The 115343-nt window shown below is 62.0% G+C and carries 92 protein-coding genes, 2 pseudogenes and 1 riboswitch (2 of these 95 cut by a window edge); of the genes and pseudogenes, 58 read left to right on the forward strand and 36 right to left on the reverse strand.

Annotation, left to right across the window (positions count from 1 at the left end):
• Window positions 1-98 carry the 3' portion of a YchJ family protein gene (locus NOX35_RS02875; protein WP_182287085.1) on the forward strand. The gene continues 316 nt to the left of window position 1, outside the view, so 98 of the gene's 414 nt are visible here — the last part of the coding sequence; its start codon lies off the left edge, out of view; it ends in the stop codon at window positions 96-98.
• Entirely contained in the window at window positions 82-1911 is a 1830-nt protein-coding gene (locus NOX35_RS02880; protein WP_256495646.1) for a hybrid sensor histidine kinase/response regulator, read from the forward strand. The genes NOX35_RS02875 and NOX35_RS02880 overlap by 17 nt, the downstream gene beginning before the upstream one ends.
• On the opposite strand, the gene NOX35_RS02885 is transcribed toward NOX35_RS02880, so the two are convergent.
• Entirely contained in the window at window positions 1908-2603 is a 696-nt protein-coding gene (locus tag NOX35_RS02885; protein WP_256495648.1) for a response regulator transcription factor, read from the reverse strand. The two genes, NOX35_RS02880 and NOX35_RS02885, sit on opposite strands and share 4 nt — an antisense overlap.
• A gap of 167 nt (window positions 2604-2770) precedes the next feature.
• Here NOX35_RS02885 and NOX35_RS02890 point away from each other — a divergent pair, with 167 nt between their 5' ends.
• Window positions 2771-3808, forward strand: coding sequence for a hypothetical protein (locus tag NOX35_RS02890; RefSeq protein WP_256495649.1), 1038 nt, complete (start codon window positions 2771-2773; stop codon window positions 3806-3808).
• 101 nt (window positions 3809-3909) lie between these two features.
• Window positions 3910-4635 (forward strand): HAD family phosphatase, encoded by a 726-nt coding sequence (locus tag NOX35_RS02895; RefSeq protein ID WP_182285531.1) that lies wholly within the window; start codon window positions 3910-3912, stop codon window positions 4633-4635.
• A 7-nt stretch (window positions 4636-4642) separates the two neighbouring features.
• Here NOX35_RS02895 and NOX35_RS02900 read toward each other — a convergent pair whose 3' ends face one another.
• Both NOX35_RS02900 and NOX35_RS02905 read right to left on the reverse strand, forming a co-directional pair.
• Window positions 4643-5338, reverse strand: a complete 696-nt coding sequence (locus NOX35_RS02900; RefSeq protein WP_182285532.1) for a DUF4336 domain-containing protein — start codon at window positions 5336-5338, stop codon at window positions 4643-4645.
• Window positions 5339-5353: 15 nt separating this feature from the next.
• Window positions 5354-6430 (reverse strand): AraC family transcriptional regulator, encoded by a 1077-nt coding sequence (locus NOX35_RS02905; RefSeq protein ID WP_182285533.1) that lies wholly within the window; start codon window positions 6428-6430, stop codon window positions 5354-5356.
• A 135-nt stretch (window positions 6431-6565) separates the two neighbouring features.
• Between NOX35_RS02905 and NOX35_RS02910 the strand changes: the two genes are divergently transcribed.
• The gene (locus tag NOX35_RS02910) at window positions 6566-8314 is read left to right on the forward strand and encodes an AMP-binding protein (protein ID WP_256495650.1); all 1749 of its coding nucleotides are present in this window, start codon (window positions 6566-6568) and stop codon (window positions 8312-8314) included.
• Between the two features lie 119 nt (window positions 8315-8433).
• On the opposite strand, the gene NOX35_RS02915 is transcribed toward NOX35_RS02910, so the two are convergent.
• Window positions 8434-10164, reverse strand: a complete 1731-nt coding sequence (locus tag NOX35_RS02915; RefSeq protein WP_256495651.1) for a Na+/H+ antiporter — start codon at window positions 10162-10164, stop codon at window positions 8434-8436.
• A gap of 97 nt (window positions 10165-10261) precedes the next feature.
• On the opposite strand from NOX35_RS02915, the gene NOX35_RS02920 reads away from it, so the two are divergent.
• From NOX35_RS02920 to NOX35_RS02975, 12 genes are all read left to right on the forward strand, one after another.
• A complete protein-coding gene (locus NOX35_RS02920; RefSeq protein WP_182285536.1) occupies window positions 10262-11869 on the forward strand; it encodes a carboxyl transferase domain-containing protein in 1608 nt (535 codons plus the stop codon).
• A gap of 20 nt (window positions 11870-11889) precedes the next feature.
• The gene (locus tag NOX35_RS02925; protein WP_256495652.1) at window positions 11890-12828 is read left to right on the forward strand and encodes a S9 family peptidase; all 939 of its coding nucleotides are present in this window, start codon (window positions 11890-11892) and stop codon (window positions 12826-12828) included.
• Entirely contained in the window at window positions 12825-13607 is a 783-nt protein-coding gene (locus NOX35_RS02930) for an enoyl-CoA hydratase/isomerase family protein (RefSeq protein ID WP_256495654.1), read from the forward strand. Before NOX35_RS02925 ends, NOX35_RS02930 begins: the two co-directional genes overlap by 4 nt.
• A 61-nt stretch (window positions 13608-13668) precedes the next feature.
• Entirely contained in the window at window positions 13669-14421 is a 753-nt protein-coding gene (locus NOX35_RS02935) for a DUF4126 domain-containing protein (RefSeq protein WP_182285538.1), read from the forward strand.
• A gap of 58 nt (window positions 14422-14479) precedes the next feature.
• The gene (locus NOX35_RS02940) at window positions 14480-16516 is read left to right on the forward strand and encodes an acetyl/propionyl/methylcrotonyl-CoA carboxylase subunit alpha (protein ID WP_256495655.1); all 2037 of its coding nucleotides are present in this window, start codon (window positions 14480-14482) and stop codon (window positions 16514-16516) included.
• A 178-nt stretch (window positions 16517-16694) separates the two neighbouring features.
• Window positions 16695-17618 carry a glyoxylate/hydroxypyruvate reductase A gene (locus tag NOX35_RS02945; RefSeq protein ID WP_256495656.1) on the forward strand — a complete coding sequence of 308 codons (924 nt, stop codon included), beginning with the start codon at window positions 16695-16697 and terminating at the stop codon, window positions 17616-17618.
• A 16-nt stretch (window positions 17619-17634) separates the two neighbouring features.
• Entirely contained in the window at window positions 17635-18543 is a 909-nt protein-coding gene (locus NOX35_RS02950) for a hydroxymethylglutaryl-CoA lyase (protein WP_182285541.1), read from the forward strand.
• A 47-nt stretch (window positions 18544-18590) separates the two neighbouring features.
• Window positions 18591-19133 (forward strand): DUF2799 domain-containing protein, encoded by a 543-nt coding sequence (locus NOX35_RS02955; protein ID WP_232538103.1) that lies wholly within the window; start codon window positions 18591-18593, stop codon window positions 19131-19133.
• A 46-nt stretch (window positions 19134-19179) separates the two neighbouring features.
• Window positions 19180-19677, forward strand: a complete 498-nt coding sequence (locus NOX35_RS02960; protein WP_256495657.1) for a YbaK/EbsC family protein — start codon at window positions 19180-19182, stop codon at window positions 19675-19677.
• Complete coding sequence (locus NOX35_RS02965; protein ID WP_182285544.1) at window positions 19674-19964, forward strand: DUF1289 domain-containing protein; 291 nt, start codon at window positions 19674-19676, stop codon at window positions 19962-19964. The genes NOX35_RS02960 and NOX35_RS02965 overlap by 4 nt, the downstream gene beginning before the upstream one ends.
• Before the next feature lie 22 nt (window positions 19965-19986).
• Window positions 19987-20622, forward strand: coding sequence for a 2-hydroxychromene-2-carboxylate isomerase (locus NOX35_RS02970; protein WP_182285545.1), 636 nt, complete (start codon window positions 19987-19989; stop codon window positions 20620-20622).
• Window positions 20623-20766: 144 nt separating this feature from the next.
• On the forward strand, window positions 20767-21540 hold the full coding sequence (locus NOX35_RS02975; RefSeq protein ID WP_182285546.1) for an SDR family oxidoreductase: 774 nt from the start codon (window positions 20767-20769) through the stop codon (window positions 21538-21540).
• A gap of 169 nt (window positions 21541-21709) precedes the next feature.
• On the opposite strand, the gene NOX35_RS02980 is transcribed toward NOX35_RS02975, so the two are convergent.
• Window positions 21710-22468: an IclR family transcriptional regulator gene (locus tag NOX35_RS02980; RefSeq protein ID WP_256495658.1), complete on the reverse strand. Its 759-nt coding sequence runs from the start codon at window positions 22466-22468 to the stop codon at window positions 21710-21712.
• A 132-nt stretch (window positions 22469-22600) separates the two neighbouring features.
• Here NOX35_RS02980 and NOX35_RS02985 point away from each other — a divergent pair, with 132 nt between their 5' ends.
• The 3 genes from NOX35_RS02985 (at window position 22601) to NOX35_RS02995 (ending at window position 25402) form a co-directional block, all read left to right on the forward strand.
• The gene (locus NOX35_RS02985; RefSeq protein WP_256495659.1) at window positions 22601-23593 is read left to right on the forward strand and encodes a tripartite tricarboxylate transporter substrate binding protein; all 993 of its coding nucleotides are present in this window, start codon (window positions 22601-22603) and stop codon (window positions 23591-23593) included.
• Between the two features lie 193 nt (window positions 23594-23786).
• Entirely contained in the window at window positions 23787-24473 is a 687-nt protein-coding gene (locus tag NOX35_RS02990) for an RraA family protein (protein ID WP_182285548.1), read from the forward strand.
• Complete coding sequence (locus NOX35_RS02995) at window positions 24470-25402, forward strand: NAD(P)-dependent oxidoreductase (RefSeq protein ID WP_256495660.1); 933 nt, start codon at window positions 24470-24472, stop codon at window positions 25400-25402. Before NOX35_RS02990 ends, NOX35_RS02995 begins: the two co-directional genes overlap by 4 nt.
• A gap of 85 nt (window positions 25403-25487) precedes the next feature.
• Here the strand turns inward: NOX35_RS02995 and NOX35_RS03000 are convergent, their stop codons facing one another.
• Entirely contained in the window at window positions 25488-26606 is a 1119-nt protein-coding gene (locus tag NOX35_RS03000) for an NADH:flavin oxidoreductase/NADH oxidase (RefSeq protein ID WP_256495666.1), read from the reverse strand.
• A gap of 355 nt (window positions 26607-26961) precedes the next feature.
• Between NOX35_RS03000 and NOX35_RS03005 the strand changes: the two genes are divergently transcribed.
• Window positions 26962-27882, forward strand: coding sequence for a LysR family transcriptional regulator (locus NOX35_RS03005; protein WP_182285551.1), 921 nt, complete (start codon window positions 26962-26964; stop codon window positions 27880-27882).
• Window positions 27883-27974: 92 nt separating this feature from the next.
• Here the strand turns inward: NOX35_RS03005 and NOX35_RS03010 are convergent, their stop codons facing one another.
• Together NOX35_RS03010 and NOX35_RS03015 are read right to left on the reverse strand one after the other, a co-directional pair.
• The gene (locus tag NOX35_RS03010; protein ID WP_256495667.1) at window positions 27975-29708 is read right to left on the reverse strand and encodes a cation acetate symporter; all 1734 of its coding nucleotides are present in this window, start codon (window positions 29706-29708) and stop codon (window positions 27975-27977) included.
• Window positions 29705-30013, reverse strand: coding sequence for a DUF485 domain-containing protein (locus NOX35_RS03015; RefSeq protein WP_003061686.1), 309 nt, complete (start codon window positions 30011-30013; stop codon window positions 29705-29707). Before NOX35_RS03015 ends, NOX35_RS03010 begins: the two co-directional genes overlap by 4 nt.
• 292 nt (window positions 30014-30305) lie before the next feature.
• Between NOX35_RS03015 and NOX35_RS03020 the strand changes: the two genes are divergently transcribed.
• From NOX35_RS03020 to NOX35_RS03040, 5 genes are all read left to right on the forward strand, one after another.
• Window positions 30306-31988, forward strand: a complete 1683-nt coding sequence (locus NOX35_RS03020; RefSeq protein WP_182285553.1) for an MFS transporter — start codon at window positions 30306-30308, stop codon at window positions 31986-31988.
• 259 nt (window positions 31989-32247) lie between these two features.
• Entirely contained in the window at window positions 32248-33261 is a 1014-nt protein-coding gene (locus NOX35_RS03025; protein ID WP_256495669.1) for a porin, read from the forward strand.
• Between the two features lie 223 nt (window positions 33262-33484).
• On the forward strand, window positions 33485-33622 hold the full coding sequence (locus NOX35_RS03030) for a hypothetical protein (protein WP_182285555.1): 138 nt from the start codon (window positions 33485-33487) through the stop codon (window positions 33620-33622).
• A 149-nt stretch (window positions 33623-33771) separates the two neighbouring features.
• Window positions 33772-39708: an excinuclease ABC subunit UvrA gene (gene uvrA, locus NOX35_RS03035; RefSeq protein ID WP_256495670.1), complete on the forward strand. Its 5937-nt coding sequence runs from the start codon at window positions 33772-33774 to the stop codon at window positions 39706-39708.
• 15 nt (window positions 39709-39723) lie between these two features.
• Window positions 39724-40485 (forward strand): hypothetical protein, encoded by a 762-nt coding sequence (locus NOX35_RS03040; protein ID WP_256495671.1) that lies wholly within the window; start codon window positions 39724-39726, stop codon window positions 40483-40485.
• Between the two features lie 100 nt (window positions 40486-40585).
• Here NOX35_RS03040 and NOX35_RS03045 read toward each other — a convergent pair.
• The 3 genes and pseudogenes from NOX35_RS03045 to NOX35_RS03055 form a co-directional block, all read right to left on the reverse strand.
• Window positions 40586-40723 (reverse strand): annotated as a pseudogene (locus NOX35_RS03045) (TRAP transporter large permease); the annotation flags it as partial.
• A 131-nt stretch (window positions 40724-40854) separates the two neighbouring features.
• The gene (locus NOX35_RS03050) at window positions 40855-42192 is read right to left on the reverse strand and encodes an MFS transporter (RefSeq protein ID WP_256495672.1); all 1338 of its coding nucleotides are present in this window, start codon (window positions 42190-42192) and stop codon (window positions 40855-40857) included.
• A gap of 44 nt (window positions 42193-42236) precedes the next feature.
• Window positions 42237-43883, reverse strand: coding sequence for a GMC family oxidoreductase (locus tag NOX35_RS03055; RefSeq protein ID WP_256495674.1), 1647 nt, complete (start codon window positions 43881-43883; stop codon window positions 42237-42239).
• Between the two features lie 164 nt (window positions 43884-44047).
• On the opposite strand from NOX35_RS03055, the gene NOX35_RS03060 reads away from it, so the two are divergent.
• Window positions 44048-44848: an IclR family transcriptional regulator gene (locus NOX35_RS03060; protein ID WP_256495676.1), complete on the forward strand. Its 801-nt coding sequence runs from the start codon at window positions 44048-44050 to the stop codon at window positions 44846-44848.
• Window positions 44849-44911: 63 nt separating this feature from the next.
• Here NOX35_RS03060 and NOX35_RS03065 read toward each other — a convergent pair.
• Window positions 44912-45034 (reverse strand): annotated as a pseudogene (locus NOX35_RS03065) (TRAP transporter large permease subunit); the annotation flags it as partial.
• Window positions 45035-45406: 372 nt separating this feature from the next.
• On the opposite strand from NOX35_RS03065, the gene NOX35_RS03070 reads away from it, so the two are divergent.
• Window positions 45407-49513, forward strand: coding sequence for a Pls/PosA family non-ribosomal peptide synthetase (locus tag NOX35_RS03070; protein WP_256495678.1), 4107 nt, complete (start codon window positions 45407-45409; stop codon window positions 49511-49513).
• On the forward strand, window positions 49513-50124 hold the full coding sequence (locus NOX35_RS03075; RefSeq protein WP_182285562.1) for a 4'-phosphopantetheinyl transferase superfamily protein: 612 nt from the start codon (window positions 49513-49515) through the stop codon (window positions 50122-50124). Before NOX35_RS03070 ends, NOX35_RS03075 begins: the two co-directional genes overlap by 1 nt.
• 74 nt (window positions 50125-50198) lie before the next feature.
• On the opposite strand, the gene NOX35_RS03080 is transcribed toward NOX35_RS03075, so the two are convergent.
• The 5 genes from NOX35_RS03080 to NOX35_RS03100 form a co-directional block, all read right to left on the reverse strand.
• Window positions 50199-51485 (reverse strand): TRAP transporter large permease, encoded by a 1287-nt coding sequence (locus NOX35_RS03080; RefSeq protein WP_003073074.1) that lies wholly within the window; start codon window positions 51483-51485, stop codon window positions 50199-50201.
• A gap of 157 nt (window positions 51486-51642) precedes the next feature.
• A complete protein-coding gene (locus NOX35_RS03085; protein ID WP_256495680.1) occupies window positions 51643-52158 on the reverse strand; it encodes a TRAP transporter small permease in 516 nt (171 codons plus the stop codon).
• A 201-nt stretch (window positions 52159-52359) separates the two neighbouring features.
• The gene (locus NOX35_RS03090; protein WP_034364127.1) at window positions 52360-53346 is read right to left on the reverse strand and encodes a TRAP transporter substrate-binding protein; all 987 of its coding nucleotides are present in this window, start codon (window positions 53344-53346) and stop codon (window positions 52360-52362) included.
• 250 nt (window positions 53347-53596) lie between these two features.
• Complete coding sequence (locus NOX35_RS03095; RefSeq protein ID WP_256495681.1) at window positions 53597-54397, reverse strand: HAD-IIB family hydrolase; 801 nt, start codon at window positions 54395-54397, stop codon at window positions 53597-53599.
• A 167-nt stretch (window positions 54398-54564) separates the two neighbouring features.
• The gene (locus tag NOX35_RS03100; protein ID WP_182285564.1) at window positions 54565-56193 is read right to left on the reverse strand and encodes a peptide chain release factor 3; all 1629 of its coding nucleotides are present in this window, start codon (window positions 56191-56193) and stop codon (window positions 54565-54567) included.
• Window positions 56194-56459: 266 nt separating this feature from the next.
• Between NOX35_RS03100 and NOX35_RS03105 the strand changes: the two genes are divergently transcribed.
• The 12 genes from NOX35_RS03105 to NOX35_RS03160 all read left to right on the forward strand — a co-directional run bounded on the left by NOX35_RS03105 (window position 56460) and on the right by NOX35_RS03160 (window position 71962).
• Window positions 56460-57734, forward strand: a complete 1275-nt coding sequence (locus NOX35_RS03105; RefSeq protein WP_256495682.1) for an MFS transporter — start codon at window positions 56460-56462, stop codon at window positions 57732-57734.
• Between the two features lie 108 nt (window positions 57735-57842).
• Window positions 57843-57938, forward strand: coding sequence for a K(+)-transporting ATPase subunit F (kdpF, locus tag NOX35_RS03110; protein ID WP_003059029.1), 96 nt, complete (start codon window positions 57843-57845; stop codon window positions 57936-57938).
• 115 nt (window positions 57939-58053) lie between these two features.
• Complete coding sequence (kdpA, locus tag NOX35_RS03115) at window positions 58054-59760, forward strand: potassium-transporting ATPase subunit KdpA (RefSeq protein ID WP_256495683.1); 1707 nt, start codon at window positions 58054-58056, stop codon at window positions 59758-59760.
• Between the two features lie 64 nt (window positions 59761-59824).
• On the forward strand, window positions 59825-60538 hold the full coding sequence (gene kdpC / locus NOX35_RS03120; protein WP_305881699.1) for a K(+)-transporting ATPase subunit C: 714 nt from the start codon (window positions 59825-59827) through the stop codon (window positions 60536-60538).
• Between the two features lie 3 nt (window positions 60539-60541).
• On the forward strand, window positions 60542-62632 hold the full coding sequence (gene kdpB / locus NOX35_RS03125; protein WP_182285568.1) for a potassium-transporting ATPase subunit KdpB: 2091 nt from the start codon (window positions 60542-60544) through the stop codon (window positions 62630-62632).
• A gap of 87 nt (window positions 62633-62719) precedes the next feature.
• On the forward strand, window positions 62720-63607 hold the full coding sequence (locus tag NOX35_RS03130) for a TorF family putative porin (protein WP_256495684.1): 888 nt from the start codon (window positions 62720-62722) through the stop codon (window positions 63605-63607).
• Between the two features lie 29 nt (window positions 63608-63636).
• Window positions 63637-66330 (forward strand): sensor histidine kinase KdpD, encoded by a 2694-nt coding sequence (locus tag NOX35_RS03135; protein ID WP_182285570.1) that lies wholly within the window; start codon window positions 63637-63639, stop codon window positions 66328-66330.
• A gap of 34 nt (window positions 66331-66364) precedes the next feature.
• Window positions 66365-67072 carry a response regulator gene (locus NOX35_RS03140; RefSeq protein WP_182285571.1) on the forward strand — a complete coding sequence of 236 codons (708 nt, stop codon included), beginning with the start codon at window positions 66365-66367 and terminating at the stop codon, window positions 67070-67072.
• Window positions 67073-67090: 18 nt separating this feature from the next.
• Window positions 67091-67187, forward strand: a riboswitch (S-adenosyl-L-homocysteine riboswitch).
• 75 nt (window positions 67188-67262) lie between these two features.
• A complete protein-coding gene (gene ahcY / locus NOX35_RS03145) occupies window positions 67263-68693 on the forward strand; it encodes an adenosylhomocysteinase (protein ID WP_054074378.1) in 1431 nt (476 codons plus the stop codon).
• Window positions 68694-69003: 310 nt separating this feature from the next.
• A complete protein-coding gene (locus NOX35_RS03150) occupies window positions 69004-70200 on the forward strand; it encodes a TlyA family RNA methyltransferase (RefSeq protein ID WP_256495685.1) in 1197 nt (398 codons plus the stop codon).
• Window positions 70201-70317: 117 nt separating this feature from the next.
• On the forward strand, window positions 70318-71145 hold the full coding sequence (metF, locus tag NOX35_RS03155) for a methylenetetrahydrofolate reductase [NAD(P)H] (RefSeq protein ID WP_003061724.1): 828 nt from the start codon (window positions 70318-70320) through the stop codon (window positions 71143-71145).
• 139 nt (window positions 71146-71284) lie between these two features.
• A complete protein-coding gene (locus tag NOX35_RS03160) occupies window positions 71285-71962 on the forward strand; it encodes a septal ring lytic transglycosylase RlpA family protein (protein WP_182287086.1) in 678 nt (225 codons plus the stop codon).
• A 91-nt stretch (window positions 71963-72053) separates the two neighbouring features.
• On the opposite strand, the gene NOX35_RS03165 is transcribed toward NOX35_RS03160, so the two are convergent.
• Window positions 72054-72920, reverse strand: a complete 867-nt coding sequence (locus tag NOX35_RS03165; RefSeq protein ID WP_256495686.1) for a 23S rRNA (adenine(2030)-N(6))-methyltransferase RlmJ — start codon at window positions 72918-72920, stop codon at window positions 72054-72056.
• A gap of 332 nt (window positions 72921-73252) precedes the next feature.
• Between NOX35_RS03165 and rplM the strand changes: the two genes are divergently transcribed.
• From rplM to NOX35_RS03205, 8 genes are all read left to right on the forward strand, one after another.
• Window positions 73253-73681: a 50S ribosomal protein L13 gene (gene rplM / locus NOX35_RS03170; protein ID WP_003059004.1), complete on the forward strand. Its 429-nt coding sequence runs from the start codon at window positions 73253-73255 to the stop codon at window positions 73679-73681.
• Window positions 73682-73691: 10 nt separating this feature from the next.
• Entirely contained in the window at window positions 73692-74084 is a 393-nt protein-coding gene (gene rpsI, locus NOX35_RS03175; RefSeq protein ID WP_003059002.1) for a 30S ribosomal protein S9, read from the forward strand.
• A gap of 210 nt (window positions 74085-74294) precedes the next feature.
• A complete protein-coding gene (gene erpA / locus NOX35_RS03180; RefSeq protein WP_003059000.1) occupies window positions 74295-74660 on the forward strand; it encodes an iron-sulfur cluster insertion protein ErpA in 366 nt (121 codons plus the stop codon).
• Between the two features lie 112 nt (window positions 74661-74772).
• A complete protein-coding gene (gene mdtD, locus NOX35_RS03185) occupies window positions 74773-76197 on the forward strand; it encodes a multidrug transporter subunit MdtD (protein WP_256495690.1) in 1425 nt (474 codons plus the stop codon).
• A 318-nt stretch (window positions 76198-76515) separates the two neighbouring features.
• The gene (gene xdhA / locus NOX35_RS03190; protein WP_182285575.1) at window positions 76516-78126 is read left to right on the forward strand and encodes a xanthine dehydrogenase small subunit; all 1611 of its coding nucleotides are present in this window, start codon (window positions 76516-76518) and stop codon (window positions 78124-78126) included.
• A 1-nt stretch (window position 78127) separates the two neighbouring features.
• The gene (xdhB, locus tag NOX35_RS03195; RefSeq protein WP_182285576.1) at window positions 78128-80554 is read left to right on the forward strand and encodes a xanthine dehydrogenase molybdopterin binding subunit; all 2427 of its coding nucleotides are present in this window, start codon (window positions 78128-78130) and stop codon (window positions 80552-80554) included.
• A 162-nt stretch (window positions 80555-80716) separates the two neighbouring features.
• Window positions 80717-82018 carry an NCS2 family permease gene (locus NOX35_RS03200; protein ID WP_256495692.1) on the forward strand — a complete coding sequence of 434 codons (1302 nt, stop codon included), beginning with the start codon at window positions 80717-80719 and terminating at the stop codon, window positions 82016-82018.
• A gap of 62 nt (window positions 82019-82080) precedes the next feature.
• The gene (locus NOX35_RS03205) at window positions 82081-82290 is read left to right on the forward strand and encodes a hypothetical protein (RefSeq protein WP_182287335.1); all 210 of its coding nucleotides are present in this window, start codon (window positions 82081-82083) and stop codon (window positions 82288-82290) included.
• Window positions 82291-82318: 28 nt separating this feature from the next.
• On the opposite strand, the gene NOX35_RS03210 is transcribed toward NOX35_RS03205, so the two are convergent.
• Window positions 82319-83458 (reverse strand): anhydro-N-acetylmuramic acid kinase, encoded by a 1140-nt coding sequence (locus tag NOX35_RS03210; protein ID WP_182285578.1) that lies wholly within the window; start codon window positions 83456-83458, stop codon window positions 82319-82321.
• 141 nt (window positions 83459-83599) lie between these two features.
• Window positions 83600-84958 (reverse strand): M23 family metallopeptidase, encoded by a 1359-nt coding sequence (locus NOX35_RS03215; protein ID WP_182285579.1) that lies wholly within the window; start codon window positions 84956-84958, stop codon window positions 83600-83602.
• Window positions 84959-85149: 191 nt separating this feature from the next.
• Here NOX35_RS03215 and tyrS point away from each other — a divergent pair, with 191 nt between their 5' ends.
• Window positions 85150-86382: a tyrosine--tRNA ligase gene (gene tyrS, locus NOX35_RS03220; RefSeq protein ID WP_182285580.1), complete on the forward strand. Its 1233-nt coding sequence runs from the start codon at window positions 85150-85152 to the stop codon at window positions 86380-86382.
• Window positions 86383-86569: 187 nt separating this feature from the next.
• Here tyrS and NOX35_RS03225 read toward each other — a convergent pair whose 3' ends face one another.
• Window positions 86570-87550, reverse strand: a complete 981-nt coding sequence (locus tag NOX35_RS03225; protein WP_256495694.1) for a LysR substrate-binding domain-containing protein — start codon at window positions 87548-87550, stop codon at window positions 86570-86572.
• 104 nt (window positions 87551-87654) lie between these two features.
• On the opposite strand from NOX35_RS03225, the gene glmU reads away from it, so the two are divergent.
• Window positions 87655-89103, forward strand: a complete 1449-nt coding sequence (gene glmU / locus NOX35_RS03230; protein WP_256495696.1) for a bifunctional UDP-N-acetylglucosamine diphosphorylase/glucosamine-1-phosphate N-acetyltransferase GlmU — start codon at window positions 87655-87657, stop codon at window positions 89101-89103.
• Window positions 89103-89900: a HAMP domain-containing sensor histidine kinase gene (locus NOX35_RS03235; RefSeq protein ID WP_342760604.1), complete on the forward strand. Its 798-nt coding sequence runs from the start codon at window positions 89103-89105 to the stop codon at window positions 89898-89900. Before glmU ends, NOX35_RS03235 begins: the two co-directional genes overlap by 1 nt.
• A gap of 4 nt (window positions 89901-89904) precedes the next feature.
• Here the strand turns inward: NOX35_RS03235 and NOX35_RS03240 are convergent, their stop codons facing one another.
• Both NOX35_RS03240 and NOX35_RS03245 read right to left on the reverse strand, forming a co-directional pair.
• Window positions 89905-91038, reverse strand: a complete 1134-nt coding sequence (locus NOX35_RS03240) for a diguanylate cyclase AdrA (RefSeq protein WP_256495699.1) — start codon at window positions 91036-91038, stop codon at window positions 89905-89907.
• A 127-nt stretch (window positions 91039-91165) separates the two neighbouring features.
• On the reverse strand, window positions 91166-91666 hold the full coding sequence (locus tag NOX35_RS03245; protein WP_182285585.1) for an Lrp/AsnC family transcriptional regulator: 501 nt from the start codon (window positions 91664-91666) through the stop codon (window positions 91166-91168).
• A gap of 136 nt (window positions 91667-91802) precedes the next feature.
• Between NOX35_RS03245 and glmS the strand changes: the two genes are divergently transcribed.
• On the forward strand, window positions 91803-93719 hold the full coding sequence (glmS, locus tag NOX35_RS03250) for a glutamine--fructose-6-phosphate transaminase (isomerizing) (RefSeq protein ID WP_057091484.1): 1917 nt from the start codon (window positions 91803-91805) through the stop codon (window positions 93717-93719).
• A gap of 323 nt (window positions 93720-94042) precedes the next feature.
• Here glmS and NOX35_RS03255 read toward each other — a convergent pair whose 3' ends face one another.
• Genes NOX35_RS03255 through NOX35_RS03285 form a run of 7 tightly spaced genes read right to left on the reverse strand, consistent with a single transcriptional unit; the run spans window position 94043 to window position 103757 of the window.
• Window positions 94043-97060 (reverse strand): type I restriction endonuclease subunit R, encoded by a 3018-nt coding sequence (locus tag NOX35_RS03255; RefSeq protein WP_256495702.1) that lies wholly within the window; start codon window positions 97058-97060, stop codon window positions 94043-94045.
• Window positions 97057-97683 carry a retron system putative HNH endonuclease gene (locus NOX35_RS03260; RefSeq protein ID WP_256495703.1) on the reverse strand — a complete coding sequence of 209 codons (627 nt, stop codon included), beginning with the start codon at window positions 97681-97683 and terminating at the stop codon, window positions 97057-97059. The genes NOX35_RS03255 and NOX35_RS03260 overlap by 4 nt, the downstream gene beginning before the upstream one ends.
• Window positions 97684-98997: an AAA family ATPase gene (locus tag NOX35_RS03265; RefSeq protein WP_256495704.1), complete on the reverse strand. Its 1314-nt coding sequence runs from the start codon at window positions 98995-98997 to the stop codon at window positions 97684-97686.
• On the reverse strand, window positions 98994-100262 hold the full coding sequence (locus NOX35_RS03270) for a restriction endonuclease subunit S (protein WP_256495705.1): 1269 nt from the start codon (window positions 100260-100262) through the stop codon (window positions 98994-98996). Before NOX35_RS03270 ends, NOX35_RS03265 begins: the two co-directional genes overlap by 4 nt.
• The gene (locus NOX35_RS03275) at window positions 100259-102388 is read right to left on the reverse strand and encodes a class I SAM-dependent DNA methyltransferase (RefSeq protein WP_256495706.1); all 2130 of its coding nucleotides are present in this window, start codon (window positions 102386-102388) and stop codon (window positions 100259-100261) included. The genes NOX35_RS03270 and NOX35_RS03275 overlap by 4 nt, the downstream gene beginning before the upstream one ends.
• A 26-nt stretch (window positions 102389-102414) precedes the next feature.
• Complete coding sequence (locus tag NOX35_RS03280) at window positions 102415-103407, reverse strand: restriction endonuclease (RefSeq protein WP_256495708.1); 993 nt, start codon at window positions 103405-103407, stop codon at window positions 102415-102417.
• A gap of 26 nt (window positions 103408-103433) precedes the next feature.
• Entirely contained in the window at window positions 103434-103757 is a 324-nt protein-coding gene (locus NOX35_RS03285; protein WP_256495709.1) for a helix-turn-helix domain-containing protein, read from the reverse strand.
• A 485-nt stretch (window positions 103758-104242) separates the two neighbouring features.
• Here NOX35_RS03285 and NOX35_RS03290 point away from each other — a divergent pair, with 485 nt between their 5' ends.
• The 3 genes from NOX35_RS03290 (at window position 104243) to NOX35_RS03300 (ending at window position 106010) form a co-directional block, all read left to right on the forward strand.
• On the forward strand, window positions 104243-104521 hold the full coding sequence (locus NOX35_RS03290) for a hypothetical protein (protein WP_256495710.1): 279 nt from the start codon (window positions 104243-104245) through the stop codon (window positions 104519-104521).
• 146 nt (window positions 104522-104667) lie between these two features.
• A complete protein-coding gene (locus NOX35_RS03295) occupies window positions 104668-104898 on the forward strand; it encodes a helix-turn-helix domain-containing protein (RefSeq protein WP_256495711.1) in 231 nt (76 codons plus the stop codon).
• A 2-nt stretch (window positions 104899-104900) separates the two neighbouring features.
• Window positions 104901-106010, forward strand: coding sequence for a TniQ family protein (locus NOX35_RS03300; RefSeq protein ID WP_256495713.1), 1110 nt, complete (start codon window positions 104901-104903; stop codon window positions 106008-106010).
• 11 nt (window positions 106011-106021) lie between these two features.
• Here NOX35_RS03300 and NOX35_RS03305 read toward each other — a convergent pair whose 3' ends face one another.
• The 4 genes from NOX35_RS03305 to NOX35_RS03320 form a co-directional block, all read right to left on the reverse strand.
• Window positions 106022-107725 (reverse strand): TnsD family Tn7-like transposition protein, encoded by a 1704-nt coding sequence (locus NOX35_RS03305; protein ID WP_256495714.1) that lies wholly within the window; start codon window positions 107723-107725, stop codon window positions 106022-106024.
• Window positions 107718-108923 (reverse strand): AAA family ATPase, encoded by a 1206-nt coding sequence (locus tag NOX35_RS03310; protein ID WP_256495715.1) that lies wholly within the window; start codon window positions 108921-108923, stop codon window positions 107718-107720. Before NOX35_RS03310 ends, NOX35_RS03305 begins: the two co-directional genes overlap by 8 nt.
• A gap of 258 nt (window positions 108924-109181) precedes the next feature.
• On the reverse strand, window positions 109182-110195 hold the full coding sequence (locus tag NOX35_RS03315; RefSeq protein WP_371878515.1) for an IS481 family transposase: 1014 nt from the start codon (window positions 110193-110195) through the stop codon (window positions 109182-109184).
• A gap of 173 nt (window positions 110196-110368) precedes the next feature.
• Complete coding sequence (locus NOX35_RS03320) at window positions 110369-111262, reverse strand: hypothetical protein (RefSeq protein WP_256495716.1); 894 nt, start codon at window positions 111260-111262, stop codon at window positions 110369-110371.
• A gap of 46 nt (window positions 111263-111308) precedes the next feature.
• On the opposite strand from NOX35_RS03320, the gene istA reads away from it, so the two are divergent.
• Both istA and istB read left to right on the forward strand, forming a co-directional pair.
• Entirely contained in the window at window positions 111309-112835 is a 1527-nt protein-coding gene (istA, locus tag NOX35_RS03325; protein ID WP_256493546.1) for an IS21 family transposase, read from the forward strand.
• Window positions 112825-113610, forward strand: coding sequence for an IS21-like element helper ATPase IstB (gene istB / locus NOX35_RS03330; RefSeq protein WP_256493544.1), 786 nt, complete (start codon window positions 112825-112827; stop codon window positions 113608-113610). The genes istA and istB overlap by 11 nt, the downstream gene beginning before the upstream one ends.
• A 415-nt stretch (window positions 113611-114025) precedes the next feature.
• On the opposite strand, the gene NOX35_RS03335 is transcribed toward istB, so the two are convergent.
• Window positions 114026-115321, reverse strand: coding sequence for a TRAP transporter large permease (locus NOX35_RS03335; protein WP_182285589.1), 1296 nt, complete (start codon window positions 115319-115321; stop codon window positions 114026-114028).
• Window positions 115314-115343, reverse strand: partial view of a TRAP transporter small permease gene (locus tag NOX35_RS03340; RefSeq protein ID WP_034357232.1) — the end only. The gene runs 477 nt beyond the window's last position; 30 of the gene's 507 nt are visible here — the last part of the coding sequence; its start codon lies beyond the right edge, outside the window; its stop codon occupies window positions 115314-115316. Before NOX35_RS03340 ends, NOX35_RS03335 begins: the two co-directional genes overlap by 8 nt.

Here is a 115343-nt window from a genome sequence, read left to right on the forward strand (position 1 = left end):
GCTATCGTTTGGCGGGGCGTGCCGTACGCCTGCATGAGCGCAGCCGCTTCGTGCTCGAGGGTGGGCGCTGGTTCTACGTTGATGGCGATCAATTCTGAAGTCGATTCGGCGCAGTTGACCCGGCTGCAGGCCGGTCTGCGCCTGTTGCAGTCACTGGCTTCGCGTGGCTCCTCCGAAATCGCGGCCTTGCTGATTCCAGCCCTGCTGCTGTGGGTCAGTACCCGCAACAGCCCAGCCGTCAGCGCCGGGCTGGCCTGGTGGTGGGGGCTGATGATCGTCATGGCGCTGGGCTTTTTGCTGTTCCGCCGCAGACTGCATCGCCAGTGGCGGTCGGCGTGCGATTGGGAGCCATTGCGACTGCAGGCGGCATTGACGGCATGGCAGCGACAGCTGGCGCTGGCCGCGTTGATCAACGGCCTGCTCTGGGTGAGCGTGCTGGCCTTTACCTGGAGTGACAGCCACAGTGAGCTGCGCCTGCTGATCTATCTGGTACTGCTGGGCGTGATGGCATCGGCCGCCACCTTTCTGGCCCCCGTGCCGCAGGTGTTCGCAGCCTTCATGGCGGGCATCTACTTGCCGATGTTGCTGTGCACGCTGCATTACTTTCCGAAAAAAGGCCCTTATCTGCTGCCGCTGCTGCTGCTGTACGGCGCCATACTTGTCCGCCACGCCTGGGGTGCGCGGCGTTTCGTGCAGCAGCAGATGGCGCACGAACTGGAGCGTCAGGCACTGGCGGAGCGCTACCGCGAAGCCAAGGAACAGGCCGAGAATGCGCTGGCCGAAAAAAACTGGTTCATTTCCGCCGCCAGTCATGATCTGCGGCAACCCCTGCATGCCATGGGCCTGATGCTGCAAGCCGCTCATCAGCGCAATCAGGATGACGATCTGGCGCAGCTGCTGCAGGAAATGCAGGCCTGCACGCGCGACCTGGGCTCCATGTTCAACGACCTGATGGATCTGTCGCGGCTTGAGGGCGACAGCTTCGCACCGCAATGGCAGGCGGTATCCATGAGTGCGGTGCTGGACGAAGCCCGGCGCCTGTTCGCGCGCGAGGCAGCGCAGCGTGGTCTGCGTCTGCGCGTGAGGCAACCAGCTCATATGCCGGCACTGTGCACGGATGCGGTGCTGTTGCGGCAGATGGTTTTCAATCTGCTGCAAAACGCGCTGCGCTACACCGACCAGGGCGGGGTGCTGCTGGCGCTGCGGCACAGGCAGGGACGCTGGCTTTTGCAGGTGTGGGACAGCGGTTGTGGCATGAGCGAGCAGGAATGCGCACAGGTCTTCATGCGTCACTATCGCAGCCCTGCGCGTCAGCAGCGCGATGCCAGAGAGGGCGTGCCGGCGCCATTGCGCGGGCGTGGCCTGGGCTTGTCCGTGGTGGCACTGGCAGCGCAGCGGCTGGGCGTGGAGTGCGGCGTGCAGTCGTTGCCGGGCAAGGGCTCGTGTTTCTGGTTGCGCTGGCCGCAGGATGCCGAGCAGTGGCAGACCTCGTCCGTGCTGCCTGTACCGCCGATATCGACTGGATCGCAGTGGTTTTCCCCATTGCAGGGGCACTGTCTGGTCGTGGAAAACGATGCGCAGCTGGCCCCGGTGCTGGTACAGATTTTGCAGAGCTGGGGTGTGCAGGTGCAAAGAGCGCGCAGCTTGGTTGAGGCGCAGCAACTGCTGGCCGATGGATTGTTGCCAGACTTTGTGTTGTGCGACCAGCGATTGAAGGATGGCGCAAGCGGGCTTGAGTGTTTGATGCAGCTTCTGGACCAGCATCCGCAAGCCAGCGGTGCTTTGATGAGCGGCGATGAGGAGATGCTGGAGCAGGTCCAGGATCAGGGTTATCTGGCCCTGGCGACCCCGCTGCAGCCCGACCAGCTGCATGCGGTGCTGGCGCGCTGTATGGCGATCTCCCAGCCTTAGTCCAAGTCGACCTCTATGCCTCGCATGCGCGTGATCAGGGCCACGCGGTTGCTGGCACCCAGGCGCTGCAGCAGGGCGGTGACATGCTCCTTGACCGTGTATTCGGACAGGTTCAGTGCCTGTGCAATGGCGCGATTGGGCTTGCCCTGCAGCAACAGGCTCAGTACCTGCGCCTGGCGGGCAGTGATGCCGAGCTCTCTGGCGCTCATATGCAAGATGCTGCCCGCGGTTGGAATCGGAGGTGCGCTAGGGATGGGAGGCAGGGCCTCAAACCAGATGCGGCCATTCAGCAGGGCTTGCACCGCTGCCTGAAATTCGTGAGACGGACTGCTTTTGTGCACAAAGCCATGCACACCTGCGGCTGCGGCCTTGCTGATGATGGCCGGGTGCTTGTCGCCGCTGGTCACCAGAATGCGTGTGCCAGGAGCCAGAGCCAGAATGCTGTGCACAAATTCCAGAGATGCACCGTCCTCCAGCCAGAAGTCCATCACGGTGATAACGGGCTCACCCAGTGCAGCAATCACGGCCAGCGCCTCATTGCCGTGAGCCGCGCAGCGCACCTGGCGCACGCCGGCACTGCTCATCAGCGCTTGTGACAGGCCCTCGGCGACCAGCGGGTGATCATCCACCACCAGCGCATAGGGCTGTGCGCACAGTTGAGTGGTGCTCAGGATTTGCAGTAGATCGGGCATGAGCCTTCCTTTGGGCTTGGTAACAAAGACCCCTCCTCGGTAGGGAGTGGTTTGCTCGCAAGCCTTCTGACAATGTCTGTAAGACGACGCTGATGGCTATCTCAGTGTCGGGATCTGGACATTTTCAACCAACATCAAGACCGAGGAGCAAGCCTGTGTCATCTCGTATGCAAATCACCCGTAGAACCGCAGCCCTGTTGCTGATTTCCACCCTGGCCGCCTGTGGCGGCGGTGGAGATGGTGGCAGCAGCGGAAGCATAGGCGGAGGCGGCGGCTCAGAAGGCGGTGGAGGCAATACGGGAGGCAGCGGCAACGGCAATCAGGCCGTCACGGGAACTTACAAGATGGGCGGCCAGACTGCCACCAGCCATGCGCAGATGCTGGATTTTGCCAACAGCATGGGGGCCGACGGCTATGCGCTGTTCAGCTCCCTGGCGGGATCGATCAGCTCGACCGGTTCGGAGATCGGCGACTTCTATCTCACGGATACCGCACATGCAGGGCGCAAGTTCAGCTATGTCAATCCTGCGGCACAGCCATCACGCACCGCCTTTCTGGCCCAACTGAACCAGCAGGGCAGCAGCGGCTATATGTACAAGTCCGATGCGGTGTTCGGCGATGTCGGCGACATCCGCAGCGTCTACGTCAAGGACAACAGCCGCAGCGACCAGTTCAGCTACAGAACGGTGACGCCCGTGGCCACCACCGCCGAAGCCTTTGCCACGGAACTGAACGGCCAGGGCGCCGAAGGCTATCGCTATCTGGGTCCCCAGATCGTCAACAACGAGCTGTTCAGTCTGTATGCCAAGCGCAATGACGGCGTCACCTATACCTATCAGGTCGACAAGCTCGGCAGCTCATTCTCGGCCGCCGATGCTGCAGCGATGAGAACGCGTCTGGCCCAAAAGGGGGCGGATGGCTGGTTCATCCGCGGCACGCAGAGGCTGGGCGGTGACCCGCTGAACATGAGCTATGTGGATGTCTTCGAGAAAAGCTCGGCACAGAATGGCGCCATCGAATACCTGGTCGAGGCCTCGGCAAGCAGTGATTCGCTCACGACCCAGCTGAGCAATATGAATGCCAATGCGGCCAAGGGCTTCTTCTATTTCAGCGGGATCATGACTTCCGACAACAAGACAAGCACCATCTACGCCAAGAACAGCGCGTGGATGATCAATCCGCTGGCCGGAGTGACCTTCCCCTGAACTCGAAAAGGGCGTGAGCGCATAATTGCGCCCTCTGTTTCTTGATACTAGGCGCCGTTGAGCGCCTTTTTTGCATCCGACGATGCACTGGTAATGCTTTCATGACTGCTTTTGACGCTGTGCTTTTCGACTGTGATGGTGTGCTGGTGGACAGCGAGTCCATCACCAATCGCGTGCTGTGCACCATGCTCAACGAATCTGGCTGGGCCATCAGCCAGGAACAGTGCACGCGCGACTTCATCGGCAAGACGGTGCGCAGCCAGGCGGCCGTGATCGAAGCCCATACCGGCAAGCCGCTGACCGATGCCTGGATGGCCGAGTTCTACGAGCGCCGCAATGCCGCCCTGCGTGCCGAACTGGTGGCCATCGATGGCGCGCTGGAAGCGGTCGGGCAGATTCACGCGCTGTGCAACGGTCGCATTGCCTGCGCCTCCGGTGCGGACCGTGCCAAGGTGGAGATGCAGCTCGCCAAGGTGGGCATGGCTCCCTATTTCGAAGGTCATGTCTACAGCGGCCATGAAATGCCGCGCAGCAAGCCTTTCCCCGATGTGTATCTGGCTGCGGCCGAGGCGCTGAAGGCCGATCCCGCCAACTGCCTGGTGATCGAGGACACCATGACCGGGGTTCAGGCCGGTGTGGCAGCAGGTGCCACCGTCTGGGGCTATTTCCCGGCGGATCAGGGTCATGCCTCGGCAGAGCAACTGCTCGAGGCTGGCGCAGCCTGCGTGTTCGGAGACATGGGCGATTTGCCCGCCATGTTCGAGGCCGTGCGCAGGAGTGCCGCCAGCGCCTCGGCTGGCGATGACGACGAGCACGACCTGCGGTAAAGCGCGCTCAGTCCCAGATCGACAGCGCCTCGCGCAGGTGCTTCATGGGCTGATCGTCGATAACGCTGTTGTGCAGCAGTATCACGCGCTGTACGGGCCAGCTTTGGACACGCTCCACCCAACTGCGCACGGCGGCCTTGTCCCTGACCAGCAGGCGCACAGTGCGCGGTACGGTCAGGCGCTCATGTCCGCCCGTCAGACCCAGATACATGCGTACCGGCAGGCTTAGCGGTCCCTGCCAGCATTGCAGCACGTCGGTAGCGACGAGGCTGCCGCTGGCCGGGTGGAACCACAGCGTCTCGTCGAGCATGGGAAGGCCGTCCAGCGGCAGGCATTGCAGCTCGCCTGCCCAGGGCGCTTCAGCATCTGGCGGCAAAGGCTCCAGCAGCGGCAGATCCGGCCGCTTGCGCAGCACGCCCTGTGTGCCATAGATCCGGGCCTGTGGATAGAGCCTGGCCAGTTTGCCCAAGAACAAGTGGTGCATGGCGCTGGGTGCGACTATGTGCTGCACCGGTCCCAGGGCGTCGAGCGCAGCTTTCTGTCCGTCCGTCAGCGGCACTGCAGAGTGAGAGAACAGGCTGCCGTCGGCCAGCCGGATCACCGTCATGCGTGTGCTGACCTTCAGCCCTGCATTGCTGAAGTGATAGCTGAGTGCCCAGACCCCATCAGCGATTGCCTGCCAGTTTTCTGAGGATTCCTGCATGGAGAGCTCCTTGCGTCAGACGGCGCGCTGGCCGGCGGTCTTGCGAAATTCCGAAGGGGACAGCCCTGTCCAGAGGCGAAAGGCGCGGATAAAGCTCTTGTCGTTGAGAAAGCCGCAGGCCTGGGCCACGCGCTTGATGGGGCGGCTGGTGCGCAGCAGCAGCGCAATCGCGCGTTCACGCCGGATATCGTCCTTGAGGGCCTGCAGCGAAATACCTTCTTCCTTGAGCTGGCGGTGCAGGCTGCGCTGCGACAGATGCAGCTGGCGGGACAGCGTTTCAGCCGTCTGCTGCTCCTCCCCGCTGGCGGCCAGCAGATGGCGCACACGCTGCACCAGAGTCTTCTCGCGTTGGTAGGGGCGCACCTGGATCGGCAAGGCGCGCTGCAGCATCCGGTTGAGGGCCGCCTCGTCGCGCGCCAGCGGAGCCTGCAGCCAGCGTGCTTCAAACTGCAGACTGGCGACGGGTGCATCAAAAGCGATGCTGCCCGGTGCGAACAGCACCTTGTAGACGCTGGCATGTGCGGGCTCGGAAAACGGAAAGCTGGCATGCAGCAGGCTGATCGGTTCGTTGATCAACCAGCTTGCAAAGCCGTGGATATTGCGCAGCACCGATACCATGCAGAACTCGCGCATGCTTCCCAGCGGGCGGCTTTCATGCAGGGTGAGGGTGGCAATGCCAGCTTGCTCGCTGAGCTGAAGCTGTATGTCCTGTGCAATCAGTCCGTGATGGCGGCACCAGCGTGCCAGCGCCAGGCCCAGTTGCGGAGCGCTGATGCTGGCGCGGGCCAGCATGCCGTAGCTGCCCCAGGGCAGGCGGCGCTCGAACCAGCCCAAGGCTTCATCGTCCAGCTCGCGCATGGCTGCGTCGGATAGGGCCTCCATCTGCAAAGCCGTGATGCGCTCGTTGGCATCGTCAATCAGGTTTGGCGGGATTTGTGCCTTTTCCAGGGCACCTAGCGCTGACATCTGCCTTGCTTCATAAGCGCGGACAATGGCTTTCACAAACGCCATGGGGGTAATTGCCGGGTGCGATTTGAGCACGGAGCTGGCATGGTGTGGCAGAGGAGTCTTGACCAGGGAAGGGGTGAGCATTTGGCAATTATTGCAACCTTTGTGACTTCTTCTGGACAGGGCTTGCCCTTATTCTGAGGCGCAGAAAACGGTGCTGAATGGACGCCGTGCAGCCAGTTCGCAGGTGGCTGCCGGCACGCAAGGAGACACAAGACCATGCCATTGCAAGTGAACGCTCTGACCGCCAGCTATGCCAAGGGGCGCACGGATGTGCCGCTGATCGAGCAGACGATTGGCGATTTTTTTGCCGCAATGGCAGGGCGCCAGGGCGCGCGTGACGCGCTGGTCAGCCGTCATCAGGGTCTGCGCTACAGCTATGCCCAGCTGCATGTGGCTGCGCGCCAGCTGGCCAGCGCGCTGCTGTCGCAAGGGCTGGTCAAGGGTGACCGGGTAGGGATCTGGAGCCATAACAATGCCGAGTGGGTGCTGCTGCAGCTGGCCACGGCTCAGGTGGGACTGGTGCTGGTCAACATCAACCCGGCCTATCGCACCTCTGAAGTCGAATATGCGCTCAACAAGGTGGGCTGCAAAGCGCTGGTGTCCATGCCGCGGTTCAAGACCAGCGACTATCTTGGCATGCTGCGTGAGCTGGCGCCCGAGCTGGCGAGCTGCGCACCGGGCCAGCTGCAATCCAAACGCCTGCCGACCTTGCGCACGGTGGTGTGGATTGACGCTGCCGGCTCAGGTGCTGCCGGCTCAGGCGCAGCGGATCTGGACGTCGAACAGCCCGGCATGCTGCGTTTTTCGCAGCTGATGGCGCAAGGAACCAGTGCCGATGAGCGCATTGATGCCATTGCGGCCACGCTCAGCAACCGCGACCCCATCAACATCCAGTTCACCAGCGGCACCACGGGCTTTCCCAAGGGGGCGACGCTGACGCACCGCAACATCCTCAACAACGGCTTTTTCATTGGCGAATGCATGCGCCTCACGCCCAAGGACCGGCTTTGCATTCCCGTGCCGCTGTATCACTGCTTCGGCATGGTGCTGGGCAATCTGGCCTGCTTCACCCATGGCTCGACCATCGTCTATCCGAATGATGGCTTCGACCCCATCACCGTGCTGGAGGCGGTGCAGGCAGAGAAATGCACGGGTCTGCATGGCGTGCCCACCATGTTCATTGCCGAGCTCGATCATCCGCGCTTTGCCGAGTTCGATCTGTCCACGCTGCGAACCGGCATCATGGCGGGCTCGCCCTGTCCCATCGAGGTGATGAAGCGTGTGGTGAAGGATATGCATCTGAGCGAAATCACCATCGCTTACGGCATGACCGAAACCAGTCCCGTGAGCTGTCAGAGCGATGCCGACACGCCGCTGGAAAAACGCGTTGCCACCGTGGGCAAGGTGCAGCCGCATCTGGAGGTGAAGATTGTGGATCCATCCACCGGCGAGATCATGCCGCCGGGCCAGTCGGGCGAGCTGTGCACGCGTGGCTATTCCGTCATGCACGGCTACTGGGAAGACGAGGCCAGAACCCGCGAGGCCATCGATGCCGAGCAATGGATGCACACCGGCGATCTGGCGACCATGGACGCCGAAGGCTATGTGAATATCGTGGGCCGCATCAAGGACATGGTGATCCGTGGCGGCGAGAACATCTACCCGCGTGAGATCGAGGAATTCCTCTATCGCCACCCCAAGGTGCAGGACGTGCAGGTGGTGGGCGTGCCCGATGTGCGCTATGGCGAGGAGCTGTGTGCCTGGATCATTGTCAAGCCCGGTCAGGAACTCGGCGAGGATGAGATCCGTGAGTTCTGCAAGGGGCAGATTGCGCACTACAAGGTGCCGCGCTATATCCGCTTTGTCCAGGCCTTCCCGATGACGGTGACGGGCAAGATCCAGAAGTTCAGGATTCGCGACGAGATGATCGAGTTGCTGGATCTGCGCGTCATCAAGACGGCCTGAATATGTGCTCCCCCCTGAGCGGCTTCGCACCTTCACTGCGCCGGGTGCCCCCCAAGGGGGACGACACCCTCGGTGCGGTGCGGTGCGGCCAGCTTCGGCCCTTCCTCGGTGTCTCTGGCTTAGTGATTGGACGGCGTGCTGGTCATGGTCAGACCCGCTGCGCGGCACGCCACGATCAGGCGCTTGCGCATGGCGATTTCCTGCATGTCCAGCTCGCTGACCAGGCTGCGCAGCGATTCGTCGTTGATGCGGTGGGCCTGTCTTTCGGCGTAGTAAAAGTCCCGCTCGGCATGAATGCACTCGATGCGGGTTTCGATCTCCATCACATAGCGCAGCTTGCGCTGGCGCACGACTTCGGGCGCTTCGCGCAGCAGCTCTATGCTTTGCGCGGCGCCGCTGCCGTCGTCGAGCAACTGGATGCGGTTGCGGTATTCCTGGGTCAGGTGGCCGTTGACCTCCTGGCGCATCGCCACCCATTCGGGGTCGCGGCGCTGCATTTCTTCCTCGCTCAGCGTGAGCTTGGCCATGGCCGCCATGCAGGCCTGTTCGCGGGCCAGGCGCTCCTCGCGCACGGTGGGCGACTCTTCGTGCGGGGGCAGGTGGCGCAGCACGACGGGAAGGCCCACGGCGCCGATCACCAGCGTGAACAAAATGGTGCCGGTGGCGAGAAAGACCAGCATGTCGCGGCCCGGGAAGGGCTGGCCGTTGTTCAGCAGCATGGGCACGGACAGCGCACCGGCCAGCGTGACCGCGCCGCGAATGCCGGCCAGCGTGGTGGCCAGATTCAGCAGTGGCGAGGGACGCTCGGACATCTTGCCCTGCCGGTGGGCGCGCAGCAGAGATCCATGCACACCCAGGACCAGCCAGATCCAGCGCATCAACAGCAGCGCAAACGAAATCGCGGCCACATAGCCGACCAGAATCCACCAGTCATGGCCGGCCTGATGCAGCGGCACGCCGATGATGGACGGCAGCTGCAGGCCCAGCAGCAGGAAGATGGCGCCGTTGAAGGCCGATTCCACCATGCTCCAGGTGCCTTCGGTCTGCAGGCGTTCGCTGATATAGCTGCTGCGCTCCAGGTCGGCGAAATTGGTGGCGATGCCGGCGGTCACGGCAGCCAGAATGCCCGAGACTCCGATTTTCTCACCCACGATATAGGCGGCAAAAGGCAGCAGCACCAGCAGCAACACCATCTGCGTGGCAGCGACATCGCCCAGGCGGCGCGTGATGGTGCCGCGCGCATGGCTGAAGCCCCAGCCTATCAGCGTACCCACACCCAGGCCGCCGACGGCCATCCAGGTGAATTCCTTGGCGACTTCGCCCCAGGAGAACATGCCGGTCAGCGTGGCTGCAATCGCAAATTTCAGCGCCACCAGACCCGATGCGTCATTGAGCAGCGACTCGCCCTCCAGCACGTGCATGGTCTTCTCGGGCATGCCCAGATTGCGCGTGATGGCCGAAACGGCCACGGCATCGGTGGGCGAGATCACGGCGGCCAGGGCAAAGGCCACGGTCAGCGGAATCTCGGGAATCATCCAGTGGATGAGATAGCCCAGGCCCAGCACGGTGAACAGCACCAGGCCCAGGGCCAGCAGCAAAATGGGTTTGGCCAGTGCGAAGAATTCACGCTTGGGGATGCGCCAGCCGTCGGCGAACAGCAGCGGCGGAATGAACAGCAGCAGGAACAGCTCGGGGTCGAACGCGATGTGCAGGCCGGCTTGCGGCCAGGCAATCAGTGCACCCAGTGCGATTTGAATCAGAGGCAGGGGGATGGCCCGGATATAGCGGGCCACAATGCCTGTCAGCGCTCCCAGCAGCAAGACAAGCAAAACGGTTTCAACAGCGTGCATAAGGCATTTTCTTCAACTGCCGTGGCAGTGCTGTGTCTGAGCAAGAAAAAAACCAAGTTCCCGTATCGGGCAAAGTAATCAAGACAAGAGGCAAGCGATGAGCATTCTGGGTACACAACTGAATCCGCGTTCGGCAGATTTCCTGGCCAACGCTGCCGCCATGCAGGCGCTGGTCAATGAGCTGCACGCACGCTGCGATCAGAACGCACTGGGCGGCAACGAAGCGGCACGCGCCAAGCATGTGGCGCGCGGCAAGCTGTTGCCGCGCGAGCGCGTGCAGCGGCTGCTGGACCCCGGCACGCCGTTTCTGGAGCTGTCGCCGCTGGCCGCGCTCAATATGTACAACAATGATGCACCGGGCGCCGGCGTGATTGTCGGCGTGGGCCGCGTCAGCGGCGTGGACTGCATGATCGTCTGCAACGACGCCACCGTGAAGGGCGGAACCTACTACCCGATGACGGTGAAAAAGCATCTGCGCGCGCAGGAGGTGGCCGCGCAGAACCGTCTGCCCTGCATCTATCTGGTGGACTCGGGTGGTGCCAACCTGCCCAATCAGGACGAGGTCTTCCCCGATCGCGAACATTTCGGCCGCATCTTCTACAACCAGGCCAATATGAGCGCCCAGGGCATCGCCCAGATCGCCGTGGTCATGGGGTCGTGCACGGCAGGCGGCGCCTATGTGCCGGCCATGAGCGACGAGTCCATCATCGTCAAGAACCAGGGCACCATCTTTCTGGGCGGCCCTCCCCTGGTCAAGGCCGCCACCGGCGAGGTGGTCAGTGCCGAGGACCTGGGCGGCGGCGATGTGCACACGCGCCTGTCGGGCGTGGCCGACCATCTGGCCGAGAACGATCTGCATGCACTGGCGCTGGCACGCCAGGCAGTGGCAAACCTGAACAAGGGCAAGCCCCAGTCGCAGACCGACCATGCGCCGGCCGCCCCCCTCTTCGAGAGCGAAGAGCTGTATGGCGTGATTCCCGTCGATACGCGCAAGCCCTTCGATGTGCGCGAGATCATCGCCCGCATCGTGGACGGCAGCCAGTTCGACGAGTTCAAGGCCCGCTTCGGCAACACCCTGGTCTGCGGCTTTGCGCGCATCGAGGGCATGCAGGTCGGCATCATCGCCAACAACGGCATCCTGTTTTCCGAGTCGGCGGTCAAGGGCGCACACTTCATCGAGCTGTGCTGCCAGCGCAAGATTCCGCTGGTGTTCCTGCAGAACATCACGGGCTTCATGGTCGGGCGCAAATACGAAAACGAAGGCATTGCCCGCCACGGCGCCAAGCTGGTCACGGCCGTGGCCACGGCGGCGGTGCCCAAGTTCACCATCATCATCGGCGGCAGCTTCGGCGCGGGCAACTACGGCATGTGCGGCCGCGCCTATTCGCCCCGTTTCCTCTGGATGTGGCCCAACGCGCGCATCAGCGTCATGGGCGGCGAGCAGGCGGCCAGCGTACTGGCCACCGTCAAGCGCGACGGCATCGAAGCCAAGGGCGGCCACTGGAGTGCAGAAGAAGAGGAGCGCTTCAAGGCGCCCATCCGCCAGCAGTATGAAGACCAGGGCCATCCCTATTACGCCACGGCGCGACTCTGGGACGACGGCGTGATCGATCCCGCCGACACGCGCCGCGTGCTGGCGCTGGGCCTGGCGGCGGCGCGCAATGCTCCGATTGAAGACACGCGCTTCGGCGTATTCCGCATGTAAGCGGCTAGAGGCTGCCAGTCATGTCGCGTCGTCATTTCCTCACCTGCCTGCCGCCAGTCCTGCTGTCGGCTGCGCTGGCCATGCCCGTGGTTGGTGCTGCCGAGCCAGCGGTGCAGCGCATGGATGCGCGCATTCCGGTCTGGGTGCCAGCGAGCGGCGATTCGCCCGCGCACAGCGCCGAGCTGGCAGGCCATGTCTATCGTCCCCGGGGTCTCGGCCCCTGGGGGCTGATCGTGCTCAGCCATGGCACGCCCAGCGGCCAGGAGGCGCGCGAAGCCATGACCGATCGCTACGGCCCGCAGGCGCGCGCTCTGGCCGAGCTGGGCTATGTGGTGGTCACGGGTTTGCGTCGCGGCTATGGGGCATCGGACGGTCCTCTGGCCGACCGTTACGGCAGCTGCGATGCCCCCGACTACGCCCATGCGGCTCAGGAGGCCGCGCGCGATGTGGCGGCCATCATGACTTACGGGCAAAAGCTGCCCGATGTCGATGGCTCGCATGTGCTGCTGCTGGGCAAGTCCGCCGGCGGCTTTGCGTCGCTGGCTCTGGCGGCGCAGCAGCCCGCGGGTCTGCGCGGCGTCGTCAACTTTGCCGGCGGCCGGGGCTCACAGCCGCAGATGCGTGAGAAAGCCGCGGTTTGCGGCGAGGCGCAACTGCTCAAGACCGTGGCCGGCTTTGCCGCCACCAGTCGTGTGCCCCAGCTGTGGATCTATGCCGAGAACGATAGCTACTTTCGCCCGCCGCTGGTGCGCAAGATGGCGCAAAGCTATCTGGCCGCAGGCCAGAACCTGAAACTGGTGTTTGCTCCATCCAGCGGCGCGGAGGGACACCAGTTCTTTGACCGGGCTGCCAATATCGGGCAATGGTTGCCGCAGGTCCGTGAATTCCTGATGCTGCAGCTGCCGGGTACGGCGGCTGCGCAACTGCAAAGCCCTAACTCACTGGGAGACAAGCCATGACTGCTTTGACTTTGACCGTGGACGGCGGCATCGCCCGCGTCACGCTGGCTCAGCCCGCCATTCGCAACGCCTTCAGCGATGCGGCGATTGCCGAGATCACCGCCGCCTTCCTCCAGGTCGGCGAGCGTGCCGATGTGCGCGCCGTGGTGCTGGCCGCCGAAGGACCCGCATTCTGCGCGGGCGCGGACCTGAACTGGATGCGCCGCATGGCCGATTACTCGCGCGACGAAAACCGCGTCGATGCGGGTCTGCTGGCCGAGATGCTGCGCGTCATCTACGAATGCCCCAAACCCACGATTGCGCGTGTGCAGGGCGATGTCTATGCGGGCGGCATGGGCCTGGTGGCCTGCTGCGATATGGCGGTGGCGGCCGACACGGCGGGCTTTTGCCTCAGCGAGGTCAAGATCGGCCTGATTCCCGCCACCATCAGCCCCTATGTGATCCGCGCCATGGGGGCCAGGGCCGCGCACCGCTACTTTCTCACGGGCGAGCGCTTTTCGGCGCAGGAGGCGCATCACATCGGCTATGTGCACGAAGTGGTCGATGCCGACGGGCTGGATGCTGTGGTCGACGGCTGGCTCAAGCATTTGCTGAGCGCTGGCCCCGCCGCCGTGCGGGCCTGCAAGCGCCTGGTCCTGGACATGGCCGAGCGCGAGATCAGCGAGCAGCTGATTGCGGCGACCGTGGAGTCCATTGCCACCATCCGCGCCAGCAGCGAAGGCAAGGAAGGCGTGCAGGCTTTTCTCAACAAGCGCAAACCCAACTGGCTGCCCGGATGAGATGACAAACCTTGTGTTCTGGGCGCTTTAGAGTCCGGGCGAGACATAGGGAATGAACACCATGGATATCTGGCAAACCATCATCGACTGGCTGCACCGCATCGGCCTGCATATCGACCCCGAAACGGCCAGGGCCGTGGGCGATGCTGCTGGCCAGGTCGGAGATGTGGCTGCCAGGGCCGGGCAGGCCGTGGGGCAGATGGACATGGCCTCGATGCTTGCGCTGGCCGCGGCCCTGGGCTGGGCCAGCGGCTTTCGCCTCTATGCCGTGGTGTTTGTCGTGGGCATGCTGGGTGCAAGTGGCCTGATGCCGCTGCCCGGCGGCCTGCATGTGCTGCAGCATCCCATGGTGCTGGTCATCAGCGGCAGCCTGCTGTTTGTGGAGTTCTTCGCCGACAAGATACCCGTGGTCGATTCCGTCTGGGACCTGTTCCAGAGCGTGCTGCGCATTCCGGCCGGCGCGGCACTGGCGGCCTCGGTCTTTGCTGCCGACAACACCACCATGGCCATGGCAGCCGCGCTGATGGGCGGAACGCTGGCGGCGACCAGCCAGGCAGCCAAGACCACCACGCGTGCCCTCATCAATACCTCGCCCGAACCGTTCTCCAACCTGGGAGCCAGTCTGGCGGAAGACACGGTGTCGCTGGGCGCCATCTGGCTCGCGCTGACCAATCCGCTGGTGTTTGCCGCCGTGCTGCTGGTCGTGGTGATTGCGATGTGGCTGGTGATCTGGGCGCTGTGGCGCTTTCTCAAGGCGATTTTTCGACGTCTGCGCGGAGCTGGCGATGCGCAGGATTCATTGCAAAAAACATAGCTGCCTGCGCTCAATTGATATGCGCTGTGCGGCGATTTGACCGATAACCGGAGACGATATGTTCAAGAAAATTCTGATTGCGAATAGAGGTGAAATCGCCTGCCGCGTAGCCGCCACCGCCCGTCGCATGGGCGTGAAGACCGTGGCCGTGTATTCGGATGCCGATGCCCGGGCCAAGCATGTCGCGGCCTGCGACGAGGCCGTGCATATCGGTGGCAGCGCGCCCAAGGACAGCTATCTGCGCTGGGAGCGCATTCTGGAGGCCGCCCAGGCCACGGGTGCCGAAGCCATTCACCCCGGCTATGGCTTTCTCTCCGAGAACGAAGACTTTGCCAATGCCTGCGCGGCGGCCGGCCTGGTCTTCATCGGCCCGCCCGCCAGCGCGATTCGCGCCATGGGTCTCAAGGCCGAGTCCAAGCAACTGATGGAAAAGGCCGGCGTGCCGCTGGTGCCCGGCTATCACGGTCACGACCAGAACCCCGAGCTGCTGCAACGCGAGGCCGACCGCATCGGCTATCCCGTGCTCATCAAGGCCAGCGCGGGCGGTGGCGGCAAGGGCATGCGTCTGGTGGAAAAGAGCGAGTACTTTGCGGCTTCGCTGGAGTCCTGCAAGCGCGAGGCCATCAACAGCTTCGGCAACGACGCCGTGCTGATCGAGAAGTACGTGCTGCGCCCGCGCCATATCGAGATTCAGGTGTTTGGCGATACGCAGGGCAACTGCGTCTATCTGTTCGAACGTGACTGCTCGGTGCAGCGTCGCCACCAGAAGGTGCTCGAGGAAGCGCCGGCTCCCGGCATGACTGCCGCGCTGCGCAAGATGATGGGCGAGGCCGCCGTTGCTGCTGCCAAGGCCGTGAACTATGTGGGCGCGGGCACGGTGGAGTTCATCGTCGAGCAGCCCGGCGGCTACGACCAGCCCGAAGCCATGAAGTTCTACTTCATGGAAATGAACACCCGGCTGCAGGTGGAACACCCCGTGACCGAAGCCATCACCGGCGAGGATCTGGTGCGGTGGCAGCTGCTGGTGGCTTGGGGACAGCCCTTGCCCAAGGCGCAGTCGGAACTGCGTATCCAGGGTCATGCCATCGAGGCGCGCATCTGCGCGGAGAACCCCGAGAACAACTTCCTGCCCGCCACCGGCCATCTGGCCGTCTATCGCAAGCCCGAGTGCAGCAGCTTCGAGATCAGCGATGTACGCGTGGACGACGGCGTGCGCGAGGGCGATGCGATCAGTCCCTTCTACGACTCCATGATCGCCAAGCTCATCGTCCATGGCGACGATCGTGCCCAGGCGCTGGCGCGTCTGGACGCGGCGCTGGCCCAGACCCATATCGTGGGCCTGACGACCAATGTGCAGTTTCTGCGCCAGGTGGTGAAGAGCCAGGCTTTCTCCAATGCCCTGCTCGATACCGCGCTGATCGAGCGCGAGCGCGAGGCCTGGTTCGGCAAGGATTTCGTGGGCCGCGACCTGGCCGTCGCCGCTGCCATGGCCTGGCAGCTGCAGGGCGAGCAGGCAGGCCAGGGCACGGACCCCTTCAGCCGCCGCGACGGCTGGCGCATGTCTGGCCGCTATGTGCGTGCCTTCGGCTTTGCCTACCGCGGCGAGGACTTCACGGCCGGCCTGGCCTACGGCCGCGGCACGCAGGCGGCGCAGACCTATCAGCTCGGCATTGGCGAGGGCGAAGGCCGCATCGATGCCACGCTACAGTGGCGCGCACTGGCAGACGGAAGGCTGGAGCTGGGCCTGGACGGCAAGCGCACGGTGGTCGTGGTCCATGCCCAGGGCGACCAGCTGTCCATCTTCACCGAGGCGGGCAGCACCCAGATCACCGTGGTCGACCAGCTGGCCCATGCGGGCGATACAGGCCATGAAGGCGGCCGCCTGACGGCGCCCATGCCCGGCAAGGTGGTGTCTTTCACCGTCAAGGCCGGCGACAAGGTCAGCAAGGGCCAGCCGCTGGCGGTGATGGAGGCCATGAAGATGGAGCACACGATTGCCGCCCCCGGCGATGGCGTGGTGCTGGAGCTGCTGTATGTGCCTGGCGATCAGGTCAGCGAAGGCGCCGAGCTGCTGCGCATCGAGGTGGCCGCCTGATCCGGCCAGGGTTGAACTGTTTAACAAAAAGAGCGGCTTGCGCTGGACCATCCATGAATTCAGTCACTTTCAATGATGAAATCAATACGGGTAAAGCGCAAGAAGCTTCTTTTTTGATAGCGGTCCATTTGTCATCCGCGTCTGCAGCAGGCTTGGCAAAGCGTTAGGCTTGGCATCCATGAAAGTCTTGTTTTGCTGTGACGATACGCGGCCGGAACCCTGGCTCAAAGGTTTGCATGACGCGCTGCCGGGTGCGGAGATTGCCATCTGGGAGCCGGGCGCGCCCCAGGCCGACTATGCACTGGTCTGGGCGCCGCCCCAGCAGTTCCTCGACGAGCAGGCGGCCGGCCTGAAGGCCATGTTCAACATCGGCGCGGGCGTGGATGCCTTGCTGCTGCTGCGCATTCCCGCCGCGCTGCCCGTCTACCGCCTCGAGGATGCGGGCATGGCCGTGCAGATGGCCGAGTATGTGGCCCAGGCCGTGATCCGCTTCTTCCGTGGCCTCGACCAGTACGAGGCCGATATGGCGCAGGGCCTGTGGCAGCACCAGCGCAACCCCAGGCGGGTGGACTACCCCGTAGGCGTGATGGGCCTGGGCAAGATGGGCGAGCGCGTGGCCAGGGCGCTGACGGTGTTCGATTTCAAGGTCAATGGCTGGAGCCGCTCGCCGCGCGAGCTGCAGGGCGTCCAATGCTTCAGCGGCATGGACAGCCTGGACCGCTTTCTGTCCGAGACGCGCATTCTGGTCAACCTGCTGCCCCTGCACGACGAGACCCGCGACATCATCAACGCCCGCACGCTGGCGCTGCTGCAGCCCGGTGCCTATGTGATCAACGTGGGGCGCGGCGGCCATGTGGTCGATGCCGACCTGATTGCACAGATCGAGTCCGGCCATGTCAGCGGCGCCATGCTGGACGTGTTCCGCGAGGAGCCGCTGCCCGAGAATCATCCGTTCTGGAAGCAATCCAGAATCATCCTCACCCCCCATACCTCGGCCCGCACGCTGGCGGCGGACAGCATTGCCCAGATCGTGGGCAAGGTAGCCGCCATGAGCCGGGGTGAGCCCGTCACAGGTCGCGTCGACCTTGGCAAGGGCTATTGATACCAAGGAGACAAGAATGAAGTACCCCGCACGCGTCAAGATCATCGATGTGGGCCCGCGCGACGGCCTGCAGAACGAAAAGCAGCCTGTGCCTGCCGCCGTCAAGATCGAACTGGTGCAGCGACTGCAGGACGCAGGCCTCAAGGAGATCGAGGTCACCAGCTATGTGTCGCCCAAATGGGTGCCGCAGATGGCGGACAACGCCGAGGTCATGGCGGGCATAGTGCGCAGAGCCGGGGTGCTGTATTCGGTGCTCACGCCGAATCTCAAGGGCTTCGAGGCCGCGCTGGCCGGCAAGCCCGACGAGATCGTGGTTTTCGGTGCGGCCAGCGAGGCCTTCAGCCAGCGCAACATCAACTGCTCGATTGCCGAGAGCATAGAGCGCTTCGCGCCTGTGGTGCAGGCGGCGCTGGAGGCCGGCATTGCCGTGCGCGGCGCCATGAGCTGCACCGTGGGCTGCCCCTACGAAGGCGAGATCGCGCCCGGGAAGGTGGGCTATCTGGCCGGGCTGATGAAGAATATCGGCGTGCAGCGCGTGGACGTGGCCGACACCATAGGCGTGGGAACGCCCGTCAAGGTGCAGAAGGCGCTGGAAGCCACGCTGGCGCACTTCGATCTCGACCAGGTGTCCGGCCATTTCCACGACACCTACGGCCAGGCCCTGAGCAACACGCTGGCGGCGCTGGATCTGGGAGTGTGGAACTTCCAGTCATCGGTCGCCGGATTGGGCGGCTGTCCCTATGCCAAGGGCGCCACGGGCAATGTGGCTACCGAAGACGTGGTCTACCTGCTGCAGGGCATGGGCATAGAGACCGGCATCGACCTCGACAAGCTGATCGATGCGGGCCAGTTCATCAGCGAGCACCTGGGTCGCCCCACGCAGTCGCGCGTGGCCAAGGCCTTGCTGACCAAGCGCGCGGGCTGAATCCCGGTTCGGCCCGGGCAGGCACGGGCGTTGTTACCATCGCCGCCATGCAAGCAAGATCAAGTTTTTCGCTGGCCCTGTGTCTGGCTGCAACTGCCCTGCTGGGCGGCTGCGCCGGCATGGACGCCCAGGAATGCCGGGACACGGACTGGGCCTATCTGGGGCAGCTCGATGCCATGGACGGCAGGCTGGACCTATCCACCCGCGCCAGACGCCATTTCAAGGCCTGCAAGGAGCAGGGCGTGCAGATGGATGCGCGGGCCTATCAGCAGGGCTGGCTGCGCGGCCTGCAGGATTTCTGCACCCCAGAGAGCGGCAAGGCCTATGCGGAAGCCGGCAGCAAGTTCCAGCCGGGCTACTGCCCGGCACCGCTGGAGGCGGCGTTTCTGCAAGGCTATTCGCCGGCGCGCGACCGCTATCAGGACAGGCAGTCGGTGCTCGAGCTGGAGCGTCGCATCGAGGCCAAGAAAAAAGAGCTGCGCGAGGCGCGTGACGCCAAGAACAGTGCCGGACATATCGCCTATGTCCAGAAAGACCTGCGTGATTTGCAGCTGGAGCTGGTGCAGCTCAGGCTCAAGCTGGCACAGTAGGGGCCGTGACGCTGCCGGATGGCGGCGCGATTTTCAGGAAAACATCATGTGTGGGTCAGAACTTCATGCGCTGCCGGAAGGCGTGCAGCGCGTCAGCCGCTTTTTGCAGGATGCCGGTCATCCGCATGCGCCGCAGATGCTGGACGGTGCGGCGCGTACCGCCCAGGAGGCCGCCGATCAACTCAGCATTCTGGTCGGGCAGGTGGCCAAGAGCATCATCTTCAAGCGCAGGAGCGATGACGCGGCCGTGCTGGTCGTGACCTCGGGCGACAGGCGTGTCGATGAAAAAAAAGTGACGCAGCTGGTGGGCAAGGTCGGCCGCGCCGACGCGGACTTCGTCAAGTCCAGCACCGGTTTTTCGATCGGCGGCGTCAGCCCCGTGGCCCATGCAACCAAGGTCGTGACCTTGATGGATGCCGAGTTGCAGCGCTTCGATACGGTGTGGGCCGCGGCAGGCCATCCGCACGGCGTGTTTCCCGCATCGCCCGCGCAGCTGCAGGCGCTGACCGCAGCCCCCTGGTCGGACGTGGTGGAGCAGGCATGAGCACGGAACTTCTTCAGGAGCAGCAGGCACAGCAGGCTCAGCAGCTGGCGCAACTGGCCGCCAAGGCCGAGGTGGCCCTGGTCTGGGCCGAGGCCGACCAGCCCGTGGCTTCGCCCTGCATCAATGTCTGCCGCATGACGCAGGATCGCAGCCATTGCCAGGGCTGTTTCAGAACCATTGACGAGATTCGCGCCTGGTCCAAGGGCGATGCCGAGCTGCGTCTGCAGATCTGGAGCCGGCTGCTGCAGCGCGCCGGTCTCGAGGACCCGCGCAAAGCCGAGATCTGATCACTCTTTGAGGAGAGCCGACATGAAGCACATCACCTTTTATCTGGACTTTGTGTCGCCCTATGCATGGCTGGCGCTGGAGCAGATGCCCAAGGCGCTGCAAGGGCTCAGCTATCACGTGGATTACCGCCCGGTGCTGCTGGGAGCCTTGCTGCAAGGCAATGCCAACCCCGGACCGGCCGGTATTCCTGCCAAGCGCGCCTGGACCTACCGCCATGTCACATGGCTTGGTCGGTCGCTGGGCATACCGCTGCAGATGCCGGCCCGGCACCCGTTCAAGCCGTTGCCGCTGCTGCGGCTGGCGCTGGCCCATGGACGTGAAGGCAGCATCAACCGCTTTGTGGCACAGGCCGTGATGCAGCATGTCTGGCAGGGCGGCCATGAGGCCAATGATGCGCAGCGCCTGCAGCAGCTGCGCGAGCATCTGAAGGAGCAGCTGCGCCATGAGGAAGACGGCGCCGAGGTCAAGCAATGGCTGCGCGGCAATACGGAGCAGGCGCAGCAGGCCGGCGTGTTCGGCGTGCCGGCCTGGGTGGTGGACGGCCATGTGTTCTGGGGCCTGGACGGCCTGCCCATGCTGCAGGCCTATCTGCGTGGCGACGAGTGGTTTGCGCAGCAGTGGGAGGCCGCGGCCGGCGTGTCCTGGGGGCTGGAGTAGGGCGGCAGGTATTGGGGGCGGAGCGGGATCGACGCGCAGGGCGGTGCTTTCTCCCTGGGGTCAGCCATGGCGCCTAGGCGACGCCGGGCGTGGCGGGCCTTGCATAAGCTGGCGTGGTTTGAAGACCTTCAAGGAGACCGCACCATGGATACCCAGCAGATGTTTTCGCTCAAGGGCCGCACGGCTCTTGTCACCGGTGGTTCGCGCGGCATCGGCCGCATGATCGCCGAAGGCTTTGTGCGCCAGGGCGCGCGCGTGTACATCTCGGCGCGCAAGGCCGAGGCCTGCGACCAGACGGCACGCGAGCTGTCGGAGCTGGGCCACTGTGTTTCGCTGCCCGCCGACGTGTCCACCCTGGACGGCGTGAAGTCGCTGGTCGATGCCTATGCGGCGCACGAAGGCCAGCTGGGCATCCTCGTCAACAACGCGGGCGCGGCCTGGGGTGCGCCCTATGACGAATTTCCCGAAAGCGGCTGGGACAAGGTCGTGGACCTGAACATGAAGTCGCCCTTCTTCCTGACCCAGGCGCTTACGCCCATGCTGCGCAGGTCGGCGGCGGGCGCGCAACTGGCCAAGGTCATCAACATCGCCTCCATCGACGGCGTTTCGGTCAACCCCTGGGAGACCTACTCCTACGCGGCCAGCAAGGCCGGCCTGATCCACCTGACCAAGCGCATGGCCCTGCGCCTGGCGCCCGAGCGCATCGTGGTCAGCGCCATCGCGCCCGGGCCGTTCGCCTCGGAGATGAACAAGAACGCGCGCGACCATGCGGACGAGGCCGCGGGGCGCGTGCCCCTGGGGCGCATCGGTGAACCCGAGGATATGGCCGGCGCAGCCATCTTCCTGGCCTCGCGCGCCGGCGACTATGTGGTGGGTTCCACCCTGGTCGTGGACGGCGGCTGCGCCTGGGCGCGCTGAGCTCACTCGAGCGCATTCATTGCATAAAAAGATAGCTTTTACTGCTTTATGGAACAGTAAATCAGATACAAAAGTATCTGGGTTTCAATTTCAATAAGCGGGGAAAGCTATTGTTTTTGAATCTTCATTCCAGCGGAAGAAAAAGCCTTTCGGGGCCGGTCCCCTGCGCTCAGGGATGCCACTGCGTTGCGCGCACAGGGCTGGCCGCCGGTGTGGCGGAATTGCCGGCCAGCGCATAGGACAGCTTGTTGGCCGCGGCGATCACGGTCCGGGCCAGGGCTTCGAGCCTGGCCTCGGGCAGGCGCGATGCAGGGCCCGAGATGCAGATCGATCCCATGAGCCGCCAGTGCATGCCGAACACTGGCGCCGAGACCGTTGCCACACCTTGCTCGCGCTCGCCGATGGAGCAGTGGTAGCCCTTTTGGCGGATCTGCTCGTAGATCTCGCCGGGCTCGCCCGAGAACGCGAGGATGACGCGGCCCGGCGAGCCCTTGTCCAGTGGCAGCCCCTCGCCCATGCGCGCATGGTGGCGCAGGGCCTGAGGCCCTTCCACGCGTACCAGGCAGGTCCGTACATGGCCCTCGCGCACGTAGAAGGCGGCGCTCTCGCCGCTGAGTTGGGTGAGCTCGCGCAGCGCGGGCTCCAGCACATTCTGCACATCGAAGCCCGCCTGGTAACGCGCGCCCAGCCAGCCCGAGGAAGGACCCAGCCGCCATTCCCCGTCCTCGCGCTGCACCATGTAGCCCGACCGGGCCAGCGTGCGCGCCAGCCGCAGCACCGTGGTCTTGTGCAGGCCGCAGCGCCGGCTGAGTTCGGCCAGCGAAAGATGCGATTCGCCCAGCGCAAAGGCCTCGAGCAGCTGCAGTGCGCGGGTGACGGCGATGACGCCGTCGCCGGACTTCTGTGCGGATTGGGTGGGGTTGCTCATGATGCAATGCGTTTCATTCTGCGAAACATCATTGTATGGGTTGAAACGTTTGCCTAAAGTCGCCTCCAGCGGTCGGGGCCTCCGGCCGCACGCATCAGAACACGCTTCAAAGCGACCAACAGGAGACAAAAGATGAACTTTCGCCCGCTTTCGCGCGCCCTGCATGCCGCCGTGCTCGGCTTCGTGGCCGTAGTCACCCCCTTCGCCGGCGTGCAGGCGCAGCCCGCCTATCCGGCCAAGCCGATCCGCCTGATCGTGCCGTTCCCGCCCGGCGGCGGCACGGACATGATTGCGCGCACCGTGGCCCAGAAGATGGCCGAGCAGAACAAGTGGAGCGTGGTGGTGGACAACCGCCCCGGCGCGGGCGGCAACCTGGGCGTGGACGCTGCGGCCAAGGCCGCGCCCGACGGCTACACCCTGGTCATGGGCCAGACCAGCAATCTCGCCATCAACCCCTGGCTCTACGCCAAGCTGCCCTACGACCCGATCAAGAGCCTGGTGCCCGTGGCCCTGGTGTCCTCGGCGCCCATCGTGATGGCAGCCCCCGCCAACACGCCCTTCAAGACCTTTGCAGAGCTGGTGACGGCGGCCAAGGCCAGACCCGATGGCATCACCCTGGGCTATTCGGGTAACGGCACCGTGGCCCATCTGGCGGGCGAGCAGGCCCAGAAGATCTCGGGCATGAGCCTGCGCCATGTGCCCTACAAGGGAGCAGGCCAGGCCATGACGGACCTGGTGGGCGGACAGATCGACCTGTACATGTCCGCCATTCCCACGCTGCTGGGCCAGGTGCGCAACGGCAAGCTGCGGCCCATTGTCGTGACCTCGCTGGCGCGCTCCAGCCAGCTGCCCGACACGCCCACGCTGGCCGAGCTCGGCTACAAGGACTTCGAGGCCAGCTCCTGGTACGGCGTGCTGGCGCCCGCGGGCACGCCCGAGGCCATCGTGCAGCAGCTCAACAAGGCCATCAACCTGGCCCTGAAGCAGCCCGATGTGGCCGAGAAGCTGCGCTCCGAGGGCGGCGACGTGCTGGGCGGCACGCCCCAGGCCTTTGCCCAGTTGCTGCGCACCGAGGTGCCGCGCTGGGGCCGCATCGTCAAGGACTCGGGCGCCAGCCTGGACTGAGGCCGATCACGCCACCGCGCCACCGCGCCAGCAAACCACCCAACCAGTACATCAGCCGCGCCGTGCCTGGCGCTTATGTCTTGCGCACATGCCTGGCATGTGCCCTTGCGGGCAGGACGCGGTGCGCCCTGCCACTCGTGCTCCTTCGTCACTTTCACCCCTGCAACCGGACCGAACCGCGGACCTAATCATCATGAGCCCACTTTCAGAAATCATCCGTGACTTCGAGCGCGTCAGCGCCGAGGTCGTCCAGAAGGCCTCGAGCTTCCAGGCCGCCATCCTGGCCGACGTGGCAGGCCGCCGCGGCACCATGAACGCACGTGTGGCGCCCGTTCACCAGGACATGAAGCTCGCCGGCCCGGCCTTCACCGTCGAGGTGCGCCCCGGAGACAATCTGATGATCCACGCCGCCATCGCCCTGGCCAAGCCCGGCGATATCCTGGTCATCGACGGCAAGGGAGACCAGACTGCGGCCCTGATGGGGACGCTGATGCTCAGCGCCTGCAAGAAGACAGGCCTTGGCGGCGTGATCGTGGATGGCGCGATCCGCGACAAGCTCGAGCTGCTGGAGCTGGGCTTTGCGGTGTTCAGCGCCGGCTTCAATCCCGCGGGTCCGACCAAGTTCGTGCCCGGTCGCATCAATCACCCCATCTGCTGCGGCGGTGCGACGGTGAACCCGGGCGATCTGGTGGTGGGTGACGCCGACGGCGTGGTCGTGATCGAGCGCGCCAAGGCGCCCGCCATGCTGGCGCTGGCCGACAGGAAAGTGGCCGACGAGGCCGCGCGCATCGAAGCCATCGCCCGCGGCGACACGGCCTCGAAGTGGCTGCCCGCCGCGCTGCGCGCGGCCGGCCTGCTCAAGGAAGGAGAGACGCTGTGAGCACCATCATCGTCACGGGCGCTGACCTGGCGCAGCAGGCCCTGGATCTGCTGCAAGACCACGACATAGTCTACGCAGGCAAGACGCCCACGGAGGAAGACCTGGTGGCCCTGTGCCGCCTGCATGATCCCGTCGCCATCATCGTGCGCTACGGCAAGGTGGGGGCTGCGGTCATGGACGCCGGACCTTCGCTCAAGGTGATTTCCAAGCACGGCAGCGGCACGGACACCATAGACAAGGCCGCGGCCGCGCAGCGCGGCATCGAGGTCGTGGCGGCAGTCGGTGCCAACGCGGCGGCCGTGGCCGAACAGGCCCTGGCCCTGCTGCTGGCCTGCGCCAAGTCGGTGGTGCAGCTGGACTCGCGCATGCACTGCGGCCATTGGGACAAGTCCACGCACAAAAGCCTGGAGCTGGCCGGGCGCACCGTGGGCCTGGTCGGCCTGGTCGGCCTGGGCGCCATAGGCCTGCGCTTTGCGAAGATGGCCGATGCACTGGGCATGCGCGTGATCGGCTTCGATCCCTTTGCGGGCCAGCTGCCCGGCTACGTGCAGGCCGTGGACCTGGATACGCTGTGGCGCGAAAGCGATGCGATCTCGCTGCACTGCCCGCTGACCGACGACAACCGCAACCTGCTCGACGCCGCAACCCTGGCGTGCTGCAGGCGCGGCGTGATTGTGGTCAACACCGCGCGCGGCGGTCTCATCGACGAGGCCGCGCTGCTGGCCGCCGTGCAGCAAGGCCAGGTCAGCGCCGCGGGCCTGGACAGCTTCGCCGTCGAGCCCATGGCGGCCGGCCACCCCTTCCTGCACCAGCCGGGTTTCATCCTCAGCCCGCACATCGGCGGCGTGACCTCGGATGCCTATGTGAACATGGGCGTGGGAGCGGCGCGCAACGTGCTGGCGGTGCTGGAGCGCGCCAGCGTCTCCTGAGCCGGCGCCTGTCCCGCAAGGCCGGTCGTGAGACCGGGCCTCTTTGCGATCGAGATCCTTGGCGCGTTGAGGGGCAAGGGCCCACTCAGGCTGCGGCCTGCTTGGCTGCGCCGCGATAGCGTTCCAGCCAATGGGCATAGGGAGTGGGCAGGGTCCAGTCGGGACGGGCCACGCCCAGGCTTTGTGCCAGTTGGTAGGTGTAGTGCGGATTGGCCAGATGGGCGCGGCCGATCATCACCAGATCGACCTGGCCGTCGGCCACGATGCGCTCGGCAATCTGCGGATCATCCATGCCCCAGCCTGAGGCCACGGGCAGGCCGGCGCTGCGGCTCACGCGCTGGGCAATGGGAGCGAGGAAGGCGGGCGTTCCCCAGGGAATCTTCACATCGGGAATCACGAAGTTGACGCTGACATTGAGCAGGTCCAGGCCGCGCTCGCGCATCAGGCGCGTGACGGCGATGGATTCCTCCAGGGTTTCCTCGTCGCGGCCGTCGTACTCGATAACGCCGAAACGCGCTGTCAGCGGCAGGTGCTCGGGCCAGACCTCGCGCACTTTGGCCACGGTCTCCAGCAGAAAGCGGGCACGGTTGCTGAAGCTGCCGCCATAGGCGTCGTCGCGCTGGTTGCTGTGGGCCGAGAAAAAGCTCTGCGCCAGATAGCCGTGTGCAAAGTGCAGCTCCAGCCATTCGAAGCCGGCTGCAAGGGCGCGGCGGGCTGCCGCTACAAAGTCGTCCTGTACGCGGCCGATATCCTCCAGCGTCATGGCGCGGGGGACGCGCGGCAGACCGCCGCCAAAGGCGATGGCCGATGGTGCAATCGGCTGCCAGCCGCGGGCATCGCCTTCGGCAATATGGTCGTCGCCTTCCCAGGGATTGTTGGCGCTGGCCTTGCGTCCGGCATGGCCGATCTGGATGCCGGGCACGGCGCCTGCGGCCTTGATGCCGGCGGCAATGCGCGACATGCCTTCGATCTGGCCGTCGTTCCAAAGACCGGCGCAGTCGGGCGAGATGCGGCCTTCGGGAGATACGCCCGTGGCTTCGACGATCACCAGCCCCGCGCCGCCGCGCGCCATGGAGGCGTAGTGGACCTGGTGCCAGTCATTGGTGAGGCCGTCCACGGCGCTGTACTGGCACATCGGCGGAATGGCGATGCGGTTGCGCAGAGTCAGGCTTTTGAGAGTGAAAGGGGTAAAGAGTGCAGACATGCGAAGTAGCGGTGGTGCGAATGGAAGAAGTCGGCAGTCCTGCAGCAAAGCAGGAGGTCAAAGATTTGATAGCGCCTTACGCATTTCATTGCTTGTTTTCGGCATGAAATCAAACTGAATTCCAATGAATTAAGGCGCTGGCAGCTATCAAAAAATCAGGGACAGCGAGGCTCGGAAAGCGGCGGATAAAGGCCCGGGGCAATGAGCTCGCTGATGACGAAGTTTTCGGTGGTGCCCGGCATGTAGTCGGCGGGCCAGTGAATGCTGTGCATGCAGGGCTTCTGTCGAAGGGAATGGGGAAATGATGGGGTCTGTGGTGAAATAAATCCAATCGATATTTCTGATTTGTGAAATCATGCCGACTGATATCAAGAGTCTGGACCTGAATCTGCTCAAGGCCCTGGATGCGCTGCTGGACGAGCGCAGCGTGACGCGCGCTGCCGAGCGTCTGGCGCTGACCCAGCCGGCGGTCAGCGGCATGCTGACGCGGCTGCGCGAGAGCTTCGACGATCCCTTGTTCGTGCGCACGCAGCGCGGCATCGCCCCCACGCTGCGCGCGCTGGCACTGGCCGGGCCGCTCAAGGAATTGCTGTGCAATGCCGAAGCGCTGCTGCGTCCCCAGGCCTTTGATCCGGCTACGGCACATATGACGCTGCGCATTGCCGCCACGGATTACGCGCTGCAGGCGGTGGTGCTGCCGTTTCTGGCCGTGTTGCGCCAGCGCGCGCCCGGTATGTGCGTGGCTGTGGTGCCGGCCCAGCATCTGCCGCTGCACGAGCGACTGGAGCGCGGCGATATCGATCTGGCGCTGGTTACGCCGGAGCGCACGGCCCCCGATCTGCATGCGCGCCGGCTGTTCGATGAACGCTATGTCTGCGTGATGCGCCAGGGCCATCCCGGCGTGCGCCGGCGTGGCCTGTCACTGGAGCGCTTCTGCGCGCTGGACCATGCGCTGGTGTCCTATGACGGAGGCAGTTTCCATGGTGTGACGGACGAGGCGCTGGAGCGCCTGGGACGGCGGCGGCGTGTAGCGCTGTCCGTGACCAGCTTTCTGGTGCTGCCCGAAATCCTGCGCAGCAGCGATCTGATTGCCGTCGTGCCGCGGCGTCTGGTCAGGCCCGACTCGGGACTGGTGGTGCTGGAGCCGCCGCTGGAGATTCCGGGTTTCACCAAGACGGCTGCCTGGCATGCACGCACCCATCGCTCTCCCGGACACCAGTGGGCACGGGAGCTGTTGTTCGAGCTGGCGCAGGCCGGCGGGATGGACGTGGAATGAGCGCGGCCCGCAGAAACCGTTGAGGTCTCTGCGGGCCGAGGTGAGGGCAGAGTCCTGCCGGGGCCCGGCATGGTGCCGGGCCATTCACATCATCAGTGGCCGGATGCGCCTGCGGCACCCAGACCGGTTTCCGAACGCACTTGCTGCGCAGGGAACACGGCGCGCTCCTTGGCTGCCTGAGCGCTCTTGTCGAGCACGGAGAACAGCCACACGCCGAAGAAGCCGATCGCCATGGAGAACAGTGCAGGCGAGGCGTATGGGAACCAGGCCGAGCCGGCGGGATGGCCCAGAGTCGCTTCCCACACCGAGGGCGAGACGATGGTCAGACCCACGGAGGAGACCAGGCCCATGAAGCCGCCGATGACGGCGCCCTTGGTGGTGCAGTTCTTCCACAGCACCGACAGCAGCAGCGGCGGGAAGTTGGCGGAAGCCGCCACGGCAAAGGCCAGCGAGACCATGAAGGCGATGTTCTGCTTCTCGAACACAATGCCCAGCAGCACGGCCACAAAGCCCAGGCACAGCGTGGTGATGCGCGAGACCTTGAGTTCGGAGGCGCTGTCGGCCTTGCCCTTCTTGATGACGGTGGCGTAGAGGTCGTGCGAGACGGCCGAGGCGCCGGACAGGGTCAGACCTGCGACCACGGCGAGAATCGTGGCAAAGGCCACTGCCGAGATAAAGCCGTAGAACACATCGCCGCCCACGGTCTTGGCCACCAGCACGGCGGCCATATTGGCCGTGCCTGCGCCGCCGTGGATCACGCCCTTGGCCGTGTCCGCCATTTCGGGGTTGGTGAGCACCAGGGTGATGGCGCCGAAGCCGATGATGAAGATCAGCACATAGAAGTAGCCGATCCAGGTCGTGGCCCAGAACACGCTCTTGCGTGCTTCCTTGGCGTCAGGCACGGTGAAGAAGCGCATCAGGATGTGGGGCAGGCCCAGGGTGCCGAACATCAGCGCCATGCCGAAGCTGATGGCGGAGATCGGGTCCTTGATGAAGCCGCCCGGGCCCATGATGGCCAGGCCCAGTTTCTCTGCGACGGATGGCTCGGCACCGCCGTTCGCGGCGATCTGGGTGCGTACCTTCACGCCTTCGGCAAACAGTGCCTCGGGGCTGAAACCGTATTTGGACAACACCATGAAGCCCATGAAGGTCACGCCGGCCAGCAGCAGGCAGGCCTTGATGATCTGCACCCAGGTAGTGGCCGTCATGCCGCCAAACAGCACATAGATCATCATCAGGCCGCCGACCAGGACCACGGCAATCCAGTAGTCCAGACCAAACAGCAGCTTGATCAGCTGGCCTGCACCCACCATCTGGGCAATCAGATAGAAGGCCACCACTACCAGCGTGCCGCAGGAGGCAAAAATCCGGAACGGCTTTTGCTCGAAGCGGTAGCCGGCCACGTCGGCAAAAGTGAAGCGGCCCAGATTGCGCAGGCGTTCCGCCAGCAGAAAAGTCAGAATCGGCCAGCCCACCAGAAAACCGATGGAGTAGATCAGGCCGTCATAGCCGCTGGCCATGACGGAGGCCGAGATGCCGAGGAAGGAGGCGGCAGACATATAGTCGCCTGCAATCGCCAGACCGTTCTGAAAGCCGGTGATGCCGCCGCCTGCGGTATAGAAGTCGGACGCCGACTTGGTGCGGCCCGCAGCCCATTTGGTGATCCACAGGGTTGCCACCACAAAGGCGGTGAACATGATGATGGCCGTCCAGTTGGTGGCCTGCTTGGCGGCGTTGCCGACGTCGCCGCCGGCGGCCAGCACAGGAGCTGTCGCGACCAGCGCCGCGGCGCCCGCCAGCCATTGGGAATAGATGCGCTGCTTCATTGCTTGATGCCTTTGAGAATGTCGCGGGTGAGCTGATCAAACTCGTTGTTGGCGCGGCGCACATAGAGGCCGGTAATGATCACGGAAAAAATGATGACGCCCATGCCGATGGGAATGCCCAGGGTGGTCACTCCGGCGCCAATGGGGCGGGCCAGGAATTCCTTGTCGAATGCAATCAGCGCGACATAGCCGTAGTACACGATCAGCATCAGAACGGTCAGCGCCAGGCCCAGGCGATTGCGCTTGCGGCGCAGTTGCTGGTAGGCGGGGTTGCTTTGGATTGTCTCTATCACAGGGTCTCGCACAGCGTTGTCTCCTTTGAAGTTTTCCAGCCTGCCATCAGGTGCTCGGTGGCTTGCTTGCGATGCATTCTGAGAAGCCCGTCTGACCGCCTCCTTACTTACGATATCGGTGTTTGCCCCCGGTTTTTCACATCAAAAAAAAACCAATCCGGGTAAGTGCGGAGAGGGTCGGGTAATGCCCAGTCTTGAATTTTTGAGAAGCTTTTTTTTGTAAGTTAGCGGTCAGTTGTCGCTTTGATATTGGGCAAACAGGTGAGTTGGCAGCGCCTGAAATTCCAAAACCTAGGAGACAAACATGGCCATCAATGCGACAGCACATATGGGAGGTAAATCGGCCCCAAGGCCGATGAGCCCGGAAGAGCGCAAAGTCATCTTTGCGTCTTCGCTCGGAACCGTTTTCGAGTGGTACGACTTCTATCTGTACGGATCTCTGGCAGCCATCATCGCCAAGCAGTTCTTCAGCGGTCTGGATGCAGGATCGGCCTTCATCTTCGCGTTGCTGGCCTTTGCGGCAGGCTTCATCGTGCGCCCCTTCGGCGCGCTGGTGTTCGGCCGTCTGGGCGACATGATCGGGCGCAAGTACACCTTCCTGGTGACGATCCTGATCATGGGCATGTCCACCTTCATCGTCGGCGTCTTGCCCAACTACGCCAGCATTGGCGTGGCCGCTCCCGTCATCCTGATCGCGCTGCGCATGCTGCAAGGCCTGGCCCTGGGCGGCGAGTACGGCGGCGCTGCCACCTATGTGGCAGAGCATGCGCCGCATGGCAAGCGCGGTGCTTACACCTCCTGGATTCAGACCACGGCAACGCTGGGCCTGTTCCTGTCGCTGCTGGTGATTCTGGGTGTGCGTACCTCGATGGGTGAAGAGAAGTTCGCCGACTGGGGCTGGCGTATTCCATTCCTGGTTTCCATTTTGCTGCTGGCCATCTCGGTCTGGATTCGCATGACGCTGTCCGAGTCTCCAGCCTTTCAGAAGATGAAGGCCGAGGGCAAGGTGTCCAAGGCGCCTCTGACTGAGTCGTTCGGTCAGTGGAAGAACCTCAAGATCGTGATTCTGGCGCTGGTCGGCTTGACCGCCGGTCAGGCTGTGGTCTGGTATACCGGCCAGTTCTATGCGCTGTTCTTTCTGACGCAGCAGCTCAAGGTCGATGCCGTGACGGCCAATCTGATGATTGCCGCCGCACTGCTGATCGGCACGCCTTTCTTTGTGGTCTTCGGCACGCTGTCCGACAAGATCGGCCGCAAGCCCATCATCATGCTGGGCTGCATTCTGGCCGTGTTGACCTACTTCCCGGTCTTCAAGGCGCTGACCGAAGCCGCCAACCCCGACCTGGCTGCGGCTCAAGCCAAGAACAAGGTGGTCGTCGTGGCCGATCCTGCGGAGTGCTCCTTCCAGTTCAACCCCACGGGCACGACCAAGTTCACCAGCTCCTGCGACGTGGCCAAGCAGGTGCTGGCTGCGGGTTCCGTGAGCTATGAAACCGAAGAGGCGGCTGCAGGCACCCAGGCCATGATCCGTATCGGTGCGACCGAGATTCCTTCGTTCTCGCTCAAGGGCCTGAGCCCTGAAGATGCCAAGGCCAAGGACGGTGCGTTCAAGAAGACCGTGGCTGCAGAACTGGCCAAGGATGGCTATCCCACCAAGGCCGACCCCGCCAAGATGAACAAGTTCATGATGGTCGCGATCCTGACCTATCTGGTGCTGCTGGTGACCATGGTCTACGGCCCGATTGCAGCCATGCTGGTGGAGCTGTTCCCGACACGCATCCGCTACACCTCGATGAGCTTGCCCTATCACATCGGCAATGGCTGGTTCGGCGGTCTGCTGCCCACCATGTCCTTCGCCATCGTGGCGCAGACCGGCAATATGTACAACGGCCTCTGGTATCCCATCATCATCGCTGGCGTGACGGCCGTGATCGGCACGCTGTTCGTGCCCGAAACCAAGGACCGCGACATCTACGCAGAAGACTGAGGCAAAGTGATGGTGCTGCAATTTATGCAGCATCACATCGAAGACCTGCAAGGCTTGTGCTTTGCAGGTCTTTTTTGTTTGCATCAGCACTAGTGGGTTACAGCAGTGTGGCAACAAAGCATCATTGCGTTACTTTTTTGCGATGGAAATCATGCTTTTGAGAGGGGCCAACCTAGAATCACACCTAGCCGCGAGAGGGCCAACAACCTACAAGCCAATGCGGTGCAAAAAACACTATCCCAGGATATAGGAGCATTGAATGACCAAGATGACTCGCATCGCACTGGCCGCACTGGCTGTGATGGGCGCAACCACCGCAATGGCACAGAGCAGCGTGACGCTGTACGGCCGTATCAACACCACCGTCGAACGCCAGAAGGCTGGCGGTGAATCGGTGTCCGGCCTGTACAACAATGCTTCCCGCTGGGGCATTCGCGGTACCGAAGATCTTGGTGGCGGCCTGAAGGCAGGCTTCACCCTGGAGTCCGGCTTCAACTCCGACACCGGCACCGGTTCCGCCTGGACCCACCCCACCACCGGCATGTCCTTTGCGCGTCAGAGCGAAGTGAACCTGTCCGGCGGCTTCGGCATGATCCGTCTGGGCAACTTCGTTCCCGAGTCCTACTACGCAACTGCTGACTACATCAGCATGCACAACCACGACACCGGTTCTTCTTCCGATGCGCTGTACTACGATCCCGTCTGGTTCGGCGGTCTGAGCACCAAGAACAAGATCGGCTATCGCACTCCCAGCATGGGCGGCCTGACAGTGGATGCCTCCGTGTCTATGCACGAGAAGGATCCCTCGGTCGGTCCTCGCAAGAATGGCTACGATCTGGCCGCCAACTACGCCACCGGTCCTGTGCACCTGGGCGCTGGCTTCAGCAAGGTGGGCGACAACTGGCAAGCTGCCCTGCGCGGCCTGTACACATTCGGTCAAGTGACTCTGGGTGCCTACTACCAGCGTAACAAGGACGACAACCAGATCACCGGCACTGGCGCTGGTTCGCGCAACAACTTCCGTCTGTCGGCCATGTACACCATGGGCGCTTCGGAATTCCATGCCAACGTGGGTCATGCCAACAAGTGGAGCCATATTGCTGACTCCGCCGCCACTCAGTGGACTCTGGGCTACAACTACAACCTGAGCAAGCGCACCAAGGTGTATGGCTACTACACCAAGGTGAACAACAGCAAGGGTGCGAACTATGTGACTGGTAATGCCGGCGCGGACTTCAGCTCCTTCGCTCTGGGCGTGCGCCACAACTTCTAATTTGTGCACCGCGCAAGCGGTGTCTCCAGCAGCTGCAGCTGATAATGCAGACCATTACTCCAAGTTCACACCCCATGTCGCAAGGCATGGGGTTTTTTCTTATGCGCAGCCTGCCTTGCAGTAAGCCACGCGCAAACTCGGTGAGGCTCAATGCTCTTGCTGTCTGGCGCGACGCAAGCTGCCGCTCCGGCTGCCTCTGTTCATAACGACTCTGGAGACTGATATGTGGAAGCTGGCGATTGGTTTTGTGGTGTTTGCCGCCGTGGCGCTGTTTGTCATCATGAAGGCGGGGGACAAGGTGGATATGAGCGGCGAAAAACATGGTGCGGATGCGATTCATGCACCGGTGGAGTCCAAATGAAGACTGCCGCAAGCGATCAAAGCCCCGCCAGCCGGGGCTTTTTTTATTGCACTCTTCAGAGCTGCGGCAAACCTGAATGCACATGCGCAACCCAGGCTCTTGCCAGGACTGCCTAGAATGTTTGGCCTCCATAGAAAAGACCGCAGAACATGACGCAGGGCCTGATCCGTATCCGTGGTGCTCGCCAGCACAATCTTCGCAATCTGGACATCGATATCCGTACCGGTGAACTGACCGTGGTCACCGGCCCCAGCGGCTCGGGCAAGTCCAGCCTGGTGTTCGACACGCTGTACGCCGAAGGCCAGCGCCGCTATGTCGAGACCTTCTCCGCCTACGCGCGTCAGTTCCTCGATCGCATGGACAAGCCGGCTGTGGACAAGGTCGAAGGTGTGCCGCCCGCGATTGCCATCGACCAGACCAACCCGGTGCGCAACTCGCGCTCCACCGTGGGCACGATGACGGAGATCAACGATCACCTCAAGCTGCTGTTTGCGCGTGCGGCCCAGTTGTTCGACAGCAGGACGGCCCTGCCGGTGCGCCACGATACGGCGGACAGTATTTATGCCGAGCTGGCCCAGCGCTGCGAGGCCGCGGGCGACCCGCGCATTGCCATCACCTTCCCGGTGGAGCTGCCGGCCAATACCTCGGCCGAGGAGGTGGAGCAATGGCTGTCTGCCAGCGGCTTCACCAAGGTGCAGGCCGAGCGCGAAGTGGAGCGCGCGCATGCGGCCAGTGACGAGGCCGCCAAGGCCAAGAAAAAAGCCAAGCCAGCCCCCGAGAAGATCAAGGTGCTGGATGTGATTGCCGACCGCTTTCGCCTCGGCAAGGCCGAGCGTTCCCGCGCCATGGAGGCGATCGAGGTGGGCCTCAAGCGCGGCAGCGGCAGGCTCACGGTCTATGTGTTGCCCGATAGCGGTGTCGAGGCGGCCGAGCCCGAGCTGTGGAAGTTCTCGCTGGGCCTGCACTGTCCCGAGAGCAATCTGACTTACCAGGAGCCGATTCCCTCGCTGTTTTCCTTCAACTCCGCGGTGGGCGCCTGCGATGCCTGCCGTGGTTTCGGTCGCGTCATCGGGGTCGACTGGGGACTGGTGATTCCCAATGAAAAGCTCACCTTGCGCACCGGTGTCATCAAGCCGATCCAGACGCCGGCCTGGAAGGAGATTCAGGACGATTTGATGCGCCACTCCGAGGCCGAGGGCATTCCACGCGATACGGCCTGGTCCAAGCTGACCCAGGCGCAGAAGGACTGGGTGATAGAGGGCTCGCCCAACTGGAACGGCAAGTGGAGCCAGACCTGGTATGGCATTCGCCGCTTCTTCGAGTATCTCGAAAGCAAGGCCTACAAGATGCATATCCGGGTGCTGCTGTCCAAGTACCGCAGCTATACCGAATGCCCGAGCTGCGGTGGCGCTCGCCTCAAGACCGAAAGCCTGCTCTGGCGCATTGGCGGAAAGCAGGCCGCGGATGCCGTGCTGCCGCCCGGCGACGAGAGCGGCCGATACCAGCGCTTCATGCCGCAGGCGGTGGGCTGGAGCCGCGAGCAGCTCGACAGCCTGCCCGGCCTGTGTCTGCATGATCTGATGCGTTTGCCGATCACGCGCCTGCGTGACTTCTTTGCGCAGCTGGCGCCAGACAACGATGCCGTTAAAAATGATGGTGAAGCCCAGGCATTGAGGATGCTGCATGCAGAAGTCATGACGCGGCTGCAGTATCTGTGCGATGTAGGCATAGGCTATCTCACGCTGGACCGCCAGAGCCGCACGCTGAGCGGTGGCGAGGTGCAGCGCATCAACCTGACCACCGCTCTAGGCACTTCGCTGGTCAACACCCTGTTTGTGCTCGACGAGCCATCGATAGGTCTGCACCCGCGCGATATGGAGCGCATCACCGAAGCCATGCAGCGCCTGCGCGATGCGGGCAATACGCTGGTAGTGGTGGAGCATGACCCCGCCGTGATGTTTGCCGCCGACCGAATGATAGACATGGGGCCGGGCCCGGGTGCGCGCGGCGGCCAGATCGTGTTCGACGGCACGCCCGAGGATTTGCGCAAGGCCGATACCCTGACCGGCGCCTATCTGGGCGGGCGCAAGCAGGTGGGCTTCGGTCTCAAGCGCATGGTGACCGAGAGCACGCCGCGCCTGATTCTCGAAGGCGCGCGCGAGCACAATCTGCGCGATATCAGCGTGGACTTTCCGCTGCAGCGCCTGGTCACCATCACCGGCGTGTCGGGCTCGGGCAAATCCACGCTGATCCAGGACGTGCTGGTGCCGGCACTGATGCGCCATTTCGGCAAGCCCACCGATGCGGCGGGCGCGTTCGAGCGCCTGCTGGGCGCGGACCATCTGGCCGATGTGATGTTTGTGGACCAGTCGCCGATCGGCAAGACGGCGCGCTCCAACCCGGTCAGCTATGTGGGCGCCTGGGATGCGATCCGCGAGCTGTTCGCCGTGGCGCCGCTTTCACGCCAGCGCGGCTACACGGCTGCCAAGTTCAGCTTCAACAGCGGCGACGGCCGCTGCCCGACCTGCGGCGGCTCGGGCTTCGAGCATGTGGAGATGCAGTTCCTCTCGGACGTCTATCTGCGTTGCCCGGACTGCAACGGCACGCGTTATCGCCCCGAGATTCTGGAAGTGAAAATCGAGCGCAACGGCCAGCCGCTGAATGTGGCCGATGTGCTGGAACTCACGGTGGCCGAAGCCGCGCTGCTGTTTGCGCAGGACCGCGACGTGATCCGCGCGCTGCAGCCCATCGTCGATGTGGGCCTGGAATATGTGAAGCTGGGCCAGCCCGTGCCCACGCTGTCGGGCGGCGAGGCACAGCGTCTCAAGCTCGCCGGCTTTCTGGCCGAGGCGGCCAAGGCGCAGTCCAAATCCAGGCAGTCGCTGGCCAAGAAAGGCACGCTGTTCCTGTTCGACGAGCCCACGACCGGCCTGCATTTCGAAGACATTGCCAAGCTCATGCGCGCATTGCGCAAGCTGCTCGAAGCGGGCCACTCGCTGATCGTCATCGAGCACAACCTGGACGTGATTCGCGCAAGCGACTGGCTGATCGATCTGGGTCCCGAAGGCGGTGACGGCGGCGGTCTGATCGTGGCCGAGGGCACGCCCGAGGAGGTGCGCCATGTGAAGGAATCGCACACGGCCCAGGCCTTGCGCGAATACGACCTGGCCATGGGCGTGGGCGGAGAGGCGGTGCGCGAAGTCGCTCCCATGCTCTACAAGCCCCAGCGCAAGGCCCAGGCCGAAAAGGCGCCGCAGGCCAAGAACGCGATCGAGATCGTCAATGCCAAGGAACACAACCTCAAGTCCCTGAGCGTGGATGTGCCGCGCGGCAAGTTCAATGTGGTGACCGGTGTCTCGGGTTCGGGCAAGTCCACGTTGGCTTTCGACATCCTGTTCAACGAAGGCCAGCGCCGCTATCTCGAATCGCTCAATGCCTATGCGCGCTCCATCGTGCAGCCAGCGGGCCGTCCCGAGGTCGATGCGGTCTATGGCATACCGCCCACTGTGGCCATCGAGCAGCGCCTGTCGCGTGGCGGTCGCAAGTCCACGGTGGGCACGACCACCGAGGTCTGGCACTTTCTGCGCCTGCTCTATGTGAAGCTGGGCGTGCAGCACTGCATACACGACGATGCCATCGTGCAGCCGCAGACCGAGGAAAGCATTGCCGCGCAGCTGATGACGAATTTCCGCGGGCAGACCATAGGCCTGCTCAGTCCGCTGGTCGTCAACCGCAAGGGCGTCTATACCGAGCTGGCCGACTGGGCCAGACCCAAGGGCTACACGCATCTGCGCGTGGACGGCGAGTTTCTGCCGACCACGGGCTTTCCGCGTATCGACCGCTTCAAGGAACACACCATCGAGCTGCCCGTGGCCAGCGTGACGGTGACCGCGGCCAACGAGAAGGAGCTGCGCGGCCATCTGCGCCAGGCGCTGGAAATCGGCAAGGGCGTGCTGCATGTGCTGTCCGGCATCGAGAACCTGGCCGACGCCATGCAGGGCGGCCGGAGCACGGCCGGCATCGGCGCGCTGCAGGTGTTCTCCACCCAGCGCGCCTGCCCGGTCTGCGCCACCAGCTATGCCGAGCTGGACCCGCGTCTGTTCTCCTACAACAGCAAGCATGGCTGGTGCCCCGATTGCGTGGGCACGGGTGTGAAGCTGACCAAGGACCAGCGCAAGGTCTATGACGACACCTTGCTGGCCGACGACAATCGGGGCCGTGAGGTGAAGTTCGAGGGACAGGAAGTGGAGGACCTGGCCGAGGTGGAATGCCCCAAGTGCCAGGGCACACGTCTGAACCCTGTGGCGCGAGCCGTGAAGTTTCACGATGAGGCAATCACCGATATTGCCCAGCTGTCGGTCAGCGATGTGCGCCAATGGATACAGAGTCTGGAGCTTACGGGCCGCGAAGCCGATATTGCGCGCGATCTGATTCCCGAGATCCAGAGCCGTCTCGAATTCCTGGAAGAGGTCGGACTCAACTATCTGACGCTGGACCGCGGCGCGCCCACGCTGAGCGGGGGCGAGGCCCAGCGCATCCGGCTGGCCGCGCAGCTGGGCAGCAATCTGCAAGGTGTCTGCTATGTGCTGGACGAACCCACCATCGGCCTGCATGCGCGCGACAACCAGATCCTGCTCAATGCCTTGCACAAGCTCGGTGACAAGGGCAACACGCTGGTGGTGGTGGAGCATGACGAAGACACGATTCGCCGCGCCGACCACGTGATCGATATCGGCCCCAGCGCCGGCATCCGCGGCGGCCGTCTGGTGGCCGAGGGCACGGTGGATGACATCATGGCGGCCAAGGACTCGGTCACGGGGCGCTATCTGCTGCACGCCATGCGCCATCCCTTCAAGCCGCGTCTGTGGGTGGGGGAGGGCGAGCCTCCGGAAAAAACGGCTGCTATCAATGCAGAAGCTTCTGACGCTGGCGATATGGAGGTTTTAGATAAGAAACCATCCAAAGCCAAGAAAAAGAAAGCGGTAGCTGCTACTGAGAATGTGGTGCCGCAAGACAGCGACGTACTGCACTGGCTGACGGTGCTGGGCGCGAATCTGCACAATCTGCAGAGCGTGGAGGCGCGTGTTCCGCTCAAGCGGCTGGTGGCCGTGACCGGAGTTTCCGGCTCGGGCAAGTCCACGCTGGCGCGTGATGTGCTGCTGAGCAATGTGGCGGCCTGGGTGCAGCAGCGCTCGACCAAGGCCGGCCGCGATGCCATGGATGCCGGCAAGTCGCCGGCACTCGTGGGCTGCAAGGGGCTCAAGGGCTTCGAGACCATCGACCGCGTGCTCGAAGTCGACCAGACCCCGATCGGCAAGACGCCGCGCTCCTGCCCGGCGACCTATATCGGCTTCTGGGACACGATTCGCAAACTGTTTGCCGAGACCCTGGAGGCCAAGGCCCGCGGCTATGCGGCTGGCCGCTTCTCGTTCAACACGGGCGAAGGGCGTTGCCCGGCCTGCGAGGGCCAGGGCGTGCGCACCATCGAGATGAGCTTTCTGCCCGATGTCAAAGTGCCTTGCGAAGTCTGCCACGGCGCACGCTTCAACCCCGAGACGCTGGCCGTGAGCTGGCGCGGCAAGAGCATTGGCGATGTGCTGCAGATGGAGGTCGACGAGGCCGTCGAGTTCTTCGCCTCCATGCCCTCGATTGCCCATCCGCTGCAGTTGCTCAAGGACGTGGGGCTGGGCTATCTCACCCTGGGCCAGCCATCGCCCACGCTGTCGGGCGGCGAGGCCCAGCGCATCAAGCTGGTGACCGAGCTGACCAAGGTGCGCGACGATATCGGCCGGCGCGGACAGAAGGCTCCGCACACGCTGTACGTGCTTGACGAGCCCACCGTGGGCCTGCACATGGCCGATGTGGACAAGCTCATCCATGTGCTGCACCGCCTTGTCGACGGCGGCCACAGCGTGGTGGTCATCGAGCATGACCTCGACGTGATTGCCGAGGCGGACTGGATCATCGATCTGGGCCCCGAAGGCGGCAAGGACGGCGGGCGCATCGTGGCCACGGGAACCCCCGAGGAGCTGGTGAAGATCGGCACCCACACCGGCAAGGCACTGGCGCCGTTGCTGGCGCGGTAAGAGGCGGCGCGCACCATGTCCTTCTCGCGCAGCAACTTTCCTGCACCGGCGGAACTGGCCGCCTCGCGTGTCGCGTGGATGGCGCAGATCGCGCACCCACCGCTGCCGCCGGCGGTGCAGGCCTGGATGACGTGGGCGCGTGGCTGGAAGGATGCGCTGCCGTGGCTGCAGCTTCCTGCATGGCGTGAAGGCGCGGGCAACTGGCTCGCGATGCAGCGCGCCACCGAGGCGGCTGGGCTGTGGTCTCAGACTGGTGAGTACCGCTTCGGCCTGGACCTCAAGGCCAGCACGCCCGGTGATCTGCGCTGGATCGATGGCGCGGTGGCGGATGGCTGGAGCCCGCACTGGCTGGTGCTGAGCCATGGCCTGGATGGCGACCCGCTGATCGGTGACATGAGCCGGCCCGAAGTGCCTGTGCTGTGGAAGTGGCATGACGAGCCGCACCGCGCGGCCAGGCCATTGTTCGCCTCGCTCGAGGAGTTGATGGCGCATGTGCAGGCCAAGGCAGCCAAAGCGCCACTGGTGCCGCTTGAAACGCGCTCTTCCACCATCTTCTACACCGTGCGCCTGCTGGAGCTGGGGCCCGACCCGGCCAGGGTCATGCTGGCGCTCAGGAAAATCTTCACGACGCTGTCTGCGCAGGAGCTGCTGAAACTCAAGACCAGGCTGCCGCTGACGCTGCTGGACGATAGCGTCAGCGCCTTGCAAAAGGACCGCCTGGTGCAGCATTTCGGGGCGCTGGGTGCGCGCGTGGAAGTGAGTGAACGTCGCTTGTAGCGCGCACGCTCATGGTGTTCATGAGTCAGCGGCACCGATTTCTGATCGCAAAAAAGGCACCCGTGATGCACGCAGGCCTTGTGGTCCAGCACAGCCCGCTTTACTGGAATCCCTGCGTATGCGGCAGCCAGGTGGACAGTGCCGGGATGAAGGTCAGCAGGCACAGCACGACGAAGTGTGCCAGCAGGAACAGCGGCATCTCGCGCGTCAGCTCGGTGATGGACACCCGCGTGGACACGGGAACCTCCGAGGCGCTGGTCAGCATCGGCACCCACACCGGCAAGGCACTGGCGCCGGTGCTGGCCAGAGGCTGATGTCGTGGTGTGGGGCAATACTCTGTCGGGTATTGCCCCGTCTCCGGATCGACGTTCAAGCGCTTCTGTACGTGCTTGCCGGGCGAGTGTCGGGCTGGCTTTCAGCCTGCGCTTGCGGGCTGCGGCCTATGGACATGGCGCACAAGGCGGAGACCAGGCCGGCAAACAGGACGTACAGGCAGATCAGCCAGGGCGAGCCGTCACCTGCCTTGATCAGGCTGGTCGCGATGATGGGAGTGATGCCCGCCGCAAAGATGCCGGAGAACTGATAGACGAAGGAGATGCCGGTGTAGCGAACCTTGGCGTCGAAAAGGTCGCAGAAAAGCGCTGCTTCCGGACCATAGACCGATGCATAAAGCACGCCAAACGGAATGACGATGGCAGCCCAGATCAGCATCGCATTGCCGTTGCTATTCGTCATCAGCCAGAAGGCTGGAAAGGCCGAGATGGCGGTAATGAGTGAGCCCCACATGTAGGTGCGGGCACGCCCCAGTCTGTCCGACATGCGGCCAAAGAACGGGATGGTCACGCACATCACTACGGCCGCCAGCATCACGCCCATCAGCGCATCGGTGCGCGATATCTTCACAGTGTTGGTCAGGTAGCTGATGGAAAACACGCCGAAGACGTTGAAGAACACACCGTCGATATAACGGGCCCCCATGCCCTTGAGCACGTTGCCGGGATAGCGGCGCATCATGTCAAAAAAAGGAATAGCCGTTTCCGCGTTGCGCTCCTTGACGGCAGCAAATTCCGGTGTCTCCTTCACGTGCAGGCGGATGTACATGCCTACCAGTACCATCAGTCCCGATATCAGGAAGGCGATGCGCCAGCCCCAGGCCATGAACTGCTCGTCGGTGCACAGCCAGGACAGCAGTGCCACGACGCCCGATGCCATGAACAAGCCTACGGCCAGACCGATCTGAGGCAGTGAAGCGTAGAAGCCTTGCTGGTTCTTGGGCGCATATTCATAGGCCATCAACACGGCTCCGCCCCATTCTCCGCCTAGCCCTATGCCTTGCGCGATGCGCAGCAGCAACAGCAGGATCGGCGCGGCTATGCCGATTTGCGCGTAGGTCGGAGTCAGTCCGATGAGAAAGGTCGAAACGCCCATGATCATGAGGGTGATGACCAGCATGCTCTTGCGTCCGATCTTGTCGCCGAAGTGCCCGAAAATAATGCCTCCAAGAGGCCGGGTGACAAAGCCGACGGCGAATGTGGTGTAGGCCAGCAGGGTGGAGATCAGCGGATCTTCCCCAGGAAAGTAGAGCTTGCTGAACACGATGCCGGCGACTACGCCGTACAGAAAGAAGTCATACCACTCGATGGTGGCTCCGATCAGTGCGGAGGTGACTACCTTACGAACGACCTTGGGATCACTGTCTTTTGCCATGATGTCTCCTGGTGTCTTGTCGCGTGGTTTGAACCTTCAAGCAGTCATGCGACTTGAAACTGCTTTGCGTCTTCATGGATCAGGTCGGCGGCTTTTTCGGCAATCATCACGACGGGGGCATTGGTGTTGCCCGAAACCAGTGTCGGCATGATCGAACAATCAACCACACGCAGCCCTTGGATGCCGTGGACGCGCAAGCGCGCGTCCACCACAGCCATAGGGTCCTGGGCCAGGCCCATGCGACAGGTGCCGCTGGGGTGGAAGATCGTGGCGCCGTTATCGCGGCAGAACTCCAGCAACTCCTCATCACTTTGCGTCTGTGGACCGGGCTTGACTTCGCGTTTGACATATGGAGCCATGGCTGCAGATTGCGCGATCTGTCTGGCTGAGCGAATGGCGGCCACGTTGGTGCGTTGATCGAGTTCCGTGCTCAGGTAGTTGGGCTGCATGGAAGGCGCGGCAAAAGGATCTGTGGAGCGAATACGCACATGGCCGCGAGACTCGGGGCGCAACTGACACACTGACATGGTGAATCCCGAGTAAGGGTGGACCTTGCCGCCGGCCATGTCCGCAGAGAGCGTGGACACATGAAACTGGATGTCTGGTGTGATGGCGACGGGGCTGCCGTCGGCATTCTTGAGGGCCCGCATGAAGCACCCGCCCTGATTGATACCGACGGCCAGGGGACCCGAGCGGTAGAAAAGCCATTCCAGCCCCAGTCGCGTCGTACCAACCCAGGAGTTCAATTGATCGTTGGTGGTGATCGGTTTGCTGCACTCGTAGCTCAGACGGATCTGCAAATGGTCTTGCAGGTTTTCACCCACGCCAGGCAGTTCGTGCACGACTGGAATTCCGAGGCTTTGCAGCAGTGTGCGAGGTCCTATGCCTGACAGCTGCAAGAGCTGGGGCGATTGAATGGCTCCGGCGGACAAGATGACCTCTGCATGGGCCATTGCCTTGCGCATCCGGCCGTTCTGGCGAAAGTCCACGCCTATGGCCCGTTTGCCACGCATGATCAGTCCGGTGGCCATGGCATCGGTCTCAATATGCAGATTGGGACGCTTGCGGGCGGGGCCCAGATAGCCCTTGGCGGTGCTGCAGCGCAAGCCCTTGCTCGTGGTGAGTTGGTAGTAGCCGGCACCTTCTTGCTGCTGCCCGTTGAAGTCACTCGTGCGTGGGACGCCGATCTGCTCGGCGCCGGCAATAAAGGCTTCAATCAGCTCATGCCTGGCCCCGATGTCCGAGACCTTGAGCGGGCCGGCTGCGCCATGGAAGTCGACCGCGCCTCTTGCATTGCCTTCTGACTTGATGAAGTAGGGCAGCACATCCTCATAGGACCAGCCTGGGTTGCCCAGCGCGGCCCAGTGATCGTAGTCCTGTGCCTGGCCTCGCACGTAGATCAGGCCGTTGATGGAACTGCTTCCACCCAAGGTCTTGCCCCTAGGCCAATAGATTCTTCGTCCGTTCATATTGGGGTCGGGGTCTGTCTCGAAACGCCAGTTGTATTGAGGGCTCCACATGGTCTTGCCATAACCGATGGGCAAGTGGATCCAGACAGATCTGTCGGGAGGCCCTGCCTCCAGCAGCAGGACCTTGTTGTCGGGGTCTTCGGAAAGTCGTGCCGCGAGAACGCATCCGGCAGAGCCGGCGCCGACGATGACGTAGTCATAACTTGCGATCGCATCTGACACAGCAAATCTCCTTTTGTTCTGCCAAGGGGAACTATTTGTTCCTTTTGGTGGAACTCTAAATGCGTGATTGCCCGCTGCAATCAGCGCTTTCCCTTGCTGGTGTAAATACCGGGACGCATGGGCTTTCAACTGGCGTATCCGCGAGCTGTGCCATCATTCCTGTCATGCCTGTAGCAATTCCACAAAGTGCTTCCGATGCCGCACAGCCCTCCCAGGAAGATCCCAGCTCAATGTCGGACCGTGCGCTCGCGGTGCTCGATTACGTGACCAAAAGCAGCGAACCTCCTGGGCTGATGGAAATTGCCAATGCGCTGCACTTTCCCAAGGCCACAGCTTCGCGTTTGTGCTCGGGATTGGAGTCGCGGCAGTGGCTGACGCGGCACGAGGGGGATCGCAGTTTTGCGCCAGGTCCGCGCTTGCTCAGTCTTGCGGTGAAAGCCCTGCAATGCGATCCGCGCCAGGCTTTGCGCCATGAGGTTTTGTCCCAGCTGGTGCAGACCTTGGGTGAGACCTGCAACCTCACGGTTCTTGATGGAACCCGTGTACGTTATCTGGACCGGGTGGAGACGCATTGGCCCTTGCGCATGCAACTGGAAGTCGGGTCCCTGGTGCCTTTGCATGCGACGGCCAGCGGCAAGCTTTTCCTCGCGCATATGGCTGATCAGCGTCGTCAGGCCGTGCTGGAAAACCTGCTGCTGACGCCTTGTACGTCACGCACCTTGCAATCAGCCGAGGCATTGGCCCAACAGGTCCAGCAGATTCAAGCGCTTGGCTATGCCTGCGACCGTGAAGAGTTCATGCTGGGAATGATTGCCGTGGCCGTACCGATCAAGGACGACAAAGGCCTGTGCCGTGCAGCGCTGGCGGTGCACGCGCCGCAGGCACGCATGTCTCTGGAGCAGGCGCTCACGGGCTTGCCGCATTTGCAGGCTGCTGCACAGCGCATGGGCAAGCTCTTGTTCTAGTGCCGGCATTGAACGCACGGGGCGCGATCCGCTGGACGCGGTCGTCGCAGCACAGGGCCACCCGGCGAAGTGTGTGGGATCGATGCCCAGGCTGAAGGCGATGGGCGCGAGAATGGGCACCAGAATCATCACGCCGGGCAACGGCTCCATGAAGATGCCGAAGATCATCCGCAGAATGTTCATGGCACACATGAGCTGGCGTATGGCATGGTGCCATGCTCTTGAAGATCCCGCCCAAGGACCGGCCCCCTCAAGCAGGGTTATCTTCCGCACGGAAGCAGCGTCCGGTGCGATGCGCCGTGAACCTGCCCGTGGGGCAGGAACGACGCTTGCGTTCGCATGCCGCACGGCCTCAGCAGATCCCCAGGCTTGCGCAATGACAGAGCGCCGCCGACGAAGCTCAAGGCGATTTTCCATCAATGTAAGTATTGTGCAACGCAGGGGCGGGAGGCCGGCTGCGTCAGCCCCAAAACGGGTGGCCCGCTCAATAATGGCAGACTGAAAAGAGCGGCGCCACCAGGTTCGGATGCATGGTTGCTCCGGGTAAGCCGCTGATCTATGTCTGACACTGTTGTTTTGCGTGGGCCCGAGCGGCCGGACCTGCTGCGCCACGAGGTGCTGGCCGATATCTTCGAAGCGACCGCCGCAGCCCATCCCGAACAGATCGCGCTGATCGAGGGACAGGGCGAGCAGCTGCGTCAGTGCAGCTACGCGGAGCTGGACGCCGATGCCAGCCGTGCCGCGCACCGGCTGATCGAGGCCGGCATCCGCCCCGGCGACATGGTGGGCCTGTGGCTGCCGCGCGGCATGGAGCTGCTCACGCTGCAGCTGGCGATCGCCAAGACCGGCGCCGCCTGGCTGCCCTTCGATGCCGAAACGCCCACCGAACGCATCGCCACCTGCCTCGGCGATGCGAATGCCAAGGCGCTATTGATCGCGCAGCGGCAGACGCATCTGGTGCAAGCCCAGGCAGGTATTTCAGCGCAGGTATTCAGCGACACAGCATTGCTGGCGCCGTTGCCGGCGGGCACGGCGCTGCGCCGGCGCGATGGCGCGCAGCCCGGCTATCCGGCCTATGTGATCTATACCAGCGGCTCCACGGGCAAGCCCAAGGGCATCGCCATCACCCAGGGCAGCATCTGCCACTTTCTGCGCAGCGAGAACGCGCGGCTTGGGGTGCAACGGGGCGACAAGGTCTACCAGGGCTTCTCGGTGGCCTTCGACATGTCGTTTGAGGAGATCTGGATCAGCTATCTCGTGGGTGCGACGCTGTGGCTGGCGCCGAGAGAGATCGCCGGTGACCCAGAGGCCTTGCCGCGCGCGCTGGTGGAGCAGCAGGTGACGGTGCTGCATGCCGTGCCCACGCTGCTGGCGCTGTTCGCGCAGGATGTGCCGAGTTTGCGCCTCATCAATCTTGGCGGCGAGATGTGCCCCGAAACGCTGGTGGCACGCTGGGCCAGCCGGGATGGCGGTGGCCACCGGCAGATGTTCAACACCTACGGTCCCACCGAGGCCACGGTGTCGGCCAGCCTGGCCGAACTCAAGGCCGGCGAGCCGGTGACCATAGGCACGCCACTGCCCAATTACGGCCTGGTGGTGGTGCGGGTGATCGAGGCCGACAGCTTTCCGGCCGGCACCGCGCCCGCCCTGGTGGGCTTGCCGCAGGGCGAGGTCGGCGAGCTGTGCATCACCGGCCCCGGCGTGGCTGCCGGCTATCTGGGCCGCCCCGATCTGACGGCCGAGAAATTCCTCGCCAATCCCTGGGCTCAGGGTCCGCACGATACGCGGCTGTACCGCACCGGGGATCTGGCGCGTATCGACGAGCATGGCCAGATCCACTGCCTGGGTCGGGCCGACGACCAAGTCAAGATCCGCGGTTTTCGCGTGGAACTCGGCGAGATCGAGGCCGTGCTGGCGCAGCAGCCGGGCGTCGGAACCACGGCCGTTCTGCTGCGCCAGGACGAGGGCATGGACCAGCTGGTTGCCTTCTATGTGCCCGCCGATGCAGATGCGCTGCCGATGCATTCCGCACTGCGCAATGCCCTGGCCGGGCACCTGCCTCCCTATATGGTGCCCGCGCGATTCGAGGCACTGGCCGAGATGCCGCGCCTGACCTCGGGCAAGATAGACCGCAAGGCACTCAAGGTCCGGCCGCTGTCCGCCGCGATGGATGCTTGCGGCTCCGACCTGCCTGAAACTCCGGCCGAGGAAGTGCTGTTCGCGGCCCTGGCCCAGCTTTTTCCGGGGCAGTCCATACGCCGCGGGCTGGATTTCTTCAGCGACCTGGGCGGGCATTCCCTGTTCGCGGCGCGGCTGACCTCGCTGCTGCGAGCCGATGCGCGCTTTGCCCGGGTTACCGTGAGCACCATCTACCAGCAGCGTCACATCGGCCGGATCGCCGATGCGCTGCAGGCCACCATGCTGGCCGACGATGAGGCTGCAGCCGGTGTTCCGCAGCGGCCCTTCCGCATCCATTCCGCGTGGCGGCGCTGGCGCTGCGGCGTGGCCCAGGCGGTGGCGATTCCTATGCTGGTGCTGATCAAGATGGCGCAGTGGCTGGCGCCTTTCTTCACCTACCACTTCTTTACCGGCGACGAGAACGACTCGGTATGGTTTGCCGTGGCCATGTCGGTGCTGGCCTTCGCGATCGCCACCCTGGCCGAATTCGTGATTGCCTGGGCCGGCAAATGGCTGGTCGCGGGGCGCCTCAAGCCGGGACGCTACCCGCTGTGGGGATGGACCTATTTCCGCTGGTGGTTAGCCGACCGGCTGGTGGAGGCCGTGCCCATCGCGATGATCACAGGCTCCTCGCTGCACCCGCTGTGGCTGCGTGCGCTGGGCGCGAAAGTGGGGCGGGAGACCAATCTCGGCTCGATGACGGTGCGTGTGCCCGACCTGCTGGCCATCGGCGACGGCGTGAGCGTGGGCAATGCCGTGAGCATGGAGAACGCGCGCGTCGAAGGCGGCGAGCTGGTGCTGGGCCGTATCGTCATCGGCAACGAGGTGTGCATAGGCTCGTATGTGGTCGTGGAAGGCAATACCTGTCTCGAAGACTGGGCCCACCTCGAGGGGCAGTCGGCGCTGGCCGACGGCATGGTCCTGCCCGCGCGCAGCATCTGGGCCGGCTCGCCGGCGCGGGCCGTGGGCGAGTTCGACCCCACCAGCCTGCCGCCGCGCCAGACTGCCGGGCGGCTGCGCCAGACCCTGGAGATGCTGGTTTTCCTGGCGGGGGGGCTGCTGGTGGCCACGCTGTTCTTCATGCCGGTGTTCCCGACCTTCATGCTGATCGACGTGCTCGACATCGAGGCGATCTCGGTGCGGCCGTTGCTGGAGCAGGGCGTGGTCGATGCGGGAGGGGCCTTTGTGCTGCGCCTTCTCAAGTTCTTTGTGCTGGCCCTGCCATCCAGCCTGGTGCTGGTGGCCTGCACGGTGCTGGCGGCGGCGCTGGTGCGCTATCTGTTCCTGCCGCGTACGCGGGCCGGCACCTGGTCTGTGCACAGCGGGCGTTACCTGGGCAAATGGCTGGTCAACCAGATCCAGGAGGCGAGCCTGTCCACGCTGCACGGCATCTACGCCACGGTCTACTCCTCCACCTGGTACCGGCTGCTGGGCGCCAAGGTCGGCAAGCAGACCGAGCTGTCCACGGCGCTGGGCGTGGTGCCCGATATGCTGACGCTGGGTGACGAATGCTTTGTGGCCGATGCAGTGATGCTGGGCGACGAGCTCATTGACGGCGGCTGGATGACGGTCAAGCCCACGGTGGTGTCGCGCCGCAGCTTCATCGGCAACGGCGCCTATGTGCCCGATGGCTCGACCATCCCCGAGAATGTGCTCATAGGCGTGATGACTGCCGTGCCACGCAATGCGGACATGAAAAGCGGCGACACCTGGCTGGGGGCACCCGCGATCAATTTGCCGGCGCGGGAGGTCGCACAGGGCTATCCCGAGCACCTGACGTTTGCGCCCTCTGCGTGGCGGCGATTCGCGCGCGGATTGGTGGAGGCCGTTCGCATTGCCGTTCCACATGCGCTGGTGATTGCCGTCGGCTATGCCATTGTGCTGGACGCGATGCCTCTGGCTTCTGAAGAGCGCTGGGGGGCCGTGGTGCTGGACCTGGCCATTTCAGGGGTGGTCTTCGGGATCGTGGCGTTCTTTCTGGTGGCGCTGTTCAAATGGCTGACTATCAGGCGCTACGGCAAGACGGCTGTGCCCATGTGGACACCTTTTGTCTGGCTCTCCGAGGCCGCGACCAATATGTATGAGGGCATGGCGGTGCCCAATTTCCTGCGTTACCTGCGTGGCACGCCCTGGCTGCCACTGGCCATGAACCTGATGGGCTGCAAGATTGCCGCCAGCGTCTATCTGGATACCACCGACATCACCGAGCATGACTGCGTGACGATCGGCGCTCACAGCGAGCTCAATGCGCTGTGCTGCCCGCAGACTCATCTGTTCGAGGACCGGGTGATGAAGATAGACCATGTGTCCATAGGCAGCCGCGTGACCATGGGCGCGCGCTGCACTGTGCTCTACAGTGCCAGCGTGGGCGACGATGTTCAGCTCGGGCCGCTGACCCTGGTGATGAAGGGCGAGACCCTGCCTGCGCGCACACGCTGGGAGGGCGCGCCGGCCGCACCGGCCCGGCGCCGCACCGGGACGGCCTGATGCAGATCCGGCCCTGTCTCTTTGCCGGCGAGCGGCGGGCCGATGCGCCGCAGCTGCGATTGGTACAGGGTCTGGATGCCACAGACCGTGAGAGGGCGCGCGGCCAGGCTAGGGCGGCGCTGCGTACCTGTCTGGCACCGGAGCTGGGCTGTACCGAGGCCGAGCTTGAGGTCAGCAATCTGCGCAACCAGGCACCGCAGCTGTTGCTGCGCGGCAAGCCGCTTGCGGCGCCGCACTGTTCCATCAGCCACGCGCCGGGACTGGCACTGCTGGCCTGGCATGGCCGGGCTGCGGTAGGCGTGGATATCCAGGCCGTGGACGCGACCGTGCCACGCTGCGAGCTGGAGGATGTAGTGCGCCTCTTTCTGAGTCCGGAAACCGCTCGGAAGCTTCTGGATATTGCGCCGGGTACTCTCTTCTTCGAAGCATTTGCGAGGGCATGGACGCAGCACGAAGCCAGACTTAAATGCGCAGGCCTGGGTCTGGCGGAATGGAGCGCCACGCTGCAGGCGCGGCTGACGGGCATGGACTGCGCACCGCTGGAGCCTGCAGCTGGCTATGCGGGCGCAGTGGCCTGGTATGGCGCTGCCGGCAGCGGCGGCCTGCGCTGAACAGGCCGTATATCAGTAGTCCGGTTGCCCAAAAAAAGGCTGCCGGAGGCAGCCTTGGCGGATGAGCACAGTGCTTACTGGAAGCCCAGCGTATGCGGCAGCCAGGTTGACAGCTCGGGGATAAAGGTCAGCAGGCACAGCACGACGAAGTGGGCCAGCAGGAACAGCGGCATCTCGCGCGTCAGCTCGGTGATGGACACGCGTGTGGACACGGCGGTCACGAACAGCAGGCCGCCAACGGGTGGCGTGATCATGCCCAGCGTGAGGTTGACGATCACCACCATGGCGAAGTGTGTGGGATCGATGCCCAGGCTGAAGGCGATGGGCGCGAGAATGGGCACCAGAATCATCACGCCGGGCAGCGGCTCCATGAAGATGCCGAAGACCAGCAGCAGAATGTTCACGGCAATCAGGAACATCACGGGCGAGAGTTCCCAGCTCACGATCAGCTCGGACAGATACTGCGGAATGCCTTCCACCGTGAGCACCCAGGCAAACGCTGCCGAGGTCGCCATCACCAGCAGCACCGAGGCCGTGAGCATGGCCGAGCGTGCCAGGATGCCGGGCAGGGCCGACCACTTGAGCGTGCGGTAGACCCATTTGCCGCAGACCAGGGCATAGAACACGGCCACGACGGAGGCTTCCGTGGGCGTGAAGATGCCGAAGCGGATGCCGACCACGATGAGCACGATGAGCATCAGCGCGGGGATGGCCTTGAAGCTGGTGCTCCACATCTCGCGTGCCGAGGGGCGCGGCTCGGTGCTGCGGTAGTCGCGCTTCTTGCAGACCCACCAGTTGACGGCCGCCATGGCCAGCGCGATGAGAATGCCGGGAATGAAGCCGGCCATGAACAGGCCGCCCACGGACACGTTCTCATCCTGCAGCGCATAGATGATCATGCTGACCGATGGCGGAATGATGGGGCCGACGATGGCGGTGCTGGCCGTCAGCGCGGCCGCATAGGGCCGGCTGTAGCCGGCCTTGTCCATCATCTTGACCATCATGGAGCCGGGGCCGGCCGCATCGGCCAGGGCCGAGCCCGAGATGCCCGAGAACATGGTCAGCGACAGCACATTGGCATAGCCCAGACCGCCGCGCAGATGGCCGACGAACTGGGCGGCAAAGCGCAGCAGCACGGCAGTCAGCGCACCGCCCGACATCAGCTCTGCGGCAAGGATGAAGAAGGGCACGGCCATCAGCGGAAAGCTGTCGATGCCCGTGAACATTTCCTTGAAGACGATCAGCTGTGGATAGCGTCCGCCCACGAAGACCGCCAGGGCTGCCGAGATGGCCAGCGCAAACGCCACCGGAAAGCCCAGCGTGAGCAGGGCGATGATGGCAACAAATAAAGTGATACCCATGGTGTTTCAGTCAATCAGTGATTCATGGCGCAATGCATAAAACTGGCCTGAACCAAGCCAGGGACAGCGAGCAAGGGCCTATGCCGGCCGCGCCGCCCCGCAGCGAGGCTGTCGTCCCCCTTCCAGGGGGAAGGCGCGTAGCGACTCAGGGGGTGTTTCATATCGACGCTGCAGCGTCCGCATCCATTTCATCGGACTCGGCGAAGCTGCCTGCGGTGATGTAGCCGCGTGCGATGAACAGCAGATGGATCAGCATCAGCACAAAGCCCACGGGCATGGCGCCGTAGATGTAGGAGATCGGGATGTCCGTGGCCGCCGTGGTCTGAAAGCGCGTGGCGTACACGTACTGCGACGAGGTCACGGTCATCACGGCAAAGAAGATCGCCAGGATCAGCGCGACAAAGCCGCGCATGGCCTGTGCCTTGCGGGTGCTCACGCTGCGGTGCAGATTGTCGATGGCCACATGGCCGCCAAAGCGCAGCACCAGGCCTGCGCCCAGGAAAGTGACCCAGATCATCATGTGGCGGGCCACTTCTTCGGCCCAGACGATGGAGTCGCCCGTGGTGTAGCGCAGCACCACGTTGGCAAAGACGATGCAGGCCATGGCCAGCAGCAGCAAGATCAGCAGCCAGCGATTGCCGGCCACGAGAATGCGTTCGATACGATCAAGCATAGGAGTGGGGGTGAGCAGAGGCAGCAGCGAAACTTGCCGCCAGAGCCGGCTGCGTCACAGAGTTGAGAGCTGCTTCATCATCGGCAGGAATTGGCGCAAGTCCATTCGTGCTGACCGCAGCCGGGCAAGGACCTGCCTTGCCCAGGAGGGAGAAAAATGCACGGGCCCCTCTTCGCGGAGACAGGCCCATGTCGGCAGTGCTTACTTGACGGCGGTGATGGAGTCCAGCGTCTTCTGGCCGAACTTCTTGGCGTATTCCTTGTACGCGGGCTCCAGCGCGGTGCGGAAAGCGGTCTGGTCGACCTTTTCCACGACCTTCATGCCGTTGGCCTTGGCTTCTTCGACGCCCTTCTTCTCCACGTTGTCCACAAAGGCGCGCGATGCCAGCGCGCCCTTCTTGGCGGCTTCGGTGAAGGCGGTCTTCTGGGCCGCGTTCAGCGATCCCCAGAACGAGGGCGACACGATCAGGGCCATGGGGGCGTAGACGTGGGAGGTCAGGGTCAGGTGCTTTTGCACCTGCCACAGCTTGGCCGACACCAGCACGGAGATGGGGTTCTCCTGGCCGTCAATCGTGCCTTGCTGCAGCGCACCGATGACTTCGGGCCAGGACATGGGAGTGGGCGAGGCACCCAGGGTGCGGAAGGCCGTGATGTGCACGGGGTTCTCGGTCACGCGGATCTTCAGGCCCTTGAGATCGGGCACACCATTGACGGCATGCTTGTTGTTGCTCAGATGGCGAAAGCCTTGTTCGCCCCAGGCCAGCGCGATCAGGCCGCGCTTCTGGAACTTGGCCAGCAGCTCCTGACCAAAAGCGCCGTCCATCACGGCACGTGCGTGCTGGGTGTCGCGGAACAGGAAGGGGATGTCCACTACGCCCACATCGGGCACGAAGTTGCTCAGCGCGCCGGTGGAGACGATGGCGGCTTCCACGGTGCCCAGCTGCAGGCCTTCGATCAGCTCTCGCTCGCCACCCAGGGCGGAGGCGGGGAACTGCTTGAACTTGTAGGCACCGTTGGTGCCTTTTTCCACGCCCTCGGCCCAGGCGTTGGCGGCAGCGCCGTAATGGGAATTGACGGCCAGCGCATAGCCGATCTTGACTTCCTTGCCCTGGGCAAATGCAGTGCCAGCGGTCAGGGCGGCTGTTGCTGCCACGGCCGTGGCGACGAAGGTACGGCGAATCATGCGCATGGTGTTGGTCTCTCAGAAATGTTTTGAAATGAATCAAAAATTGTAGTGAGTGCCAACCGTGGGTTTTTACGCATCCGGGGGTCGTCTTGTACGGGTGGATGCATCGTGTTTGGCGATGGATGGGCATCAAAAAGGCCTCTGTGCCGGCAAGCACGGAGGCCTTTGAAAATGAGAGCTGCTTGCGCTTTCTGTCAAACGATTTCAGATTGTCTTGATAGTGAAATCATTAAGCAATAAGCGGTTGCAGCTACTATTTCTGTTGATCCAGCAAACGATCCACGAGCTGCACAAAACCGTCGCCGCGCTCGGCCGTGGTCACATGGCGTGGCAGATGCCTGAGCTGGGGCACGAAGCGCGCGATATTGGCCACGCCCACGCTGTGGGGCATGTGCTCGAACATCTGCTGGTCGTTGGTCGAGTCGCCGATATACACCCAGCGCGCCAGCGTGGCGTCCAGATCGATGTCGAACAGCTCGCGAGCGATCCAGCGCGCGCCTTCGAGCTTGTTGTGCTCGCCGAACCAGCCGTTGATGTGGATGGAGCTGACGGTGGCATTCATGCCGGCCGCCTTCATGATGGCCACGCATTCATCGATCTGTGTCTGGGGCATGTTCGTGAATTCGCTGTGATCCACGGCGATATCGCATTCGCGGCCGGCCGAGTCCGTGGCGCGTTTGGCGCCTGGCACGGTGGCCTCGATCTGCTTGAGTACCTGCTGCATGCGGGCAAAGTTGCGGGCACGCTCATCGGCAGATTGCTGGTAGAGCTTGTCCAGGCCGCCCTGGGCATTGCGGCGCAGGGCCACGGCACCGTTTTCGGCCACGATGGCGTCCACGGGCCAGGCCGATGCAAACGGCACGCTCCAGCCCACGGGACGGCCGGTGATGGGCACCACTTTCAGACCCGCATCCTTGAGGCGCGCAATGGCGGCCACCACATGCTCGGGCACCACGCCGTCGGTGGTCAGCGTGTCGTCGATATCGGTCAGCACGCCCAGCAGCTTGGCAGGTGTCTGCAGTTCAGACAAAGGGCGCAGAAATTCTTGGCTCACAACAAACTCTCAATGCATTGCAAAAGACGCTTGAACCTGGCGCGGCCCATCGGCGGGACGCCGAGCAAGGGCAGCCCCTTGCGCTCAGGGCGTCGTCCCCCTCCGGCGAAGCCAGAGAGGGGGAAGGCGCGGGGCCGCCTAGGCGAAGCGCCTCAGGGGGATCGCGCTCAGTTCGCTGAGCCTAGTGCCAGGCCCGCATGCTCGCGCAGCGGGTGGAAGTGGATCTTGGGGAAGCGCTCCTGTGCCAGGCGCACGTCATAGGGGCTGGTGCACAGATAGGCCAGGGTGTCGGCCGCATCGTGCGCCAGGCGCATGGGGTAGGCGTTCTCGAACTCGCGCAGTTCGGCGGGCGAATCGGCCGTGATCCAGCGCGCCCCGGTGTACTGGCAGCCTTCCAGGCGGACGTCGCAGTCGTACTCGGTCTTCAGGCGGTGCTGCACCACTTCGAACTGCAGCTGACCCACGGCGCCCAGCAGCATGTTGCCGCCGACATCGGGCTTGAAGACCTGAATCGCGCCTTCCTCGCCCAGCTGCATCAGGCCTTGCTGCAGCTGCTTGGTACGCAGCGGGTTCTTGAGCACCACGGTCATGAACATTTCGGGCGCGAAGAAGGGCAGGCCGGTGAACTGCAGATTGGGGCCGTCGGTGATGGAGTCGCCCAGCTGCACGCCGCCGTGAATCGTGAAGCCGATGATGTCGCCCGCATAGGCCTCGTCGACGGCCTCGCGGCGCTGCGACATGAAGGTCACCACGGACGTGGGACGCAGCTCCTTGCCGGTGCGCTGCACCTTCATCTTCATGCCGGGCGTGTACTTGCCGCTGGCCACGCGCACAAAGGCGATGCGGTCGCGGTGATTGGCATCCATGTTCGCCTGCACCTTGAACACCACGCCTGCGAAGGTCTTGTCTTCGGGTTTGATGGTGACTTCTTCGCGCTGGCGGTTCACTTCGGTGAAGGCAACGCGCGGGCCGGGCGGGGGCGACATGTCGACCACGGCGTTCAGCACCTCCATCACACCGAAGTTGTTCACGCCGGAGCCGAAGAACACGGGGGTCAGCTTGCCTTCCAGAAACGCCTGGTGATCCCATTCGGCCGATGCGCCCTGGGCCAGTTCCATGCTCTCGATGGCATCGTCGTAGGCCTGGCCGAAGCGGGCGCGCAGCCTGTCGACTTCCGTCAGCGGGATGACTTCGAAGTCTTCGGGGCGCTTTTCGCTGCCGGCGGCAAACACCGTCATGCTCTGCGTCTGCAGATTGATGATGCCGCCGAAGCTCTTGCCCTGACCCACGGGCCAGGTGATGGGGCAGCAGGGCATGCCCAGTTCGCGCTCGACTTCGTCCATGATGTCCAGCGGGTCGCGCACTTCACGGTCGAACTTGTTGACGAAGGAGATGATGGGCGTGTTGCGCTGGCGGCAGACCTCGATCAGGCGGCGGGTCTGCGACTCCACGCCGTTGGCCGCGTCGATCACCATCAGCGCCGAGTCCACGGCCGTCAGCACGCGGTAGGTGTCTTCCGAGAAGTCCTTGTGGCCGGGAGTGTCGAGCAGGTTGATCACATGGTCGCGGTAGCTCATCTGCATCACCGACGAGGCCACCGAGATGCCGCGCTGCTTTTCGATTTCCATCCAGTCGGAGGTGGCATGACGCGATGCCTTGCGGCCCTTGACGGCGCCGGCAATCTGGATCGCGCCCGAGAACAGCAGCAGCTTTTCGGTCAGCGTGGTCTTACCCGCGTCCGGGTGGGAGATGATGGCGAACGTACGACGGCGCCGGGTTTCTGGGGCGTATGACACAGTATTGAGAGCTGTAAATACAGCCGGAGAACGCCGGCTGTGACAACAAAAGGTGCGGCGGTTCGTTTGCCGCACCAGGCCCGCACCCATGCAGGGCAGACCTGTGAATAAGTCTTGAGGGCGCTTATTTTAACGGCAGGGCCAATTCATGGAGATGCTCCGGCAAATGCGGGCCCGGCGACGCCATTGAGCGAGGCCGGCGGCTGTGGCTGCCGGCAGATGCACAGCACAATAGGGGCCTTGTCTCCGGTCCTCATTTTCCCGTCATGAACAGCGCCCCGCAGGATGTGAACCCATCCTTACCTGCCCAGTCTCCAGCCTTTGCCGCCCCGGTATGGATCAAGCGCGGCACGCCCGAGTACTGGCGGGTCAGCATGGCGCTGTTCCTGGCGGGGTTTGCCACCTTCTCCCTGCTGTACTGCGTGCAGCCGCTGCTGCCGGAGCTGGCCCACAGCTTTGCCGTCAGCCCGGCCCAGAGCGCGCTGGCGCTGTCGGTATCCACGGCCTGCCTGGCAGGCTCCATCGTGCTGGCAGGGGCCTTGTCCGAGGGGCTGGGGCGGCGCAAGCTGATGTTCATCTCCATGGCGCTGGCGGCGCTGTGCAATCTGCTGGCTTCGTTGATGCCGCAGTGGCATGCGCTGCTGGCTGCACGCGCGCTGGAAGGCCTGCTGCTGGGTGGCGTGCCCGCCGTGGCCATGGCCTATCTGTCCGAGGAGATCGATCCGCCCGGCCTGGGCTTTGCCATGGGCCTGTATGTGGGCGGCACGGCTCTGGGCGGCATGCTGGGCCGGGTCGGCATGAGCGCCATGACCGAGTTCTGGGGCTGGCGCCACGCCATGGCTGCGCTTTCGGTGCTTGACCTGCTGGCCGCCCTGGGCTTTGTCTGGCTGCTGCCCAGCTCGCGCAACTTCATCAAGAAGACCGGGCTGGGGGCCCGGTATCACCTGCAGGCCTGGGGTCTGCATCTGCGCCACCCGGGCCTGCCACTGCTGTTCCTGATCGCCTTTGGCCTGATGGGCGTGTTTGTCAGCATCTACAACTATGCCGGCTTTCTGCTCGGTGCTTCGCCCTATGGTCTGAGCCAGCTGCAGATCAGCCATATCTTCTACGCCTACCTGCTGGGTACGGCGGCTTCGCCGATTGCCGGAGGGCTGGCCGACAGGCTGGGCCGCGGGCCGGTGCTGGTCGCAGGCGCTTTGCTGATGGCCGCTGGCGTGGTTCTGACCCTGTTTCAGCCCCTGGCCGTCATCGTGCTCGGCATCGTCCTGCTGACGGCCGGCTTCTTTGTCGCGCATTCGGTGGCCAGCGGCTGGGTGGGGCGGCTGGCCACGCAGTCCAAGGGGCACGCATCATCGCTATACCTCTGGGGCTATTACATGGGCTCCAGCGTGCTGGGGGCCGGGGCGGGCTGGTTCTGGTCGCGCTGGGGCTGGACGGGCGTCGGCTCCGTGGCCTTGGCTGTGCTGGCTCTGGTCATCGCGCTGGCCTTGCGCGTGCAGTGGCTGGCCGGGGTTGCGGCCGCGAATCGGGCCGCTTCTTGATGCCGTCTTGATATCGGCAAGCCCAATCTCTACCCGTTCTTGACGGGCGAATTTCTACAGTTCCTCCATCGCAATCAAGCCGCGTGAACGGCTTGCGGGAGGAATGAAATGAGCATCACCTGGATCGAAGCCCTGGCCGCCCTGACGGCGCTGGGGCTGTTTGCCTATTTGGGCTATGCGCTGCTGCGCCCCGAGAAATTCTGAAGGGGCTGCCATGCAAGTGCTGCAAGACCTGATTTTTGTGAGCCTGACGGTGGTCTGCTTTGTCGGACTGCTGGGCTTTGTGCGCGCCCTGGCGCGTCTTTGAAAGGGGTACATCATGTGGTTACCCTGGATGGAATTTGCCGCCGTGCTGACTGCGGCAACCTTGCTGACCATACCCATGGGCCAGTGGCTGGCGCGCTGCTTTACCAGCGAGCGTCATGGCTGGCTGGAGCGCCTGAGCTACCGGGTCATGGGCGTGAATCCGCAGGAGCGCATGGGCTGGAAGCGCTATGGCGCCGCTCTGGTCCTGAGCAATGCGCTGATGATGCTGCTGGGTTATCTGCTGCTGCGCCTGCAGGGCGCGCTGCCGCTGAACCCGCTGGAGATTGCGGCGCAGGCGCCCGACCTGGCTTTCAACACCGCAGCTTCCTTCATCACCAATACCAACTGGCAGGCCTACGCGGGTGAGAACAGCCTGAGCAATGCGACGCAGATGGTGGTCATCACCTTCCTGATGTTTGCCGGTGCCACCACCGGTGTCGCCGCGGGCGCCGGTTTTGTGCGCGGTCTGGCGCGGTCAAGCGCACAGGATATCGGCAACTTCTGGGTCGACTTCGTGCGCGTGTTCTGGCGTGTGTTGCTGCCGTTGTCCTTCATCATGGCCCTGGTCTATGTCTGGCAGGGCATCCCGCAGACCCTGCACGCCGAAACCGTGGCGACGACGCTCGAAGGTGGCCGCCAGCAGCTGCTGATGGGGCCCGTGGCCAGCCTGGAGAGCATCAAGCATCTGGGCACGAATGGCGGCGGCTTCTTCGGCATGAATGCAGCCCATCCGTTCGAGAATCCGACGCCGCTGACCAATCTGCTGCACATTCTCTCGATGCTGCTGATCCCGGCCGGCATGACCTACGCCTTTGGCTCCATGCTGCTGCGCCGCAAGCAGGGCTGGGTGCTGTTCGCGGCCTGCATGGTGATGTTCGTCGGCTTTCTGAGCCTGGTGTTTGTGGCCGAGCAAAACGGCAGCCAGCTGCTGGCGCGCGCCGGAGCCGATCAGCAATACAGCCTGACCCAGAGCGGCGGCAATATGGAGGGCAAGGAGCTGCGCTTCGGCATTGCCGATACAGCCTTGTTTGTGGCCACCACGACAGCGGCCACCACGGGTTCGGTCAACGCCATGCATGATTCGCTGACGCCGCTGGGCGGCATCACGCCGCTGGCACAGATGATGCTCAACTGCGTCTTCGGCGGTGACGGCGTGGGGCTGATCAACCTGATTCAGTACGCCATCCTCACGGTGTTTCTGGCCGGCATGATGATTGGCCGTACCCCTGAATTCCTGGGCAAGAAGATCGAGGTGCGCGAGATCAAGCTGGTCATGCTTGCGGTGCTGGTGCCGCCGGCCAGCATTCTGGGCTTCACGGCGCTGGCCGCGCTCTGGCCGGATGCTGCAGCCAGCCTCAACAACCGCGGCCCGCATGGCTTCTCGGAGATTCTCTACGCCTATGCCTCAGCCACGGCCAACAACGGCTCGGCCTTTGCAGGGCTGAATGCCAACACGCCCTTCTTCAACACCACCACGGGCCTGGCCATGCTGGCGGGGCGCTTCCTGACGCTGCTGCCCATGCTGGCCGTTGCCGGCAGCCTGGCTGCCAAGGCCACCGTGCCCGCAGGCCCGGGTACTTTCCCCACGGCCACACCGCTGTTCATGGGTCTGCTGGTGTTCGTGGTGTTGGTGGTGGGCGGTCTGACCTTTCTGCCGGCGCTGGCCCTGGGGCCCGTGATCGAGCACCTGCAAATGCTGGTGGCTCAGCTGTACGCCTAACGTTCTATCCAATCGATGCCAATGGTCTGCAGTCCATGCACGGCTGCAGACCAGGGAGCAAATCATGAAAACATCGACTCAAACTCTTTGCGCTTCCGTGCTGTCAAGCCATGCACAAGCGCAGCCCGAGGCGCAATCCGCCTCCTGGCCACGTCTGCTGGGCAGCAGCGTGCGCACGGCCCTGCTGGTGATGGCGGTCTCCGGCATTGCCTATCCCTTGCTGACCACGGGTGTGGCGCAGGCACTGTTTCCCCATGCAGCCAATGGCAGCCTGATCGAGCGCCAGGGCCGGATCGTGGGCTCTGCTCTGATCGGCCAGCAATTCACCGGGCCGCAGTACTTCCATGGCCGTCCCAGCGCCACGGTCGCTCCCGATCCGAACCAGGACGGGGCAAACATGGCGGATCCCTACAACGCCGGCCTGTCTGGTGCCAGCAACCAGGGGGCAACGCACAAGGACCTGTCCGAAGCCGTGGCGCAGCGTGTCGCGCAGTACCGCGCCGATAACGGTCTGCCCGCAGACCTGGCGGTGCCGGTGGATGCGGTCACGGCGTCGGCATCGGGCCTGGACCCGCATATCTCGATGGCCAATGCCCTGCTTCAGCTAGCTCGTGTGGCGCAGGCACGTCAGCTGCCCCAGGCCAGGCTGCAGGAGCTGCTGGCCCAGGCCACGGAGAAGCGCAGCCTGGGTTTGCTGGGGGAGCCGCGCGTGAATGTGCTGCAGCTCAATCTGGCGCTGGACGCCTTGCAGCCCGCTAGCAGCGCAGTGAAGGAGTAAGCCATGAGCACAAAGAAAATGACGGCAGGCCGCAGCCTGCTCGATGCCAGGCTGGTGAAGTCGGCTCTGGGAGATGCGGTGCGCAAACTCTCGCCGCGTACGCAGTGGGCCAACCCAGTGATGTTTGTGGTGTATCTGGGCGCGATCCTGAGCAGTCTGTTGTGGTGGCAGAGCCTGATGGAGCCGGGCAGCGAGAACAGCGGCTTTGTTCTGGCGATTGCGCTGTGGCTGTGGTTCACCGTGCTGTTTGCCAACTTTGCCGAAGCATTGGCCGAGGGCCGCAGCCGCGCCCAGGCCGCCAGCCTGCGCGGCATGAAGCGCGATACCGTGGCCAAGCTGCTGCAGCAACCGCATTTCGGCAGCTCATGGATTCCCATGCGCGCCAGCGAACTGCGCAAGGGCGTGGTCATCTTCGTGGAAGCCGGCGACACGATTGCGCTTGACGGTACGGTGATAGAAGGCGTTGCTTCGGTGGACGAAAGCGCGATCACCGGCGAATCCGCACCCGTGATCCGCGAGGCCGGAGGCGACTTCTCGTCGGTGACCGGCGGCACGCGCGTGCTGTCGGACTGGCTGGTGGTGGAAGTCACGGTAAACCCCGGCGAGTCGTTTCTGGATCGCATGATCTCCATGGTCGAGTCGGCCAAGCGCCAGAAGACTCCGAACGAGATGGCTCTGACGATTTTGCTCGTAGGGCTGACGCTGGTCTTTCTGCTGGTCATCGTCACGCTGTGGCCTTTCTCGGCCTTTGCGGTGTCACAGGCCGGAACGGGCTCGGTGGTCGGTATTGCCGTGCTGATTGCGCTGCTGGTCTGCCTGATTCCGACCACCATTGGCGGCCTGCTGTCGGCCATTGGCGTGGCGGGCATGAGCCGCATGATGCAGGCCAATGTCATTGCCACTTCGGGCCGGGCCGTGGAGGCTGCCGGTGATGTGGACGTGCTGCTGCTGGACAAGACCGGCACCATCACCCTGGGAAACCGCCAGGCCTGCGAGTTTCTGCCGGCTCCCGGAATGAGCGCCGCGCAACTGGCCGAAGCCGCACAGCTGTCATCTCTGGCAGATGAAACACCTGAAGGCCGCAGCGTGGTGGCTCTGGCCAGGGAGCGCCATGGCTTGCCCGATCGCAGCAGTGCGGATTTTCCGGGCGAGTTCGTCCCCTTTACCGCACAGACGCGTATGAGTGGGGTGGATCTGCAGAGCCCGCAAGGCTTGCGCAGCTTGCGCAAGGGAGCCGCCGATGCCGTGCGCCGGCATGTCGAGGCGCTGGGAGGCAGCTTCCCGGCTCAGGTGCAACTGTCCGTGGATAACGTCTCGCGCAAGGGCAGCACGCCTTTGGTGGTGGCCGATGGCGCCAAGGTGCTGGGCGTGATCGAGCTCAAGGACATCGTCAAGCCAGGCATGCGTGACCGATTTGCCGAACTGCGCCGCATGGGCATAAAGACGGTGATGGTGACGGGCGACAACCCGCTGACGGCAGCTGCCATTGCCGCCGAGGCCGGGGTGGATGACTACCTTGCCGAAGCCAAGCCCGAAGACAAGCTGCAGCTGATCCGCTCGCACCAGGCGGCGGGCCGCCTGGTGGCAATGACGGGGGACGGAACCAACGATGCGCCGGCCCTGGCCCAGGCCGATGTGGCCGTGGCCATGAACAGCGGCACCCAGGCTGCCAAAGAGGCCGGCAACATGGTGGATCTGGACAGCAACCCCACCAAGCTGATCGAGGTGGTGGAAACCGGCAAGCAGATGCTGATGACACGCGGCGCGCTGACCACCTTCAGCATTGCCAACGATGTGGCCAAGTATTTCGCCATCATTCCGGCCGCCTTTGTGGGCACTTATCCGCAACTGGCCTCGCTCAACGTGATGCAGCTGCACAGCGCGGATTCCGCGATCCTGAGTGCCGTGATCTTCAATGCACTGATCATCATCGCCCTGGTGCCGCTGGCCTTGCGTGGTGTGCAGTATCGCGCCGTGGGTGCGGCCCTGCTGCTGCGCCGAAACCTGCTGATCTATGGCCTGGGCGGGCTGATCGTGCCGTTTGTGGGCATCAAGCTCATCGACATGCTGCTGACCGTTCTGGGCCTCGTCTAAGTCCTATCCAGGCCTTGCTCTCTCGTTTCTCTGGCTTGTCCGCGTCCCCGGCGGGCGCGGCAAGTCTGATCTGTTTGCTTCACCATCATGCGTCTTTCCCTTCCCCAAAAAACATTTCACACATCGCGTTCCTGGGTCATCAGCTCTGCGTTGTTGATGACTGCCTTGAGCTGTGCCAATTCCTCTGCTGCCGAGGAGGCAACAGCGCAATCTGCTTCTGAAACCACAGCTGCTGTGCCGGCCGACAGCAAGTCTTCCCTGACCGGCTCGCTGAGCCTGATCAGTGACTACCGCTTTCGCGGCATCTCGCAGACCTGGCAAGGTGCGGCCGTGCAGGGCGCAGTGGAACTGGCCTTGCCCAAGGGCTTCTATCTGGGCACGTCGCTGTCCAATGTCTCTACCAACAGCTACGGCCGGGGCCAGGGGCTGGAGCACGATATCTATGGTGGCTGGCGCGGCGAGCTCGTGCCTGACTGGTTGCTGGATGCCGGGGTTTTGCAGTACCGCTATCCCGGCGCCCGCCTGGGCGCAAGCGATGGCAGCAGCAAACGCTTTGACACCACCGAGCTCTATCTGGGGACGACTCATGGTGGTCTGAGCATCAAATGGTCTGTGGCGCTGACGCCTTATTTCGGCCTGGGCGAGAGTACCGCCGACTCGGCGTTCGCCACTGCGCTGCAACCAGCGGGCAGCAGTCGCGGCAGCCAGTATCTGGATCTGAACTATCAGCATCCGCTGGGCGATCTCGCCACCTTGGGCCTGCATGGCGGCTATACCTGGGTGCGCAACTACAGCGATGTTTCCTATGCCGACTGGCGCATCTCGCTATCCAGGGCCTGGGGCCCATGGACAGCATCGCTTGCGTACGCGGGCACCTCGGCCGATGCCAGGTACTACAGCGCCGTCAACAGTCGTGGCCAATGGCGTGATCTGGCGCGCAGCGGCTGGCTGCTTGGCCTGAGTGCCGGGTTCTGACCGGGCTTGAGTGATACGCTGATCGCCTGATGCCTTCATCCACACCTTCATCCGCCGCGCAGCGCCCCGACCCCGACGCGTTGGTCGCTCAACTTCAGGCAGACCGGCAGCGCGCCCATCTCGGCAAGCTGCGCATCTACTTCGGCTCCAATGCCGGAGTGGGCAAGACCTATTCCATGCTGGCGGCCGCGCAGCGCGAGCGGCAGGCCGGGCGCAAGGTTCTGGTGGGGCTGGTGGAAACGCATGGCCGTGCCGAGACCGAGCAGCAACTGCATGACCTGGAGCTGCTGCCGCGGCGCACGCTGGCCTACCAGGGCAGGCAGCTGGACGAGTTCGATCTCGATGCAGCTCTGGCACGCCGCCCGGAGGTGCTGCTGCTCGACGAGCTGGCACACAGCAATGTGAGCGGCTCACGCCATCCCAAGCGCTGGCAGGATGTGCAGGAGCTGCTGGAGGCGGGTATCGAGGTGTGGACCACGCTCAACGTCCAGCACCTGGAAAGCCTCAATGATGTGGTGGGCGGCATTGTGGGCATACAGGTCCATGAGACCGTTCCCGACCATATCTTTGACGATGCCGACGAGGTCATCGTGGTCGACATTCCACCCGAAGAGCTGCTCAAGCGCCTCAAGTCGGGCAAGGTCTATCCGCTGGAGCAGGCCGAGCGGGCCTCGCGCAACTTCTTTCGCCAGGGCAATTTGCTGGCACTGCGCGAGCTGGCCTTGCGCCGCACGGCAGATCGTGTCGATGAAGACATGCGCGACTACCGCCGCGAGCGCTCCATCGGCGATGTCTGGCCCACGCGCGAGCGCCTGCTGGTGGGCGTCGGCGGCCGCGCCGGTGACGATGCCCTGGTGCGCCAGGTGGCACGCCTGGCAAGGCGGCTGGAGGCCGACTGGGTGGTGGTCTACGTGGATGCTCCGGAGCGCCAGCATCGGCCTCGGGCGGCGCAGGAGGCCGTGCTCAAGACCCTGGCGCTGGCTGCGCGCCTGGGCGCGGAAACGGCCACGATTCCAGGTGCCCATGTGGCCCAGGCTCTGGTGGACTTTGCGCGTGAGCGCAATGCCAGTCATCTGGTGCTGGCACGTGTGCATGAACCTTTGAGCCGCTGGCTGCGCTGGCGTGCCTCCAGCCTGTCCGAACAGATTGCGGCGCTGGATCCCGGCCTGGACGTGCTGCTGCTGTCCGTCAAGCAAAGCAAGAATGACAGCACCTTGCGATTGCCGGCGGCGCGTGAAAAGACCATTCCGTGGAAGGGCTACGCGGGCGTGACCTTGGCATGCCTGGCCGCTACGGCGGTGGCGGAGCTGCTGCTGCGGGTGTTCGACCCGGCCAATGTGGTCATGCTTTTCCTGCTGGTGGTGGTGCTGTCCGCCGTGCGCTGGGGGCGCGGCCCCGGAGCATGGGCGGCCCTGTTGTCGGTGCTGCTGTTCGATTTTTATTTTGTGCCGCCGCGCAACTCTTTCAGCGTCAACGATACGCAATACCTGTTCACCTTCAGCCTGATGCTGGGTGTGGCCCTGGTCTGCGGCCAGCTGACGGCGCGGCTGCGCCACGAGGCGCGCGTGGCCGCAGAGCGCGAACGACGTGCCGGCGCGCTGGCCAGGCTGGCGCGTGATCTGTCGGGTGCGCTGACGCAGGAGCAGGTCACGCAAATTGCGCTGGCTACGATTTCAGGCGTTTTTGATGCCCAGACCGGGCTGCTGGTGCCCGATGCCGATGAGCGCTTGCAGCTGGCGCATGGCAGCGAAGCCCAGATCGACACCAGCGTGGGTCGCTGGAGCATGGAGCATGGCCAGATGGCCGGCCACGGCACCGATACCCTGGCTGCCGCGCCGGCGCTTTATGTACCGCTGATGGCGCCCGTGCGCTCGCGCGGCGTGCTGGTGCTGCAGTTGCGTGCGCCGCAACGATTGCGAGTGCCTGAGGAGCGACGCCTGCTTGAAGCCTGTGCCAGCCAGATCGCCCTGGCATTGGAGCGTGTGCACTTTGTGGAGGTGGCGCAGCAGACCCAGATCGCCATGGAGGGCGAGCGCATGCGCAACACCTTGCTCTCGGCTGTCTCGCATGATCTGCGTACGCCGCTGACGGGCATTCTGGGTGCGGCCCAGGCGGCCTTGCCGCATGCGCCGCAAGGGCCGGCGCATCATATGCTGGTGCAGATTCGCAATCAGGCTCAGGCGCTGCAGCAACTGGTGGACAACCTGCTGGCCATGGCGCGCCTGCAGCAAGGCGGTGTGCAGCTCAAGCGCGAATGGCTGCCGGTGGACGAGCTGGTGGGTAGCGCGCTGGCGCAGATGCGCGAGCGACTGGCCGCTCATGTGCTGCAGACCTCGCTGCCGGCAGATCTGCCCTTGCTGCAGCTCGATGCCGTGCTGATGGAGCGTGTGCTGGTCAATCTGCTGGACAACGCCATCAAGTACACGCCCGAAGGCACGACGATCACCATGGGCGCCAGCGTGACCGACGGCGACTGTGTGCTGAGCGTGCAGGACGCGGGGCCGGGCCTGCCCGGGCATCTGTCGGCTGAGCAACTGTTCGAGCCGTTTACCCGTGGGCAGGCGGAGAGTGCCGTGTTTGGCATGGGGCTCGGGCTGGCTCTGGCTCAGCGCATTGTGCAAGCCCATGGCGGCAGATTGCGGGTGGCGGCGGCAGACCCCGGGCCGGGCACCATTTTCAGCGTACACCTGCCCGTGCCCGAGCAACCGGCCATGGACGAATGAGCCGACAATCTCGTGCATCAATTGAAATCCCGACATGACGAGCTCCGCCCCCCGCATTTTGCTGATTGAAGACGACGCCAGCATCCGCCGCTTTGTCCGCCTGGCACTGGAGGACGAAGGCTGGCAGGTGTTCGAGTCCGAAACCGCCAGGCGCGGCCTGATCGAGGCCGCCAGCCGACAGCCCGACGCCGTGGTGCTGGACCTGGGGCTGCCCGATGCCGATGGCAAGACCGTGATTGCCGAGCTGCGCGGCTGGAGCCAGTTGCCGATTCTGATCCTGTCCGCGCGCGAGCGGGAAGAGGAAAAGGTGGCGGCGCTGGACGCCGGTGCCGATGATTACCTGACCAAGCCCTTTGGCGTGCCCGAGCTGCTGGCCAGGTTGCGCGTGATGCTGCGCCGCCGCCAGCAGGCATCGGCGGCAGACAAGCCCGGCAACTGTGCGCGTTTCGGCGCGGTGGAGGTGGATCTGGCGGCGCACGATGTCAAGCGTGACGGAGTGGCCGTGCACCTGACGCCCATAGAGTTCCGTCTGCTGGCGACGCTGATTGCCGGCCATGGCAAGGTGCTGACGCATCGCCAGCTGCTGCTGCAGGTCTGGGGGGCGGAGTATCTGGACCGCCCTCACTATCTGCGCGTGCACATGGCCAACCTGCGCCAGAAGATAGAGAGCGATCCGGCCCAGCCCCGGCATCTGGTAACCGAGTTGCAAGTCGGTTATCGCTTGGTGGGCCTGGAAGGCTGATTCCCTTATAATCGCCCTCCATCCGAGGAGCGTTGCAGCGTTCCCCAGCCAGCCATGAGCTGGTCTGCGCGGGGCGTGAGGCTCGGATTTCATCCCGCAACGACGCTCGCCCACGCTTTCTGTGCGGTGAGCCGGTTTATTCCCCCTCTGCTGCAGAACGTGGTTTTTCATTCAAGATTTGGAGAAAACCATGAACGCTGCCGTGCGCTTCAACCCCGCTGATTCGGCCATTACCGATATTTCCCTGGCTGCCTGGGGCCGCAAGGAAATCAGGATCGCCGAAACCGAAATGCCCGGTCTGATGGCCGTGCGCGAGGAGTTCGCCGCTGCCCAGCCCCTGAAGGGCGCGCGCATCACAGGCTCGCTGCACATGACCATCCAGACGGCCGTGCTGATCGAGACGCTGACGGCTCTGGGCGCACAAGTGCGCTGGGCCTCGTGCAACATCTTCTCGACCCAGGACCACGCAGCTGCCGCCATCGCCGAAACCGGCGTGCCTGTCTACGCCATCAAGGGCGAGTCGCTGGAAGACTACTGGAACTACACCCACTCCATCTTTGAATTCGGTGCTGCCGGCACCGAAGGCGAAGGCCCCAACATGATCCTGGACGACGGCGGCGATGCCACCATGCTCATGCACCTGGGCAAGCGCGCCGAGAAGGACCTGTCCGTGCTGGCCAACCCCGGCTCGGAAGAAGAGCGCATCGTCTTCGCCGCCATCAAGGCCAAGCTGGCCGTGGACCCCACCTGGTACAGCCGCAAGTCGGCCCAGATCATGGGCGTGACCGAGGAAACCACCACCGGTGTGCACCGCCTGAACGAAATGTCGGCCAAGGGCACGCTGCTGTTCCGCGCCATCAACGTCAACGACTCGGTGACCAAGTCCAAGTTCGACAACCTGTACGGCTGCCGCGAATCGCTGGTGGACGGCATCAAGCGCGCCACCGACGTGATGATCGCCGGCAAGGTGGCTTGCGTGGCCGGCTACGGCGACGTGGGCAAGGGCTCCGCCCAGGCTCTGCGCGCGCTGTCGGCCCAGGTGTGGGTGACAGAGATCGACCCCATCAACGCCCTGCAGGCCGCCATGGAAGGCTACAAGGTCGTGACCATGGAATACGCTGCCGACAAGGCCGACATCTTCGTGACCACCACCGGCAACAAGGACATCATCCGCCACGAGCACATGGTTGCCATGAAGGATCAGGCCATCGTCTGCAACATCGGTCACTTCGACAACGAAATCGATGTGGCTTCGATCGAAAAGTACAAGTGGGAAGAAGTGAAGCCCCAGGTGGACCAGATCGAGTTTCCCGACGGCAAGAAGATCACCCTGCTGGCCAAGGGCCGTCTGGTGAACCTGGGCTGCGCCACCGGCCACCCCAGCTTTGTGATGTCCAACTCCTTCGCCAACCAGACCCTGGCGCAGATCGAGCTGTTCACCCGCCCCGATGCCTACGAAGTGGGCAAGGTCTATGTGCTGCCCAAGATCCTGGACGAAAAGGTCGCCCGCCTGCACCTGAAGAAGGTCGGTGCCATGCTGACCGAGCTGAGCGACGAGCAAGCCGCTTATATCGGCGTGAGCAAGCAAGGCCCTTACAAGCCTGAAACTTACCGCTATTAATAGCACCCCCTGAGGCGCTTTGCGCCTTCCCCCTCTCTCTCTACGCGCTGCGCGCTAGGGGAGGGGGACGACAGCTTTGCTGCGCGGCGGCGCTTGCTCGCTGTCACTTTGCTAGGCTCTGCCAGTATTAGTGAGCGGCTGTCGTTATTTAAATTTAATAGCTGCTTGCGCACGTTATATATAGATTTCAGGTGAATATTTATCTGAAATCAGGATGTATCAAGCGAAAGCAGCTATCTCAAAAGATTTCTTTGCCCGCTGCACCTTTGTGCAGCGCCTGGCGCCGGTTTATTTCAAAGGAAGCGACGCTATGCGCGCAGATGTTTTTCTGGTTGAAGCAGGTCATGCTGCCACCCGTTCCCAGGCCCAGCGCCTGATCGCCTCGGGTGTGGAGTGGCGCCTGACGCCGCTGGCGCCCTGGAAGAAGGTGGCCAAGAACGGCGATGACATTCCTGCCGGTGCCGAGCTGCAGCTGCTGGACGCCGCCGAGGCCAAATACATCTCGCGCGGCGGGCTCAAGCTCGAAGGCGCGCTGGCCGCGACCGGCCTGAGCGTCAAGGGTTTGCGCTGTCTGGACGTGGGCCAGAGCACGGGCGGCTTCACCGATTGCCTGCTGCAGGCCGGTGCAACCCAGGTCATCGGCATCGACGTGGGCCACGGCCAGCTGCATGAGTGCCTGAAAAATGACGAGCGCGTGGTCTGCGTCGAGGGCTTCAACGCCCGCGCGCTGACGCCCGAGCTGCTGGAAAAAGCCTGCGACGAGGCGCTGTGCGAAGTCATCGAGGAAGAAGAGGACAACGACACCCAGCCCGTCGCTCCCTATGCCTGGATGCGCAACGGCGGTCAGGTCGATGAGGACTATGACGACAGCGACGATGCCAAGGAGCAGGATGTCGAGAGCTTCAAGGCCGAGCGCGCCGCCAAGGCCAAGGCCAGGGCCGAGGGCCTGGCTCCGGTGGAACTGCGCCGCAAGCCCGGCACCGAGAATATCGACATCAGCCCGGCCTTTGATTTCGTGACCGGAGATCTGTCCTTCATCTCGCTGACCCTGGTGCTGCCTGCCGTGGTGCAGCTGCTCAAGCCCCATGGCCAGCTGCTGATGCTGGTCAAGCCCCAGTTCGAGCTCCAGCCCGGCCAGATCGGCAAGGGCGGCATCGTGCGCGACACTGCCTTGTACGCCGAGGTCGAAAAGCGCATTCGCGACTGCCTCGGCGATCTGGGGCTGAGCGTCAAGCAGTGGCTGGACTCGCCCATAGAAGGCGGCGACGGCAATCACGAATTCTTTGTCTGGGCCCAGCAGGGCGCTGAAGTCAGGGCTCCGGCCCCGGCCGTTGCAGACGAAGCGGCTGCGGCCAGGCCTGCCGTCAAGGCGGCCGCCAAGCGCCCTTCGCGTGCCGACATCAAGGCCCAGCGCGCCAAGCAGGAGCTGTATGAAGACCCCGAGGTGGCCAGCTTCGGCCAGCCCGGCCCGGCCCGCAGCAAGCAGAAAAAGCGAAACGAGCGCTGAGCAAAAAGCGCAACGAGCGTTGAGTAGAAAGCGCAAGCAGCGCTGAGCACAAGAGCGTGGCGGGTGCCGAGTCTTCGGAGCCCGCCCATGACCCAGGATTCAGAGACATAGACCGCCATGAGCTTTCCCGTCAGCTTCGAGTTTTTTCCCACCAAGACGCCCGAAGGCGCTGCCAAGCATGTGGGCGTGCGCCAGGCCCTGTATGCGCGCAAGCCCGAGTTCTGCTCCGTGACCTATGGCGCGGGCGGCTCCACCCAGGCCGGCACCTTCACCATGGTGCGCGACATCCAGAACGAGGGTGTGGGCGCGGCCTCGCACTTTTCCTGCATCGGCGCCACGCATGAAAAAGTGCGCGCCGAGCTGAACGAACTCAAGGCCATGGGCGTCAAGCGCATCGTCGCCTTGCGCGGCGACCTGCCCAGCGGCTACGGCCTGGGCGGCGAGTTCCAGTACGCCAGCGATCTGGTGGCATTCGTGCGCCAGGAGTTCGGCGACTGGTTTCACATCGAAGTTGCCGCCTATCCCGAAACTCACCCTCAAGCAAAGTCCCCTCGCAGCGATCTGGACGCATTTGTTGCTAAAGTGCGCGCTGGTGCAGATTCCGCCATCACGCAATACTTCTACAATGCCGACGCATACATGCGCTTTGTCGATGAGGTGAGGGCTCTGGGGCTTGACGTGCCGGTCGTGCCAGGAATCATGCCGATTACCAGCTCTACACAGCTGATGCGCTTCTCGGATGCATGTGGTGCCGAGATTCCGCGCTGGATTCGTCTGCGTCTGCAGGCGTTCGGAGATGACACCGCTTCCATTCGTGCGTTCGGTCTGGATGTCGTGACTCATCTATGCGAGCAGTTGCGCAGCCAGGGTGCTCCCGGGCTGCACTTCTATACGATGAACCAGAGCGTCGCCACTCTGGAGATCTGCGACCGTCTGGGTCTGTAAGCCAAAAGCTTGCCGGCTGCGAGGCGGCCGGTCTTGGGCGGCTCTCACTTGAGCTTTCAAGGAGATTGCGCCCGTGCAACCGAAATTTTGGCGCTTGCGTTGTTGTCAGTGGATAGGTCTTGCCGTCGTTACCGCGACCATGGCCGGCTGTGCTCCACTGCAGGAAAAGCCCGAGGAGCAGCCCCCCGTCGCTCAGAGCCAGTCCCGGAAAAAGGGCGCGCAGCCCACGGTCTCGGCCCCGCTGCTGCCCGACGCCTATGCGCGCAGCAACTATCGCGACAAAGGTCTGGGCGTCAAGGCCAACAAGCCTGCGGATGCCGACAAGGCAGACCTGCCCGAAGACAGCAACAAGTACGAGCTGAGCCCTCCGCGTGAAAGCGATCAGGCGGGTCTGGCCTCCTGGTATGGCGAGCAGTTCCACGGTCGCAAGACGGCCAGCGGCGAGCGCTTCGACAGCATGGACCTGACGGCAGCGCACAAGACCCTGCCTTTCGGGACGCGTGTTTGCGTGCGCAGCTCCGTGACCGGCAAGAGCGTGGTGGTGCGTATCAATGACCGCGGCCCTTTCGCGCCCGGTCGCGTCATCGACCTGAGCAAGGCCGCGGCCCAGGAACTGGGCATGCTGGGACTGGGCATCAAGCCCGTGGAGCTGTGGCAGCTGGACGCCGATGAAGACGAGTGCCCGGCCACGCTCAATGCGTCGAGCCGAAAGCGTCACCCCAGTGTGGCGCAGGGCGCTGCAGCCGCCAAGACGCGTGCGGCATCCGCGAATCAGCCCGCGCGCAAGGTCTCACAGACCGCCAAGCGCAAGCGCTGAACCTTATTTCCGGTTGAAGGCGCACCGCCGGCGGAGCTGGTGCGCCCGGACTGCAGAGGGGGCCGGCAAGGGCCGACCCGCAGCCGCGCAATCAGCCGCCAGACTCCAGCGTGAATCCTGCATTGCTGTCCTGACCCAGCAGCTTGACCAGCTGAGGCATGGCAGGCTTGAGCTGATCCTTGAGATTGAACGGCGGGTTGATCAGAAACATGCCGCTGGCGGGCAGGCCGCCGCGCTCCGAGGTCTTGTTGCTCTTGACCGTGAGCGTTGCATGCAGCCAGCTCTTGCCGGCCTTGGTGGCCATGGTCTTGAGGCGCTTGGGCAGGTCATGGGCTTCGGGGCGCGGGATGATGGGGTACCAGACGGCGTAAGTGCCTGTGGGAAAGCGCTTGAGGCTGTCCGCCACCATATCCAGCACGCGGCCGTAGTCGGTCTTCAGTTCGTAGCTCGGATCGCAGAGCAGCAATGCGCGGCGCGATGGCGGAGGCAGGAATTTCTTCACGCCTTCAAAACCGTCCTCGTGCAGGATGGCGACCTGGCGCCTGACTTCCAGCTGGGCCATGTTGCCGGTCAGCGAGCGCATGTCCGTGGGGTGCAGCTCAAAGGCCTTGAGACGGTCATGACCGCGCAGCAGCGCCTGGGTGATGAAGGGCGAGCCGGGATAGTTGCGGATGGCATTGCCCTGGTTGAAGCGACGCACCATCTGAAGATAGTCCTGCAGCACCGGGGCCAGCTCGGCCTCCTTGGCGGCAGCCAGGCGCAGCACGCCTTCTTCGGCCTCGCCGCTCTTGCTGGCGTAGTCGCCGTCCAGGCGGTACAGGCCGGCTCCGCCGTGGGTGTCGAGCACCGTCAGCGCAGCCTCTTTTTGCGTGAGGTATTGCACGGTGGCAATCAGAACGGTGTGCTTGAGCACATCGGCGTGATTGCCTGCATGGAAGGCGTGGCGGTAACTGAACATAGAAATGGATGGTAACCAGCAGGGCAAGAGGGGAACAGCACTTTTTACCCTGTGGTCTTTAAAGGCTGTCGGCGCCTGGGTGCAGAGGGAGAAACAGGCGCTAGGGGCTGTTTCACAACAGGCTGCTGCACGAAAACACGCAGATTCTGGCGTTTTTGTATAATGGTGGGCTTCGCAGCGATTTTATGGTTCCCGCGGCGAAGGCTTGGGCCAAGTTTAAATGGGTCCGAGTAACCCCGCCTAAGAGGCTTCCTTTAAAAGACCTGTCTTTTTCAAGAAGAAGCACCGACCGCGGAAAAGGGACCGCCAAACCCTCTTGAAAGAGAAAACTCATGTCTACATTCAGCGCAAAGCCCGCTGAGGTGCAACACGAGTGGTTTGTGATTGACGCCACCGATAAGGTGCTCGGACGTGTCGCCAGCGAAGTGGCACTCCGTCTGCGCGGCAAGCACAAGGCCATTTACACACCTCACGTTGACACCGGTGACTACATCGTCATCATCAACGCCTCCAAGCTCAAGGTCACTGGTACCAAGAACCTGGACAAGGTGTACTACCGTCACTCCGGTTTCCCCGGCGGCATCACTGCCACCAACTTCCGCGACCTGCAAGCCAAGTTCCCTGGCCGTGCTCTCGAGAAGGCCGTCAAGGGCATGCTGCCCAAGGGTCCTCTGGGCTACGCCATGATCAAGAAGCTGAAGGTTTACGGCGGTGCTGAGCACCCCCATACCGCACAGCAGCCTAAGGCTCTGGAAATCTAAGGAGACCTAGATGATTGGTGATTGGAACAATGGCACAGGCCGTCGCAAGTCCAGCGTCGCTCGCGTGTTTCTGAAGAAGGGCTCCGGCAAGATTACTGTGAATGGCAAGGACATTCAGCAGTACTTCGGCCGCGAAACCTCCATCATGATCGCAAAGCAACCCCTGGTTCTGACTGAGAACCTGGAGACTTTCGACATTCAAGTGAACGTCCATGGCGGCGGCGAATCCGGTCAAGCCGGTGCAACCCGTCACGGCATCACTCGTGCCCTGATCGACTATGACGCAGCGCTGAAGCCTGCACTGAGCCAAGCCGGCTTCGTGACTCGCGACGCTCGTGAAGTCGAACGTAAGAAGGTCGGTCTGCACTCCGCACGCCGCGCCAAGCAGTTCTCGAAGCGTTAATCCGCGTCCCCTGCAGGAAAGACTCTTCGGAGTCTTTTCAAGAAAAGCCGCCTCGAATGCAAGTTCCAGGCGGTTTTTTCATGGGCGGTGCAGCCTTGTCCAGCGCTTGCGCAAAGCCCCCACTTGCTCTGGCGACAAACAGATGCGGCCGGTATTCCCGAGCCCCTTGCTGTACCATTTCAAGCAATCAAGAAACTACGGAGTAATGCCATGAGCGCCGTTGCTGAAACCACGACCACCGAAATGCCTTCCCCCATCGTCTTCACCGACAGCGCTGCTGCCAAGGTGGCCGACCTGATTGCCGAAGAAGGCAATCCCGATCTGAAGCTGCGCGTTTTTGTGCAAGGTGGTGGCTGCTCCGGTTTCCAGTACGGTTTCACCTTCGACGAGATCACCAACGACGACGACACCACCATGACCAAGAACGGTGTCTCGCTGCTGATCGACTCGATGAGCTATCAGTATCTGGTGGGTGCCGAGATCGACTACAAGGAAGACCTGCAAGGCGCTCAGTTCGTGATCAAGAACCCCAATGCCTCGACTACCTGCGGCTGCGGCTCCAGCTTCTCGGTCTGAGTGAAATGATTGTTCGCGCGCCGGCCGCTCTGGTCTGGCGCCTGCATATTGCTTAAGCCGCTGCTTGTCAGCGGCTTTTTTGTTGCCTTGACGCCTCGTTCCGGAGCTGCCCATGGGTGAGATGCCCACCGCACACCATAGTGCCCCCCATAAAGAAAGACTGCTGTGGCTGGTGGCCATAGGCTTTTTCATGCAGTCGCTGGACGCGACCATACTCAACACGGCGTTGCCGGCCATGGCGACCGAGCTGGGCGAGAGCCCGATGAAGATGCAGTCCGTCATCGTGGCCTATGCGTTGACCACGGCCATGCTGATTCCGGCCACGGGCTGGGTGGCCGACCGCTTTGGCACGCGGCGCGTCTACGGCTGGGCGATAGGCCTGTTTGTGCTGGGCTCGGTGCTGTGCGCGCTCTCGCCCAGCCTGCCGTTTCTGATCGCGGCACGCGTGGTGCAGGGCGTGGGCGGCGCCATGATGCTGCCCGTGGGGCGGCTGGCCGTGCTGCGCACCTATCCGCGTGGCGAGTTCATTCGCGCCATGAGCTTTATCGCCATTCCCGGCCAGGTCGGGCCGCTGCTGGGGCCTACCCTGGGCGGCTGGATGGTGGAGTACGCCAGCTGGCACTGGATCTTCTGGATCAATGTGCCCGTGGGACTGATCGGGCTGTGGGCCACCTGGCGCTGGTTCCCGCGCAGCGCGCCCGTGCCCGTGCACCGCTTTGACGGCACGGGCTACGCCATGCTGGCCTTCGGCATGGTGGCCATTTCCATCGCGCTGGACGGCCTGTCCGGCATGGGGCTGGGCATGGCGCTGGTGGTGGTGCTCATGGTGTTCGGTCTGGCCAGTCTGGCCAGTTACTGGATGCATGCGCTGCGTGTGGATGAGCCGTTGTTTCCGCCGGGCCTGTTCAAGGTGCGCTCGCTGCGCGTGGGCCTGCTGGGCAATCTGTTCACCCGTTTCGGCAGCGGTGCCGCTCCGTTTCTGATTCCGTTGATGCTGCAGGTCGGTCTCAAGATGTCGCCCATGAACGCGGGTCTGATGATGCTGGCTACCGTCACCGGCAGCATGCTGGTCAAGCGCATTGCCGTGCGCACGGTGCAGCGCTTTGGCTACAAGCGCGTGCTGCAGGTCAATTCGGTGATGCTGGCGGTGATGCTGGCCTCCTTCGGGCTGGTGGTGCCGGGCACGCCGGTCTGGCTGCTGCTGGTGCAGCTGTTCATCTTCGGCGGCTTCAACTCCATGCAGTTCTCGGCCATGAATTCGGTCACGCTCAAGGACATGGAGGGCGAGTCTGCGAGCAGCGGCAACAGCCTGCTGTCCATGGTGCAGATGCTGGCCATGAGCATGGGCGTGGCCCTGGCCGGAGCCTTGCTGACGGGCTTCAGCGATATGTGGCCGGCGCACAGCGACGAGCGCATGCAGGCCATTCGCGCCACCTTTGTGACGGTGGCCTTGATGACGCTGGCGGCAACGCTGGTGTTCAGCCAGCTCGATGCCGACGAGCCTGTACGTCCGGCTCCGGATGGTGGCGATGCCTGAAAATTTGATAGCTTGAAGCGATTGTCAATAAAAGATTTTAGATAGTTTTATCTATGAAATTGTTTATTGGAAGGCGCTAATAGCTATTGATAAGAGAGTGTGACTGGGTTTCCATTCCCTGGGATTTACCCGTAGGGAGCCGGGTTTTGTACGGGTTCTCCCTTGATTTTGGTCACGGATATATGACGCGCTACATAGCCCCTATGAGCGCGTCTGTATGAGAAGCTGCCCATGCAGGCGTAGCCTTCGATCTTGACGAATGCTGCGTTTGGAATGCATCTTGCATGCAGGCATTCAATCTCACCCTGTCCCACGATCATGAGCACCAGTCAGAACTCTCAACCGATACGCTTCTTCCACCGCGGCGAGGTGGTGGAAGTGCAAGGCCCGCACCCCACACGCTCCGTGCTCCAATGGCTGCGCGAGGATGCCCATTGCACCGGCACCAAGGAAGGCTGCAACGAAGGCGACTGCGGTGCCTGCACGGTAGTCATCGGCGAGCTGGCCGAAGCCGGCGATACCGAGGCCATCAACGGCCTGCGCCTGCAGACCGTCAATGCCTGCATTCAGTTTCTGCCAAGCCTGCATGGCAAGGCCTTGTTCACGGTGGAAGACCTCAAGAGCCAGTGCGCGGGCAAGTCTGCCTGCGCCGGCAAGCCGGCAGGCCCGCAAAGCCTGCATCCGGTACAGCAGGCCATGGTGGAGTGCCATGGTTCGCAATGCGGCTTCTGCACGCCCGGCATCGTGATGACGCTGTGGTCGGCCTATGAGCATCACCAGCAGCAGGGCAGCGAGCCCACGCGCCAGCAACTGGCCGACGAACTCTCGGGCAATCTGTGCCGCTGCACGGGCTATCGCCCGATTCTCGATGCCGGTCAGCGCATGTTCGACCTGCCTGCGGTGCGACTGGATACGGCGCCCGTGGTGGCTGCGCTGCAAGGCCTGCAGGCCGAGGCCGGCGACGCGGGTCTGAACTATGCGGCGCCCCAGGGGCTGCGCACCGACTTCTTCCACGCTCCGCGCACGCTGGCAGAGCTGGCCGGTCTGTGCGAGGCCAAGCCCAAGGCCCGCATCGTGGCCGGCTCCACCGATGTGGGGCTCTGGGTCAACAAGCAGTTTCGCGACCTGGGCGACATGATTTATGTCGGCGACGTGGCCGAGATGAAGCGCATCGAAGTGCGGCCCGACGCCGAGGGCGGCGAGTTGTACATCGGCGCCGGTGCCTCGCTGGAATCGGCCTGGAGTGCGCTGGTGCAACGCTGGCCCAGTCTGACCGATGTCTGGCTGCGCTTTGCCTCCACGCCCATCCGCCACGCGGGGACCATGGGCGGCAATGTGGCCAATGGTTCGCCTATCGGCGATTCGCCGCCGGTGCTGATGGCGCTGGATGCCCAGATCGAGCTGCGCAAGGGCGAGCGCGTGCGCCGCATGCCGCTGACGGATTTCTATCTGGACTATATGAAGAACCAGCTGGAGGCCGGAGAGTTCGTGCAGGCCCTGGCTGTGCCGCTGGCGGCCATGCAGCGCCAGGTGCGCGGCTACAAGATCAGCAAGCGCTTCGACTGCGATATCTCGGCACTGTGCGCCGGCTTTGCCGTCGAGCTCGATGGCGATATCGTGCAATCCATCCGACTGGCTTTTGGCGGCATGGCCGCCACGGTCAGAAGAGCTGCCAACGCGGAAGCGGCCCTGCTCGGCAAGCCCTGGAGCCCGGAGAACGTGAAGGCTGCTCAGGCCGCACTGGCCCAGGATTTCAAGCCCATGAGCGATATGCGTGCCAGCGCCGATTACCGTCTCAAGGTGGCGCAGAACCTGATCCAGCGTCTGTGGCTGGAAACGCGCGCCGATCAGCCGCAGGGCACTGATGCGACCAGTGTCTGGAGCGTGATGCCCCATGTCGTTCCCGCCGCCGTGGAGCAAGGAGTCTGAAATGAACCACCCCCTTGAATTGTCGAATGAATTGGTGGCGGAAGCCTTTGCCGATTACCGCAAGAACCAGGCCTATCGCATCGACGAAGTGACCGAGGCCAAGGCCCATGATCAGGGCGCGCGCGTGGGCGTCAGCCGCAAGCATGAGTCCGCACATCTGCATGTGGCCGGCGAGGCCGCCTATATCGACGATCTGCCAGAGCTGGAGGGAACGCTGCATTGCGCCCTGGGCCTCTCCCCCGTGGCCCACGGCCGCTTGACGGCGCTGGCGCTGGAGGCGGTGCGGGCCATGCCCGAAGTGGTGGACGTGATCACGGCAGCCGACATCCCCGGCGTCAACGATTGCGGCTCCATCATTCATGACGACCCGATTCTGTGTGATGGCGAAATCCGCTACGTAGGCCAGCCCCTGTTCGCCGTGATTGCCCGCTCGCGCGATGCGGCAAGGCGTGCGGCCGCCCTGGCCAAGGCTGCGGCCACCATCAGCGAGCTGCCGCCCGTGCTGACACCGCGCAAGGCCCATGAGCTGGGCCAGTACGTGATGCCGCCCATGCACCTGGAGCGCAGCACCCGGGAAGGCGGCGCGCGCGCCGCCATGGATGCCGCGCCGCATCGCCTCAAGGGTTCCTTCGATGTGGGCGGGCAGGAGCAGTTCTATCTGGAAGGGCAGATCAGCTACGCCACGCCCAAGGAAGACGGAGCCGTGCATATTCATTGCTCCACCCAGCATCCCAGCGAGATGCAGCATCTGGTGGCTCATGCTCTGGGTGTGGCTTCGCACAGCGTGCATGTGGAATGCCGGCGCATGGGCGGCGGCTTCGGTGGCAAGGAATCGCAGTCGGCGCTGTTCGCGTGTGTGGCGGCCGTGGCGGCCACCCGGCTGCAAAAGCCGGTCAAGCTGCGTCTGGACCGCGACGACGACTTCATGATCACCGGTCGCCGTCACTGCTTCTGGTATGAGTACGAGGTGGGCTATGACGATGAAGGCCGCGTGCTGGGAGCCGAGATCTCCATGGTCTCGCGCGCCGGTCACTCTGCCGATCTGTCGGCGCCGGTGATGACGCGTGCGCTCTGCCATTTCGACAATACCTACTGGCTGCCCGATGTGCTCATGCATGGCTATATGGGCAAGACCAACACCCAGAGCAATACGGCTTTCCGTGGCTTTGGCGGACCTCAGGGCGCGATTGCCATCGAGAACATCCTGGATACGGTGGCGCGCAGCCTGGGGCGCGATCCGCTCGATGTGCGGCGCGTCAACTTCTACGGCAAGGGCGAGCGCAACATCACGCCTTACGAGCAGGTCGTGACCGATAACGTGATTCACGAGCTGGTGGCCGAGCTGGAGGAGTCCAGCGACTACCGTGCGCGTCGTGCAGCCGTGAATGCCTTCAACGCCGGCAGTGCCGTGCTCAAGCGCGGCCTGGCGCTGACGCCGCTGAAGTTCGGCATCTCCTTCAATGTGGCCCACTTCAACCAGGCCGGCGCACTGGTCCATATCTATACCGATGGCTCCATTCTCGTCAACCATGGCGGTACCGAAATGGGCCAGGGCCTGAACACCAAGGTGGCGCAGGTCGTGGCGCATGAGCTGGGCGTGGCATTCGAGAATGTGCGCGTGACGGCGACGGATACCAGCAAGGTGGCCAACACCTCGGCCACGGCGGCATCGACGGGAGCCGACCTCAACGGCAAGGCCGCACAGGATGCCGCACGCCAGCTGCGCGAGCGTCTGGCCGAATGCGCCGCACGCCTGCATGGCGGCGATGCCCATGACGTGCGCTTTGCCAACAATGCGGTGCAGGTCAATGGCCAGAATGTGCCGTTTGCCGAGCTCGTGCGCGCCGCCTATCTGCAGCGTGTGCAGCTGTGGTCGGATGGCTTTTATGCCACGCCCGGCCTGCACTGGGATGGCAAGCGCATGAAGGGCCACCCCTTCTTCTACTTTGCCTATGGTGCAGCCGTCAGCGAAGTGGTCATCGACACGCTGACGGGCGAATGGAAGCTGCTGCGTGCCGATGTGCTGCATGACGTGGGCCGTTCGCTGAACCCGGCTGTCGATGTGGGCCAGGTGGAGGGTGCCTTCATTCAGGGCATGGGCTGGCTGACCACCGAAGAGCTGGTCTGGCATCCGCAAACCGGAAAGCTCACGACCCATGCGCCCAGTACCTACAAGATTCCCACGGCCAATGACTGCCCGCCGGTCTTCAATGTGCGCCTGTTCGAGGGCGACAACTATGAAGACTCCATCCACCGCAGCAAGGCCGTGGGCGAGCCCCCGCTGCTGCTGCCGTTCTCGGTGTTCTTCGCGATTCGCGATGCGGTGTCGGCCGCCGGCGAGCACCGCATGAACCCTCCACTGCAGGCGCCTGCCACGTCAGAAGCCATCCTGCGTGCAGTGGAAGCCGTTCAAGGGCACACTGGCTAGTTTTTCCTCACAGGTGTTGTCGCCTTGCGGGGCGGCAGCCATTTGAGTCATGGCTGTTTGCCGCGGGGCAAGGCCATGTGCTGCGCCGTCCATTTGGCGGCGCAGGACCGGGCGCGTTCCTCGCGTTGCGCCTCGCATGCAAAACAACACGGAGACTATGCAATGAACTGGACAGAGCGGATATTCAAACTCAGTGAGCACAAAACCAATGTGCGCACCGAACTGGTCGCAGGACTGACGACCTTTCTTTCAATGGCCTACATCATGTTCGTCAACCCCTCCATTCTGGGGGATGCGGGCATGCCAAAAGGCTCGGTCTTTGTCGCCACCTGCCTGATCGCAGCGCTGGGCTCGACCATCATGGCGCTGTATGCCAACTACCCGATTGCGCTGGCGCCGGGCATGGGGCTGAACGCCTATTTCGCCTATGTGGTGGTGCTCAAGATGGGCTATACATGGGAGGCTGCACTGGGTGCGGTGTTCGTCTCGGGATGTCTGTTCCTGATCTGCACCATGCTGGGCCTGCGTGAGCTCATCATCAAGGGTATACCGCAGTCCATACGCGTTTCCATCACCGTGGGTCTGGGTCTTTTCCTGGCGCTGATCGCGCTCAAGACCGCCGGTGTGGTTGCTGCCGACCAAAATACCTATGTGACGCTGGGCGATCTGCACAAGCCCGAGGTCATCATGGCGCTGCTGGGCTTTTTGCTGATCGTGGTGCTGGACCGCCTCAAGGTGCCGGGCGCCTTGCTGATCGGCATCCTGGCCGTGACCGTGGCCTCGTTCTTCTTCGGTGGCAACACCTTTCACGGCATCTTCTCGGCGCCTCCCTCCATCGAGCCCACCTTCATGAAGCTCGACATCAAGACGGCGCTGACCACGGGCTTCCTCAATGTGGTGCTGGTGTTCTTCCTGGTGGAGCTGTTTGATGCCACCGGCACGCTGATGGGCGTGGCGCGTCGCGCCGGCCTGCTGGTGCCCGAGCGCATGGGGCGTTTCAATCGTTCGCTGCTGGCCGATTCGGGCGCGATCTTTGTGGGCTCCATCCTGGGTACCTCCAGCACTACTGCCTATGTGGAGAGCGCTGCCGGTGTGCAGGCCGGCGGTCGTACGGGCCTGACGGCTCTCACGGTTGCCATGCTCTTCCTGGCCTGTCTGTTCATCGCGCCGCTGGCCGGTGTGGTGCCCGGCTATGCCACAGCGCCTGCGCTGCTGTTCGTGGCCTGCCTGATGCTGCGTGACCTGACGGAAGTGCAGTGGGATGAAACCACCGAAGCCATACCGGCGGTCGTCACTGCACTGATGATGCCTTTCACCTACTCCATCGCCAACGGTCTGGCCTTCGGCTTCATCACCTATGCCGTACTCAAGCTGTGCACGGGCAAGGTCAAGGAGGTGCACTGGATCATGTGGGTGATTGCTGCCCTGTTCCTGTTCAAGTTCATCTACGTCGGCGGTCACTGAGTCTTCAGGCGCTGATCGAACCCGGCATGGCTCGATGGAGCCAGCCGGGCAGGATATCCAAGATGCGAAAAGCAGTCCGGCTACTGGTGGGTCGGGCTGCTTTTTGCATTGCGTGCGGCAGGCTACCGGCAGGCCTGCCGACGGCCTGTGTTTTGCGCAAGCGTGGACTGTTCCGCAGCGGCTACCAGAGCAGCACGCTGCGCGGTCATTTCGGCTTGCCCGATCTGCCTGTGGTGCAGCACAAGGCGCAGGCGGTCGAAGTCGTGGCCTGAGCCAGCAGGCTGGCTGGCGTCTGCGCTGTCAAGCGGGGTGGATGGCGCCCAGAATGCGCGGGCCGCTGGCGCCCGTCACGCTGGCCAGATTGCCAGGCAGGCCCAACAGGCACTGGCGTGCCAGCCAGGCAAAGGCGGCGGCTTCCACTTCCAGCGGGGGCAGGCCGCGCTCTGCCGTGGAACTCACCCTCACGCCCGGTAGCAGGGCGGCCAGGCGTTGCATCAGATGGGTGTTCAGTGCACCGCCGCCGCAGACCAGCAGTTCGCGGCCGTTGCTGCCGAAGCGCTGCACGGCATGGGCGCAGCTGGCGGCCGTGAATTCGGCAAGGCTTGCCTGCACATCGACCGCGGCGGCCTGCGCCGCATGTTGCTGCAGATGCCGCTCCAGCCAGCCGGCGTGAAACAGATCGCGTCCCGTGCTCTTGGGTGGCTGCTGGGCCAGATAGGGATCGCCCAGCATGGCGGCCAGCAGCTCGGGCAGGACCTTGCCGCTGGCGGCCCACCGGCCGCTCTCGTCATAGCTCTTGCCGGTATGGCGCAGGCACCAGCCATCCATCAGTGCATTGCCGGTGCCGGTATCGAAGCCCAGCACCGAGCCGTCGGCCCCCAGCACGCTGAGATTGGCAATGCCGCCGATATTGAGCACCAGGGCTGTTTCCCCGGGCTTGCCAAACACGCTTTGATGAAATGCCGGCACCAGCGGCGCACCCTGGCCACCCGCCGCCACATCGCGGCTGCGCAGGTCCGCGACGACGGTGATGCGGGTCAGCTCGGCCAGCAGGGCGGGACTGTTGAGCTGCAGCGTATAGCCCGTGCCATCGAACATCTGCGGACGGTGGCGCACGGTCTGGCCATGGGCGCCTATGGCGGCGATCTGCCTGGCCTGGACGCCGGCTGCAGTCAGCAGTTGCTGCACCACCTGTGCATAGTGGCGCACCAGTGCATTGGCGGCCAGGGCGGCGCGATGGAGCTCGTCCTGGCCGCCAGCGGTGTTGAGGGCCAGCAACTCGGCGCGCAATGCCGCGTCGAAGCCGCAGCTGGCATGTTGCAGCACCTGGGTGCCACGGCTGAAGTCCACGAGAACCCCGTCGACGCCGTCCAGCGATGTACCGGACATCAGGCCGATATAGAGGGCGCTTTGAGCGGCTTGTTCAATGGCATTGGGCATGGCAGATCAGAGGGTTGGCGTGCGGTTTACTATCTTAGCTGTAGCGTTTGCGGCTTTCCTGGCGGTCGCTGCAAACGATCCTGATGCGCAAATGAAAAAGGGCTGCAATTTGCAGCCCTCAGGTCGTTTCGCGGCGCTGGATCAGCGCGCGCTGGCCAAGGCGAACGACTGCGTGCCGGCGTTGAGTTCGATGCGCATCTGCGCTGCCTGCTGCTCGAAGGCCGGGCGGGCGGCCTTGGAGATGGGCTGGGCGGCATCGGTGATCTGGGCAATGGTCAGCGGGTCGCGCTGCTCGCCCTTGTCGCGGAACTCGAAGTGCAGATGAGGGCCGGTGGCCCAGCCCGTGGAGCCCACGGCGCCGATGATGTCGCCCTGGTCGACGCGCTGGCCGCGCTTGACGTCGATGCGGCTCAGGTGGGCATACACAGTGGTGTGCTGGTTGGCGTGGTCGACAAAGATCACATTGCCGTAACCGTTTTGTACGCCGGCAAAGGACACGACGCCGTCGCCCACGGTGCGCACCTTGGTGCCCGTGGGTGCCGCGAAGTCGGTGCCCAGATGAGCGCGCCAGGTTTTCTGGATGGGGTGGACGCGCATGGAGAAGCCGCTGCTGATGCGCGAAAACTCCACGGGGTAGTTCAGATAGGCCTGGCGCAGGCTCTTGCCGTCCAGCGTGTAGTAGGCGCCCTTCTTGCCGGCTTCCTGGAACCACATGGCCTGGTGCGACTTGCCGTTGTTGTAGAACTCGGTGCTCAGCACGCGGCCGGCACGCAGAGGCTCGCCATCGGCTTCCAGCGATTCATAGACCACGGCAAAGCGGTCGCCCTTGCGCAGGCCGCGGCGGAAGTCCAGCTCGCCCTGGAAAATGTCGGCCATCTGCATGGAGACACTGTCGGGAATGTCGGAGGCATCCGTGGCGGCAAAGAAGGAGGAGCGAATCACGCCACCCGCGAGACGGGGGCTGGCTGTGAGCTTGCCGGTCTCGATCTTGGACTGCAGCTTGCCGTCCACGCGTTCCACGGTCAGGCGCTGAAAGCTGCCGTCTTCGCTGGGGGCCCAGCGCACGGTCAGCTGGCTCAGCTGCTGGTCGGGCGTGGTCTCTGCGGACACCAGTCGGCCGGCGCGGCCCAGCACGTTCTGGCGCACGGCTTCGTTGCTGCGCATGAAGGCGGCGGCCTGCGGGTCGGCAATGCCAAGGCGCTGCAGCAGCGACTCGGTGGTGTCGTTGCTGCGGGTGTATTCGGAACGGTAGAGGGAGAAGGACTGCAGATCCGTCAGATCGGCCAGGTCCTGGCCGGCGGCCAGGGAGGTGACGGGTTCGGTCAGTGTACGCACGGGGAGGTCGGCGGGGTCGGGGCCCAGGCTGGCCACTGCGAAGGCGCCGCTGCCACCGGTCAGCAAAACAGTCGCCAGCGCCGCCGTGGCGCGCTTGGGGTGTTTCTGCAGAGCCGATGTCAGCCGCGCAAGCAGGGCACCGCCGGCATTTTTCAAGCCAGTCATCAAAACATCAAATCCTTGGGAAAGCGTGTCGGTGGAGTTGGTATTTGTTACGACTGACACGTCTCCAGCAGCTCTACCGTGCCATAAGTCCATCCAAAGAGGTCTTTATGAGGGAGCAGTCTAGAATTGACCGTAACACCAAACCTCCAAGTATATCGGCCGCGTCCTACCTCGCCTGCCGAAAAACCCTTATGAATCAATCTGCTGTTACAAGTTTTCCCGTGACCGACAGAGTGAACCAGGCGCTGGAAGTCACTCTGCGTGGAGTCGATGAGCTGCTGCCCAAGGACGAGTGGGTCCAGAAGCTGGCCAGGTCGGAAGCCACCGGCGTGCCCCTGCGCATCAAGCTGGGTCTGGATCCGACAGCTCCCGACATTCACCTGGGCCATACCGTGGTGCTCAACAAGATGCGCCAGCTGCAGGATCTGGGCCATCAGGTGATCTTCCTGATCGGCGACTTCACCACGCTGATCGGTGACCCTTCGGGCCGCAACTCCACACGCCCGCCGCTGACGGCCGAGCAGATCAAGGTCAATGCCGAGACTTATTACACCCAGGCCGCCAAGGTGCTGGACCCGGCCAGGACCGAGGTGCGCTACAACAGCGAGTGGTGCGACCAGCTGGGCGCGCGCGGCATGATCCAGCTGTCGGCCAAGTACACGGTGGCGCGCATGATGGAGCGCAACGACTTCCATACGCGCTTCACCGACGGCAGCTCCATCAGCCTGCACGAGTTTCTCTACCCGCTGCTGCAGGGCTATGACTCGGTGGCGCTCAAGTCCGATCTGGAGCTGGGCGGCACCGATCAGAAGTTCAATCTGATGATGGGCAGGCATCTTCAGGCTGAATATGCTCAGGAGCAGCAGTGTGTGCTCACAATGCCATTGCTGGTGGGCCTGGACGGCGTGCACAAGATGTCCAAGTCCAAGAACAACTACATCGGCATCACCGAAGACGCCAACACCATGTTCGCCAAGGTGCTGTCGATCTCGGACGATCTGATGTGGGACTGGTACACCCTGCTGTCCTTCAAGAGCCTGGCCGAGATCGCCGCGCTCAAGGCCGAGATCGAGGCCGGCGGCAATCCCAAGCATGCCAAGGTGGCTCTGGCCAAGGAGATCACCGCGCGCTTCCACAGCGCCGAAGCCGCCGATGCGGCCGAGCAGGATTTCATCAACCGTTCCAAGGGCGGCATTCCCGATGACATCCCTGAAATCAGCCTGTCCGGCGCTCCGCTGGGCATTGGTGCGCTGGTCAAGCAGGCCAATCTGGCTGCATCGACCGGCGAAGCCAACCGCCTGATCGATGGCGGCGGTGTGCGCGTTGACGGCAACGTCATCAGCGACCGCGCATTGAAGCTGGATGCGGGCACCTTTGTGCTGCAGGTGGGCAAGCGCAAGTTTGCGCGCGTCACGCTGAGCTGAGCGCCCTGGGGCGCCTTGCCCCATTCGCCTTTTTTGCGCTTGGCGCCACAGGTCAAGGCCTTTGCCGCTGTGGCTTGGCCTAAAGAGGTGACAGTAAAAATGAGAGCTGTTTACGCTTGATACATCTACGTTTCAAATCACTTTGTATTTGAAACCGATGCAACTCATGCGTGAATAGCTCTCTTTTTTATTGGGTTGGCTCGCTCGCACCCTGCATGGCGTCGCGTGTCTGGCCGGCCTGTTCCATCAGCCACTGACAGAAGGCCTGCACTTCGGGCCGCTCGCTGCTGCGCGGGCCTTGCAGCAGCCAGTACGACAGAGGCGACGCCAGGCGATGCTCGGGCAATACCTCGATCAGGGTGCCGGCCGCCAGCGCATCGGCCACCAGCGGCAGGCGCGCGATGGCCAGACCCTGGCCCGCCAGCGCGGCCTGCACGATCTGGTGGGCGTAGTTGAAGTACAGCCAGCGCGGCGGCTGCAGCTGGTCGCAGCCGTTGGCGGCAAACCAGCGCTGCCAGCTCAGCCACTCCAGCTGGGGCATGCGGTGCACGTCGCCGGTTTCAATCAGCGTGTAGCGGGCCGCATCGGCGGGGCTGTGCACGGCAGGGCCGCTCTTCAGCAGGGCTGGGCTTGCGACCAGCACCAGTTCTTCGCCGAACAAGGCCTTTGCGGCGGCATCGGAGACGCCGGCGCTGTAGCGTATGGCCAGGTCCACATCGGTGGTTTCCAGATCCACCACGGCGTCGCCCGTGTCTATGCGAATGTCGATATCGGGATGGTCGCGCTGGAAAGCCTCCAGGCGCGGAATCAGCCACATGGCGGCAAAGCTGGCCCAGGTGGTGATGGCCACGCTCTTGCGGCCCACGGTCTGGCGGATCTGGCGCACGGTGGCGTCGATCGATTCCAATGCAGGCTGCACGGCATGCAGCAGCTGGGCGCCGGCACCCGTCAGTTCCACGGCGCGCGAATGGCGCAGGAACAGAGGGATGCCCACCTCGTCTTCCAGCGACTGGATCTGGCGGCTGACGGCAGATTGGGTCAGTGCCAGCTCGTCCGCCGCAGCACGAAAGTTCAGGTGTCGGGCTACGGCCAGAAAGGCGCGCAGATGGCCGGCGCCGATGGCGCGGGTGCGAAGCAGCGGAGTGGGGCTGGTGGTGGCATGAGGCATGGCAGGGCAAGCATAAGGTGTTTGCGGCGACTGTTGCCTGCGCTTGCAGTTGCCGACCACGACTATGGGTCGATAATCAGGCAGTTTTCATCCCACAAATCAATATGACTGCACCTCTGGACATCGTCGTCATGGCTGCCGGCAAAGGCACCCGCATGAAAAGCCGCCATCCCAAGGTGCTGCAAAAGCTGGCCGGTCGTGCCCTGTTGCAGCATGTGCTGGATACTGCTGCGCAGCTCAAGGCGCGCTCGGCTGTCGTGGTGACTGGCCATGGTGCTGCGGAAGTGGAGGCGGCCATCGCCGCTGCCAATGGCGCGGGGGGCGGGGATGGCACCCATGTTGCAATGGACCTGAAGTTTGTGCGCCAGGAGCCCCAGCTGGGAACCGGCCATGCCGTGCAGCAGGCCGTGCCCGTGCTCAAGGACGATGGCCTGGTCGTGGTGCTGTCGGGTGATGTGCCGCTGACCCGGGCCGACACGCTGCAGGGTCTGCTCGATGCCGCAGGCAGCGACAAGATGGCGCTACTCACCGTGACCATGGCCGATCCCACGGGCTATGGCCGCATCGTGCGCAACGATGCCGGCACGGTGCAGCGCATCGTCGAGCAAAAGGACGCCAGCGAGGCCGAACGCGCCATCACCGAGATCTACAGCGGCATCATGGCCGTGCCCGCCAGGCATCTGACGGCCTGGCTTGCCAAGCTCGACAACAACAATGCCCAGGGCGAGTACTACCTGACCGATATCGTCGCCATGGCCGTGGCCGACGGCGTACCCGTGGTGGGCCACCGCATTGCCGATGCGCTGCAGGTGGCGGGCGTCAACAGCCCGCTGCAACTGGCAGAGCTGGAGCGCGCCCACCAGCTGCGCCAGGCGCGCGAGCTGATGGAGCAGGGCGTGCGCATGGCTGATCCTGCGCGCATCGATCTGCGTGACGATGCTCGCGGCACCAAGGCCAGCCTGAGCTGCGGCCAGGATGTGGAAATCGACGTGAACTGCATCTTTGCCGGCAAGGTGACGATTGGCGCTGGTGCCCGGATCGGGGCCAACTGCCATCTCAGCAATGTGAGCATTGCCGACGATGCCGTGATCCACCCCTTCACGCACATCGATGGCGAGAAGGCCGGTGTGGAGGTTGGCCAGGGCGCGCTGATCGGCCCGTTTGCCCGCCTGCGCCCCGGAGCCAGGCTGGGTCGCGAAGTGCATATCGGCAACTTCGTGGAAGTGAAGAACTCCAGCCTGGCCGACGGCGCCAAGGCCAATCACCTGGCCTATCTGGGCGATGCCACGGTGGGCGAGCGCGTGAACTATGGTGCAGGCAGCATCACTGCCAACTATGACGGCGTGAACAAGCACCGTACCGTGATCGAGGCCGATGTGCATATTGGCAGCAACTGCGTGCTGGTGGCTCCCGTGACGATTGCCGCTGGCGGCACGGTGGGCGGTGGCTCCACCGTGACCAAGAATACGGAGGCTGGTGCCTTGACGGTAGGACGTGGCAGGCAGGTCAGCATCCGCAACTGGAAGCGTCCTGAAAAGCTGCCCAAAGCCTGATGGAACAAGCGCAGCAAGCTTTGGATAGCATGGTGCCCCAGTCCCTGGACGAAGCGCTGGCGCTGCTGGCCAGGCGCGAGGCCGAACTGGCCGCCTTGCGCACGGCCCAGCAGGAATGGATGCATGCCGTATCGCATGATTTGCGGGCGCCGCTGCGCCATCTGCTGGCGTTCAATCCCCTGGTTGCCGAGCTGCTGCAGTCCGCCAGTCCCGGTGCCGAAGACTTGGAGGAGGCGCGCAGCTTCCTCCAGACCATGGAGCAGTCCGCCCAGCGCATGGCGGCCATGTTCGACGGCTTGCTGAAGCTGAATCGCGCTCAGAGCCATGTGCTGCAGCCGCAGCCAGTGGACTTGCTGGCCTTGCTGGGCAGTCTGCGCCAGCGCCTGCAGGCAGGCGCGCAAGGCCGACACATAGAGTGGTGTCTGCCCGCTGCCGCCCCCATGTTGCAGGCAGATCCGCATCTGCTGGAACAGGCTTTGGACGCAGCTCTCGCCAATGCCGTCAAGTTCACGCGGGCCGTACCGCAGGCGCGCATCCAGGTCGATGTGCAGCGCGACGGGCAGGGCGGCTGCTTCATCACCGTGGCCGACAACGGAGCCGGCTTCGAGCAGGCGCGCGCGGGCAAGCTGTTTGGCGTCTTTCAGCGTATGCATCGCGAGGCCGAGTTCGAGGGCCTCGGTATTGGCCTGGCGCTGGTGCGCGATATCTGCCGCCGCCATGGCGGCGAGGCGGAAATTCAAGCCCGGCCCCATGTGGGATGCCAGTTGCAGATGCATTGGCCCACCTGCCTGCCCTGAGTGGTCAGACCACGTCGCGGTCCAGGCTTTTCTGCTCGGCACTCGCCGGGCTGAGTCGCGTGGATCCCGGTCGCATGGGCATGGTCGAGGGGCTGTGCTGCCGCTCGGGTTGCTGCGTGGCATCCATCACCTGGTCGCGCCCGCCGCTCTTGGCGCTGTAAAGCGCACTGTCGGCCGCTTTTATCCACTCGGTCACCGAGCCAAAACCTTCATCGGCTGCCGCAACGCCGATACTCGCACTGATGTGCAACTGTGGATATTCGCGAACGCGTATCTGAGCAATTTTTTCGCAAATACGCATGGCGACCGAATATGCCTCCTTGGCCGTGGTGTGCTTGCAAAGAACGGTGAATTCATCGCCGCCGTAGCGCCCTGCAATATCGTTGCTGCGCAGGCTGTTTCTAATCGCCAGCCCGATCATTTTCAAAACATCGTCGCCCACAATATGGCCGTACAGATCATTCACGCTTTTGAAACGGTCAATGTCAATCACCAGCAGGCAGGTCTGCTCCTTGGCGGTGCGGTGCTGATGCAGCGCGGCACGGGCTTTTTTCCACCAGTAGTCGCGGCTGTATACCGTGGTCAGAGGATCGATGCGTCCCAATAGCTTGAGCTGCAGGTTCTGCCTGGCCAGGGTCTTGAGCATTCGGCTGTTGGACCAGCTGGCATAGGCGCTGTGCAGAATGATCAGTGGCAGCAGGCTGAGCTGCACCGCCAGTGGTGCGTCCCACTGCGGGGTGGGCGTTATGGCGATGCTCGTGAACAGCATGCCGCACAGCAGCGCGATCAAGGAAGGCAGCCAGCGGCGCTTCAAGCCGGTATAGAAGCGGTCGGCCACGCCGATGGCCAGAATGCAGATGCTGGGCAGCAGGCTCCAGTGCATCAGAGAAATCCAGCAGCCGACGATCAGCGCATCTATCAGAGAATTGCAATACTCCGCATGGAACTGATCCTGTTGCCGGCTCGAATGCAAAAAAGCAATATGCGGCCATAGCAGCGCACTGACCGTCGTGAATGCCCACCAGGCGAGATTGGTCGGGATATATGACAGGCTCGCAGCCACCACCGCTCCGCCCAGTGCCATATAAGAGGCGCGCAGAGGGTAGGTCCGGCGGTGAATATCTCGATGCAAGGGCATCTGGTGGAATTGGCTTAAGTCAAGGTTGCGAGAATAATCTAATTAATACAATTTGTATCAATCATTGAGGAGCTCACGCGGCATCCGCACCACACATGGCGGTTCAAAAATCAAGGCGTGCAAGTCCCTAGTGATTGGGGACGGGCAAGGGCAGTTCGGTGCTGAATTTGGCTCGCTTGATGCTGAAGAAGGCTTTGACATTGCGCACATTGGCATCCTGCGTGAACAGCTTCTGGCTCAATGCCAGATAGGCAGGCATATCGATGGTGGCAATAACGAGGATGAAGTCGGGTCCGGGAGAGACGCGCCAGCATTGCTGCACGCCGGATTCGGCCACGGCTTTGTGCTCGAATTGCAGCAGTGAGCTGCTGTCCTGCCGGTCCAGCGAGACCTCCACAATGGCCTGCAGGCCATGACCGGTGAGGCGGGCGATGTGTTCGCTGCTCAGGATGGCGACTTGTTTCTCGATCAGACCCAGCTCCTGCAGGCGCTTGACACGACGCAGGCAGGTAGGGGCAGACAGCTTGAGATGCCGGGCCAGGGCCTGGTTGCTCAGGCTGGCATCCAGCTGCAATTGCTGTAGCAGTTGCAAGTCGGTGTCGTCCAGATTGATGGAATTTTCATTCATTTATTTGAATTTTATTGAATAAATAATCAATATTCCGGTTTGATGAAATTTTCAATCATTTCGTTGTTTTTATTGATTGAAAATTTTTTATTGCAACCGTTAGCATGCTCGCTCAAACAACCTAAGGTGTATCTCTATGTGTGGCATTGTTGCTGCGGTGTCTCATCGCAATATTGTTCCGGTTCTGGTCCAGGGTCTGCAGCGGCTGGAGTATCGTGGTTATGACTCCTGTGGTGTGGCTGTACAGGCAGCGGATGCCAGCGGCTTGAGCCTGGGTTTGCAGCGTGCGCGCTCTACAGCCCGCGTGGCCGAGTTGATGGAGCAGGTCAAGACCGAGCATGTGGAAGGTTTCACCGGCATTGCCCATACCCGCTGGGCCACTCACGGCGAGCCTGCCGTGCGCAATGCCCATCCCCACTTCAGCCATGGTCCCGGCATCTCGCCCGTGGCCGATGCCGATGCGCCGGCACGCGTGGCCCTGGTGCACAACGGCATCATCGAGAACTACGAAGCCCTGCGTGCCGAGCTGCAGGCCAAGGGCTATGTATTTGCCAGCCAGACCGACACCGAGGTCATTGCTCACCTGGTGGACAGCCTCTACAACGGCGATCTTTTCGAGGCCGTGCAAGCCGCGACGGCTCGCCTGCATGGCGCCTACGCGATTGGCGTGATGCACCGGGATGAGCCCAGCCGTGTGGTGGGCGCTCGTGCCGGCTCGCCGCTGATTCTGGGTGTGGGCAAGGACGGTGCTGAACATTTCCTGGCCAGCGATGCGATGGCGCTGGCGGGTGTAACCGACCAGATCGTCTACTTGGAAGAGGGCGATCTGATCGACCTGCAGCCGGGACGCTACTGGGTCATCAGCAAGAGCGGCGAGCGTTTGACAGAGCAGCAGCGCCCGGTCAGAACCGTGATGGCGCATAGCGGCGCAGCCGAATTGGGCCCTTATCGCCACTACATGCAGAAGGAAATCTTCGAGCAGCCGCGCGCTTTGGGCGATACGCTGGAAGGCCTGAAGAACATCGCCCCCGAGCTGTTTGACGGAGTCACTTCGGAAGGCAAGACCGGCGCGGCGGCCTGGCGAGTATTCAAGGAGATCGACCGGGTCCTGATTCTGGCCTGCGGCACCAGCTATTACAGCGGCTGCACGGCCAAGTACTGGATCGAGGCGATTGCCGGCATTCCCTGCAATGTGGAAGTGGCCAGCGAGTACCGCTATCGCACCAGCGTGCCCGATCCCAAGACGCTGATCGTGACCATCAGCCAGTCGGGCGAGACGGCCGATACATTGGCGGCCCTGCGCCATGCCCAGAGCCTGGGCATGAAGCACAGCCTGACCATCTGCAATGTGGCCACCAGCGCCATGGTGCGCGAATGCGAGCTGGCCTATATCACGCGCGCCGGCGTGGAAATCGGCGTGGCATCGACCAAGGCCTTCACGACACAGCTTGCAGGCCTGTTCCTGCTGACGCTGGCGCTGGCACAGTCCAAGGGGCGTCTCACGGAAGAGAAGGAACAGCAATATCTGACGGCCATGCGTCACCTTCCCGTTGCCCTGCAATCCGTGCTGGCGCTGGAGCCGCAAATCATCAGCTGGGCTGAAGACTTTGCGAAGAAGGAAAACGCACTGTTCCTGGGTCGTGGCATTCACTACCCCATCGCTCTGGAAGGAGCGCTCAAGCTCAAGGAAATCAGCTACATCCACGCCGAGGCCTATCCCGCCGGCGAGCTCAAGCATGGCCCGCTGGCACTGGTGGACAGCCAGATGCCTGTGGTCACCGTGGCGCCCAACGACGAACTGCTGGAAAAGCTCAAGAGCAATATGCAGGAAGTGCGTGCGCGCGGCGGTGTTCTCTATGTGCTGGCCGATGCCAAGACCAATATCGAAAGCAGCGAAGGCATGCATGTGATTCGCATGCCCGAGAACTATGGTGCGCTGAGCCCCATCCTGCACGTGGTGCCGCTGCAGTTGCTGGCCTATCACACGGCGGTGGCACGCGGCACCGATGTGGACAAGCCGCGCAACCTGGCCAAGTCGGTCACGGTGGAATAAGCCTATTGCTTCTTGCTGACTAGAGCAAATAAAGTTTGTCGAACACGAATAAAGTTAGTCGAGCAGAGCACGTCACTCGTTGCTTGAGCTCATCGCAGCAAAAAGCGCTCGGTGCGAGCGCTTTTTGCGTCTAGAGCTTTGTTGGTCTTGCTCGACTAGACTCCTTTACCTGAAAGCAGCTGTGTCATGAGTGCCATGAGGTTGTTTTGTTGTGCTGAGTTTGGCTGGAGGACTCGTCACTTTTGTATGCCTGTTTTAGGCTGATTAGAGATATTTGATTTCGAGGTCTAGGTCACTGCAGCGCCTTCAACGGTACAGTTAGATCAGCGGTGCTCTATCGAAAGACGAGCATAAACTTGGCTACCCAACCACTTGGACACCAGCTCCCGCATATCTGGCTTGCCCATGTAATCAGTGAACAGCTCTTCATTCAGCTCCAAGCGCTCAATGAATAGTGACTCAAGGACCTGCCGAAATACGAGCTGGAACTTGTCTAGGGAGTTGACCTCTGCTGCCTTCTGCAAGGACTCGTTCTGGCTTGCGGCTTCGGTGATCTGATCGAAGAACAATTGATCTGCATCATTCAATTCGCCACCGAAGCGCTGATTGATGATGTCGATCAGGCGTGACAGCGAAACGGGTTCCTCACGCACCATGCCTGAGCCCACCTCTCGCGGACCGTCAAGCGGTTTGGCATAGCCCTCATTGAGGCTGATCGAGCCTTCGCTGATTTTCTGCAGGCGGTAGTAATCGAGTTCAACTTCCTCGTCGAACTGATAGCCCGGTCCGCTCTTGCGCTTAGGCAGCTTCAACGCGAGATGGCGCAGGTAAGTGAAGAGTTTTTCCAGATCGCTGTCCTGATAAGGAATCACCTGGCTCAGGAAACCGTACAGATTACGAAAGGCCTGCAGCTTGCCACGCCACAACTCTGCTTCATCCTCTTCGGTGCTCTGCAACTGCACAAAGCGCGCAACCGCCTGATCAAGAATTGCATTCATCAGCTTGTGGTCACCGGGACTCTGCCGGCGCTTAGGCGCAAAGAACACATGCGCAAACTCGACAATCTCAGTTTGCAGGTAAACGCCAGAGGCATCCAACTCGGCCTTCATTTCGTAGAGCTTGTCGGGATCAACCTGCTCACCCATCACAGCGCCCTCGTAGTAGTCACGAAAGGCTTGCCGGATCTCTTCAGGATCGTTGACGAAGTCCAGCACGAAGGTGTCGTTCTTGAGTGGATGTGTCCGGTTTAAGCGCGACAATGTCTGCACGGCTTGAATGCCTGCCAGCCGCTTGTCCACGTACATCGTGTGCAATAACGGCTGGTCGAAGCCGGTCTGGTATTTCTCGGCTACCAGTAGCACGCGGAAATCCGGTTTGGCGAAGGTGTCGGGCAGCTCCTTTTCCTTCAGGCGGTCATTCATCTCCACCTCGGTGTACGACTTTTCCGGAACCTTGTCGTCTTCCACTGCGCCCGAGAATGCCACAAGGCTCTTGATCGGGTATCCCTTTTCCTTGATGTAGCGGTCGAACTCCTGCTTGTAGCGCACCGCCTCCAAGCGCGAGCCAGTAACCACCATCGCCTTGGCATGTCCACCAATCTTATGCCGGGTGAACTGCTGGAAATGCTCGACCATTACCTCGGTTTTCTGGCCGATGTTGTGTGGGTGCAGGCGCATGAAGCGGGCCAAAGCCTTGGCCGCCTTATTGCGCTCGACATTGGGGTCGTCTTCGGCCTTCTTGATCAGCTTGTAATACGTCTTATAGGTAACGTAGCTCTTTAGCACGTCCTCGATGAAGTCTTCCTCAATGGCCTGGCGCATGGTGTACCGATGGAAGGGTTCACCACTGCGACCGAAGATCGCTAGCGTCTTGTGTTTAGGCGTGGCGGTGAAGGCAAAGAAGCTCATATTCGACTGGTGACCACGCTTGGCCATGGAGCGGAACAATCGTTCGAGTTCGACTTCGTCTTCCTCCTCGGCCATTTCATGGGCCTTACGGCGCAGCTCGGTACCGCCTAACACGGCCTTGAGCTCGGTAGCCGTTTCGCCCGATTGCGAGCTGTGTGCCTCGTCGATGATCACCGCATACTTGCGGGGGGGTAGATGGCTTTTGCTGCCTTCCCCGCGTTCCTCGTTGAGCTTAGCCAGTTGTCCTGTCACGAACGGGAACTTCTGCAGCGTGGTGATGATGATGGGTACACCGTCTTCGAGTGCTTCTGCAAGCTGGCGCGAGTTCTCGTCGATCTTCTGCACAACACCCTGGCGGTGATCGAACTGGTAAATCGTGTTTTGCAACTGGCGGTCTAGTACCACGCGATCGGTGATGACCACCACGCTGTCAAAGAGCCGTTCATTGCTTTCGTTGTGCAAACTAGACAGGCGGTGTGCCAACCAAGCAATAGTGTTGCTTTTGCCACTGCCGGCTGAATGCTCCACAAGATAGTTGTGTCCCGCGCCTTCACTTGCGGCAGCCTTTTCCATCTGGCGTACCGCTTGCAACTGGTGGTAGCGAGGAAAGATCAGACTTTCCTTGCGCACTTTTTTACCGTCGTCAGTGATCTTCTCTTCCACATTTAGGTGCAAAAAACGGGCAAGCAGATCGAGCAGGCTGTCGCTCTGTAGCACCTCTTCCCATAGATAGGCAGTCTTGTAGTTGCGGCCTTCATGGTCGGGCGGATTGCCGGCACCTCCATCCATGCCTCGATTGAAGGGTAGGAAGTAGGTGGATGAACCGGCCAAGCGAGTGGCCATATGCGCTTCTTCAGTGTCCACCGCAAAATGCACCAGCGTTCGTTTGGTGAAAACGAAGATGGGCTCACGCGGGTCGCGGTCATAGCGGTACTGGTGGATGGCATTGGCCGCCGTCTGGCCACTCAATGGGTTTTTGAGTTCCAACGTGACCACCGGAAGGCCATTGACGGACAGCACAACATCCAGCGACTTTTCCGACTTAGGGCTGAAATGCAGTTGGCGGGTCAGCACCAACCGATTGGCCTTATAGCGTGCTTCCAGCTCCGGGTTCAAGCCGTGGGCCGGGCGAAAAAACGCAATCCGTAAAGTCTTACCGAAGCACTTGAAGCCGTGCCGCAGTGTGGCCAGTGTGCCGTGTGTGTCCAGCCATTTACACAGCGATTCCAGCACTCGGGCACTGGTCTGCTCACCGTGCAATGCTTCCAGCTTGTCCCATAGTTTGCCTTGGGTATCACGGATAAAGGCCAAGGCTTCTTTGGGAAAAATTGCGCGTTCACGGTCGAAGCCCTTGGCATCAATCCGTGAGTATCCATTGGCCAGCAACACCGCCTCGATAGCGGTTTCAAAAGCAATTTCTCCGGTACTGTTCATGCGGCGACCCTCGATATTCTCTTTCTCAACCAGAACACCATCACCTGCGCAAACTCAGGCAGATCTCCGGCTTGGGTTCCATCCCATTTCCTGAGTTCTTGTGCAATATTCAGGTCGCCCCTTCCAAGTCGCTGCTTGAACGCGTCAAGTACTGCCTTGCGATTATTCACAAGGCGAGACCGGTTAAGGTTAAGCACATTGTTCAATGCCGCTTTGATAGCCAAATCATCGGAGTCAATGCGCCCATCGCCCAGGAACTTGATCTGCCGTTCAATAGGGTGAGTGGGGTCACACACGCTGAAGCACAGGGCATCGTTGCCCTTGCGTGTATCGCAATGCTGCTCCCGCTCTGGCTGGCCATGCCCGCCCAGACAGGAGCCGTGCAGATTGTCAAAATCGAGCTGCCGCTTAGGATAGTCGGCTTGGCATTGCCAGTGCTCGATCTTCATGCCCTCGGGTGTGGCGCGGATACGCGACTGGCAGTAGCAGCACAGCCCGCGCTGTTCTGCCACCAATGCTTGCCGCAAGGTGGCCTTGTCGGTGTAATTGTCATAGTCGGCATGTTGCTTCTGGCGATGCTGGGTCAAGGTGCCCGGCTCCGGTCCTTTTTGAATGGTCCGCATCTATTCGCTGCCCTCCAGAAAGCGGATCAACGAACTAGCACGGGTCAGCTCTGGCTCGTCCTCGCCCAGTTGGTGTTCTAGCGTAGCAATGGTGGAGCGCGCTTCGTCGAAATGCTCTAGGTCGATTAGTTCAAAAAGGCTCTTAAGTTCACCCTCCACCTGCCGGTTTCGCACCGGTGCATCCATAAACTCCTGAAGGATGCGGTTGGCATCCATGCCATAAGCCTCGGTGGGCACAGTCACGCCCACCCTGCCGTTCACGAATTCGAGGAAACGTACGCAGCGCGCCGGTACCTCGCCCAGCACCAGAGGCGAATGGGTTGTCACCACGAACTGGCAGGCCTTGAAGATATCGCGCAGGCGCTGCAAGACATCGCGCTGCCACTTGGGATGCAGGTGCAGTTCTATCTCGTCGATCAGCACTAAAGCCACGCCGTCGGTGATCGGGTTATCGCTATCCGGGTTGGCGATGGCTAAGCGCCGTGTGAGGTCGAACACCAAAGCCAATAGGCCGCGCTCGCCGTCGGAAAGCTGATGCAAGTAGAAAGGCTGGCCGCGTTTGTCCACGACAAAGCCCAGGCGCGGTTGCTCCTTGATGCGCAGGTTGCTGAACTCGGGCACCAGCTCGCTAATCACGGCGCGCAGAGCAGCCAGTACTCTAAGGCGGCGTGGCTCACCATCAGCGCCCAGCTTTTCCTGCGTGCGGAACCAGTGCATGAACTCGCGCAGCTCCACCTCGCGGTCATGTAGGGCACGGCCGTAGGCGATAGAAGGGTCGAAAGGCTTGGCCTCCGGAAGGCTGCGTGGCTGGCCGGGCAACTGACGCTTGGGCGAGAAATACACCGCCAACGGCGGATGGGCCGCGTTCTTAAGCGCCGCCAGCGTGGTGCGAGTTTCCTGCATGCCCGCTTCCAGCTCACCGGTCAGCGTGCGAGCGCTCAGCGTCTGCACAAAATCGGTGGTACCAGTGGCAGCTTCGGCCTGCCGCAGTAGCATGAAGCGATCACCTTTTTCGTCCGCTGCGCGCAGGCGCTGTACCCCAGCGTTGATGGTCTGGCCATCTATCTGGATGCGCGCGAACGCCTCCAGTGAGCTCTTGTCACCGTGGATATCATCATCGGTGAAGTACAGCGGCGTCGAACGTGAGGGCGTGAACTCCGGCATTGCACGCGACAGCAGCACTGCCAGTGCATGTAGCACCGTGGATTTGCCCACCCCGTTGACGCCAGCGATCAGCGTTACATCGGGTTCGAAAGCGATATCGAGTTGCTCAAAACCACCGCAGTGGGCAAGGGAAAGGGATTCCAATTTCATCCAGACATCTCCTCCAGCGGAATTTGGCCGGTGACGGCAGCGGAGATCAGCGCGGCGCGGCGCTCCTTCAACAGACTAATGGAGCTGCTTATATGTTCGCGGACTGGGGTCGATGTCGCGGCGTCTCGTTCGAGGAAGGTGACGATCTCATCTTGCTCGGCCTTTGGCGGCAGAGGGATGTGAATCTCCCCGTATCGGGTCGGGCTCAGATTAGCTTGGCCGATCGCCGGAATTGCGTTTTTTCGAGCAAACTCCAGAAACAGTGACGAATTCAGTAGCGCGACCAGGTACTGTGGCGTGGCGCGATGATTCGCACGAATACGAACCAAGTAGGAAGCGAAGGTCAAGGGCTCGTCGGGATCGAAATCCACAAGCCCGACCTTTGCAATCTGATCAAGACTGTTCGTTCGGTTAAAGAGCAGATCGTTCCGCCGGAGCAGCAAGTGGTCGTCAACATCGGCAATCATGCCGGACTTCGAAACATCAATCCGCCCATTCACAATGCAACTCATACGAAGGACTGCTATATCTCCTTCGTCCCTAATGCTTTCCGACAGTCCATAGTCCGATGAAGCCCAGGTGCGCTTTAGTTGGCAAGTAGCCCAATGAGCCGGAATTTCTCCCAGCCATGCTTGGCCAGAACGTTTGAGCGGCGCGTTGGGGTCGAGACCGCGGGTGACGATGCGGTTGATTAGGGCGGCGTGCTTCTCTTCCAGTAGCGCCAGCATTCGTTCCTTCTCTGTAACTAGCCCGTCGATGCGTGCGGTTTCGCGGTCGAGGTAGCTGGCGATTCGGCGCTGATCATCTCGGCTCGGGCAAGGCAAGTGATGCTGGCGAAGAACATCGGTTGACACTCGCTTGAGGCCACCAGCTCCTGTCATTGATGCCTCGCCGTCCTGTTTGAAGGTCGAGGACTGGAAGTAGTAGAAGAGAAACCTGCGCTCAGCCGCAGTCGGGCGAATCACGAATAGCTCCGAACTACCGAATCCCTTGCCTCCTACAAGGTTGTCAGCGATTGCAATGTTGCCGTTCTCAAAGCAGGGGGTGACCTTAGCCAAGACAATATCGCCATCCTCGAAAGCAGTGTATGAGGCTCCGTACTTTGAAAACTTGCTAGTGTTTGCGATGAAGTACCCACTCTTCACTCTGTCCATAGGCAGAAAGGTTAGGTCTTCATCTTCATCAAGTCCGTCGAAAGCAACCGATGGATTCAACTCGCACACATACCGTAGCGGTATGGTCTCCCACTTTTGCGGGCGGCTCACTCTGTCACCTCGCGCAGCAGGTACAGAATCCGCCTTTCCACTTCTGCCAATTCCGCATCAATCTCATGCAACGGGCGCGGCGGCTGGTGCTGGAAGAACACGCGGCTGAAGTTGATCTCGTAGCCAACCTTGCCGATGCCGCCGTCCTGCTCGTCCAGTGTCTCGCGGTCGATCCAGACATCGTCCACGTAGGGACGCACCTCGCGCAGAACGTAGCTGACGATGTCTTCTTTCAACGGGATGCTCTCGGCGTCTTTCAGCGTTGGGTCAGGCTCGTACTCGATGAAGCCGTTCTTGCCATCGCGGTGCAGGCCGAGCAGGACATACAGGCCCTGCGTGGTGAGGTCGGTGGGCAGGATTTGGCCTGGAAAGTAACGTGCGTCCCGCAGAGGGTCTGTCTTGTGGTGTTTGGCAATCACTGGTGCAGCATCGGGGTCCACAGTGGTAAAGCAGTCGCGGAAAATTTTCTTCTGCGCGGTGCCCTTGGCGCCTTTGGTCCAACCTTCCATATCGTCGGGCAGTGTCTTAAACACTTTTTGCACAGTGGTCCAGACCTGGTTCCAGTCCAAAAACGATTCGGTGCCAAGTTCGTCCTGTACCGCTTGCAGAGCGTCGAACAGTTCGGGACAGGTATTGAGGAAACGTTCTCGGGCTTCGTCGGTAATCTGGAAACGTAGGCGCAGCGGACGCAGCACGGTGATGCGGCGATAGCCGAAGTCCGTGTTGTCAAACACGCGGCTGGTCTGACTGCATTCCATCGCGCCGTGTTCGCAGGTGATGGCATCGAGCGCGGATTGGTCAAGGTAGCGACGCTTGTCGCCGAGGCTGCGTCTCATGGGAGAGTAGCGTTCTCTAGCGTCGATGAGCTGGATCTTGCCCTTGCGGTGCGCGGCCTTGCGGTTGCTGACCACCCAGATGAAGGTACCGATTCCGGTGTTGTAGAACATCTGCTCAGGTAGTGCGACGATGGCTTCGAGTTGATCGCGCTCAATGATCCAGCGACGGATGTCACTTTCGCCGCTGCCGGCGCCGCCGGTGAACAAAGGCGAGCCATTGAAGACGACGGCAGTACGTGAGCCAGCCTTTTCGCGGTCGCCGGGCTTGTAGTCTTGGAATTTGCTCATCATGTAGAGCAGGAACAACAGGGCACCGTCGTTGATACGCGGCAGCTTGCCGCTGTAGCCACGGAAGTTGGGCCAATGGTCGATGATTTTCTTCTCTGCTTTCCAGTCCACGCCGAAGGGCGGATTGGCCAGCAGATAGTCGAACCGGTGGTCCGGAAACGGGTCGTCGGTAAGGGTGTTGCCCAACATCACTTGCCCGTCCTTGTGACCCTTGATCAACAGGTCGGAGGCGGCCACGGCATAGGAGCGCGGGTTGTAATCCTGCCCGAAGACCTTGACCGTGGCCTGATCGTTGTGGGCACGAATCCAGTTCTGCGCTTCGGCCAGCATGCCGCCGGTGCCGCATGCGGGGTCGCAGATGGTGACGATGACGCCGGCCTGGGTGAGCACGCTGGTGTCGGGCTCCAGCAGCAGGTTGACCATGAGCTGGATGACTTCACGCGGGGTGAAGTGGTCGCCAGCGGTTTCGTTTGCGGCCTCGTTGAAGCGCCGGATCAGGTCTTCGAACACCAGACCCATGGTGATGTTGTCCACCCGCTTGGGGTGCAGGTCGATCTCGGCGAATTGGGACACCACTTGGTAGAGACGATTGGACTCTTCGAGCTTCTCAATCTCTTTGTCGAACTCGAAGCGCTCGAAGATCTTGCGGACGTTCTCTGAGAAGCCAGCGATGAAGTCAGCCAGGTGGCGGCCGATGTTATCGGGGTCGCCCTTAAGCTTGTGGAAGTCAAGCTGGCTGTGGTTGTGAAAACCCAGCGAAGTGCCTTCCTCATCCTTGGCAAGGCTGTTGAGGATTGCATCAATATTCTGGATATTCTTCGCTTTGAGCTGCTCGTACCGCTTAAGCACGGCGTCCTTGCTCGGCGCTAGCACGGCATCGAAGCGGCGCAGCACGGTGAGTGGCAGCATGACGCGCTCATACTGTGGCGGACGGTAAGGGCCGCGCAGCAGGTCGGCCACCGACCAGATGAAATTGGCGAGTTGCTGAAAGTTAACGCTCATTGTTATTGAACCATCTTCTTTTTCGGTTAGGCTGGCCAGTACAGCCGTTTCAAAGGCACGATCCGCTTGGTTTCGGCGTCGGTCCTTTCATAATGCTCAATCAGCGCCCGCACTACGTGGTCCAGTGTCCACATCGCCAGCGGAATTGAGGCGCGATCAGCTTCGTACAGGGCGTCTTTACTGAAACCGCCCGTGCTGACATACAGCCCTCGATCATCCTTGTGGCGGCCGCCGAGGAAGCTGCGGATTTCTTGGCTACCCATCTGTCCCTTGCGATGCTTGACCTCTACGACGATGCGCGGGTGTTCGAAGCCGAACCCGTCTGGCGAGGCAACGATGTCCTTCCCTCGGTCGGAGCCAGGCGGCGAAACTTGGGTCTTGTAGCCCATGGCGCGTAGGATGCCTGCGACCAGCTGCTGCATGTCATCCCAGTCCAGTTCGTTGACCCGATCCTTAATGCGTTCCAGTGCCTGAGACTCGATGTCGGCCAGAGGATCGGCGATGACTTCCTCGACTTCCTCTTCAACTGCTGGCGCGGGCTTACCCTTCAGTGCGGCCAGCACTTCGGCTGCCGCGCTGTACGGCACCTCGAAGATGGTCAAGGTCGAACCTAGGCTGTTTTTACTGCTCGTGTCCAAGCTGTCGCGTGGCAGTTCCTGCGCGTGCCACTGTACCTTGCGCACTAGGGGCATACCTTGCTCGGCCCACTCGGGATGATGCTCGGGTGGTCCTATGACATTGCCGATCGAGTAAAGGCGATTGGCGGGCGAATAGGTGATGATCCAGTCGCCATCCCGAATGTCGTTGACGAAACGCCAGACCTGGGATGCACCCGAAACCACCGTGCCTTGTTTTGCCAGTGGCTCGGCTGACTTGTACAGATCGATCAACTGCTTGCGCCCGACACCGGGTTTGGCATGCGCCGCCAATTGGTTCCAGCCCACGGCAGCCACGCCACGTTCTCGAAAGGCATCATACAAGCTGCCACCTTCGCCGCGCACCATCCACATTCTGGCCATCGTGCTTCCTCTCATGTTTGCACCCATCAATCCAACACGACCACGAACTCAGTCGCCAGAGCAGTCGGTTGGACATCCCGGACATTGCGCTGCAACGAGACCAGACCGTAATTCGCCATGAGACGCAAGGTACGGGACAAGTTCGGTACCTTCCGACCGCTGAGTTCAGCCAATTCCGTTAGCGATTTCGGCTGCTTCTCGTGGATTAGGCGCAGCAAGCGCCGATTGTCATCTGAAAGCACTGCCGCAAGCGACGCCAATGAACTGAACCAAATCTGCGGCGACTCACTCCCAGATCGCTGAGGATCCACAACATCTGGTCGCTGAATGCCGACGATGAACCGTTTCATGATGGCTCCAAAAATACGCTTTCAGGAAATTGTATCAGTGCCTGATAATCATCTTTGAATCCCAAACCTTCCTGCTTTAGTCCTTGCTAGGCTTCACTTGCTTGACAGCCTTTGAATCCTAGACTCCCCGCGATGAACGCTTCCAGCATGTGCTGGATCAGCGCCACGGCATCGACAACCTCGTCGGGCGGATTCAACTGGTCGTCGCCGCATGCAAACCACCGCCCAGACGGCAGGAGTGCTGCAAATGGAGCAGCGACCTCGAATCTTCTATTCGGATAGAGGTGACCGTCGTCCAGTCTTCGTCATATAGCGTTACCTAGGGTGGGCCACAGCTTGTGGCGTCGGCTCAAACTTGAGCCCCGAGTCAAGGAGTCGAAATAAAACTTACTCATCGTGCTGTGAAAAGTTGTGCCAATCACTCGTGAGCGCAGAACCCTCAATATTCAGATCCACGAACTAGACAAGACGATTGAGACATTGGGATGTGGCACAAGGGCATCAACAAGAACCTCGGCGTAATCGAGCAAGGCGCAACCAAGGTGTTCCATACCGAAGTACTCCCGGTTTTGGTTGTTGGTAGACGAGCGCTGAGAGCAGTACCCCGTCATCGTCAAGGTAAAGAATTCTGGCATGCGTGCGACTCAATCGCTGAACCATCAAGAGCAGATCTCTTGTGGAAGGCCGAGGGGCGTGAGCATTTGCAATGCGTTGCCCAGGGGGGATACGAGGGGGCGATGCAGAAGAATGACCAAAAGAGCTGATGAATTTTGTGTTTTAGCTTAGCAGTCAGTGCGCAAGTAGCGGTTTATCTTTGATGCTCATATGGCTCCGAAAAGATATCAAAACTCAACTGAAATGCTACCTTTAGAGTGTCGATTTATAGAGCGCATAAAGATGTACTTCTTGGGTGCCAAACAAACGCCCGTCACCTGAAGTTTCCCTTGGAAAAGCCGTACGCAGCCGTCGCCTAGAGTTGGGTTGGTCGCAAGAAGATTTGGGTTTTGAAGCTGGGATCCATCGAACCTATGTTGGAGTCATTGAGCGCGGGGAGAAGAGTATTTCTATTGGCAGCCTTGTGCATCTAGCTGAGACGTTGGGTGTCAAAGCTTCAGATTTACTTCGTGAGGCGGGGCTATAGGCTTGAAAATTCTTGCGAATCAACTTGGAAAATTGACTGGTCTATGCAACTTGCCTATCCCTTTGGATGATGAGTTGATCAATGGCTTGGTTGGCCGCATAGCCAGACTGAACGGCTTGAGCACCTCTCAGGCTGTGCTGCAAGCCCTAGGTGGTGAATTTCAAATTCCTGGTCGGGGATCGCCCTTGCAGCTAGTGTCGATGTTTCTCAATTTCGATGAAAGAACATTGGCAAAGCAACATTCAATGCTGCCAGTCTTGAATCCTATCTCGGGGCGTGTCGCTGCTCTAGGCGAAGGTGATGGCTGCAGATCAAAAACTAAAACCTATACCAAAAGACGTCTCCCCGTAAATAGCCTTCGGTGGTGCCCAAAGTGCGCATGCTTGGATCGTGCCGCTAGAGGCTTTAGTTACTGGCGTCGCCAGCACCACCTGATTGGTGTGGATTGGTGTGTTGTGCATCGAGAGCCTTTGCTGAAAGCTCCTTTGAGCGCTGACATAGACGCTCCTGGGCATGAGCTCATAGAAGCCGGTGCTGAACACATGCTTGACGCCATTGGTGACGAAGCTCTTCACCCTGTTGTACAGCGTTTTGAGCAACTCATGGTTGGATGGCTGCTCCAACCTGCGCCCACTGATCATGCTGTGTGGTCAGCAGTCGTCAGGACCGAATGTCAGAAGGCTGGGTTACGCATCTGTGAAGTGGGGCAGCGTTCCATCGCGAGTGACCTGATACGTGATCTGTTTCCCAATAGTTGGCTAAACCGATACATGCCAGATGTAACGATAAAGTCTCCTCAAGTCTGCGTTCGGAAAGTCGATGGTGCGTGTATTGATAAACATGTGGTCTATCCGACGCTCGTTTGTACCGCCCTCATGGCAGTGCTGTTCAGCTCCAGCGAGGAAGCATTCCGCGCGCTTAAGCAGGGCACTCGGCAGTTTAAGAATAAGGAGCGTGCAAGTCAGCAAGAAAGCCATGCCTTGGATGCATTTCTAACTGGGCAACGGCTGCACGAGTCCTTTGCAAAATTTGGGGTTGATGCTTTAAGTGCAGAGGACGCAATACGAAAACTACTGAAGAGGCGGTCCGTTTCTTCGATATCTTTCAAGTAGATTTTTGGCAGTCAGTGAAGCTCTGCGTTGAGAAGGAAGCGCAGCACTTTGATTGTTTCAGGCCATCTCTCTGGGGTTTGAAGCACTTGGTTAATTTTCGGAATCGAGAGGCTGATTTCATCTAGGCTCCATTTTCTGGTGGCTGTGAATTTTTCCGTTAAATTTCGCAGCGTCTTGGCGATGCGGGCATCCGAATTTTCAATTCGAACGGCTGCATGGTTGGCGCCTTTACGTTGACTGATCGACTGAGTACTAGCGATAAGCCATATCCGGTCATTGCGATAGAGCCATGCATATGCCGCTGGCTGTAGGCATCTGAGGCCTTTGATGCCAAGAAAAGCTTGCAAGCCAACAACTTTGCTCCAGGAGTCGCGTGCATGGGCACGGCGTTGCTCGTGCTTGGCAGCGTGCCATTGCGCTTGGAGATTGGGGACCGTGCGCAGAATTCTGGTAACGGAGGCGGTTGAGACCCCTAGATCCAATGCCACCCTCCCTTTGTCTTGTCCTTGAGTAAGTCGCGTGATGGCTTCTCGCAAACAAGGCTGCAGTAGTGTCTTTGGGCGTCTCTTAGGCTCATGTGCCTGCTTGCTAGCCCAATGGGCCATAGTTGTGTAATCGACATTGGCTGCTTTTGCGGCAGCACTCAGTGAGATAGACCCTTGCAAAGCTCTTTCAAGAAAATATTTTTGAGACTTGCTGAGGCTTAAGCGATTGGTCGGTTCTGCATCACGTGTTGCTGGGACCTCAGCAGAGCTTTCCGCTTCGACCTCATAAGCTTTCAGAAATTCATCGAAGGTACTAAACCACGTTGCGATCCATACCAAATATCGCAATGGATGGGTGAGAGAACGGCCAGAGATCAGGCGAAGCAACTGGCTGTTCAATAGAGTTGAGTCCGACTGATGTGCCAGCTCAGGAAGACAACTCAAATGACTTGATAGCTTTTCTAACGTCGGAGTCAGACTTGACCTGCGCAGGCGACCAGATGCTGTAGTTGCGCCCATCTCACCAAGACGCCGTCTAAAAATATCACCTATTCGGACGGGATCGTCCAGACTACCAAGGGGGCGCAAAGTCAATTCAGATGCCATGGCCTCCAGTTTTAGGAGCCAGCTTTGCTGGTTTGGCGAAAGTGCTTGAAGGCTGGGAACTTCTTGGCAGTAGGCTTCGGAGGGTAGTAGCCAGCCAGAACGCCCCTTTTGTGATGAAACTTGGAGTGTTTGGAGGTGCTTGCGGCATAGCCAAACGCCTGGTAACTGCTGACTTCGCCGCCAAAAAGACCATCCATGTTGCCTTTGGTCTTCTTGCATGCAGTGTGGACAAAATTTCAGTGGGTGAGCGGCCCCTAATCCGCTCGTCAGAAGCCCCAGTCGATACTTCATGTGGGCAATGCCATACCCTTGCATTGCAGAGATTGCTTCTAAGCCAATTCTTGCGGGTTTAAACGATAGGTAAAACGGCAGCAGGGTTCGTTGTTGAACGATATCCAGGCTGCTTCCTAGCGCTCCGTTGGCCCTGGTAGCCAGGGTGTCTAGGTGGGCAGTGAAGTCGTGCGTGATTGCTGTTTGTGCGGTACCAAAAAGGTGCAGTGCAGTCACTCTGTCAAAGGCGCTGGCTGCCAATCGGTGGTATCGGCTGCACCAACTGAAGATCGTTTCATCCGGAAATGGGGTGATCTGGATTTCAAAGCCACCAAGCGCAGTTTGATCATGCATCGTGGCTTTCCGGCTTCGTCACGGGCTTCGTTGTTCGACGCGTATCTTTCAGGGCTTCCCGCAAAGTCTGTGCACCTTGCAAAAGCGATTGTGCAGAAACGGGTTCACGTCGAGGTAATCGGATTACGGTGGTTGAGCTTGGTTCGCTTGAAGGCTGATCAGTAGTGCTTCTGAGAGCTTTTAGCTTCTTCCTCGCGCCGCTACTCAGGGTGCTTTCAACCATGGCTGATGGAATGTCAAGTTCAGGCCATGGCTTTCGAGCCGATGAAAGGTGACTCGCGGTAGCTTTTGTCTTCGATATGGTGTGGGGGCGGAGCTCCATGAATGGACATACCAAATCAGATCGCTTTTCCAATAGGTAGTCTGAGACAGACAGAGAATTGAGGTCCTCGACGTCCTTGCGATGGCTGCTATAGGCCGAGCTTTTATAGCTGCGACGCACATCATCTATCGTCACATGCAACTTCCCTTCGGCGCGTGTCTCCTTATAGCTTTGTAGCAGCAGGTGACGTAGGGCTCTAAACAATCCTGCGGTGTATCTATGGAGCTCAAGCGCATCAGCCTCTACGTTGAGTCTGAAGGTTGCTGGACAAATGCTCAGATACTCACTTAGACATGAGATCCACCATGGGTCGCCAGCCGTAGGTGGATGCAGCACGATGGGGTTTGACAATAAGCGGTCTCGTTCCTCCTGCGGCCTCTGAGTGAGTTTTCTGATCAGCGAAAAATTCGCGACATATACAAGGGGCGATCCAAGGTTTGCGAGCGCCATGATGAGCTGCGAAGTCTTTGTGCTGGCTGAGCTGCTTTGTGTGAAAAACTGCATCTCGTCGACTGTGAGAATGCTGGTCGCGGTCGCCAGTAACCAGTCCCGAACATGCTCCATGAGCGCGTCAGTTGAGAGTTTCTTTCGGCCTTGCAGTGCCAGCGGATTGGCCATGCTTCTGAGAACGCCCTGTAGTGCAGACTGGCCATCAATTTCAAGTCGACGAGCAGGGGTGATGCGTAGTTGCTGCCCATCGGTGAGGTACTCAGGGCCATGCTCAAGTTGGCAAATACGCTCCAAGGCCTGCATCAGGGAAGATTTGCTGACTCCTGCTAGGCCTGTCAGGCAGAGAGTCGGCTGAATGCACTTCTTGGTTGGCGGAGATGCCGAGCGCAAGCGGTTGTAATCCGTGACAGATGGATAGCGATCCATTGCGTATGCATGAGCGCGGTCCAATAGACTGCGCAGTATCTGGATATGCTGTGGACCAGGTACAAATGCTGTACTCCAACCAGCATTCAATCTTTGGCAGGCATCGTTCACGGTAAGTGAGCTGAGGCCGCGTACTGGTTTGACTGGAAGGTATGCCGCAGTACGAATTAGGTGTAGAAGTTCCGATCTGATCTGACAGTTGCTCCCGTTTCGGACGGTACGGCTGTCAGATTAATTCAGCTCTTTTACCTTGTCGTCCTACACCTCCTTTGCATCCATCAGCGTTTGCATCGGCGTCCTGCCGCAGCACATCTTGCCCTGATGCGTGCGCTGGCTGTTGTAGTAATTGATCCAGTCGTCCAGATCCGTTTGCAGCTCGTCGATGGACCGGTAGATCTTGCGCCTGAACGTCACCTGGTAGAACTCCTGCAGGATGGTCTTGTGGAATCGCTCGCAGATGCCATTAGTCTGCGGGTGACGCACCTTGGTCTTGGTGTGTTCAATGTCATTGACGGCTAGGTACAGTTGGTAGTCATGCGTTTCGGCCTTGCCGCAATACTCCGTGCCCCTGTCGGTCAAGATTCGCAACAGCCCCATGCCTTGCTCGGCCAGGAACGGCAGCACCCGGTCATTGAGCAGATCAGCACCTGTGATCGGCGTTTTTGTGGTGTAGAGCTTGGCAGCGGCCCATTTGGAATAGGTGTCCACAAAGGTCTGCTGGTAGATGCGCCCGACTCCCTTGATCGAGCCCACATAGAAGGTGTCCTGGCTACCCAGATAACCGGGATGGGCGGTTTCGATTTCTCCGCAGGCCAGCTCATCTTCACGCTTTTTCTCCAAGGCTGTCACCTGGGCTTCGGTGAGCACAGCGCCAGTCTTGGCGACCTCGGCCTCCAGGTTTGACAGACGCTGTTTGAAGCTGGCCAGTTGATGGCGCATCCAGATGGAGCGTACACCGGATGGCGACACAAAGATGCCCCGCTGGCGTAATTCATTGCTGGCACGCAACTGTCCATGCGCTGGCTGCTCCAGGGCATAGGTAATAACGGTCGCTTCGATGGCGTCATCAACCCGGTTCTTGAGATTGGGCTTGCGCCTTGAAGTCTGGATCAGGGCCTCGACGCCGCCTTCTTCGTGGGCATGCTGATAGCGGTAGAAAGTGTCACGGGAGACGCCCATGACTTTGCACGCCTTGGAGATGTTGCCCAGCTCGCTGGCCAGGTTGAGCAGGCCGACCTTGTGCCGGATGATGGTTTGGTTGAAACTATTCATGAGGTTTCTCCGTTGGGCGCTTGCGCGCCCGGATTGATAAAGATTCGTACCCTTATCAAAACGGGAAACCTCACCTGTTGGCAAGGCACACTGTCAGATCAAGTCTGAACTTCTACAAATTAGGTCATCGGATTGGTGGCGTGCAAACCAACTGAGCCAGGGCTGAGATTTACTCATCGTCTGCCTCCTGCCCGAAGGTAGCCGATGCTTTCCTGCCGCTCTTTGACAGAATTCGGTTTAGAGCGCTTTGCTCGACCAGATTTCAGGACAGCTTGCTCAAAGGCTTGTCCGGTATGGTTCTGGAAAATTTCTTCGTACTCGGCACGTGCAGCGATTTTGTGGGCCTGAAGGGCCAGCCTTTCATCACGACGAATTTGCTGCAACTGTTCAACTTCATTGGCTGAAAGGTAGAGCTGCTCGTCATCATCACGAATGGAGAGTGTTGCATCTACCTGGATCAATGCACCACCAATGTCAATCCACAGATGACGAACACAAACATTGAGCATGAAGCCCTGCAAGGCATAACGACCTAGGTTGTGAGCCTTCTGCAATGCACCGGACTGCTGGAGCGAGGCGGAGTCGAACCGCGCTTCCTTGAAATAGACGGCGTCGTCTTTGACCGTGACGGTGATTGGATCTAAATACGTGCGTACGGCCTCTTCAAATCCCATGCAGATGCCGTAATTCCGTCCTTTTTTGCTGAGGTAGTTCCACAACGAGACGGGGGTGGGTTGTAGATGCTCCGCGAGAGCTTCGTTGTTGATGCGATCGGTAATGTCCGTGCAGTGGTTGTCGGCCACCGCGCGCAGAATCTCCTGGATAGCCAACTGGGGAATCGATAGACGTGTTTCCCGATATGTGGGACGCCCCTCTAATTTGACCGATTTCGGATGCAGCGTTTCGATGGATGCCTTTGACTGACCCGCATAGCTGGGGGCACCTTCTTTAATGATCGGTTGAAATTCGCTTTCAAACGCATCGGCCTTTGCAGTGCTTCCAGGTTGTTGATTTCCACCCAGAAGTGACCCACTAGCCCCCGGTTTTTCCATCTCAATCTGACCCACGCATTAACCCTAGCCTGCTGCTTTCTTGTGCAGCAGGAGACCAGGAGTGATTGACGTGGCCACTTTGAGTGTCATCCGGCGCTGGGCTCTGCGTGAGCACCTGTCCATCCGAGAGATCGCCCGCAGAACTGGGCTTTCTCGCAATACCATCCGCAAGTATTTGCGCTCCGACGTTGTGCAACCTCAACTTGCACAGCGCACCATTGCCACCAAGCTCGACCCCTACGCCAGCAAGCTGTCAGGCTGGCTGCGTACAGAAGTCAACCGCTCTCGCAAGCAGCGGCGCACGATCAAGCAGATGTTTGTGGACTTGCAGGGGTTGGGCTATACCGGCTCCTACAACCGAGTCGCTGCCTTTGCCAGAGTGTGGAAGGCTCAGTGTCATGTGGCTGAGCAAACATCAGGGCGAGGCGTTTTTGTGCCCCTGGTCTTCGGCGCTGGAGAAGCCTTCCAGTTTGATTGGAGCGAGGATTGGGCTGTCATCGCGGGTGTACGCACCAAGCTGCAAGTGGCTCACTTCAAGCTCAGCCACAGCCGAGCCTTCTATCTGCGGGCCTATCCCCTGCAAACCCATGAGATGCTGTTCGATGCCCACAACCGTGCCTTTGCGGTGTTTGGAGGCGTCCCTAGGCGGGGGATCTACGACAACATGCGCACAGCCGTCGATCGTGTCGGCCGTGGCAAGCTCAGAGAGGTCAACGCCCGCTTCAGTGCTATGGCCAGCCATTTCCTGTTCGAGGCACAGTTTTGCAATCCGGCCTCGGGATGGGAGAAGGGACAGGTCGAGAAGAATGTTCGGGACGCTCGCCATCGTATCTGGCAATCTGTACCAGCGTTTCCGACACTCAGTGCCCTCAACGATTGGCTAGAGCAACGGTGTCAGCAGTTATGGCAAGAGATTGCGCATGGCCAATTGCCTGGCTCACTTGCTGATGTGTGGGAGCAAGAACGCTCAACTTTGATGCCCATGCCTCGGCCGTTTGACGGCTTTGTCGAGCATGCCAAACGAGTCTCTCCCACCTGCCTAGTTCACTTCGAGCGCAATCGCTACAGCGTGCCGGCCTCTTATGCCAACAGGCCCGTGAGCTTGCAGGTTTATGCCGACCGCCTGGTTGTCGTGGCCGAAGGTCAGTTCGTCTGCGAACACCCGCGCATCATTGAGCGCAATCACCAAGGCTCTGGGCGTACGGTTTATGACTGGCGCCATTACCTGGCCGTATTGCAGCGCAAGCCTGGCGCATTGCGCAACGGTGCGCCGTTTGTCGAGTTGCCAGACGCATTCAAACGACTGCAAGCTTTGCTCCTGAAGCAACCTGGCGGCGATCGCGAGATGGTGGAAGTTCTTGCCTTGGTGTTGCAGCACGATGAGCAAGCCGTCCTGGCCGCTGTCGAGTTGGCACTGGAGGATGGCGCACCCCGCAAGACCCACATCATCAATATCTTGCACCGCCTCATTGATGGAACACCGGAGCCTGACCCCATCCATTCACCCCAAGCCTTGGCCTTGATCGTTGAGCCACAAGCCAACGTCGTGCGCTATGACCAACTCCGACAGGTGCGCCATGCGTCATGACCCCGCCATTGCTGCGATCATCATCATGCTGCGCCAACTCAAGATGTTTGGCATGGCCCATGCCGTGACAGAACTTGCAGAGCAAGGCTCACCAGCATTTGAAGCAGCACACCCCATACTGTCGCAACTGCTCAAGGCCGAGAGTGCTGAGCGAGAAGTGCGCTCCATTGCCTATCAACTCAAGGTCGCCAGGTTCCCGGTCTACAGAGATCTGGCAGGCTTTGACTTCGCACACAGTGAAGTCAATGAAGCCTTGGTACGCAGCCTTCATCGCTGTGAGTTCATCGAGAAGGCTAACAACGTGGTGCTTGTCGGTGGACCTGGCACGGGCAAGACGCACATTGCTACAGCACTGGGTATTCAGGCCATTGAGCACCACCGTCAAAGGGTGCGCTTCTTCTCTACTGTTGAGTTAGTTAATGCCCTGGAGCAAGAGAAAGTGCAAGGCAAAGCCGGACAGCTCGCCCACAGGCTGGTGCATACGGATCTGGTGATACTCGATGAGCTGGGCTATCTGCCCTTCAGCTCATCTGGTGGTGCGCTACTGTTTCATCTACTCTCGACGCTTTACGAACGCACCAGCGTAGTCATCACCACCAACCTGAGCTTCAGCGAATGGGCCAGCGTGTTTGGTGATGCCAAGATGACCACGGCCCTGCTGGACCGCCTGACCCACCACTGCCATATTCTGGAAACAGGCAACGATAGCTACCGCTTCAAGCACAGCAGTGCAGTCCAACAACCGCCCATGAAGAAGGAGAGAAACAAAACCTAATCCACATCTTGAGCCTTACGGCTCAAGTCAAGGAGTGGGTCAGTTTGAGATGGAAATGGCGGGTCAGTTTTGCGTGGAAATTAACAGGCTGGCTTCAGCGCTGGCTAGACTCCTGCCGCTTTGAAGACCCGGCGCAGTACCTGCATGGGCAGAAACTTCACGCGGCGGCGTTTGAGTTCATGTCGGTAGAGGCGCTCCCTCTCAATGAAGTTGATTTTTTCTTTCATTGCGATGTGTCTGGATGGCTAACCCGACTAATCTAACAGCGTAGTGCGCATTTTTCGTAACACCCTGTCAGAGGGATTCGGCATCCACATCCCGGCGCTGAAACCTACATGTTCTGGCCTGCATGCAGCCATTCTGGTTCGCCCATGAAAAACGCCCCTTTCGGGGCGTTTGTGCAGAGCGAATTTGCTTACATATTATTGGGCAGCACGGTCACGATCTGCGGGAAGAACCACAGTATCACGAGTGCCAGCACCATCAGCAGGAAGTACGGTGCGCAGACGCGGGCCAGATAGGTGATCTGCTTGCCTGTCATGCCCTGGAGCACGAACAGGTTGAAGCCCACCGGTGGCGTGATCTGGGCGGTCTCCACCGTGATCACCAGGAAGATGCCGAACCATAGTGGGTCGATGCCTGCGGCCTGGATGATGGGCAGAACCACGCTGGAGGTCAGCACGATGGTGGAGATGCCGTCCAGAAAGCAGCCTATGAGAATGTAGAACAGGCCCAGCACTGCAATCAGCATGGCGGGCGAGAGGTTCAGGCTGCCCACGTATTCGGCCAACTGGCGCGGCAGGCCGATATAGCCCATGGACAAGGTCATGAAGGCTGCTCCGGCGAGGATCAGCGCAATCATGCAGTACAGGCGGGTGGCTCCGAACAGCGATTCCTTGAAGTTCTTCCAGGTCAGAGCTCCTTGCAGGGCCGACAGGATCAGCGCTCCCGTCACGCCTATGCCGGCCGCTTCGGTTGCGGTGGCAATGCCGCTGTAAATGCTGGCAATCACACCCGAGATCAGCAGCACGACTGGGATCAGGTGCCGCGACTCGTAGACTTTTTGCTTGAAGCTCATGGAGCTGTCGGCCTTGGGCACCTTGTCCGGGTGCATCAAGGCCCAGACCATGATCCAGCCGCTGAACATCAGTGCCAGCATGATGCCTGGCAGCACGCCTGCCATGAAGAGCTTGGAGATCGACAGCTCGGCCGACACGCCATAGACGATCAAGATGATGGAGGGCGGGATCAGCAGACCCAGTGTGGCGGGGCCGCCCAGTGAGCCGATCACCATGTTTTCGGGATAGCCGCGCTTTCGCAGCTCGGGCACATTCATCTTGCCCACGGTGGCGCAGGTGGCGGCCGAGGAGCCGGACACCGCCGCAAAAATCGTGCAGCCGATGACATTGGTGTGCAGCAGACGGCCCGGCAGCGCGTTGACCCAGGGGGCCAGACCGCGAAACATGCTCTCGGACAGATTGGTGCGGTAGAGAATCTCGCCCATCCAGACAAACAGCGGCAAAGCCGTCAAGGTCCAGCTGCTGGCAGAGCTCCAGATGGTCATGGCCATGGCATCGCCCGCAGCGCGCGCGGTGAAGAACTCCATGCCGAACCAGGCAACGCCCGCCAGCGTCAGTCCGACCCAGACGCCGCCGCCAAGCAGGACCAGCAGCACCACGATCAGTGCAATGCTTGCGGTGATTTCATTCATGAGGGGTTCCCTCCTTCTCTAC

This window comes from Comamonas sp. C11 (assembly GCF_024496285.1).
GTDB classification, from domain to species: Bacteria; Pseudomonadota; Gammaproteobacteria; order Burkholderiales; family Burkholderiaceae_C; genus Comamonas; species Comamonas testosteroni_F.

What these genes read in the sequence shown, in the direction of transcription:
- NOX35_RS02880 (WP_256495646.1), top strand. Translation starts at nt 82, where the DNA reads ATGGCGATCAATTCTGAAGTCGATTCGGCGCAGTTGACCCGGCTGCAG.
- NOX35_RS02885 (WP_256495648.1), bottom strand. Translation starts at nt 2,603, where the DNA reads ATGCCCGATCTACTGCAAATCCTGAGCACCACTCAACTGTGCGCACAG.
- NOX35_RS02890 (WP_256495649.1), top strand. Translation starts at nt 2,771, where the DNA reads ATGCAAATCACCCGTAGAACCGCAGCCCTGTTGCTGATTTCCACCCTG.
- NOX35_RS02895 (WP_182285531.1), top strand. Translation starts at nt 3,910, where the DNA reads ATGACTGCTTTTGACGCTGTGCTTTTCGACTGTGATGGTGTGCTGGTG.
- NOX35_RS02900 (WP_182285532.1), bottom strand. Translation starts at nt 5,338, where the DNA reads ATGCAGGAATCCTCAGAAAACTGGCAGGCAATCGCTGATGGGGTCTGG.
- NOX35_RS02905 (WP_182285533.1), bottom strand. Translation starts at nt 6,430, where the DNA reads ATGCTCACCCCTTCCCTGGTCAAGACTCCTCTGCCACACCATGCCAGC.
- NOX35_RS02910 (WP_256495650.1), top strand. Translation starts at nt 6,566, where the DNA reads ATGCCATTGCAAGTGAACGCTCTGACCGCCAGCTATGCCAAGGGGCGC.
- NOX35_RS02915 (WP_256495651.1), bottom strand. Translation starts at nt 10,164, where the DNA reads ATGCACGCTGTTGAAACCGTTTTGCTTGTCTTGCTGCTGGGAGCGCTG.
- NOX35_RS02920 (WP_182285536.1), top strand. Translation starts at nt 10,262, where the DNA reads ATGAGCATTCTGGGTACACAACTGAATCCGCGTTCGGCAGATTTCCTG.
- NOX35_RS02925 (WP_256495652.1), top strand. Translation starts at nt 11,890, where the DNA reads ATGTCGCGTCGTCATTTCCTCACCTGCCTGCCGCCAGTCCTGCTGTCG.
- NOX35_RS02930 (WP_256495654.1), top strand. Translation starts at nt 12,825, where the DNA reads ATGACTGCTTTGACTTTGACCGTGGACGGCGGCATCGCCCGCGTCACG.
- NOX35_RS02935 (WP_182285538.1), top strand. Translation starts at nt 13,669, where the DNA reads ATGGATATCTGGCAAACCATCATCGACTGGCTGCACCGCATCGGCCTG.
- NOX35_RS02940 (WP_256495655.1), top strand. Translation starts at nt 14,480, where the DNA reads ATGTTCAAGAAAATTCTGATTGCGAATAGAGGTGAAATCGCCTGCCGC.
- NOX35_RS02945 (WP_256495656.1), top strand. Translation starts at nt 16,695, where the DNA reads ATGAAAGTCTTGTTTTGCTGTGACGATACGCGGCCGGAACCCTGGCTC.
- NOX35_RS02950 (WP_182285541.1), top strand. Translation starts at nt 17,635, where the DNA reads ATGAAGTACCCCGCACGCGTCAAGATCATCGATGTGGGCCCGCGCGAC.
- NOX35_RS02955 (WP_232538103.1), top strand. Translation starts at nt 18,591, where the DNA reads ATGCAAGCAAGATCAAGTTTTTCGCTGGCCCTGTGTCTGGCTGCAACT.
- NOX35_RS02960 (WP_256495657.1), top strand. Translation starts at nt 19,180, where the DNA reads ATGTGTGGGTCAGAACTTCATGCGCTGCCGGAAGGCGTGCAGCGCGTC.
- NOX35_RS02965 (WP_182285544.1), top strand. Translation starts at nt 19,674, where the DNA reads ATGAGCACGGAACTTCTTCAGGAGCAGCAGGCACAGCAGGCTCAGCAG.
- NOX35_RS02970 (WP_182285545.1), top strand. Translation starts at nt 19,987, where the DNA reads ATGAAGCACATCACCTTTTATCTGGACTTTGTGTCGCCCTATGCATGG.
- NOX35_RS02975 (WP_182285546.1), top strand. Translation starts at nt 20,767, where the DNA reads ATGGATACCCAGCAGATGTTTTCGCTCAAGGGCCGCACGGCTCTTGTC.
- NOX35_RS02980 (WP_256495658.1), bottom strand. Translation starts at nt 22,468, where the DNA reads ATGAGCAACCCCACCCAATCCGCACAGAAGTCCGGCGACGGCGTCATC.
- NOX35_RS02985 (WP_256495659.1), top strand. Translation starts at nt 22,601, where the DNA reads ATGAACTTTCGCCCGCTTTCGCGCGCCCTGCATGCCGCCGTGCTCGGC.
- NOX35_RS02990 (WP_182285548.1), top strand. Translation starts at nt 23,787, where the DNA reads ATGAGCCCACTTTCAGAAATCATCCGTGACTTCGAGCGCGTCAGCGCC.
- NOX35_RS03000 (WP_256495666.1), bottom strand. Translation starts at nt 26,606, where the DNA reads ATGTCTGCACTCTTTACCCCTTTCACTCTCAAAAGCCTGACTCTGCGC.
- NOX35_RS03005 (WP_182285551.1), top strand. Translation starts at nt 26,962, where the DNA reads ATGCCGACTGATATCAAGAGTCTGGACCTGAATCTGCTCAAGGCCCTG.
- NOX35_RS03010 (WP_256495667.1), bottom strand. Translation starts at nt 29,708, where the DNA reads ATGAAGCAGCGCATCTATTCCCAATGGCTGGCGGGCGCCGCGGCGCTG.
- NOX35_RS03020 (WP_182285553.1), top strand. Translation starts at nt 30,306, where the DNA reads ATGGCCATCAATGCGACAGCACATATGGGAGGTAAATCGGCCCCAAGG.
- NOX35_RS03025 (WP_256495669.1), top strand. Translation starts at nt 32,248, where the DNA reads ATGACCAAGATGACTCGCATCGCACTGGCCGCACTGGCTGTGATGGGC.
- NOX35_RS03030 (WP_182285555.1), top strand. Translation starts at nt 33,485, where the DNA reads ATGTGGAAGCTGGCGATTGGTTTTGTGGTGTTTGCCGCCGTGGCGCTG.
- uvrA (WP_256495670.1), top strand. Translation starts at nt 33,772, where the DNA reads ATGACGCAGGGCCTGATCCGTATCCGTGGTGCTCGCCAGCACAATCTT.
- NOX35_RS03040 (WP_256495671.1), top strand. Translation starts at nt 39,724, where the DNA reads ATGTCCTTCTCGCGCAGCAACTTTCCTGCACCGGCGGAACTGGCCGCC.
- NOX35_RS03050 (WP_256495672.1), bottom strand. Translation starts at nt 42,192, where the DNA reads ATGGCAAAAGACAGTGATCCCAAGGTCGTTCGTAAGGTAGTCACCTCC.
- NOX35_RS03060 (WP_256495676.1), top strand. Translation starts at nt 44,048, where the DNA reads ATGCCTGTAGCAATTCCACAAAGTGCTTCCGATGCCGCACAGCCCTCC.
- NOX35_RS03070 (WP_256495678.1), top strand. Translation starts at nt 45,407, where the DNA reads ATGTCTGACACTGTTGTTTTGCGTGGGCCCGAGCGGCCGGACCTGCTG.
- NOX35_RS03075 (WP_182285562.1), top strand. Translation starts at nt 49,513, where the DNA reads ATGCAGATCCGGCCCTGTCTCTTTGCCGGCGAGCGGCGGGCCGATGCG.
- NOX35_RS03080 (WP_003073074.1), bottom strand. Translation starts at nt 51,485, where the DNA reads ATGGGTATCACTTTATTTGTTGCCATCATCGCCCTGCTCACGCTGGGC.
- NOX35_RS03085 (WP_256495680.1), bottom strand. Translation starts at nt 52,158, where the DNA reads ATGCTTGATCGTATCGAACGCATTCTCGTGGCCGGCAATCGCTGGCTG.
- NOX35_RS03090 (WP_034364127.1), bottom strand. Translation starts at nt 53,346, where the DNA reads ATGCGCATGATTCGCCGTACCTTCGTCGCCACGGCCGTGGCAGCAACA.
- NOX35_RS03105 (WP_256495682.1), top strand. Translation starts at nt 56,460, where the DNA reads ATGAACAGCGCCCCGCAGGATGTGAACCCATCCTTACCTGCCCAGTCT.
- kdpF (WP_003059029.1), top strand. Translation starts at nt 57,843, where the DNA reads ATGAGCATCACCTGGATCGAAGCCCTGGCCGCCCTGACGGCGCTGGGG.
- kdpA (WP_256495683.1), top strand. Translation starts at nt 58,054, where the DNA reads ATGTGGTTACCCTGGATGGAATTTGCCGCCGTGCTGACTGCGGCAACC.
- kdpC (WP_305881699.1), top strand. Translation starts at nt 59,825, where the DNA reads ATGAAAACATCGACTCAAACTCTTTGCGCTTCCGTGCTGTCAAGCCAT.
- kdpB (WP_182285568.1), top strand. Translation starts at nt 60,542, where the DNA reads ATGAGCACAAAGAAAATGACGGCAGGCCGCAGCCTGCTCGATGCCAGG.
- NOX35_RS03130 (WP_256495684.1), top strand. Translation starts at nt 62,720, where the DNA reads ATGCGTCTTTCCCTTCCCCAAAAAACATTTCACACATCGCGTTCCTGG.
- NOX35_RS03135 (WP_182285570.1), top strand. Translation starts at nt 63,637, where the DNA reads ATGCCTTCATCCACACCTTCATCCGCCGCGCAGCGCCCCGACCCCGAC.
- NOX35_RS03140 (WP_182285571.1), top strand. Translation starts at nt 66,365, where the DNA reads ATGACGAGCTCCGCCCCCCGCATTTTGCTGATTGAAGACGACGCCAGC.
- ahcY (WP_054074378.1), top strand. Translation starts at nt 67,263, where the DNA reads ATGAACGCTGCCGTGCGCTTCAACCCCGCTGATTCGGCCATTACCGAT.
- NOX35_RS03150 (WP_256495685.1), top strand. Translation starts at nt 69,004, where the DNA reads ATGCGCGCAGATGTTTTTCTGGTTGAAGCAGGTCATGCTGCCACCCGT.
- metF (WP_003061724.1), top strand. Translation starts at nt 70,318, where the DNA reads ATGAGCTTTCCCGTCAGCTTCGAGTTTTTTCCCACCAAGACGCCCGAA.
- NOX35_RS03160 (WP_182287086.1), top strand. Translation starts at nt 71,285, where the DNA reads ATGGCCGGCTGTGCTCCACTGCAGGAAAAGCCCGAGGAGCAGCCCCCC.
- NOX35_RS03165 (WP_256495686.1), bottom strand. Translation starts at nt 72,920, where the DNA reads ATGTTCAGTTACCGCCACGCCTTCCATGCAGGCAATCACGCCGATGTG.
- rplM (WP_003059004.1), top strand. Translation starts at nt 73,253, where the DNA reads ATGTCTACATTCAGCGCAAAGCCCGCTGAGGTGCAACACGAGTGGTTT.
- rpsI (WP_003059002.1), top strand. Translation starts at nt 73,692, where the DNA reads ATGATTGGTGATTGGAACAATGGCACAGGCCGTCGCAAGTCCAGCGTC.
- erpA (WP_003059000.1), top strand. Translation starts at nt 74,295, where the DNA reads ATGAGCGCCGTTGCTGAAACCACGACCACCGAAATGCCTTCCCCCATC.
- mdtD (WP_256495690.1), top strand. Translation starts at nt 74,773, where the DNA reads ATGGGTGAGATGCCCACCGCACACCATAGTGCCCCCCATAAAGAAAGA.
- xdhA (WP_182285575.1), top strand. Translation starts at nt 76,516, where the DNA reads ATGAGCACCAGTCAGAACTCTCAACCGATACGCTTCTTCCACCGCGGC.
- xdhB (WP_182285576.1), top strand. Translation starts at nt 78,128, where the DNA reads ATGAACCACCCCCTTGAATTGTCGAATGAATTGGTGGCGGAAGCCTTT.
- NOX35_RS03200 (WP_256495692.1), top strand. Translation starts at nt 80,717, where the DNA reads ATGAACTGGACAGAGCGGATATTCAAACTCAGTGAGCACAAAACCAAT.
- NOX35_RS03205 (WP_182287335.1), top strand. Translation starts at nt 82,081, where the DNA reads ATGCGAAAAGCAGTCCGGCTACTGGTGGGTCGGGCTGCTTTTTGCATT.
- NOX35_RS03210 (WP_182285578.1), bottom strand. Translation starts at nt 83,458, where the DNA reads ATGCCCAATGCCATTGAACAAGCCGCTCAAAGCGCCCTCTATATCGGC.
- NOX35_RS03215 (WP_182285579.1), bottom strand. Translation starts at nt 84,958, where the DNA reads ATGACTGGCTTGAAAAATGCCGGCGGTGCCCTGCTTGCGCGGCTGACA.
- tyrS (WP_182285580.1), top strand. Translation starts at nt 85,150, where the DNA reads ATGAATCAATCTGCTGTTACAAGTTTTCCCGTGACCGACAGAGTGAAC.
- NOX35_RS03225 (WP_256495694.1), bottom strand. Translation starts at nt 87,550, where the DNA reads ATGCCTCATGCCACCACCAGCCCCACTCCGCTGCTTCGCACCCGCGCC.
- glmU (WP_256495696.1), top strand. Translation starts at nt 87,655, where the DNA reads ATGACTGCACCTCTGGACATCGTCGTCATGGCTGCCGGCAAAGGCACC.
- NOX35_RS03235 (WP_342760604.1), top strand. Translation starts at nt 89,103, where the DNA reads ATGGAACAAGCGCAGCAAGCTTTGGATAGCATGGTGCCCCAGTCCCTG.
- NOX35_RS03240 (WP_256495699.1), bottom strand. Translation starts at nt 91,038, where the DNA reads ATGCCCTTGCATCGAGATATTCACCGCCGGACCTACCCTCTGCGCGCC.
- NOX35_RS03245 (WP_182285585.1), bottom strand. Translation starts at nt 91,666, where the DNA reads ATGAATGAAAATTCCATCAATCTGGACGACACCGACTTGCAACTGCTA.
- glmS (WP_057091484.1), top strand. Translation starts at nt 91,803, where the DNA reads ATGTGTGGCATTGTTGCTGCGGTGTCTCATCGCAATATTGTTCCGGTT.
- NOX35_RS03255 (WP_256495702.1), bottom strand. Translation starts at nt 97,060, where the DNA reads ATGAACAGTACCGGAGAAATTGCTTTTGAAACCGCTATCGAGGCGGTG.
- NOX35_RS03260 (WP_256495703.1), bottom strand. Translation starts at nt 97,683, where the DNA reads ATGCGGACCATTCAAAAAGGACCGGAGCCGGGCACCTTGACCCAGCAT.
- NOX35_RS03265 (WP_256495704.1), bottom strand. Translation starts at nt 98,997, where the DNA reads ATGAAATTGGAATCCCTTTCCCTTGCCCACTGCGGTGGTTTTGAGCAA.
- NOX35_RS03275 (WP_256495706.1), bottom strand. Translation starts at nt 102,388, where the DNA reads ATGAGCGTTAACTTTCAGCAACTCGCCAATTTCATCTGGTCGGTGGCC.
- NOX35_RS03280 (WP_256495708.1), bottom strand. Translation starts at nt 103,407, where the DNA reads ATGGCCAGAATGTGGATGGTGCGCGGCGAAGGTGGCAGCTTGTATGAT.
- NOX35_RS03285 (WP_256495709.1), bottom strand. Translation starts at nt 103,757, where the DNA reads ATGAAACGGTTCATCGTCGGCATTCAGCGACCAGATGTTGTGGATCCT.
- NOX35_RS03290 (WP_256495710.1), top strand. Translation starts at nt 104,243, where the DNA reads ATGTGGCACAAGGGCATCAACAAGAACCTCGGCGTAATCGAGCAAGGC.
- NOX35_RS03305 (WP_256495714.1), bottom strand. Translation starts at nt 107,725, where the DNA reads ATGCATGATCAAACTGCGCTTGGTGGCTTTGAAATCCAGATCACCCCA.
- NOX35_RS03310 (WP_256495715.1), bottom strand. Translation starts at nt 108,923, where the DNA reads ATGGATCGCTATCCATCTGTCACGGATTACAACCGCTTGCGCTCGGCA.
- NOX35_RS03315 (WP_371878515.1), bottom strand. Translation starts at nt 110,195, where the DNA reads ATGAATAGTTTCAACCAAACCATCATCCGGCACAAGGTCGGCCTGCTC.
- istB (WP_256493544.1), top strand. Translation starts at nt 112,825, where the DNA reads ATGCGTCATGACCCCGCCATTGCTGCGATCATCATCATGCTGCGCCAA.
- NOX35_RS03335 (WP_182285589.1), bottom strand. Translation starts at nt 115,321, where the DNA reads ATGAATGAAATCACCGCAAGCATTGCACTGATCGTGGTGCTGCTGGTC.